Here is a 115,343-nt window from a genome sequence, read left to right as displayed (position 1 = left end):
CTGAAACACCTGCGATGATGGGTGCCGGAGACAAGGCGAAACGAGGGTCTTTTGCCAGGGATGGCAAAAGTAGCGCCCAAGGATGGGTTCACAGCGCCCTCGTGAAGGCTTGTCCGCGGCTTCCCCCGCCATCACTAGGTTGCGATAGGAGTTCTCAATGCTTGAAGTGACGCATCCCCGTGAACACCATCGCCACCCCAGCCTCGTTGGCCGCATCGATCACTTCCTGATCGCGCATCGAGCCGCCGGGCTGAATCACCGCAGTGATGCCGGCAGCGGCGGCCGCGTCGATGCCGTCGCGAAAGGGAAAGAAGGCATCGGATGCCATCACTGAACCGGGCACTTCGAGCCCTTCGTCCGCCGCCTTGATTCCCGCAATGCGTGCCGAATAAACGCGGCTCATCTGGCCCGCGCCGACGCCGATGGTCTGGCCCTGCTTTACATAGACGATGGCGTTGGACTTGACGTACTTGGCGACCTTCCAGGCAAAGGCCAAGTCGCGTAGTTCCTGTTCGGAAGGCGCGCGTTCGGTCACTACTTTCAGCTCATCCCGCCCGACCATGCCCAGGTCGCGATCCTGAACCAGCAATCCGCCGTTGACGCGCTTGAAGTCATGGGCGTGTTGCCGCTCGCCTGGCCAATTGTCACCCGTGTCGAGCAGGCGCACGTTGGCCTTTTCGGCAACGATAGCGGCAGCGTCGTCGCTGATGCCCGGTGCGATAATGACCTCGACGAATTGCCGGTCGATGATTGCCCGCGCTGTCGCTGCATCCAAGGGTACGTTGAAGGCAATGATGCCGCCAAAGGCGCTGGTCGGGTCCGTTGCAAAGGCCTTCTCGTAGGCGTCCAAGGCGCTTTCGCCAAGTGCCACGCCGCAAGGATTGGCATGCTTGACGATCACGCAGGCGGTTTCCGTGAAGGCCTTCACGCACTCGAAAGCGGCATCGGTATCCGCCACGTTGTTGAAGGAAAGGGCCTTACCTTGGCGCTGTAAAGCGGTGGCGGCGCTTGCCTCACTGGCATCCGATTCGACATAAAACGCCGCTTGCTGGTGCGGGTTCTCGCCATAGCGCATCGACTGCTTCTGGTGTAGCTGTAGATTGTAAGTCCGTGGAAAACGGCTTTCGTTACCCTGGGTCATGCTGCCGAGATAGTTGGCGATGGCGCCATCGTAGCCGGCGGTGTGTTCGAAGGCTTTGACCGCCAGATCGAAGCGGGTGGCGTCGCTGACTGAGCCCTCGTGAGACTTCAACTCATCCAGCACCCGGGAATAGTCGTCGCTGTTCACCACCACCGTCGTGTAGGCATGATTCTTGGCGCAGGCACGCAGCATGGCGGGGCCACCGATATCGATATTCTCGATGGCATCGACCAGAGTGCAGTCGGGCTTGGCGACGGTGGCGGCAAAGGGGTAAAGATTCACTGCAACGAGATCGATAGGTGCAATGTCATGCTTTGCCATCACCTCGTCGTCCTCACCACGACGACCGAGAATGCCACCGTGAATGGTGGGATGTAGCGTCTTGACTCGCCCCTCCATGATTTCAGGAAAGCCGGTATGCTCGGATACCTCGGTCACCGGAATGCCGTGCTCGCTGAGTAGCCGATAAGTACCGCCGGTGGATAATATCTCGATACCACGCTCGCTGAGCTGCCGTGCGAAATCGACGATGCCTGTCTTGTCGGAGACGCTGATCAGCGCGCGTTTCACCGGCAGGGGAGAAATGCTTGAAGAAGTATCAAAGGAGGATGCGGCCATGATAATCCAGTGTCGCAGTGGGGGAAAGCAGGAGCCAGTCGGTAGCTCCCTTTCGGAAAGTACGTCAGATCAGATCGTACTGCTTGAGTTTTTTGCGCAGCGTGCCGCGATTGAGCCCCAGCATGTCCGCGGCTCGGGTTTGGTTACCGTCGGCATACGCCATCACGGCACTGAGTAGCGGCACTTCGACTTCGGTCATGACCATGGCATAAAGATCGCTGACGTTGCCGCCATCAAGATGATTGAAGTAGGACTGCATGGCCTCATCCACGGCTTCCCGCAGCGTTTGCTTGCGGCATGGCGAGACCTCGGCGTATTCATCGCTCATATGAGTGGTTGAAAAGGCTGAACTGGTCATGCTGCGCTGATCCTCGCCGTGGGTGTTGAATGCAACTGTCGGCATAGCGACTCGACGAAATGCTGTTGTTCGCTCCTGGACTCCAGGGTATTGAAGCCTGTCCTGAGCGTTTTGGCATTTTCGCAAGTACTCAGATACCAGCCGATATGCTTGCGCGCGATGCGCACTCCCATGTAATCACCATAGAACGCATACAGGTTGTCGAGATGTTGATTCATTACACGTCCTCGTTCTGACCAATCTGGTACAGGAAGATGTTCGCCAGTACGAAGATAATGATCGATTTGACGAAATATCCAGGGGTTGCCTTGGGCACCACGACCGACCATTGCCGCGTCCGCACCAGTATAGTTCAGTACCTGGGCGGCTTTCTCGGGCGACGTAATATCGCCATTAACGAATACCGGAATACCGACCGTGGCTTTGACGGCGGCGATGGTGTCATATTCTGCATCACCGGAGTAGCGTTGTTCCCGGGTGCGGCCATGTACCGCAAGCGCCTGGATGCCGCTCTCTTCTGCCAAGCGGGCTATCCGTAGCGCATTGATACTGTCACTGCACCAGCCGGTACGTATTTTCAACGTTACCGGAACGCTAACGGCACTCACCACTGCATGAAGTATCTCCGCAACCAGAGGCTCATCTCGCAGAAGAGCAGAGCCCGCTGCCTTGTTGCATACCTTCTTTGCCGGGCAACCCATGTTGATATCGATGATCTGGGCGCCGCGCTCGGCATTGAGCCGTGCCGCTTCGGCCAGCATGCGAGGATCGCCGCCGGCAATCTGCACCGCCCGTGGCCCGGGCTCGCCGGCATGATCGAGCCGTGAACGGGACTTGCGCGTGTGCCACAGGCTCGAGTCCGCGGTGACCATTTCAGACACCACCAGGCCAGCCCCCAGGGAGCGACACAGCTGGCGAAAAGGGCGATCGGTAACGCCGGCCATAGGTGCCAGTATCACTCGGTTGGATAGGCGATAAGGGCCGATAGTAGGCGGTTCGACGCGGGCGGTAGCGGGCATCGTGACTCGAATTCTCGGGCAAGGAAGGGAAGCCATGATACCCATCGCAAGGCCAAGATTGAAGGCTATTATACTTAGGGTCTGTTGATGTTTCGTTCACGGCCGCGCTGGCCTAGCCCTTCGGGTTGCGCATCAAAAAGCGCCATCCTGCGTTGCGAAACTTGAAAAGGGAATAACCCTTCCCTGCGTTCCGCGCCTTAACTGGCACCTTTTGATGCAGCAACGCGGTTCGCGATGAAACGTCAACAGCCCCTAGGCCATCAGGCGTGACGGCAACCGCTCAAGCGTACCCAGCCTTCGCGTTCGACAGGTAACTCCATCTGCAGGCCCTGATCGCGATAGGCATCCAGCACCTCGTCGGCCTGTTTGGCCAGAATGCCTGACAGTACGAGATGGCCGCCCGGTGCCACTCTAGCGGCGATGATCGGCGCGAGTTCGATCAGAGGGCCGGCAAGAATGTTGGCTAGAACGATATTCTCCACCTCTTCGGGCAGTTGATCGGGGAGGTAAAGTTCGAACTGCGAATCGACGATGTCGTTGCGCCGGGCATTGTCGCGACTGGCGATAAGTGCCTGGGGGTCGATATCGGTGCCCAGGGCACCCGTAACACCCAGCTTGAGCGCCGCGATGGCCAATATGCCGGAACCGCAACCAAAATCGAGAATGTTCTTGCCATCAAATTCGATTTTTTCGGCAAGCTCGTCGAGCCATTCCAGGCACAGCGCTGTCGTCGGATGAGTGCCGGTACCGAAGGCCAGGCCTGGATCGAGCAGCAGGTTCACCGCACTCGGGTCCGGTGCTTCATGCCAGCTAGGGACGATCCACAGCCGTTTGCCCATCTGCAAGGGGACGAAGCTGTCCATCCATTCGCGCTGCCAGTCCCTATCGTCGAGCAGCTCGTACTCGATTTCGGGACAGGGATCATCGGCGACGGCTAGCGTCCAGGCTTGATGGACACGTTCGAGCATGGCCTCGATATGATCGAGATCGTCATACAGCCCCGTCAGCACGGTCTCTTGCCATAGCGGCGTTGTGCCGAGATCCGGCTCGAAGACCGGATCATCGTGAGCATCCTGCAGGGTAATCGCCGAGGCGCCCTCGGCGATCAGCAATTCCTCCAGGATGTCGGCTTGCTCGGGCGCGACCCGGGCCTTGAGTTGCAACCAGGGCATGATCAGCTATCCAGCTTCTTCTCGAGGTAGTGGATATTCACGCCCCCCTCTTGAAAATGCGTATCGCGCACAAGATCTTTCTGTAGATCGATATTGGAGCGAATACCATCCACGAGAAGCTCATCCAGCGCATTACGCATCCGTGTGAGGGCTATGCTGCGATCCTCGCCCCAGGTGATCAGCTTGCCGATCAGGGAGTCATAGTAAGGCGGTACGGTATAGCCGGTGTATAGATGGGAATCCATACGCACGCCAAGCCCCCCCGGGGCGTGATAGAGCGTGACCTTGCCCGGAGAGGGTATGAAGGTGCGCGCATCTTCGGCATTGATACGACACTCGAAGGCATGGCCATGAAGCACGACGTCCTCTTGCTTGACCGACAGCGGCAAGCCGGAAGCGATACGCAACTGTTCTTTTACGATATCGACGCCAGTTACCATTTCCGTGACAGGATGTTCGACCTGGACACGTGTGTTCATTTCGATGAAAAAGTATTCCCCATCCTCGTAGAGGAACTCGAAAGTGCCGGCACCGCGATAACCGATCTCGATACAGGCATCGGTACAGGACTTGAGCACTCGGGCGCGGGCATCCGGGTCGATATGAGGCGCTGGTGCTTCTTCGAGCACCTTCTGATGGCGCCGCTGCAAGGAGCAGTCGCGGTCATACAGATGGATGGCGTTGCCTTGACCATCGGCAAGCACCTGTATTTCGACATGGCGAGGGCGCTCGAGAAATTTCTCCATGTATAGCGTACCGTCACCGAAGGCTGCATTGGCCTCGTTACGGGTCACACTGATTGAAGAGAGCAGACTCTCTTCGCTGTGCACCACACGCATGCCGCGGCCACCACCGCCCGCCGCAGCCTTGATGATCACCGGATAACCGATGCGCTGAGCCGTGGCGAGTATTGCTTCATCGTCATCATCGGGCAGCGGACCGTCGGAGCCGGGGACTGTCGGTACACCTGTCGCCTTCATGGCGGCGATGGCGCTGACCTTGTCGCCCATCAGGCGAATCGTTTCGGCACGAGGGCCGATGAATACGAACCCAGAGCGCTCGACCTGCTCGGCGAAATTGGCATTCTCGGAAAGAAAACCGTAGCCAGGGTGAATCGCGCTGGCATCGGTCACCTCGGCGGCACTGATGAGCGCCGGAATGTTGAGATAGGATTGGGCGGATGAGGCGGGACCAATGCATACCGCTTCATCCGCAAGGCGCACGTGCATCAGTTCGCGATCGGCCTTGGAATGCACGGCGACGGTGCGAATACCCAGCTCCTTGCAAGCCCGCAGGATACGCAGGGCGATCTCGCCTCGATTGGCGATGAGTACCTTGTCCAGCATGGGGGTGTCCATTGGTCAGGAAATGATCAGCATGGGTTGGTCGAATTCTACCGGTTCGCCGTCCTCTACCAGGATGGCTTCGACAACGCCATCCTGATCCGCATCGATCTGATTCATCATCTTCATCGCTTCGACAATACAGATAGGGTCGCCTTTCTTGATGCGCTGACCTACTTCGGCGAAGGGTTTGGCGCCGGGTGCGGAAGCGCGGTAGAACGTGCCCACCATCGGAGAGGTTACAGTGTGGCCCGTTAGATTTACTGATGCCGCCGAAGACTCGGTGGTCTCGATAGAGGTCGTTGCAGCGGGTGCCGGCTGCAGGGCGGGCGAGGGGGCCCAGGTTGGCGCGGGAACCGGTTGGCTATGAGCGTGGCCATGTCGACTGATGCGTACCGATTCTTCACCTTCTTGTATTTCAATTTCGCTGATATCGGATTCTTCGAGCAGTTCGATCAGTCGCTTGACCTTGCGGATATCCATGATGATGTCTCTTGAGAATGAAAAGAAGTGGGGTGGTTCAGGATGGGGAAGAGCCCAAATGCAGCAGAGCGGCACTCAATGCCAGTTCGTAACTGGCGGCCCCGAAGCCGCAGATGACGCCTTCGGCCACATCGGAAAAATAAGAGTGAGTACGAAACGGTTCCCGTGCATGCACGTTGGATAAATGCAGCTCGATGAAGGGCAATGCCACGGCGACCAATGCATCGCGCAGCGCCACGCTGGTATGAGTAAAAGCGGCTGGGTTGATCAGGATGAAGTCGGTGGCATCATTGCGCGCGGCATGAATGCGCTCGATCAACTCGTGTTCGGCATTGGATTGCAGCCAGTCGAGCTGGTGGCCCTGATCAAGGGCGCAATTGGTCAGGCGCAAGCGAATGTCGTCCAGAGTAACGCTGCCGTAGACGTGAGGCTCGCGTATGCCCAGCAGGTTCAGGTTAGGGCCGTTGAGTACCAGAATTCGGGCCATGAGAGTCCTTGAATGACGCTGTTAACCTGTTCTATATCCGTTGAGATGGCGGCAGGATTCTGCAAATTGGCGCACTTGGGCGCCAAATAAGCCAATGATGGCGGAGTGTGACGAAAAAGGTTGCGCTTGTCCAGTCGTGATGCTCTGGGCAAATGAGGTCTCACCGAACAGTGTTTGTCGACCTGTGGTCAGCAATTACCGTTGCAGATCGTCAATGCCCCTGAATGCCCATGATAGGATACTCTTGGCAAGGAATTACTCATCAATCGTCACACAGAGGACGTCGCGAACATGGCAATCTTTCGCAAGCGTAAATACCGTACCGATGTGCTCGAACGCCCAGAGTATGGATGGATATGGAAGCCATTGTTGATACTCCTGGTGCTCTACCTCGTAATCTGTATAGGGCTTGGCATCTGGTGGAGTCAGCGACCGAATGATTTCGATGTCACGCAAGCGGTGTTCGAACAGCGCGAACAGTCGGAGCCCCCCGAGGGGCGTGGAACGGTAATGACGGCGACGCTGAACACAACGATCGAGACATTGCTCGAAAAGCCCGGCGGCTATATACGCAACGACAAGCTGCCCCCCGGGGTATGGCTGGACAACATGCCAAGCTGGGAGTACGGAGTTCTTTCTCAGGCGCGCTTGCTCACAGGGGCCTTGCCAACCTTCGGTGCCGGTGATACATCGTTGTTGAACGCCGCCGCGGACGCACTCGACAGCGATAGTCGCGACTGGCTCTTTCCAGGTGCAGAGAAACATTACCGGCGTGCACTCACTACGCTTCATGGCTACCTGTTGAGCTTCAACAACCCGGGAATGTCCGGTTTTTCCGATAACGGCGATGCCTTGGCGCAGTGGCTGCGCGAGACCGGTCAACGGCTCGATGAGCTGACCCGTCGCTTGTCGGCCAGTGTCGATGATCCCGAAGCTCTGCGTGAACTGGGAGTCGATGAAAGCGAATTGCCCGACGCCACTCCATGGCTTCAAATCGACAACACGTTCTTTGTTGCCCGAGGGGAGACCTGGGCCCTGCTGCACTACTTGCAGGCAGTAGCACAGGATTACGCTGACGTGATTGCCAAGGCCGGCGATGAAGAAACCCTTGGTCGTTTGATTGCAGAACTCAAGTTAGCTCAACGCCGCGTGTGGAGCCCTGTAATACTCAACGGAACCGGTTTCGGGATGTTCGCCAACCACTCGCTGTTATTGGCGAACTATATTCAAAACGCTGCAAAGCTTACGGATACGCTGGCTCAAAGTGTCGAAGGGATAGAGGTCGAGCCGCCCACCAGGATTGAGCCCCGAAGCGAGGAGACAGAGCCGGCTCAAGCTAATGACAGCGCGAGCGAGGCAGCCGATATCACCCGGGCGACTCCGGCCTCCCTCCAGGAGGGTGAACTTGAGAGTCGGCTTAGTGAGCCGGCGGTGCAAGCCGCCATCGAACTAAGGAAAGCTGCTACACGTTAAAAGACAGTATTACGGTAAAACGAACAAGGCCGTCCATCCGGACGGCCTTGTGCTTGTAGCGGCAACAGTCAATAGATCAGGGGTCGAACCTTACTCTTTGCCAAAAGCAGCGACGGATTTCTCGATGGCGGCGTGTGCTGCTTCGACGCCATCCCAGGAATCGATCTTGACCCACTTGCCTTTGTCGAGATCCTTGTAGTTCTCGAAGAAGTGCGCGATTTGAAGACGCAGAAGCTCGGGCAGGTCGGTGACGTCCTTCACATCGTCATAGACCGGCGCCAGCTTGCTGTGAGGCACACAGATCAACTTGGCATCTTCACCGGCCTCATCGCTCATGTTGAGAATGCCCACCGGGCGGGAACGGATCACGCAACCCGCCTGGATTGGGTAAGGGGTGACCACCAAGGCGTCCAGGGGATCGCCATCATCGGCCAGCGTATTGGTGATGAAGCCATAGTTGGCCGGGTAGAACATGGGGGTGGTCATGAAGCGATCGACCAGCAGAGCGTCCATGTCCTTGTCGATCTCGTACTTGATAGGCGCGTGATTGGCCGGAATTTCGATCACGACATAGATGTCATGTGGAAGCTCCTTGCCTGCGGGAATCTTGCTGTAGCTCATGTCGAGTCCTTGCGGTTGGCTGTGTGGGGGAAGCGCTGAATAAATGCCTGCGCACATCAATCACTATGTTGCGCGGTGCTCAGAATCCTCACATATACCCATATGCTTCGATTCCTGCGCTCCGTGCGCCTTGTGCTTGAAGCTGCTCGTCGATTTATTCAGCGCTTCCCAAGCAAAATTCGCTGAATTATACGAACTGACCGGAGGGATTGCCAATCCGAACGGTTCAAGGCTCGCTCGGTCTTATGCGCCATTGGTCTATCCATCCTGAAGCAGTGTGAGCATGTATCATGGCGCCGCAACGCCATTCGAGGAGAAGCACCTTGGCCAAGCACGCCTTGTCCCTGAGCTACGGCCAGGCTTTTGTCGCGCCAGAGAGCCGCCATCATCGTAGTTCGATGTCGGTGAGTCTGCCCGAGGACGACGCCTTGGGTAGCAAGGGCGCCTGCGCTGTAATCGGTGACTCCACCTGGCGCAATGTGATTGCCAAGCAGGCCGGCGATCTCAGTGTGCGCGGCTTTCTGGCGGATTACTACTCGACGCCGGCGCACTGGGGCATCAAGACCTCGGTCACCCGCGTGCTGGATGCCTTGAACAGCTGGAGTCATGGTCAGAGCCGCCATCTTGTCGAAGGTAGCTATGTCAGTTCACTGTCGATCCTGATATTGCACGAAAGTGAAGGCCATCTTTTTCACATGGGCGATACCCTGGTGTTTCGTCTGCGTGGGGCCGAGTTCGAGCAACTCAGCTGCGACCACATCACCGAGCTTGGCGGTTATCGCTACCCGACTCGCGCCCTGGGCCTGAATGTCAATCTGGATATCGATTACCGCAACCTATCGCTAAAGCAGGGCGATATTTTTCTATTCACGACCCGGGCGGTAAGCGGCACCTTGCTGCCCTCGGATTACATGCAGTTGATCCGCATCGATGTCAGCAATCTCGATGCGGCTTGTGAACGCCTCGCTGCGGCGGCCCAGGCCCGGGCTGCCGAGCGAGGTTACGGGGCGGAGCAGTTCTGCTTTCAACTGGTGCGCATCGATCGTCTACCCGAGGAGAGACTCGATCCCTTGCAACGCTACGGGGGGCTGCCGGTACCGCCGGAATACGCCATAGGTGATTGTCTCGATGGTCTCGTGGTGGAGGCAGTGCTGGCTCGTACGGCCCAGAGCCGGGTCTATCGCGTGCGCGATACCCGCAATCAACGCGAGATGGTACTCAAGGCGCCGAGCCCGGAACTTTCCAGTCGCAACGCCTATCTCGAGCACTTCCTGTTACAGCAATGGGTGGTGGAGCGGGTTCATTCGCCTTTCGTGGTCAAGACCGTGGAGCGTTCGCGCCCCCGTCGCTACCTTTACTACCTGATGGCCTTCATAAAGGGCAACACGCTGACCTACTGGATGCAGCACCATCCCCGAGCCAGCCTCGGGCAGCGGCTGGATATCGCCAGGCAACTCGTGAAAGGAGTACAGGCGCTACATCGGCGTGAAGTGCTGCATCAGAGAATTCATCCGGACAATATTCTCATCGACACGCACGGGCAGGTGGTACTGGCGGATTTCAGTGCCTGTCATCGGCGCGAGGGTGATGGACATCGAAGTGCGCGAGAACTGGCACGTCAGGTCGGGCTCAGCGAGCACAGCGCCCCGGAATATGCCCTGGATATCGATGTCGGCCGCCGCAGTGATCAATATGCGCTGGCCTCGACGATCTATTGGCTACTGACCGGAGAGTTGCCCTATGCGCTCGAACCGCGCCAGCTTCGCAGTTATACCGAGCTGGAGCAGATGGTCTATAGCAGTGCCCGGTTGCGTAATCCCGAGGTGTCGTTGGAGCTCGATGGCGCACTGCAACGTGCCCTCGACCCGCAGCGCGCGCTGCGTTTTCGGCGCCTTTCCGAATTCGTCTACTCGCTGCGCGATCCGCGCAAGATGAGGGCCGACTTACCGACGCTGCGTTCGCCAACCAGGCTCTGGCAATGGGTCGCCGGTGGGCTATTGTTGCTGTTGGTGTTGTCCTGGCTTTGGAAGTAAGGCAGAAACGGTGACGCCCCGAAAGCGGGGCGTCGCGAACCTGATCAGCAGATAGCGTTGCTTAAAGCGTGAACTCGGGCAACTTGCGTTCCACCTTCACTAGCTTGAGCTTGGCGAAGCGGGGCAGGCCGTCGTCGAAGGGCGGAAAATCTTCACCTTGTATCAGCGGCAACAGATAGCGCCGGCAGGTGTCGGTGATGCCGAAACCGTCCTCACGGATGAAGTCCCGAGGCATGAATTTTTCCTGATTGGCCACCTCGGCCAGGGGTGCCGGCTCGATTTGCCATTCATAGGGGTCTTCACTGACACGCTTGATCGCGGGCATCATGGCATTTTGACCGGCAATCGCCAGTTCCACCGCCTTCTGACCTACTGCGTAGGCTTGCTCTACATCGGTCTTGGAGGCCAGGTGGCGAGCGGCACGTTGCAGATAGTCCGCCACCGCCCAGTGATACTTGTACCCCAGATCCTGCTTGACCATGCCTGCCAGCGTCGGTGCCACGCCGCCCAGCTGGCGATGACCAAAGGCATCCGTATTGCCCGCATCCGCCAGGAAGGTGCCATCTTCATAGCGGGCACCTTCGGATACCACGATCACGCAATAGCCATAGCGCGTGACGGATTCCTCGACCCGGGCCATGACCGCTTCGCGATCGAAGGCGATTTCGGGGAAGATAATCAAGTGAGGCGGCTCGCCTTCACCGTTGCCGGCCAGGGCGCCCGCAGCGGCGATCCAGCCTGCATGGCGGCCCATCACCTCGAGTATGAACACCTTGGTCGAGGTGGCACACATCGAGGCGATGTCCAGTGCCGCCTCGCGAGTCGAGGTGGCTATATACTTGGCGACGCTGCCGAACCCCGGGGAGTTGTCGGTGATCGGTAGGTCGTTGTCTACGGTCTTGGGCACATGAATGGCGGTCAGCGGATAGCCGAGCTTTTCTGAAAGCTGAGAGACCTTGAGGCAGGTGTCGGCGCTATCGCCGCCGCCGTTATAGAAGAAGTAACCGATGTCGTGGGCCTTGAAGACCTCGATCAGCCGTTCGTACTGGGTGCGATGAGTTTCGATGTCCTTGAGCTTGTAGCGGCAGGAGCCAAACGCCCCGCCTGGGGTGTGACGCAGTGCCGTGATGGCTTCGTCCGTTTCTTGAGAGACATCGATCAAATCCTCGGTGAGGGCGCCGATGATGCCATTGTGCCCGGCATAGAGCTTGCCGATTTGATTCGAGTTGCGGCAAGCCTCGGCCACGCCACAGGCGCTGGCATTGATCACTGCGGTGACACCGCCGGACTGGGCGTAGAATGCATTTTTCTGAGCCATTGGGCTTCCTCTGCTCCTGAGAAATCGACGGCCATCATAGTCGAAAGCGCTCCTGGCTGCACGGTGCCGGCGGGATGAACCTGTTGATGTCTAGCGAGTGATAGGGGGCCATGCTAGGCTCACGCGCTGGTACAACTTTTGTCTGTTTTATCGGCTCGACATTCTCATCGGGCCTCTTGAACGCCTGGGGACAAGATGCACATCCACATTCTGGGTATCTGCGGCACTTTCATGGGTAGCCTGGCGCTATTGGCTCGGGAGCTGGGTCATCATGTCAGCGGCTCGGATGCCAATGTCTACCCACCCATGAGTACACAACTCGAAGAGGCGGGAATTCGACTCTGCGACGGTTACGCCGCCGCGAATCTCACTCCGAGCCCCGATCTCGTCGTGGTCGGCAATGCGGTTTCCCGGGGCAATGCGGAAGTCGAAGCACTGCTCGATGCCAAGCTGCCTTATACCTCCGGGCCGCAATGGCTGGCCGAACATGTGCTGCCTGGGCGTCGTGTCATCGCTGTGGCGGGCACCCATGGTAAGACCACCACCGCCAGTCTGCTGGCCTGGCTACTCGAAAGTGCCGGCCAAAACCCCGGTTTTCTGATCGGCGGCGTGCCGCGTAATTTCGGGGTGTCGGCCCGTCTGGGCGACACAGAAGGGCCTTTCGTGGTGGAAGCCGACGAATACGATACCGCCTTTTTCGACAAGCGCTCGAAGTTCGTGCACTACCGCCCGGACGTTGCGCTACTCAATAATCTCGAATTCGACCACGCGGACATCTTTCCCGATCTGGCGGCAATTGAGCGCCAGTTCCATCATTTGGTACGCACGGTGCCTTCGCAAGGACGACTGCTGGTGGCGGATGGTGAACCAGCGCTGAGCCGGGTGCTCGAGATGGGTTGTTGGAGCCCGGTCGAGTATTTTGGTCGCCAGGAGGAAAGCGCCTGGTGCCTGGCGCTGGAGCGGGACGATGCCAGCCGGTTTCGGGTCATTCATGCCGGTGAGGATGCCGTCGTCGATTGGGCGATGACCGGCGAGCATAATGCGCGCAATGCGTTAGGGGCGCTAGCGGCCGCAGCGGCCTGTGGTATCGATCTGGCTCGGGGCTGTGCGGCGCTGGCGCGCTTTGAAACCCCACGCCGCCGACAGGAAGTGCGCGGCGAGATCGGTGGTATTCAGGTCATTGACGACTTCGCCCATCATCCAACCGCGATTGCCGGCACTCTCGAAGGGTTACGCGCCGCAACTGCCTCGGGGCGTTTGCTGGCAGTGATCGAGCCGCGCTCCAATACCATGCGCCTGGGCACCTTGAAGGGTCGCCTGGCGGAAAGTGTTGCCGCCGCGGACGGGGTCTGGTGGTATCAGCCGCCGGGACTCGATTGGTCTCTGGATGAGGTGCTGGCGGCCAGTCCGGTGCCCGCCACGCGGATGGAGGATATCGATACCCTCGTGGCGACGCTGGTCGAGCAGGCGCGTCGCAATGACCGCATCGTCATCATGTCCAACGGAGGGTTCGGCGGTATTCACGAGAAACTGCTGGCCGCCCTTGAGGCCGTCCATGGGTGACGAGCATGAATGAGGCGGCCGCTCCAGCCTTCAATGCACCAGTCACGGTCGCGTTGACCGGCGCCTCGGGGGCGCAGTACGGCCTGCGGCTGATCGATTGTCTGGTCGCGGCGGGGCACGAGGTCTGGGTGATGATCTCCAAGGCGGCGCATATGGTCATCGCCACCGAGACCCCGGAAAAACTACCGGCGCAGCCGGATAAACTTGCCGAGGCCTTGGGTCGGCGCAGCGGGGCGGCTCCACGCCAGATTCGATGCTTCGCCCGGGAAGACTGGATGGCGCCGGTGGCCTCCGGTTCCGGCGCCAGCGCCGCCATGGTCGTTTGCCCGTGCTCCACCGGCACGCTTTCGGCGGTGGCAACCGGCGCCAGCAACAATCTGATCGAGCGCGCCGCCGATGTCGCCTTGAAGGAGCGTCGGCAGCTGATTCTGGTGCCCCGGGAGGCACCGCTGTCCGCGATCCATCTCGAACACATGCTGACCCTGGCGCGTCTGGGCGTCACCATCTTGCCGGCGGCTCCCGGTTTCTACCACCAGCCTGACAGCGTCGACGATCTGATCGATTTCATCGTCGCTCGCATTCTCAACCAGCTGGGGATCGAGCATCGCCTGATGCCACGCTGGGGGGAGTAGCTGGATGAAAGTCCTCGGATGATCAACCTATCGCTGTTGTCGGTCTTCATTCCTACGTTCTTCATGGTGTCTCTGACGCCGGGCATGTGCATGACGCTGTCCATGGTGTTGGGCATGACGGTAGGAGTGAAGCGCACGCTGTGGATGATGCTCGGCGAGCTGGCCGGGGTCGGGTTGGTAGCGCTTGCCGCCGGTGCCGGCGTGGCTACCTTGATGCTTCGTCAGCCGGCCCTGTTTGCGCTCTTCAAAGGGCTAGGCGGAGCGTACCTGGTCTATCTCGGTGTCATGATGTGGCGTTCTCGCGGGCGCATGGCGATTCCGCTGGAACCCGGGCAGCAAACCGATGTGTCGCGTCTGCATTTGCTGATACAGGGGTTTGTCACCGCCATTGCCAACCCGAAGGGCTGGGCGTTCTTCATCGCGCTACTGCCCCCGTTTCTTGACCCCTCCATGGCGCTGGCACCTCAGTTGGCAGCACTGATTGCAATGATTCTGTCCATTGAACTGCTCTGCTTGCTGCTCTATGCCGGGGGCGGGCGCAGCGCGAGTCGGCTGCTGGCGAAGGGTGGCAACGTGCGTTTGCTCAACCGTATCGCCGGCACGCTGATGATTGGGGTGGGTATCTGGCTCGCCGTTGGCTAAACCGGGGGCAGCCAGAAAATACGCGCTACCAGCAGTGCCACTGTGATGAGGCTGAGCGTTATCCAGGGTGGTTTGCTTAATGGACGTGTGGCGAAGCCATGATAGCTGATGCGCACCAGGGCGCAGGTTACCAATCCGAGCAGGGCGCCGCCTATCAGGTCGCTGAACCAATGCACCCCGATGATCAGGCGTGACAGCGCCATGGGTACGCAGATGATGATGGCGCCCCAATAGGCCAGTGCACGATGCCGTGAGGGCAAGGTTTCGGCCACGAAGGCTGCCGCCAGTCCATAGAGCACCACCGCGGTGGAGGTATGGGCACTGGGATAGGAAAAGGAGCCGGCGAGATAGTCGGGGATATCCGGACGCACGCGCCCGGCCAGGTGCTTGAATAGCGTGTTGGCCAGAGCGATGCCGCCGAGCCCGCCTATCAAATGAAGCAAGGCTGCGTACTGGTGCCGGAAAAGTAGCCAGGCCACCCAAGGCATTATCAGGACAATGACACCCAGGGTGTCGCCAGCTTCGGCCATCCAGACGGCGACTTGGATCATTACCGGGCCGACCAGCCCGTTAATGAGATTTTGCAGACTCAGATCCATGGGTAATGGACCTTGCTGTTCGAGTACCCAGAGTGTCCAGCCACTCAAGACCGGTAGGCTGATGAACAGCAACACCAACGATGCCAGGGGAAATTCCCCGCTGGGGCGCGGTGAACGCAAGGTGTTCCAAAGCCAGCGTTGCCAGCGACTAGCGCGAGCAGAGTAGGCCAGTTGGCGATAGACCCAGCCCTCGCGCGCCAATTGATGGCGCAACAACGAGAATATCAGCGCCAGGGCAAGCACCGAAGAGGCCAGCAAGATCAACCAGCCTTTACTGCCCGGTGGCATGTCCAGCAGTTGCTGCCAGGTCTTTCCAAGCAGGTAGCCCGGCAGTAAGTAAGCGGGCGCCCAGAGTAGTGCCGAGCCGAAGTTGGACCACAAGAAGAGGCTTGTGCGCATATGCATCATACCGGCAATCATCGGGACGATGGGGCGCACCGGACCGACGAAACGCCCGATAAGAACCGAAAGCACGCCATAGCGCTGAAAGAACAGTGTCCCTCGCGTCAACCATTCCGGGTGTTGACGAAAGGGCCACAGTGAGGGAATGCGTTGACGCTGGGCCTGGCCGAGCCAAAAGCTCAGGCCGTCGCCAATCACCGCTCCTAGAAAAGCACACAGCAAGACCAGGGCGATCGAAAGGTCGTGGTGCCCGGCCAACGAGGCGGCGGCGGTGATCAATATCACGCCGGGAACCACCAGGCCGACTAACGCCAGGGATTCGAACAGCGAAATGAGCGCGATGAACAGCAATAACCACTCGGGAGACGGTGCCAGACTCTGAAGCCACTCGGTCGTACTCAAGGCCTTGGCTCCATCAACTTGAGGCCACTGGCCAGCAGGCGTTGCTCAAAGTGCGTACCGTCTTCGCCAGGCTGCAAGTGACACGCCCGAATACGTGACTGGATGGCACCGGTTTCGGCGAACACTTCACGGCCCAGAGCATGTAAAAGGCGTTCACGTACGATCAAGGCGCCGGCTTCTCCTGTATCAGGAAGCAGTAGCCAGAATAGCTGGGTCTGATGACGACCGAGCCGATCGTGATAGCGGCTGCCGCTGTGTACCGTATGACATATCCGCTCCAGCAGACTGTGCAGTAGCGTGCTCCCGAACTGCTCGTCGGCCATTTCCAGTTGCGGCAAATGTATGATCAGAACAGTCAGCGGACGCTGCATCGTTCTGGCGCGCTCGACTTCCGCATGGAGGTGTTCGGTCAGTGCGGTTTGTGACAGTGCGTCGCATTGCTTGTCCAGCGTATCTGCAGCGCTCAGTAGCATTTCGCGCTGCCGGCGTAGCCAATAAGGAAGTGCCGCTACGCTCACCAGTGCCAGATAATGCAATGCGTTGTCGAGAAGCAGTGATTCCTGATTGATCAATATCAGCCAAATCGGTGCCATCATCAGATTGAGCAGTAGCGCCGATCCGAGGGATAGCAGCAGAAGCGTCAGGACTGGCGGCAGCCCAAGCCATAGTCTCGAAGAGTCCCCTAGGCCGGGTAGCTCGATGGCAACCAGCAGATAGCAGCTGATCAAGGTTAGATAGGCGCAGAGTCGGTAATCGTTCCTGTTGATAGAGCGAAGAAAGAGTGCCCCTCCCAATAGTAGCGTAAGCAGTGCCGGCAGCAGGATACGCCCATAGGCGCCCATCAAGTAATTCCATATGGCATAGCTCGTGACAAGCAGCGTACCACTGGCATAGACAAGTAGGGTAAGGCGCGATGACCAGGAATTCATGTTACTTCGGGCAGGCATTAGGCGTTCTCTTCTAAAATCACTATCGAGCGCTGCTGCTGATCGAATGCCTTGAGTTGAGGTTCGAGCAGTAGTGAAGGCACCAGAGTGGCACAGCGCACCTTGAAAGAAGTCGATAGCGAGTTGAGCAGCGCGCTACGTCGCTTGCGACCCGTCTCTATGTCATGGCTGACCATTAATGTCGCCAGGGTTCGGTTGTTGAGCTGAAAACAGGTTTCGTAACTGCGAGTGGCGGCGTTGAGTATGTTCAGCATGACCTGAAGATCGCGGCCCGAGCAGCGCAAGAGGAGTAACTCGCCATAGCTGCCTTCGCGGCTGCACCGGGTCGTTTCAAGCGGTACTTCCTTGGCCAATTGTCGTCCTGAATGCAATGGGCGTTTGGAAGATAGACGCGCGCGTCTCATTAAGCCCCGCTGTAGCGGTAGCTCGGTCAGGCTGTGTGTAAACCCCATCATCATCAATATCATCAATAGGATGAGTGCTAGCAGACCTTGTTCGGTATCGATTCCCGGCGCCACCTGCCACCAGCAGGAGACCGCTAGCGCTCCCTGCAACAACCATAGCCAGGGGGGTTGAGGCAGGATGAGTACCACTGCCCAGAGCCAGAGCCATGGCAAATGTCGCTCCGGCGCCGCCCATAAAAGCAGTGTCAAGGCGATACCAAGCAGCACAGGCGCAAATGTGCCGGGAAACACGACCAGGCGGCGCGCCAGCGCAACGATACAGAGTCCAAGCCCGATGACGCTCAATAATACCTGAGATACGCTATCCTGAGGTGTGGTAGCCAGCAGTAGTAACGCGGCGGCAGCAAACAGTAGGGTAAGGCGATAAAGCCCGTCTTTGAAATTGCTCTTCATGGTGCCTTATCATGCATCTCATTTCGTGATGTTGAATACTGTACGATACATGCGCCACTAGAACGATACGTCTCTTGCTTTTCATTTTAACAATAGCGTTGTAGTGGCTTTTGTCATGCCAAGCACTCTGGAGAATTTATCGGCATGTCACGACACAACCTGATGGACAATACGACTGACAGTGCCGATATCGACACCTATATGAACACCGTGGGGGTTCAGGCCCGCCAGGGTAGCACGCTGCTGCGTCGTATAGGGTCGGGGGCCAAGAATGCCGCGTTGGTGGCCATTGCTGCACAACTCGATGCAGCGCGGATCGATTTGATCGAGGCCAATGTTCGAGATCTGGAACGCGCCCGCGCTAACGGCCTTGATGACGCTATGCTCGATCGACTCGCGTTGAACGAAGCGCGTATCGAGGCCATGATCGAAGGTGTGAACCAGGTTGCCGCCCTGCCGGATCCTGTAGGCGAAATCGATGGCTTGCGTACACTGCCCAGCGGTATTCAGCTCGGGCAGATGCGCGTACCCATCGGTGTGATCGGTATCATCTACGAATCGCGCCCCAATGTAACGGTTGAGGCAGCCAGCCTGTGTCTGAAAGCCGGCAATGCCTGTATCCTGCGCGGTGGCTCCGAGGCCCAGGACAGCAACGCGGCCATTGCCACCTGCATCGCGAAAGGGTTGGCGCAGGCCGACATCCCTGAGGCTGCGGTGCAGGTGGTGGCGACGACGGATCGTGCAGCGGTCGGGCATCTTATCACCATGCCTGAATATGTCGATGTCATCATTCCCCGTGGCGGAAAATCCCTGATCGAGCGGGTGTCTCGAGAAGCGCGAGTGCCGGTCATAAAGCATCTGGACGGCGTTTGTCATGTCTATGTCGATGCCAGCGCCGATCTCGACAAGGCGTTGGCCATTGCGCTCAATGCCAAGACCCAGCGCTACGGCACCTGCAATACCCTCGAGACGCTACTGCTGGATGCGCCCATCGCTGCCGAGCTGCTGCCGCGTCTAGCCGAAGCCTATGCGCCTCATGGCGTCGAATTGCGCGGCTGCGAACGAACCCGGGAGGTATTACCGGACATTGCGCTGGCCAGCGACAAAGACTGGCAGGCGGAATATCTGGCGCCAATTCTTGCCATTCGCGTGGTGGAGGGTATCGATGCCGCCATGGCGCATATCGAGCGCTACGGTTCCCAGCATACCGATGCCATCGTCACCGAATCCTACACCCTGGCGCGACGCTTCCTGGCGGAGGTGGATTCCAGTTCGGTGATGGTCAACGCCTCGACGCGTTTTGCCGACGGCTTCGAGTATGGTCTCGGGGCCGAGATCGGCATATCCACCAACAAGCTTCATGCCCGGGGGCCGGTAGGACTTGAAGGCCTGACCACCCGCAAGTACGTCGTGCTTGGGGATGGCCATGTGCGCAGCTGAGTCTGGCCCGGCTGCCCCCATGAGAAGAATCGCGATGCTCGGAGGAACCTTCGATCCCGTGCATCACGGCCATCTGCGCAGCGCCGTCGAACTGTGCGAAATGCTATCTCTCGATCAAGTGCACATGATTCCGTCCCAACTGCCTCCCCATCGGGAGGCGCCGGGCGTCGCTGCAACCGACCGTCTTGCAATGCTCGCGGCAGGCATAGACGATACCCCAGGGCTGAGGGCAGACGACCGGGAGCTGCATCGCTCCGGGCCCTCTTATTCCGTCGATACATTGGCTTCATTGCGGGAGGAGTTCGGCGAACGGACACGGCTGGTGATGGCGCTTGGGGTCGACGCCTTTCTCAAGCTTGCCGAATGGCATGAGCCCGAGCGGCTCTTCGAATTGTCTCATCTGGTAGTCATTGCCCGCCCGGGGCATGCAGCCTTGCCGGGGGATGCATTGAAGGCATTGATCAAGGGGCGCGAGGTGGAAAGTAGCGAGAGTTTGTTTGCGACACCGGCGGGGCGGCTTTTGCATTTGCGCCTGCCCAGCAGCATGGATATTTCCGCTACCGAACTGCGTCGTCGGCTGCAGGCGGGTCTGAGTGTGCGGTATCTCTTGCCAAGTGCCGTGGAAACCTATATTCAATCCAGCGGTCTTTACCGCTAAGCGATGTCATGAAGGTAGAATGTGACCTTGTACGGTGGTCTTACTACTCGAGGAGCTATGCAAAACGACGCATTGAAGATATTGGCGGTGGGGGCCCTGGAAGAACTCAAGGGGCAAGAGATTGCTGAACTCGACGTTGCAGCGTTAACCAGCGTCACCGACACCATGGTGATCGCCAATGGCACATCGACACGCCATGTGAGCGCTTTGGCGGAGAACGTCGTCGAAAAGGCCAAGGAGGCGGGGGTCAGGCCTCTGGGCGTCGAAGGCGGGACAGGCGCTGATTGGGTTCTGGTGGATCTAGGCGATGTGGTCGTGCATGTCATGCTGCCCGATGCTCGGCGTTTATACGATCTCGAGCGGCTGTGGTCCGACTTGCCCGGCAACGGTGAAGAGGAGGTGCGCGGGGGTCAGGCATGAAGGTACGCCTGCTTGCCGTAGGCCAGCGTATGCCGAGCTGGGTAGAACAGGGGGTGGGCGAGTATCGCAAACGCCTGCCTCGGGACTTTGCCTTGGAAATAGTCGAAATCCCCCCGGGAACCCGAGGCAAGAATGCGGATGTGGCCCGCGCCGTGGCGCAGGAAGGGCAGCGCATGCGAGAGCGCCTGCGACAGAGCGATCATCGAGTTGCCCTTGAGGTGACAGGGCAGCCTTGGTCTACCAAGCAGCTAGCGCAACAGGCAGATGCCTGGCGCAATCGCGGGGGCGATGTGGCGCTTCTGATAGGCGGACCGGATGGGCTCGAGCCCCAGTTATCAGCCCAGGCGGAGCAGCGTTGGTCCTTGTCTCCTCTTACGCTTCCTCATCCCTTGGTACGTCTTTTGTTATGCGAACAACTCTATCGGGCCTGGACACTGCTAGTCGGTCATCCTTATCATCGCTAGTTCAAAATAATGATCGACCTCAGCTACTTCGAGACGAAGCCTCTACATGTCTAAACGCCGCGAAACCCTGAAGGATCCCGAGCAGGAAGTTCGCGTCTTTCGTAATCGTTCCCTGCTGGCCGTCGTGCTGGTTCTGCTGATGTCCCTGGGGCTGGTGGCACGCCTGTTCTATCTGCAGGTGGTTCAGCATGAGGTTTTCATCACCCGCTCCGACCAGAATCGTGTGCGGGTCGAGCCCTTGCCTCCAAATCGGGGGTTGATCATGGATCGGGATGGTCAGTTGCTGGCGGAGAACCGTCCTACCTACAACTTGACTATCGTGCCGGAGCGGGTCGACGATCTGGACGCGACCTTGAGCTTGCTGGTGAATATTCTCGACCTGCCGGACACGGATGTCGCCACCCTCAAGAAGCGCTCTCGTCAGCGCCAGCGGCCCTATCAATCCGCGCTTTTACTCAGTGAATTGAACGAAGAGCAGATCGCTCAGCTGGCGGTCAATCGCTATCGCCTGTCAGGCATCGAGGTTGAGGCACAATTACTACGGTACTACCCCGATGCCGACATCATGTCCCATGTGCTGGGCTACGTCGGGCGCATCAATGCCGAAGAGGTCAAGACCCTCGACAAGGGCAATTATGCGGGCACCCACTTCATCGGCAAGACCGGCGTCGAGCGCGAGTACGAAGATGTGCTGCACGGCCAGGCGGGGCTACGCAAGGTCGAGACCAACGCTCGGGGGCGAGTCCTGAGGGAGCTGGGCCGCACCGATCCGGTGCCGGGCCAGAACATCAAACTGACCATCGATAAGGAGCTGCAGCAACTGGGATATGAGCTGCTCGATGGCCGGCGTGGGTCCATCGTGGCCATCGAGCCTGCCAGCGGCGAGTTGTTGGCCATGGTCTCCTCTCCGGGGTTCGATGCCAATCTGTTCGTTACCGGTATCAGTCACAAAGATTACCGGGGGCTTAGAAACAACCCTGACCTGCCTCTCTACAATCGTGCGATTCGAGGGCAATATCCGCCGGCATCGACGATCAAACCTTTCGAGGCCCTGGCAGGGCTTGAAAATGGCGTCATTACGCCGAACACGACGATTTACGACCCGGGTTTCTACAAATTGCCCGAGCATTCGCGGCGCTACCATAACTGGCTACGCTGGGGACATGGCAGGGTTAATATGCGCCGCGCCATCGTGGTCTCCAATGATACCTACTTCTACAACCTGTCTCATGAGCTGGGGATCGAGCGTTTGGCGGAGTTCATGCACCGCTTTGGTTTCGGTGAGGAAACCAGTCACGATGTTTATGGTGCCGCCAGCGGCGTCATGCCTTCCGGCGAGTGGAAGCGGGCGCGTTATGGCCAGGTCTGGTTTCCCGGGGAGACGCTATCCGTGGGTATCGGTCAAGGCTATTGGCTGTCGACGCCACTGCAACTGGCCACCGCCACGGCGGTGCTTGCCAACCGTGGCAATTGGATCGCACCGCACCTGGCCAGGCGTGTCGGCGATGAGCCGCTGACGTTGCCGGAGACGAAGCAGAATATCGAGTTGGCCAACGATGAGTGGTGGGATCTGGTCAACAAGGCCATGGAGGACGTGATGACCGGCAGCGAAGGCACCGGGCGTCGATCCGGCCAGGATCTGGCCTATCGCATGGCTGGCAAATCCGGCACGGCCCAGGTGTTCACCCTGGCCAACGATGAGCGCTACAACGCGGCGGAGTTGGAGGAGCGGCTCCACGATCACGCCCTTTTCGTCGCCTTTGCCCCGATCGAGAAGCCGGAAATTGCGGTGGCCGTGATCATTGAAAACGCCGGTGGCGGGAGCAGTCACGCGGGACCCTTGGCGCGCAAGATGCTGGATGCGTGGATATTGCGGGAAGACAAGCCCGAGATACCCGACGACACTTCCGACGCCAGCGAGGAAGTCTGACGCCATGGCCTTGCAGGAGTCTTTGTTACCCAATCGAGGCAGCACCATCAAGCGGAGGCGGAGTCTTTGGTTCCGTATCCACCTCGACCCCTGGTTACTGGGATTGTTGTTCCTGCTGCTGCTGTCAGGGCTTTTGATCCTTTATAGTGCCAGCGGGCAGCGCCTGCCGGTAGTGACGGCCCAGGTCACTCGATTGGGGGTGGCGATAGTCACCATGCTGGTATTGGCCCAACTGAGTCCCGGTGCGCTGTACCGCTGGGCGCTGCCGCTCTATTTAGCGGGCTTTCTGATGCTGGTGGCCGTCGAGGTGATGGGCGATGTGGGTATGGGCGCCCAGCGCTGGCTGGTAATCCCGGGGGTCGTACGTTTTCAGCCCTCGGAGCTGATGAAGCTGGCCATGCCCATGATGGTGGCGGCTTACCTGCATCGACGCCCCTTGCCCCCGCGTATTCGAGACATTCTGGTTTGCGCCCTGATCATCGGCGCGCCGATCATGCTGATCGCCCGACAGCCGGATCTGGGAACCTCTCTGCTGGTCGCCTGCGCGGCGATCTTCGTGCTATTGCTGGCGGGGTTGTCCTGGCGTCTCATCGCCTTTCTAGGGGCAGCGGCCGGCGCGGCCTTGCCGCTGCTGTGGCTCAACATGCATGCCTATCAGCGTCAGCGTGTATTGACCTTTCTCAATCCGGAAAGCGACCCGTTGGGTGCCGGCTGGAATATCATTCAATCCACCACCGCTATCGGCAGTGGTGGAGTACAGGGTAAAGGCTGGACCCTGGGCACCCAGTCACAGCTGGAATTTCTGCCGGAGCGTCATACGGACTTCATCATTGCCGTGCTGGGGGAGGAGTTCGGGTTGTTCGGCATGGTGTTGATCCTGGCGCTCTATCTACTGATCGTGATCCGAGGGCTGGTGATCGCCAACAGCGCCCAGGATACTTTCGGGCGTTTGGTGGCAGGTAGTATTACACTCACCTTTTTTATTTACGTGTTCGTTAATATCGGTATGGTCAGTGGTATCTTGCCGGTAGTGGGTGTGCCGCTACCGCTGGTCAGTTACGGCGGGACCTCCAGCGTGACCTTGCTGGCTGGTTTCGGTATTCTCATGTCCATTCAAAGCCACCGGCGCCTGCTGGCACGCTAGCAAGATTTGCTACGTGATCAATAACTGCAAGGCGCATCAGGAGCAACAGGGAGTCGCAAGACAATGAAGGCTGTCCTTCGCCAGACCACGGGTGCGGTGTTCGCTACGGCAATGCTTCTAAGCCAAACGGCTCAGGCCAAAGAAGACTTCGATCCTGCTCAAAATTCCGAGACCCAAGCGCTGGTCAAGGAGCTTGAGGCTCGTGGCATCGATCGCGATTGGCTGGAGCTTGCACTGCAACAGGCCGAATTTCGACCTGCAGTGCTTGAGGCAATGACCGGTGCTGCGGAGCGCCGTCTGGTATGGCACGAGTATCGGGACATTTTCATCAAGCCCCAGCGCATCGAGGAAGGCGTTGCTTTCATCAAGGCACATCGGGAGGCCTTCGATCGCGCCCAGTCGAAATACGGCGTCGCACCGGAAGTGATCGCCGCCATCATTGGCGTCGAAACCTTCTATGGCCGACATACCGGCACCCATCGTGTCATCGACTCCCTTGCTACCCTGGCATTTCATCATCCCAAGCGGGGGGATTTCTTTCGCGGCGAGTTGGCAGCATTTCTCGAGCTGACTAGCGAGCAGAATGTCGATCCGCTGACTCTGCAGGGCTCCTATGCCGGTGCCATGGGCTTTCCCCAGTTCATTCCCACCAGCTATCAGGCCTATGCGGTGGACTTCGACGGCGATGACAAGCGCGATCTCTGGCACAATCCCGTGGATGCCATCGGCAGCGTTGGTAACTATTTTGCTCGCCATGGCTGGTCCGCGGATGGTGCTATCGTTACCGCGGCCAAGGGCCCGGCAACACCGCCCAAGGAAATCGACTTCAATCGTACCCAGAAGCCCTACGCCAGCATCGGCACTCTGCGAACGCAAGGCGTCGAGGCGGATGCCGGTTCGCTCGAAGACTCGTCTCAGGTCGTGCCGCTGGCGCTTGAGGTCGAGGATGGAACGATGCGCTATGAGCTTGGGCACAACAATTTCTATGTCATCACGCGCTATAACCACAGCCATCTTTACGCCATGGCAGTGACCACTCTGGCGCAGCGCATCCGCAACGCCCTGGAGAGCGAGGCATGAGTCGACCGCTGCTTTATATCGGCTTGGCCTGTACGTTGCTGGTCGGATGTGCGGGTGGAGGCGGCGGCTACAAGGGCGAGAATGCCGCCAGTGCTTCAAAGACCAGTGCTGCAAAAAAGAGTGCTGGTGGACGTTACGCCATGGATAGCGATGCCTACCCGGATCTGCCTCCGGACGTTTCCGATGTGCCGGATGCTGTTCCCCGGGTCGAGCCAAGATCCGCCAGCGGTAATCGCTCCACCTATCAGGTGTGGGGGAAGACCTACCATGTACTGGCTGACCCGGCGGGTTACAAGAAGCGCGGTACCGCCTCCTGGTACGGCCAGAAGTTTCAAGGCTATGCCACCGCCAGTGGCGAGATCTACGACATGTACAAGATGTCCGCGGCCCACCGTTCATTGCCGTTGCCTACCTATGCGCGGGTCACCAATACGAACAACGGTCGTTCCGTCATCGTCAAGGTCAACGATCGCGGCCCGTTTCACGGCGATCGCCTGATCGATCTTTCTTATGCGGCAGCGGCACGTCTCGATATCCTTGGCAATGGCACCGGTCATGTACAGGTCGAGGCCATCGATCCGGTGGCATGGCAAGCGAGTCAGCAACGCCAGCAGCGAACCGCCCAATCCAGCGCACCGCCGCGTGTCGCTCAAGCGGCCGCAACGAGTGCCGAGTCAGGCATGTCGCCTTCTGCCCAGGCAAGCAATGTTCAAACGAGCCAGGCCCGGCCAGCATCGCTCGCTACGCCTCCGGTGGCCGGTAGCGGTTCACGTATGTACTTGCAGGTGGCGGCGCTCGGCTCCGAAGCTGGCGCGCAAGCGCTCCAGAAACGATTGCAAAATACGCTCGATCGCCCGGTACGGGTCGATAGCGATACCCGCATGCATCGGGTCCAGGTCGGACCGGTGAATGACCAGCCTGCCTTGGAGGCTCTGCGCCAAGAGCTCAAGCAGGTAGGCTTTGCGCAAGCATTTACCATAAGAGCTCAAGAGTGAGCCTCATTTCTTTTCAGCACGAATCACGAGATACAACGACATGAGACTGTCTGCTTTACCCCGTACGCTAGGGCGCCTGTTACCTGCCACCTTGGCCATTTGCGCGCTATCGATAGCGCCGGTTCAGGCCCAGCAAGCACTGCCGGAGTCGATGGTGCCATCGCCGCCGGCGCTGGCGGCGAGTTCCTGGCTATTGATGGATGCCAACAGTGGCGAGGTGCTGGTCGAGCACGAGGCAGAGCAATCACTGCCTCCGGCGAGCCTCACCAAGATGATGACGGCCTATATCGTCGAGCGGGAAATAGATGAGAACCGTATTTCCCCCGAGGATCAGGTCAGTATCAGCGAAAAAGCCTGGCGCACCGGCGGCTCTCGAATGTTTATCAAAGAGGGCACTCAGGTCAGTGTCGATAACCTGCTCAAGGGCGTGGTCATTCAATCGGGCAATGACGCCAGCGTCGCCTTGGCGGAACATATTGCCGGCTCCGAGTCCGCCTTTGCGGATCTGATGAATCAGCAGGCCCAGCGCCTGGGAATGAGCAATTCCCACTTCATCAATGCCACCGGGCTGCCTCACGAGGATCATTACGCCTCCGCCAAGGATCTAGCCATACTGGCCAAGCACATCATCAAGGACTACCCGGATCACTACGACACCTACTCCGAAAAGTACTTCACCTATAATGATATCCGTCAGCCCAACCGCAATCGCCTATTGTGGCGCGATCCTTCCGTCGATGGTCTAAAGACCGGCCATACCGAAGCCGCCGGTTACTGCCTGGTGGCCTCGGCCAAGAAAGAGGATACACGGCTGATCGCGGTGGTCATGGGAACCAATTCGGACGAGGCCCGGGCTCAGGAAGCGCAAAAGCTCTTGAGCTATGGTTTTCGCTTCTTCGAAACCGCCAAGCTGTATGACAGCGGTGCCGTGCTCAACGAACCCCGGGTGTGGGGAGGAGAAAAGGATACCCTGCGTCTAGGGGTGAGTGAGGACGTCTATCTGACGGCTCCCCAGGGCAAGCGCGAGAGCATGACCGCCAAGCTCGATATTCAGGAGACTATCAAGGCGCCGATCGAAGCCGGGCAGCACCTGGGCACCCTCAAGGTGATGCTGGGTGAGAAGGTGGTCAAGGAGCAGCCGCTCATTGCTCTGGAAAACATCCAGGAAGGCGGCATCTTCAAGCGTCTATGGGACAATATCGTGATGTTTGTCACCGGCCTGTTCGACTGATCCACCCTTGGCCATGGTGTTCGCCATGGCCAGCACTTGCCTTGTTCCCCATGCCTGCCCCTTGGTCATGATGCAAAGGTTGAGTAGAATACTCGGAAATAGAGTTGCCGAGTAATCATCATGAGTGACAAGTCTTTGCGGGATTTACGCACCGAAGACTCTCAGCCGGCTCCCAAGATCGTGTTTCCCTGTGATTACCCACTCAAGATCGTGGGTAATGCTGCGCCGGATTTTCAGGCAGCCATCGTCGAGGTGCTCAAGGCGCATGTGCCGGGTTTCGAGAGCAATGCCGTTACGGCAGTCGATAGTCGCAAGGGGCGGTTTCAGTCGCTGCGGGTGACAATTACCGCTACCGGTAACGATCAGCTAAAGACTCTGTTTGCCGCGCTCAAGGCGACGGGTCGTGTCCACATGGTGCTATGAATGGCCGCACTGGACGTTTATCGTCTGGGCTGCTTGCCCTATGCCCCGGTGTGGCGTGCCATGCGTGCGTTCACCGATCGTCGGGATTCGACGTCTCGGGATGAAATCTGGCTCGTCGAACACGAGCCGGTATTCACCCAGGGACAGGCTGGCCGCCCCGAGCATGTGCTCGTTCCCGGCGACATCCCCGTGGTGCATACCGATCGAGGGGGGCAAGTGACCTATCACGGCCCGGGCCAAATGGTCATGTATCCGCTGCTGGATGTGCGCCGGCGTAAGCTGGGGGTACGTGAGCTGGTTACGGCCCTGGAAGGCAGTGTGATCGACGTGCTGGCCGAACAAGGTGTCGAGGCGCATCCCCGCGCCGAGGCGCCTGGGGTTTATGTTGGTGATGCCAAGATTGCATCCTTGGGCCTGCGCATCCGCCGGGGTTGCAGTTTTCATGGGGTTGCATTCAATATCTACATGGATCTTGCGCCCTTCGCTCGTATCAACCCATGCGGCTATGCCGGTTTGAGCATGACTCAGCTATGCGATCTGAGCGAGCACCGCCCGGATATCGATGAACAAGCGACCCGCCTGTTGCAGTGCCTGGTCGCGCGGCTGGGTGATGACAGCATCAATGAGTGCCGAGGCATGCCCCAGGGGGTCATGTCCGAGTTAACCGCCGATTCTTCCCGAACAGCAGGATAGGACCGATGACCGATACCACCGTCGCTAGTCAGGAACGGGCCACTACGGCCCCCAAGAAACCCCGTGCCGAGCGGGGCGTCAAATTGCGTGGTGCCGACAAGGTGGCGCGCATTCCGGTGAAGGTGATTCCCACCGAGACGCTGCCCAAGAAGCCCGATTGGCTGCGGGTACGCATGCCGGTATCTCAGGAAGTGACGCGCATAAAGCAGACGCTGCGCAAGCATGGTCTGCATACCGTCTGTGAGGAAGCCACTTGCCCCAACATTGGTGAGTGCTTCAATGGCGGCACTGCCACCTTCATGATCATGGGCGACATCTGCACCCGACGCTGCCCCTTCTGCGATGTGGCTCATGGTCGTCCCAACGCGCTCAACGAGAACGAGCCGCGGGAATTGGCCGAAGCCATCGCCGAGATGCGCTTGAAATATGTCGTGGTCACCTCGGTGGATCGTGACGATCTGCGCGATGGCGGGGCTCAGCATTTCGTCGACTGCATTCGGGAAATTCGTAACGACAGCCCGTCGATCGAGATCGAAGTGCTGGTGCCGGATTTTCGCGGTAGGATGCAAAAGGCATTGGATATTCTCGAGCAGACGCCGCCGGACGTCTTCAACCACAATCTGGAAACCGTGCCGTCGATCTATCGCCGGGTGCGCCCTGGAGCGGACTACCAGTGGTCTCTGGATCTACTCAAGGGCTACAAGGCACGCCGCCCTGACGTGTTGACCAAGTCCGGGCTGATGCTTGGTGTCGGCGAGACCGATGAGGAGGTCATTGAGGTGATGCGCGATCTGCGTGCTCACGATGTGGACATGCTGACCCTGGGGCAGTACATGCAGCCTTCCCGTAACCACTTGCCCGTGGATCGCTGGGTGCATCCGGATACCTTTGACTGGTTTGCCGAGCAAGGCAAGGCAATGGGCTTTACTCATGTTGCTTCCGGGCCGCTGGTGCGTTCGTCCTATCATGCGGACAAGCAAGCGCACGGTGTCGAAGTCAAGTAGTCGCAGTGTGTATCAGCTCTCAACCCCATGCGCCCAGGCCATGGGGTTTTTTTATTGAAGCAAGCTACGCTTTCTTGTAGTTGAAGCCTTGCGTGATAGGCCATTCTGGAACCTAATAGGATCAGATCATCAATGTTGTTTTACCCCTAAGGAGAAGACGTTATGGAAGATAAAGGCGCTTTGAATCAGTTGACCAAGGCGGCAGGGGAACTGTGCGACTCCTCTCGCGAGCATGGTGTCGATACTCGCAGTGCGCTTGCCGGCGGTCTCGTAGGCCTGCTGGTCAGTAGTCGAGGAGGGCGCAGTCTCATAGGCAAGACCTTGAAGTATGGCATTGTCGCAGGGCTAGGCGCCCTGGCCTGGCAATCGCGTCAGCGCGATCAGGAGAGTACTTACCGCACCACAGGGAGCCTCAATTCATATGCGACCAGCGATAGCACTCGGACTGCAACCGAGGAGCCCATAAAAGGAACGCCTGGCTCGGATGTATGATGGCTTTCTCTCGAAGCGGTGTATGGGCACCAATTTAGCCGTTCAATCCGTCCGTTCAATGCGCCCGATCTTGGTCGGGCGCATTTTTTATCATCGGATGTGAGCTGTTAGTGAATGGGTAATCCTATAAAAATCTGAAAAATGAGTGCTGGTCCTCTCTTTTTAATGGTTTAACTCATAGTAACTGACGTCAGACTTCAATACGGTTAGAATGGCGAGAACGTTATCTTGCAGCGCAGCAATTTCACCTACGGAGCCAAGACATGTTCCTTCTCACTGCTTCCTTCGTGGAAATGACGCGTCCTGTGTGGGACCCGTTGGGGTTGGGTAAAGCCGCGATCGATTATTGGCGTGACGCCGGTGAGCGCAGCGTGCTCTACCTAGACGTCATGCGCCAGCGCGGCAATCAGTATCTTGCCCACATGAAAGAGACCAAGCCTAACGTGCTGGGTTTCGATTCCGAAGTATTGATGGATGGGCGCGATCTGCCTTATCCCGTCAATTACGAACTGATGCGCATCTTGCCCCCCGAAGGCGTCGAGATCGACGAAAGCATGCGCCCCTTCGTGGTGGTCGACCCCCGGGCAGGTCACGGCCCCGGTATCGGAGGCTTCAAGCCGGACAGTGAACTGGGTGTGGCGCTCCGCGCTGGGCACCCGTGTTATTTCATCGGCTTTCTTCCGTTTCCCCAACCGGGCCAGACCGTCGGGGATGTCGTCGAAGCGGAAGTGCAGTTCCTGCGCCATGTCATCGAGCGTCATCCTGATGTCGCCGAACGGCCCATGGTAGTAGGCAACTGTCAGGCCGGTTGGCAGATCATGATGGCGGCTGCCCTGGAACCGGAGTGCTTCGGCCCCATTCTCATTGCCGGCGCTCCTCTCTCCTATTGGGCAGGCGAGCGGGGCAAGGCCCCGATGCGTTATTCCGCGGGCATGATGGGAGGTAGCTGGCTGACGGCTTTGGTCGGCGATCTGGGTGATGGCCATTTTGACGGTGCCTGGCTGGTACAGAACTTCGAGAAGCTCAATCCCGCCAATACGCTCTGGAGCAAGCAGTACAATCTCTACGCCAATGTCGATAAAGAGGCGCAGCGCTATCTGGATTTCGAGCGCTGGTGGGGTGGCCACGTAGTGCTCAACAGCGAAGAGATACAGTATATCGTCGATAACCTGTTCATCGGCAACCGCCTGAGCACGTCTCAGCTGCTCACCCGGGATGGGCGACGCATCGACTTGCGCAATGTGCGTTCGCCCATCGTGGTGTTCTGCTCTCAAGGTGACGACATCACGCCACCGCCCCAAGCGATTGGCTGGATCGATGATCTCTACGATAGCGTGGAAGATATTCAGGCCCATGACCAGACTATTGTTTACTGCATCCATGACACGACCGGGCATCTGGGGATCTTTGTATCCGGCAGCGTTTCGCGCAAGGAGCATACCGAATTCACCGCAAACATGGATTACATCGATATCTTGCCGCCAGGCTTGTATGAAGCCAAGGTCAACAAGCGCGATGCCACCCTGGCTAATCCGGATTTGATCGACGGTGATTATCTACTCGAATTTGCCACTCGGGATTTCGATGACATCAACAGTATCGTCAAGACCAATCTCGAGGACGAACGACGCTTTGCCACCGTCTCCCGAATTTCGAACATCAACCTGGGGCTCTATCGTCGTTACTTGCAGCCCTTGGTCAAGGCGGTGATGACACCTCAGGCGGCCAGTCTATTACGCCGCTCGCACCCTCTGAAAGTCGGCTATCGGCTGCTTTCCGATCGCAACCCTGCCGCTGCTCCGCTACCGGTACTGGCGGACAAGATCAAGGCCAATCGTCATCAGGTCGGGGCGGACAACCCATTCAAGATATTCGAAGGGATGCTGTCGGATCAGATCGTTCATGGCCTGAACGCGTTTCGCGATTTGCGTGACCAGGCCACGGAACGAATGTTCATGAAGGTTTACGGCCAGCCCTGGTTGCAGATACTGATGGGGCTCCGGGCAGACGATCAGCGCCCGCTGCCTTTGCCCGGCGCCTCTCCGGAACATCGTCGTTTCATGGAGCAGCGCAAGCAGATGCTGCGGGATTCCGTGGCTGACGGAGATATCGTCCAGGCCTCGGTACGCGCGCTCATTTTTGCGCTAGGGGGCTCTCCCACCACGGATGAACGCAACTTCCAACGCCTGAAGGCGACCCGTGATGAAATGGGGTCCGATATCGATCTGAACCGTTTCAAGACATTGGTACGCGATGAGTTTGAAATTCTCAACATGGACGGTCATGCGGCCATGGAGGCGATACCGGCCATGCTGAAGGGTGAAGACCGCGCCACCATCGAGACCTACGAGACCCATATCGAGCAGGTAGTGAAAGCAAGCGAACCCCTGGACGACAAGACCCGTTCGCGCCTGGCCGTGGTCAAGCAGCTCTTCGCCCGAGCCAAACCTGCCAAAGAGCCGACGCCAGCTAAGGAAACGACGCCAGTCAAGGCGACTGATTCGGGTAGTGAAAAGGCCTCGGCTCAGGCGCAGGATTCTGCTCAGGTTCGTTCGAATTCGGACAAGACTAAGACTGCTTCGAACATGGCTGCTTCGGACAAAGCCGCTTCATCCAGGGCAAAACCGCGCAAGGCAAAGGCCACTCGAAAGAGTGGCACGCGTAAGAAGGCATCTCCAAAGACGAGTAAATCAACCCCACCCAAGGGTTCCAAATCGAGCTGAGACCGCCTGAATCTGCGTGAGCCCGGCTATACCCAACACCCTGGTCGCGAGAGCGGCCGGGGTGTATTGGTATAGAGCTGCCTGCTCTTCATATTCGTCACCCCCCGACTCGATTTCCCAGCCATTCAGCTGGCCCAGGTTGATAAACGAACGTTAATATTATCTTTTCGGCCTGCTCCATTTTCGGAGCATGCTTGCATAGAGTCCCGTGTGGCGGCTAGCCTCGGGATGCTATTGGCCATTGCCGTGGCTCTGTGGTGCCTGCGCACAACTGGCGCAGCAGGAATGGCTGGGGTAGGGTAGGCGCATTTTACGCCGGAATCATACACTGGCACGACGTACACGCTGCCAAGGTCGACGGAACCTTCCATGGACCTGGGCTCGAGAAAACTGGAGCACTATGGGCAAGTCATTGGTCATCGTCGAGTCGCCAGCCAAGGCCAAGACGATCAACAAGTACCTCGGCAACGACTTCGTCGTGAAGTCGAGTGTGGGCCATATTCGCGATCTGCCTACCAGCGGCTCGGGCAAGCAGGCCACCGACCCCAAGGAGCGTGCTCGCCAGGCAGCGGCTACCCGCAAGATGTCGCCCCAGAAAAAGGCAGCCTACCAAAAGGAGAAGGCCTGGACGCAGCTGGTACGGCGCATGGGCATCGACCCGGAACACGGCTGGGAGGCCAACTACGAGATATTGCCGGGCAAGGAGAAGGTAGTGGCGGAGCTTGCCAAGCTCGCCGAGAAGGCCGATGCCATCTATCTAGCCACGGACCGGGACCGGGAAGGAGAAGCCATTGCCTGGCATCTGAAGGAAATCATCGGCGGTGATGAAGCCCGCTACAAGCGCGTGGTGTTCAACGAGATCACCAAGAACGCCATCAAGGAAGCCTTCAAAGAGCCTGGCAACCTCAATGTGCCTCGGGTGGAGGCGCAACAGACACGGCGCTTCCTCGATCGGGTGGTGGGCTTCATGCTCTCGCCGCTGTTGTGGGCCAAGGTCGCGCGTGGCTTGTCCGCAGGACGTGTGCAATCCGTGGCGGTGCGCTTGATCGTCGAGCGGGAGCGGGAAATCCGCGCCTTCGTGCCGGAAGAGTTCTGGGATGTTCATGCGGACCTGGCAAGTGCCGACGGGGAATCAATTCGCTTCGAACTGGTGCGTCAGGACGGCAAGCCATTTCGGCCGACCTCCGAGAAGGAAACCCTCGAGCGTATAGCCGGTCTCGAAAAAGCCAGTCTCACGATTACCGGCCGGGAAGAGAAGCCGACCCGCTCCAAGCCCAACGCGCCGTTCATCACCTCGACACTGCAGCAGGCCGCCAGTGGCCGTCTGGGTTTCTCGGTGAAAAAGACCATGACCCTGGCTCAGCGTCTCTATGAGGCCGGCTACATCACCTACATGCGGACCGACTCCACCAACCTGTCTCAGGATGCGGTGAACGGTGTGCGTGACTACATTCAGGATGAATTCGGCAGGCGCTACCTGCCGGAATCACCCAACCGCTACTCCAGCAAGGAAGGGGCCCAGGAAGCTCACGAGGCGATCCGTCCTTCCGAGGTGACCCGTACCGCAAGCGATCTTGCCGGCATGGAGCGGGATGCGGAGCGCCTCTATGAACTGATCTGGCGCCAGTTCGTGGCCTGTCAAATGCCGCCGGCGGAGTATCTCTCCACCACCCTGACCGTCGAGAGCGAAGGCTATGAGCTGCGCGCCAAGGGGCGGGTGCTCAAGTTCGACGGCTATACCCGGGTAATGAAGCCTGCCGGCAAGAAGGACGAGGACCAGACGCTGCCGGACATTGCCGAAGGCACGGCGCTGACTCTGGAAAAGCTCGACCCTCAGCAGCACTTTACCAAGCCCACAGCCCGCTATACCGAGGCCAGCCTGGTCAAGGAGCTGGAAAAACGCGGTATAGGCCGACCCTCGACCTATGCCTCGATCATTTCGACCATTCAGGATCGGGGCTATGTGCGGCTCGACAGTCGGCGCTTCTATGCCGAAAAGCTCGGCGACATCGTCACCGACCGGCTCACGGAATCTTTCGATGATCTGATGGATTACGGCTTCACTGCACGCATGGAGGACAGCCTCGATGAAGTGGCCGAGGGCGAACGCAACTGGCGGGCGCTACTCGATGACTTCTATGCGGAGTTCCGCGCCAAGCTCGAGCGGGCCGAAAGTGAAGACGGTATGCGGCCCAACCAGCCGGTGCCCACGGACATCGACTGCCCGACCTGCGGACGCAAGATGCAGATTCGCACCGCCTCCACCGGGGTGTTTCTGGGTTGCTCCGGCTACAACCTGCCGCCCAAGGAGCGCTGCAAGACCACCATCGACTTGATTCCAGGCGATGAGGCGGTCGCCGAGGATGCGGGGGAGGATGCGGAAACCCAGGCGCTGCGCGCCAAGCGACGTTGCCCCAAGTGCGGTACCGCCATGGACAGCTACCTGATCGACGAGACCCGCAAACTGCACATCTGTGGCAACAGCCCGGACTGCGAGGGCTACGAGATCGAGCAGGGGCGTTTTCGCATCAAGGGCTACGAAGGCCCGACCATTGAATGCGACAAGTGCGGCAGCGAAATGCAGCTGAAGACTGGGCGTTTCGGCAAGTACTTCGGCTGCACCAATGAAAATTGCAAGAACACCCGCAAACTGCTCAGAAGCGGCGAGGCGGCGCCGCCCAAGATGGACCCGATTCCGATGCCGGAACTTGCTTGTCAGAAGGTCAACGATCACTACGTCTTGCGTGACGGCGCCAGCGGTCTGTTCCTGGCGGCCAGCCAGTTTCCCAAGAATCGCGAGACGCGTCCGCCTCTGGTCAAGGAGCTCAAGGCCCACGCTGACGAGCTGCCGGAGAAGTATCATTTCCTGCTTGATGCACCCAGTGAGGACCCGGACGGTCGTCCGGCACAGATTCGCTTCTCGCGCAAGGTCAAGAGCCAGTACGTCATGACCGATGAAGAGGGCAAGGCCACCGGTTGGAAAGCCACCTTCGACAACGGCAAATGGCAGATCGAGGACAAGCGCAAGTGACGCCGCGCGGGCGCACCAATCAGCTGCTTTATCAAGCTGAATTGCTGCTCGTGGTACCGACAGTAGATGACGAGCATGTCGCTGCCCGGCGTATGGCCTGCGAGGAAGGAGCGCTTGCACTGCTCGAACTGGCCCTTAATGCCGCTCTGCGCGAGGTCACCGAGCATGCCCGCTTGGCGCGGCATGATTGGCGTGAGTTGTTGCTTGAGCACGAGAAAGATCAGAGCGATAAAATCGCCGAGGTCGAGCGTCTTCGAGCGCTGGCAAGGATGCCTGACAGCTGGTTGAACCTCCTTATCCTGCGTCTGGACGCCTTGCAAAGCGTTGAAGGCGCTGCGCGACGTGAAACGAGTCAGTCGCTGATCGCGGCTGCGGATCGCAGAGTGCTGGCGGACGAACTGCCTTGGTGTATCGAGGAGTTCAAGACGTTGCTGCTCGACCTACGCGAAACCAGCGTCGAATGGTGACCTAGTAGCCTTCAAAGTGATACCATGCCTTCAGTTTGAAACGACCATGGCACTTCGTCTTGGTCGTTTTTTGTTGCCTTGTTCCCAAGCGGAGGTGAGCGTGTCCGAGACAGCCGTACTGGAAATCGTCGAACTCGATGATGGTGAAATCGTATTGCGCAGCGCCGAACACGAAGGCGAACCCTTGGTGCGCATTCGCTTCTCCGAAGAAGCCGCCGATCTGCTGCGCCGGAGCCGCTTCGAAGTCGCTCAGGATATGATCGATCGTGCCATTACCCGCACGCAACTATGGGAAGGCGAAGAGGACGAGATGGCCGCGATCGGGACGGTGCATTGACCCTGTCTTGATGTCTCAGCGCAGCAGCCGCGCGCGAAAGCGCTTGCCCTTGATGCGGCCTTCCTGAATCTGTTTCAGCGCTTGCTTGGCCACCTTGTTGTGGACTGCCACATAGGTGGCGGTATCGAATACATCGATCTTGCCGATCTGTTCCTGGGTCAGTGCGCCGCCGCGTGTCAGAGCGCCGACCACATCCCCCGGTCGTAGCTTCTGCTTGCGCCCGCCATCGATATCCAGGGTAACCATCGGCGCGTACTGCTTGAGATCATTCGCGCGCAATGTGCTTTCAAGGGCTTCTGGTGGGCCGTCCACGAGAGCGCTGCCCTGATAGGTCTCGATGCGCTCGCGGCGATGGGTTTCCTGGGGGGTGAAAAGCGACAGCGCTAAACCGCTTTCCCCGGCACGGCCGGTGCGGCCGATGCGATGCAGATGAATCTCCGCATCCGGGGTCGGGTCCACGCTGATCACTGCGTCAAGCCCTGCCACGTCCAGTCCGCGAGAGGCGACGTCCGTGGCCACCAGCAGATTGACGCTGCGATTGGAAAAGCGCACTAACACCTGATCCCGCTGGCGCTGCTCTAGATCGCCATGCAGCGCCAGGGCGCTGAACCCTTGCGTATTCAGATGTGCCGCCAGCGCATCACAGTCGCGCTTTGTATTGCAGAACAGCAGTGCGGATTCAGGCCTATAGTGCAGTAGTAGCGCGATGGCCGCGTCGAACTTGTCTGGCCTCTCCACGGTGAAAGCCAGCTGCTGAATCGACTCATGAGCGACAGGGCTATCGACGGTGATACGTTGAGGCTGGTGCTGAATCGCCGCGCTCAGTGTCTCGATATCCTCGGGAAAGGTCGCCGAGAACAATAATGTCTGACGACGTTCCGGCAGTCCTGCGACGATACGTTCCAGCGTCTCGCGAAAGCCCATGTCGAGCATGCGATCGGCTTCATCAAGAACCAGTTGGTTGACGCTGTCGAGAGTAAGCGAGCCTTTGCGCAGATGATCGTCGATGCGCCCGGGTGTGCCCACCAGGATATGGGCGCCATGGGCCAGGGAAGCAAGCTGTGGGCCGATGGGTGTGCCGCCACAGAGAGTGAGAATCTTGACGTTGGGCAGGGCGCGGGCAAGAGCCCGCAGTGCTTTTGCGACCTGATCCGCAAGCTCCCGAGTAGGGCACAGTACCAAGGCTTGCACATCGCTGCGATCCACTTCCAGGTTTTGCAACAGACCCAGGCCGAAGGCGGCGGTCTTGCCGCTGCCGGTGCGCGCCTGAGCGATCAGGTCGTCGCCCGCCAGCAGCGGTGGCAGGCTGGCCGCCTGAATGGGTGTCATATACTCGTAGCCGAGAATGTCCAGCGCCTTAAGAAGTTCAGACTGCAGGGCAAGGTTGGAGAAGGGCTGATCAGTCATCGGGTATACTCGGAGGTCATCAAGGCGGGTGCACAACGGGCCGCCATGATAGCAGCAATGGCCGAGTACCGGTGCGAGACCGACGAAAGAGGATGTCATGAGCGGAGAAAAAGTCGCGATTCTGGTGGATGTGCAAAATGTCTACTACACGACGAGACAGGCCTTTGGTCGGCACTTCGACTATAACGCCTTCTGGGCCCGGGCTACGGCGGAGCGCGAGGTGGTCGCGGCCATCGCTTATGCTGTGAATCGCGGCGACGAGAAGCAGCGTCAATTCCAGAATATCCTGCGGGGCATCGGCTTCGAGGTGAAGTTGAAGCCCTATATTCAACGTCGGGACGGCTCCGCCAAGGGCGATTGGGACGTGGGGATCGCCCTTGATGCCATCGAACTCGCCGAACGGGTCGACAGGCTCATTCTCGTCTCCGGCGACGGGGATTTCGATCTGCTGCTTCAGCGCATACGGCAACGCTTCGATACCGCCTCTGAAGTGTATGGCGTGGCTAAGCTGACCGCGGAATCCCTGGTGCGCTCAGCCTCCCGCTTTATCGCCATCGAAGATGCCTTGCTATTGCCGCGTCCATGACGTGCGTATCCACTACTGAAGCGCGACCTAGGCTATGCCTGAAAAGTGCCTGCGCTCGCCCATACAGCGTTAAAAACCGACTCAAAGTACTCATTTACACTGCGTAAACTCCGTCTTTTCGTCGATTTTTGCCTTGTCTGGCCATCGCTCGTCGACTTTTCAGGCATAGCCTAGACTAACGTTGCATTCCCGCCTGCTGACAATCCCGCCTTTATTCCTCTATCTTACGTTAACGTCAACTGTATATTGTCATGCCGCCATTACCCCCCGGCGACAACACTGACTACAGTATGGTTAGGAATTGCTGAATGAGTTGACGAATACGCAGGCCCACAAGGCCACGTACTTCCTCGACCCCCACCCCGGGAAGAGAACAAGGAAGCGCAACCATGAGTACAACGAACAAGGCGACCATCGTTCACACCCCGAGCTTCATGGACGGTGACGAATTTCGCGTTCCCGTCTTCAAACTGCTCAAGCAGGACGGCACCGCCTACAAGAATGCCAAGCTCCCGGATCTCGATCGCGACAAGGCGCTGCGAATCTATCGCGCCATGCTATTCACTCGGGTGCTCGACGAGCGCATGCTGGCCGCCCAGCGCCAGGGGAGGCTAAGTTTCTACATGCAGTGTACCGGCGAGGAAGCCTCGATCGTCGGCAGCACGGCGGCGCTTGCAGACGAAGATATGATCATGGCCCAGTACCGGGAGCAGGGGGCACTTGCCTATCGCGGTTTCGAGGTCGATGAGTTCATGAACCAGCTGTTCGGCAACGACCGCGACTATGGCAAGGGGCGTCAGATGCCGGTGCACTACGGCTCCGAAAAGCTGCACTACATGACCATCTCATCGCCGCTGGCGACCCAGATTCCCCAGGCTACCGGCTATGCCTACGGCCAAAAAATGGCCGGGCAGGGGCATTGCACGGTCACTATCTTCGGTGAAGGCGCGGCCTCGGAAGGCGATTTTCACGCGGCGCTCAACATGGCCTCGGTGCATCAGGTGCCGGTGATCTTCCTGTGTCGCAACAACGGTTATGCTATTTCCACCCCCGCACACGAGCAGTTCTCCGCAGACGGCATCGCCCCGCGAGCCTTTGGCTATCACATGAAGGTGATTCGGGTCGATGGCAACGACATCCTGGCGGTCTATCAGGCCACCGCCAAGGCCCGGGAGTGGGCAGTGGAGAACAACAAGCCGGTGCTGATCGAGGCGATGACCTATCGCCTGGCGGCCCACTCCTCCTCGGATGACCCGTCCGGTTATCGTAGCAAGAAAGAGGAAGAGAACTGGCGGGACAAGGACCCGGTACGCCGCATGCGACTGTGGCTCGAAAGCAAGGGCTGGTGGAGCGAGGAAGAAGAGAAACAGGAGCAGGAAACCTGCCGTCGGGAGGTTCTGGAGGCCTTGAAGCGCGCCGAGAAGCGGCCGCCACCGGATTTGGATACTCTGATCACTGACGTTTACGAGACCACGACCCCGCAGCTCATCGAACAGCTCGAACAGCTCAAGTCGCATATTCGCAAGTATCCCGAGGCCTACCCAAAGGGTGTTAAATCGCTGAATGCAGCCAAGGAGGGTGGTGAGAATGCCTGAAATGAACATGCTCAAGGCCATCAATAACGCTCTCGATACCGCTATGGCCGCGGACGACAAGGTGATCTGCTTCGGCGAGGACGTGGGCGTATTCGGCGGCGTGTTTCGTGCTACCAGCAACTTGCAGGAAAAGTACGGCCGCGCGCGCTGTTTCAATACCCCCCTGGTGGAACAAGGCATCATCGGCTTCGCCAACGGTTTGGCAGCCCAGGGGTCCAAACCGGTAGCGGAGATCCAGTTCGCCGATTACATCTTTCCGGCCTTCGATCAGATCATCAACGAGTCCGCCAAATTCCGCTACCGCTCCGGCAATCTGTTCAACGTCGGTGGGCTGACCATCCGCACCCCCTATGGCGGCGGTATTTCCGGTGGGCTTTATCATTCCCAGTCCCCGGAGGCTTATTTCGCCCATACCCCAGGCTTGAAGGTCGTTGTGCCGCGCAACCCCCATCAAGCCAAGGGGCTTCTGCTGGCCTCGATTCGCGACCCCGATCCGGTGCTGTTCTTCGAGCCCAAGCGGCTCTATCGCGCCTCGGTAGGCGAGGTGCCGGAGGAGGACTACCAGCTACCCTTGGGCAAGGCGGAGATACTCAAGGAAGGCGACGGCATTACCCTGCTGGCCTGGGGCGCCCAGATGGAGATGGTCGACAAGGCCGCGGAGCTTGCCGAGAAAGAAGGCATATCCTGCGAGATCATCGACCTGCGCACCATCGTACCCTGGGACGTGGAGACGGTCGTCGAGTCGGTATTCAAGACCGGGCGACTACTGGTGACTCATGAGGCGCCCTTGACCGGCGGTTTTGCCGGGGAAATCGCCGCCACCATCCAGCAGCGCTGCTTTCTTTATCTGGAATCCCCCATCGCCCGGGTGACCGGTCTGGATACGCCTTTTCCATTGACCCTGGAGAAGGAGTACATGCCGGATCATCTGAAGATTTTCGAGGCGATCAAGCAGAGCATCGATTACTAGCCGATTCCAGGTTGAGGAGAACAGCATGAGTGATTTTATTCTGCCGGATATCGGTGAAGGCATTGTCGAATGCGAACTGGTCAAGTGGCTGATCAGCGAGGGCGACGAGATCGAGGAAGATCAGCCGATAGTCGAGGTCATGACCGACAAGGCATTGGTGGAAATCACCGCACCGGAAGCCGGTCGTGTGACCCGGTTGTATTACAAGGAGCAGGAAAGCGCCAAGGTACATGCGCCGTTATTTGCCTACACACCGTTGAGCCAGGCGAATGGCACTCCCGAACAGGCGAGCGAGTCGGTCGAGGGCAATGCAAACGATCAACAAGAGAACGATCGTCAGGAAAACGAGGCAGCTCCAGCGCCTGCCAAGGCGTCGCCACTTGCTGTGGCCAAATCGGACTCAACCTCGGGTGTGGGCCCTTACGGGCGTATCCCGGCCAGCCCGGCAGTGCGACGGCTGGTGCGGGAGTTAGGCGTACAGCTCGCACACGTACCCGGCTCCGGCAAGGACGGTCGGGTGCTCAAGGAAGACATTCTCGCCTTCGAGAAAGATGGCGAAACGCAGCAGGGTGGCAAGGACTCCGAGGCCGCAGATTCTGCCGCAAAAGCCGAGACTTCCAAGAAGCGCCAAGAGACTAGCGGTGAGGTTCGCGTCGAGCCGATCAAGGGCATGCAGGCGGTGATGGCTAGGCGTATGGTCGAGTCCGCGACGACCATTCCGCATTTCAGCTATGGCGACGAGATCGACGTCACGGAATTGCTGATGCTGCGTGGGCATTTGAAAATCGAGGCCGAGAAGCAGGGCACCCGCCTGACCCTGATGGCGCTGATCATGAAGGCCATGGCGCTGGCGGTGCAGAAGTATCCCATTCTCAATAGCCGAATAAGCGAGGATGGTAAGGAGATCATTTACCAGCCTCACTGCAACATCGGCATGGCGGTGGATAGCAAAGCAGGGCTGATCGTGCCCAACATCAAACAGGTCGAGCGGTTGAGCATTCTTGAGATTGCCGCAGAAGTGGAGCGTCTGACTCAAGCAGCCCGGGACGGGCGCGTCAGCCAGGCGGATCTCAAGAACGGCACCATCAGCATCTCCAATATTGGCGCCCTGGGCGGCACCTATGCCGCGCCGATCATCAACGTGCCGGAAGTCGCCATCGTCGCCCTGGGGCGCACCCAGCAGTTGCCGCGTTTCGATGAAACTGGCAATGTCGTCTCGCGTTCGATCATGACGATTACCTGGTCAGGGGATCACCGCATCATTGACGGGGGCACCATCGCGCGCTTCTGTAATCTGTGGAAGGCGTATCTGCAGGGGCCACAGAGCATGTTGTTGAAGATGCATTAGGCATTCGCCATGACCCAGGACGCGCTGCAGCAGTTCTACATTCCCGAAGAGCAGTCCATCTACCTGCTCAGCCACGACGATGCCAAGAAACTTCGGGACTGGGTAGCGCTGTGCCAGGCCCAGCTCGAGCAGCTTGGGTACCAGCGTATCGAACTGATCGGCAAGGGCGCCTACGGCTTCGTGTTCGCTGGGTTGGCTAGTCAGGAGAACGCCCCGGATGCGGAGTACGTGTTCAAGTTCACTCGGATCACCCTGCCAGAGTCGTTGCAGGATCGCCTCGAGGAGGAGGCGTTCATGCTTGATCAGGTGGATCACCCACAGGTACCAAAACTGATTGCCTTTCAGCGTATCCGCAAGCAGTCGATCCTGGTGATGGAGCGTGCTCCGGGCATCAATCTCGAAGAGTATTCGTTGCGTCATGGCCGGCTTGCGCCGCGTCTGGTGGTCAAGCTGGCGGCCCAGCTCGCCGACATGCTGCGTGCCCTTCGGCGTGAGTCCGGCCCCGTCGGCAAGCCCATCGTGCATGGCGATATCAAGCCCTCCAATCTGGTGTTCGATCCGGATAATGAGCGGGTGGCCCTGATCGACTGGGGTTCCTCGGTATTCGCCCAGCTCGACGCCAATCAGCAGTTCGTCGCCACCAGCGTCATGGAGTTGATGTCCGATAACCTGCAGCAGACCAATGCGCGCCTGGGGGATGTCTACTTCATCGGCGAGGAGCAGTTGAATGGGGCGCTGTCGTCGCCGCGTTTCGATGAGCAGGGAGTCGCCGGTACGCTCTACGCCCTGGCCTCGGCACAATCCTGCCGGTTCGGGCATCGCGCCATCGCCGCCACGTCACTGGGATTGCCCATGGAGTTCGCCCGCATGCTCGATGGCATGCTCGATCCCGATCCGCAAACCCGGGCCCGGGCAGGCGACTATTTTCTTGAGCACATGTCGCGCATGGCCCGTACGGTGATGGTGGATCTACCGGAAAAGGCCGAAACCGCCGCGGTGCCGGTCTGGGTGCGACCCAGCCAGAAGGAAATCGATACCGTGGTCTATAGCTCGCGCAAGTCGTTTCTGCGCGAAGAGGACGGTCGAGACGCCCTGAACGATGTCAACGACGTGCAGCTCGATCGCTATTACAAGAATTTCATGCAGGGCATGGGGGAGACGGAAAAGGCTTTCCTCGCCGCTGTAAGCCGGCTGGGAAAATATCCGGTAGTAGGCGGGCTTGCAGTACGCTGGGAAATCGACGCTGTCTACATCGACAGCGTACTCAACCTGCACGATCTCGAACGCAAGACTGCTTTCGTGGCAGCGGTCAACAATATGGTCAACCTGGCCCGGGCGATCTATCGTCGCGGCGTGTTCAAGAGCTGCCTGTTCAATGCCCGGGATACGCTGCACATCGACCGGCAGGGTACTGATGAGCCTTTCGTACCCGAATTAGGCATGACGTTGCCCTATGAGGTGAGTGCCGCGCCGGAGCTGGAGGATCAGACTCGGGTGCACTCCTATTTCGAGGACGGCCCGGATCCGGAGGAGTTCTTGCAGCTGCCTGAGGAAATCATTCGCCATCTCGAGAATCTCAATGCCATTCATCATACCGGGCTGATCATCTTCGAGGCGCTGCCCACGCACCTCAAGATTCACAGCTACTATCGCCTGCTGGACCCGGAGCGGGAGCGCGAGTTCCAAGACTGTCTGAATGCCATACTGAAAGCGGTGCCGTTGATTCGCGGCCTGGGGATTTCCGGCTACATGAAGATGCCCTTCAAGGATACCAAGACGTTTACCCATATCGAACGCCTACCCGAGCGTTACTACCCAAAGGATCCTCGTGCCGCACTGGGTACGGTTGCGGTCTGCCGCTGATTGATTTAACCCTTGATAAATACAATTGCGACATCATCGCATAGGGTGGCCGTTTAACGTGCTTTACGTCTATAAAGTGGCCTGAACTTTCCGAGAAGCTCTCTAGAAGCCTTCTGGGAAAGTCGTTTTAAAGAACAGACTGAATGGAGAGGTTTGCCATGCAGAATGCTCAAGATCTTTTTCCGACCCGGCTGGAACGAAAACAGGGTATGTTCGAGCGCATCGATCCGGTGGTGCACAGCGAGGGTGATCAGCGCAGCAACGGTCCCCTGAGCGAAAAGGAAGTTGATGAATTCGACAGGAAAGGGTTTCTTTCTTTCGAAAATTTCTTCGACAAGGCGGAAATGGACGCCTTTATCCAGGAACTGCGTGATTACGAAGAAGACGAGGATCTGAAGCTTTCCGAGGGTACTATTTTAGAGCCCGGCAACCAGGAAATACGCTCGATCTTCGGTATTCATGAGGTATCCGAGCGCTTTAGCCGTTTGACCCGGGACCCGCGCCTGCTGGCGATGGTCCAGCAGTTGCTGGGTAGCGATGTCTACATCCACCAGTCCCGCATCAACTACAAGCCCGGTTTCAAGGGCAAGGGTTTCGATTGGCATTCCGACTTCGAGACCTGGCATAGCGAAGACGGTATGCCGCGCATGCGCGCCTTGAGCTGCTCGCTCATTCTTACCGAGAATGGCGAGTTCAACGGCCCGTTGATGCTGATTCCCGGCTCCCACCAGCATTTCGTGCCCTGTGTCGGCCGTACGCCCACGGACAACTACAAGGAGTCGTTGAAGAGTCAAGACGTCGGCGTGCCGGACGCCGCCAGCCTCAAGAAACTGATGCTCGAAGGCGAGATCGAGGCGCCCAAGGGTCAGGCTGGCTCCTTGATCATGTTCGAGTGCAATACCATGCACGGCTCCAACATCAACATGTCCTGCTGGCCGAGAAGCAATCTGTTCTTCGTCTACAACAGCGTCGAGAACACCCTGCACGACCCCTACTGCGGCAACAAGCCAAGGCCCGAATTCTTGGCCAACCGTAAGGACTGGGCGCCGCTGAAACCAGTGAACGAGTAAGACATAGTGGTTTCGACGCGCTCCTGAATATAAAAGGCACCAGACGGTGCCTTTTGCGTGTCTACAGGGTGAAGCCCAAGCACTGAAGCGATACAATCACGCCCTTTTCACGCTCGAGCGCTGCCTCAAACCCTGACTCGAGCCCTTTCGATTGGACCTTTCGTGATCGCAACCGCCAATATCACCATGCAGTTCGGGGCCAAGCCCCTGTTCGAGGATGTCTCGGTCAAATTCAACAACGGTAATCGCTACGGCCTGATCGGGGCCAACGGCAGCGGCAAGTCCACCTTCATGAAAATCCTCGGCGGCGATCTCGATCCCTCCGCCGGGCAGGTGATGCTCGAGCCGGGTACGCGGCTCGGTAAGCTGCGTCAGGATCAATTTGCCTTCGAGCAGTATCGCGTCATCGATACCGTGATCATGGGCAATACCGAGCTATGGCGGGTAGCGGCGGAGCGAGAGCGTATCTATTCCCAGGTCGAGATGAGCGAAGAGGACGGCATGCGGGTCGCGGATCTGGAAGTCCAGTTTGCGGAGCTCGACGGCTATACCGCCGAGGCGCGAGCCGGTGAACTGTTGCTGGGGCTGGGCATTCCCGAAGCGCAGCACATTGGCCCCATGAGCGAGGTCTCGCCGGGCTGGAAACTGCGGGTGTTGCTGGCCCAGGCGCTGTTTTCCGATCCGGATGTGCTGTTGCTGGATGAACCCACTAACCATCTGGACATCAACACCATACGCTGGTTAGAAGAAGTACTTACCGCCCGCAACAGCACCATGGTGATCATTTCTCACGATCGTCATTTCCTCAACAGCGTCTGCACCCATATGGCGGACCTGGATTACGGCGAGCTGCGCCTGTTCCCCGGCAATTACGATGAGTACATGACCGCGGCGACCCAGGCCCGGGAGCGTCTGCATGCGGACAACGCCAAGAAGAAGGCCGAAATCGCCGAGCTCCAGGCTTTCGTCAGCCGTTTCTCCGCCAATGCCTCCAAGGCCAAGCAGGCCACCTCCCGCCAGCGCAAGATGGACAAGATCAAGCTCGATGAGGTCAAGCCGTCGAGCCGGGTCAGTCCGTTCATTCGCTTCGAACAGAAGCGTAAGATTCATCGCGGCGCGGTCAACATTGAGGCACTGAGCAAGGGTTTTGACGACGCGTTGCTGTTCGAGCGTCTGGGGCTGCAGATCGAGGCCGGCGAACGCGTGGCTATCATTGGTCCCAACGGTGTCGGCAAGACCACGCTGCTGCGCTGCCTGGTGGAAGAGCTAGCACCGGATGCCGGCGTTGTGAAATGGACCGACAGCGCCGAGCTTGGCTATTTCGCTCAGGATCATGCCGCCGACTTCGCTAACGATGCTTCTCTCTACGAATGGATGGCCCAATGGACCGATGGCGGCGAGCAGACGATTCGCGGCGCCCTGGGGCGCATGCTGTTCTCAAACGATGATATCGGCAAGTCCGTAAAGGTGATCTCCGGTGGCGAGCAGGGGCGTATGCTGTTCGGCAAGCTGGCGCTGCAAAAACCTAACGTGCTGCTCATGGATGAGCCCACCAACCACTTGGATATGGAGTCCATCGAAGCCCTCAACCTGGCTCTCGAGCACTATCCCGGGACGCTCATCTTTGTTAGCCACGATCGCGAGTTCGTGTCGTCCCTGGCGACCCGCATCCTGGATATGAGCGGCGAGAAAGTGATCGACTTCAGCGGCAGTTATGATGAGTATTTGCGCAGCCAAGGCGTGTTCGGTTGAGAGATAAATGCCTGCGCGAGCCCAGCTTTCTATTCAATAATTTTCGATTACAGGTCTATTCTATTCTGATAGGAAAGCACTGATTTAATAGGAGCCCATCATGACTGAGCCAAGCGCACGCTTCGATACCGCTCTTCGGCAACTGGATGCCTTGCATGCCGAGGATCCTCGCCGGGAGCTGGCCGATGGTCAGGAGGTGCCCCAGGAGTTGCTCTACGCCGAGCGCATGAGCGCCTGGCTTGCCCAGGTGGACCCCGATGCCTCGGAAGCGCTGCGGCTGGCGGTGCGTGCCCAGCATCTGCAGCGTTGGCGCGTTCCAAGAAGCGATTATCCTCAGGATCGCCCGGGCTATTTGACCTGGCGCCGGGACCTGGGGCGTATCCAGGCCGAACAGGCCGCTAGGGTTCTGGGTGAGGTAGGTTATGAAGCCGAGTTTTGCGAGCGGGTCGCCCAGATGATCCGCAAGGAGAAGCTGCGTCACGATGCCGACACACAAGCCATGGAAGACACCGCTTGTCTGGTGTTTCTCGAGCACTACTTTGCGGACTTTTCCAGTGAGCATGATGAAGAGAAGTTGATTCGTATTCTGCGCAAGACCTGGCACAAGATGTCACCGCGCGGCCACGAACTTGTCGCCACCATTCCCATGACACCCGATGCGCAGCGTCTGGTACAGAAAGCGCTTGCGTGATGAGCTCATGCTGTCTACTGCTTAGGTTCAGTTTCTTGCTTGGCCAGGATGGCAGTCATGATCAATTAGAGTTACCAGACTACTGTTTATGGCTAAAGCCTGTTTTTAACTGATCAAGATCAATTTTTTGCCTCCCACTTGCTACCACACTGAAGATGTGCCTGATTCCAAGACTATCGACGCTGTGGCTTGGCTTATCTAACGCCTTTGCAAGGGGGAGGGGAATATGCAGCATGCAAAAGATACGAGTACTGCCAGTCTCATGCCCGAAGAGCTGTTCATCTTGGCTAATGCTCATGAAGGGCAAGAAGCCAGGCGTTATCGCCTGATGGCGCTGCGGTTTCAGCCGTTCAATACCGCCATCAGCAGTTTGATGGATACGCTGGTGTTCGAAAGCCAGCGTCGACTGGGCGAGCTGAAGAATGTCAACAAGCGTCTTTTCTTTGAACACTTGCCGGCTATCAAGACAGCCTGCAAGTTACCTACCCGGGCTCCCTTCTTTGTACTCGATGAGCAGACGGCCAACCAGGTGTTCAAGCGTATGCTCGGCGACGAACAGCATTCACGACGTCTTTATGAACAGTTGCTTGAGGCAAACGTTATTCCGGAGCTCACCACCTTGTTCAATACTTTCATCGACCAGAAGATTGCACAGCACCACGTACTTGAAGAAGCCTGGCAACGGCTTTGAACTGGAAGAGGTAATATTGGTGCCGAATGTTTCATAAAAAAGTAGACGAAAGGATGGCATGGCACCTCTAGTACGCTACCCTACTTGTCCTATGAGATATTTCATCATTTCGCCATATCGAATTTTGTGCGCGTCGCGCTTGATCAAACAAGGGTAGGTAAACATGGCTAGCCAATACACCGAACAGAAGATTCAGGCAGTTTATGCCGCCTATCTCGGGCAGCCTGCCGGTCCCGCAGCTCAAAAAGCGGGAGCGTATCTTCTTGAGGAGGATGTCTTCGATTTCGATGAGTTGTCGTCCGGGTTGTCTTACTACGAGGAGTTACGCTCGGGTGACGACAGGCCAAGCGATGAGGCATTCGTTACCACCCTTTATGACGAGCTGTTCGAACGTAAGCCCGATGAAGGGGGGTTGGCGTACTGGACCGAACAGCTGGGAAGCGGCGCGTTACAGCGCGATGAGCTGGTACCTACCATGCTGCGGGCGGCCGGGCCGACCGATCAGGAAGCAAGTTTTGCCAAGTTCTCCATCGCGGATTATTACGCGGATAACGTATCCCTGGGCGAGTTCGACAAGGATCAGCCGCTCACCCTGGACAACTTGCGTTCGAATGAGCAGCTTTACGCGGACCTGGAAACTCTCGATGAGCAGCGCGATACGCTGGATCTGGCGGTAGCGGGGGAGTCGGTGGAAGGGCGCCCGCTGTATCGCGCCGAAGTGGGGCAGGGTGACAAGACGCTCATGATCGTTTCCCAGCAGCATGGTGACGAACCCCTGGGAACCGAGGCGCTGGTCACGCTGCTCGATACCCTCAGTGCAGACACTGATTACGCCAGAAACCTGCGGGATGAAGTGACCGTGGTAGCGATGCCGCGAGTCAATCCGGACGGTTTTGCCCGTTGGGAACAACAGGCCGCCGGCGATCAGGACGTACTCGATCCGCGCCGCAACTCCGAGAATGTGGATCTCAACCGCAGCTACGATGCGACCGATCGTCCTGATCCAGAGACCATCCCCGAGGCGCTTGCAGTGCTCGAGGTAGTGGAGGAGTACAACCCGGATCTGTTCCTGGATTATCATCATCAGAACGATTACCTCGGTGAAGATGGCGAACTCGAGACCATGTCGGTGCAGTGGGCGACCAATCCCGGCGTGGACGCCCAGGTATCGGAAACCGGCCAGCGCGCGGCGGTGGCGATCGCCAACCAGCTCGAGGATTTCGATCACGCTGAGCTTTCTCTCTTCCCCGGCAGCGGCATCCCGTCCATCGCGCGTAACGGTCTGGCGCTGGAGGGTACGCCGACATTGCTGATCGAGCAGCGCGGCCTGCAGGAAATGGATCAGATCGCCCAGAATGGACTCGACACGGACTACAGCGCCCTGGCCAGTGCCCTCACCGCCGAAGGCTTGCTGAGTATGCTGGGCGTCATCGAGTCCTTGGCGGACGACTCTTTCGAGGATCTCGATCCGGCGCAGGCGTTGGCGATTCCCGAGCGCGGCGAGCGTATTCCTTTCGAGGAGATATATGCCACCGGTCAGCGAGATAGCCTGCTGTGGGCAAATGAAGGGCCGCTGGGCTCCGAACAACCCATGGATGCGGACACCGTACTGGCTCAGCTCGATTCGACGATCGTGAAGCAGAACGCCGGCAATGAAAACCTGTCTCTGGTGGGTATCCAAGATAGCCCTGAAACCCCGGATTACGCGATCGCTTGAACGAGGCGTCCCGGGTTTCCATGATTGAATATGGGGCCCGTGGCGTTGCTGCACCTAGTTTTGCCTAGGGAGGCGATAGCAAGCAAGCGCCGGCAATTCTGCACTATGCTGGATTCGATCATTCAATGCTTCAGGAGATTTCTTCATGGCGTCTACTCAACATGTTGCTTTCTTGATCATGGTGCCTGCATCCGGCAATACCTCATCGAGCAGTCAAAGCAGTGAGGGCTACCATTTGAGTCTCGTTACCTTGAGCGATATCGATACGGCCAAGCGCTTGACGCGAGACCTCGTCTCTCAAGGCGTCGACAGGATCGAGCTCAGTTCGAACTTTGACGAACAGGGGCTCAAGGCAGTACGCGAGGTGGCAGGCGATGATGTAGAAGTAGGGCTCGTGCGCTTCGATTAAGGGCTGTGGTTCAATTTATTCAGGCGTATAGGGAGCGCCTTTAGACTAAAGTCTAAAGGCGCTCCTTTTATTATTGTTCGAAGCTATGTCGGACATACTGAAATCCTGGTCCTACAAACGCGGGCACTATTCCATGAGTCACGCCGTTGGCAAGGGTCGCTCCAGGCGCCCGGACATTGCTGAATATCTGGCTGAAGCCATCTTCAGCGGTCGCTATGGGCCGGGAGACTACGTGCCTCGCGAGATCGACTTGTGCGATCAGTTCGGCGTCAGCCGCAGTACGGTGCGTAGTGCCCTGCAGCTGCTTGTGGCGGCAGGCTTGCTGAAACGTATCTCCGGTCAGGGCACTCGGGTACGTGAGCTTGCGGAATGGCATTTGCTCGACCCCCGGGTCAGTGCCTGGATGGCGCGCTTCGCTCAACCCAATCCCAGTATTCAACGCGAGATCTTCGCTTTTCGCGTCGCCGTGGAGCCTTTCGTTGCGCGCCTGGCCGCAGAACATGCCACCGCCGCCGATCTACTGGCGATCGAAACCGCCTACAGCGGCATGATCCATGCTCTTGAGCAGGATGACCTATGCTGGGAAGGGCGCACCCACAATGAATACGATGTCGACTTTCATGAAGCGATTTTCACGGCTTCTCACAATCTTGTGTGGGCGCAAATCAGCCACGTGCTGAAGCCTGCCATCGCGCTTTTAGTGGAAAAATCCAATCACAGTGCCGATGAACTCCAAGACAGTATGGAGCGTCATCGACGCGTCATGGAAGCCATACGCCTGCGCCAGCCACAACAGGCTGCCCAGGCGGCACTGGCGGTGCTGGATCGCACCGGCCGGGATCTGGGGCTTGAAGGGCTGCTTCCAGTGTTGCCTACCCTGGAACCCCAAACCGCAATGCATGAAGTTCAAACAACAGATGGTTAAGGAGATGTACATGATGTCACGCATGCCACTCAAGACGCTTACCATTGCCGTGCTCGGAGCACTGGCGTTCAGTGCCCAGGCCGCCGAGTACGAATGGACCTTCCAGACCTCGGAAACCTCCGGTGAGCCGCAGTTCGAGATCAAGAAGGCCTGGGCCGATGAGGTCGAGGAAAAATCCGACGGCCGTATCCAGATCGAGATCCTGCCGGTCAATGCGGTGGTTCAGGCCAATCAGACCCTACAGGCCGTCAAGTCCGGTATTTTACAGGGGCACCTGACCGATCCCAGCTACTTCACCGGACAGAACCCGGCCTTCGGTATGCTGGGGAATCTGGTCGGCGCTTGGGGCGATCCCAACGAATTCCTCGACTACATGCGCAATGGGGGTGGCGAAGAGCTCTACAACGAACTCGTCGAGCCTTATGGCCTGCATCTGATCGGCGCCGCCGCCACGGGCCTTGAAGCCTTGCCTTCAAAGCGGCCGATTCGCACCGTCGACGACCTCAAGGGACTGAAACTGCGCGCGCCGGAAGGCATGGTCTACAACATCTTCGAAAAGGCTGGCGCCACGCCGGTGAATCTGCCGGGCTCCGAGGTCTATACCGCCTTGGAAAAGGGCGTGATCGATGCGGCGGACTACACCGTCTTCGCCACCAATTACCAGCAAGGCCTGTACGAATTCGCGCCGTATCCCAGCTATCCGGGCTTCCACTCGCTGCCCATGGTGGCGGTGTCTCTCAACAAGGGAGAGTGGGATAGCCTGCCGGACGATCTGAAGAGCATGCTCGAGAGCAGCGTGGTCGACATGGGCGACGAAATGGTGGCCAAGCTCAAGGAACTCGATCAGGAAGCGGTAGAAGAGGTACGCCAGAATCCGGATATCGAGATCATCGATCTGCCCGATGAAGAGCGCGCCAAGTTCCGCAACATCGCCGAAAAAGAGTGGGCCATCTGGGCCGAGAAGAACGACATGACCCAGAAGGTCTACGACTCGGTGACCGCTTATCTCAAGGAAAACAACTTGATGTAAGTGGGGCTCGACGACGCCGGGATGCTCCGGCGTCAGCACCTGTTTGTTGTTCGATTGTTTTATGCCGAAGGAATCTGCCCGGATTCCTTCTGTTTTTGTTTAGAGGATAGGCCATGTCACCACACCCACCTCCCGATGACGGTTCCCCGAAGCCTGGAAAAGACGAACTCGCCGGCCCGATCGCCGGAGAAACCACGACCCAACCCGACCCGGTCAGGAGCAGATTCGACAAGGGGATAGTGTGGTGCGGGCGCGGTGCTGCCTGGCTGATATTCATCGCCATGGCGATCAGCGTTTTTGAGGTCATCATGCGTTACGGTTTCGACTCGCCCACCTCCTGGGTACATGAATCCGTGGTCATGCTGGTGGCGGTGAGCTTTTCGCTTGGCGGTCCGGTCGCCTTGGCCAGCAATCGTCATATTCGTGTGCGGGTGCTCTACGATACCGTTGGACCGCGGTTCAAACTATGGCTGGATCGCTTCAACGATCTGGTGACCCTGGGCTTCTGCCTGGGCATGAGCTATGCCGCCTACGTCATGTTCTGGGACGCCTCCCACAACCCGTTGGGCGAGTGGTCGCTGGAGCGCTCCGGCACCTCCTGGAATCCGCCTTTTCCGGCGCTGGTCAAGGGCATGATCATGCTGGCGCTGATCATCATGTGCGTACAGTCATTGATTCATCTCGTTCAGTCGTTACGCGCACGGGCCGATGATCGCGCCGAGGGTACTGGGGGAGTACGCTGATGGAAATCGCAGACGGAACGCTGCTGCTCGTTGGGGCAATCTTTGCCCTGTTGGTGACCGGCCTGCCTCTGGCCTTCGTCACGGGGCTGGTCGCCCTGGCCTTTACCTTCGGTTGGTTCGGCACCAATGCACTGCCGCTGGTGACCAGCCGGGTGTATGGCTTCGTCACCGAATACTCCCTGGTGGCGGTGCCGATGTTCGTGTTGATGGCCTCGTTACTCGATCGATCCGGGATCGCCAAGGATCTGTTCAATGCCATGCGGGTGTTTGCCGGCCGCTTGCCTGGTGGGGTCGCCATTCAGACCGTGGTGGTGGCGTTCTTCCTGGCGGCGCTGTCCGGGATCATCGGCGGGGAAATCGTGCTGCTGGGGATTCTCGCCTTGCCTCAGATGCTGCGCCTGGGCTACGACAAGCATCTGTCGATCGGTGTGGTGTGTGCCGGGGGCTCCCTGGGCACCATGATGCCGCCCTCCATCGTGTTGATCATCTACGGTCTGATTGCCAGCGAATCTATCGCCGATCTGTTCACCGCGGCAATCACCCCGGCCATGATTCTGATGGGCAGCTATATTGCCTACATCCTGGTGCGCTGCTTGAAGAATCCCAAGCTGGGGCCGCCCATGACCGAGGCGGATCGTCAGGAAGGATTTGCCACCAAGGGCCAGGCGCTCAAGGCGATTATCGTGCCGGGTCTGATTGCCTTTCTGGTGCTAGGATCGATCTATGGTGGGGTAGCTTCGGTGACCGAGGCGGCGGCCATGGGGGTGTTCGGCGTGCTGTTGGCCGTAGTCGGACGCGGCGAGTTCTCCTTCAAGACGCTACACGAGAGCTTGAGTCAGACCCTGACTACCTGCGGCATGATCATCTGGATCGGTATCGGTGCGGCAGCCCTGGTGGGGGTCTACAATCTGATGGGTGGCAACCGTTTCATCTCTCAGTTGATCCTGGGACTGGAGGTCGAACCGATCGTGATCATTTTGGTAATGATGGGGATCCTGCTGATGCTGGGCATGTTCCTGGACTGGATCGGGGTGGCGATGCTGACACTGCCGATCTTCGTGCCCATCGTCGAGCAGCTAGGCTACAGCCCCATCTGGTTCGGCATCCTGTTTGCGGTCAACATGCAGGTGTCGTTCCTGTCGCCGCCGTTTGGTCCCGCCGCCTTTTATCTCAAGGGCGTGGCGCCACCGAGCATTAGCCTCAAGGACATCTTCGTATCCTTGTTACCATTCATCGCGATTCAGCTATGCGTGTTGATGGCGCTGCTGGTGTGGCCGAATCTGGCGATGTGGTTGGTCTGAGAATAGGAGTCGAGCATGAACGAAACACGCCGGGCCGCCTTGGATGCGGCCCTCGAGCATTTGCCTTTGGTCGCCATTCTGCGCGGTGTGCGGCCCCAGGAAATCGATGAGATCTTCGATGCGCTGGTCGAGGTTGGCTTCAAGATGATTGAAGTTCCACTCAATTCACCTTCCGCGTTCGAGAGTATCGAGCGCATCGCCAAGCGTTGCCCGGAGGATGTGGTGATCGGAGCCGGCACGGTGCTCGATCCGGCGGCCTGTGCGCGACTTGCCGAGCTCGACGCGCCGATCGTCATTACGCCCAATACCGATGAGACAGTGATCCGCGAGGCGGTGGCTCAAGGGCTGGCGCCAATGATCGGTTGCATGACCCCAAGCGAAGCGTTAGCGGCAGTGGCTGCGGGTGCTACCACCCTCAAGCTGTTCCCTGCGGCTCGTCTAGGCATCGGTTATTTCAAGGATCTCAAGGCGGTTCTCCCGCCCGAAATGCCGGTATTCGCCGTGGGCGGTATCGACAAGAGCAACATGAGCGAATGGATGAGCGCCGGCATCGATGGTTTCGGCTTCGGTGGCAGTGTCTATCGCCCCGGCTGGTCGGCGACCCAGGTAGAGCAGCAGGGCCGTGAATTGATCGCCGAGTGGCGTCGAGTGCGGGAAACGCTGATCCAGGCGGAGTATTTCGAGCGCGAGGCAGATGCATGAGCCAAGACTCAGGACATTTGATCGCTGTTGACTGGGGAACCAGCAATTTCCGCGCCTTCCTGGTCGATGCCGGTAGCGGTGAGTGTCTGGAGAGCCGGCGTTCCGAGGCAGGGTTACGCTCCTTGAGCAGCGCGGAGTTTCCGCATTATTGCGCCGCCCAGATTGACGATTGGCGCAATGAGGGGCGCGTGCCGGTTTATCTTGCCGGCATGGTCGGCTCGGCCCGGGGGTGGAGCGAGGCGCCACAGCTCGATCTTCCGGTAAGCGCAAGCGATCTGGCGAATCACGTCGTGGCAGCACCCGGTCTTGAGAATGCCTGGATAGTCCCCGGCGTCAAAACAGTTACTGCCGATCGGGTGGATGTCATGCGGGGCGAGGAAATCCAGGCCTTCGGTGCTCTCGCCATGAGCGGCGAGGGCACGGCGCTATGCTGTCTACCGGGCACCCATAGCAAATGGGTGCAATTAGAAGAAGGGCGGATGGTCGATTTCATGACGCTGATGACCGGCGAGCTTTATCATGCGGTGCGCTTTCATACCCTGCCCGGTGAACCGGGTCGAGGCAGCGACACCTTCGACGAAGAAGGCTTTGAACAGGGCATGCAGGCGGCACGGCACTCCTCTGGCCCGCTGCATGCGCTGTTCGAGGCGCGCAGTCGGCATTTATACGCTGGGCTTGCCGCGGCGCAGGTAGGCAGTTTTATCTCCGGAGTACTGATCGGTAGTGAAGTCCGCACTCAGCGCGGGATTTTTTCAGATGCAACCCAAGTGCAGCTGGTCGGCTCCAGTACGCTCAATGCGCTTTATCGGCGTGCCCTGGAAAAAGAGGGGTTTGCAGTTCAGGAAATCGACAGCGACAACGCTATCCTGGCAGGAATATGTGCACTCGCGCGAAGGCATGAAGTGCGTTCAGCGACTCGTTAATTGGACGAGGAAGCGCTCGACAATGGCTTTCGGAGAATAGCGAACATCCAGGCAGATGGCCTCGTCATCGTCCGGTGGTTCCAGGGTTTGGAGCTGACTGTCGAGCATGCGCTCGCCGGCGAAGAAGTGCGCACCGCGAGTATTCAATCGCTCTAGCAGCACTTCGCGGCTACCCCGTAGATAGAGGATCTTCAATGCCGGGGCGCCTTGGCGTAGCACATCGCGATAGCGCTTCTTCAAGGCCGAGCAGGCGATGACCACATCGCGCTCTTGCAGGCAATGATGACGGAAAAACTCGCTTAATGTGGTGAGCCACTCCTTGCGATCCTCGTCGCCAAGCGGTTCCCCTCGTGTCATCTTGGCCACATTCAGAGGGCTATGGTGGTCATCCGCGTCAATGAAGTCGGCATCCATGGCAGTGGCGAGTTCACGGCCGATATGTGATTTTCCCGATCCCGAAACTCCCATCACCAAGATGCAGCGCGCTGAATCATTCATTGAATTTGCGTTTGAAGGCCGATGTGGTGTGTGAAAGGTTGTTCGTTATTGAAAGATTTCCCCTCGGTGATCATACCGAGGGGAAAGGTCAAGAGCCGTTACTTCTTCACCATCCGATAGATGACCAGCAGTACGATTGCACCCAGCACCGCCACGACGAAGCTGCCCAGATTGAAACCGGTAACCGAGCCAAGGCCCAGAGCCGAGCCTATCCAGCCGCCGACCACGGCGCCCAGGATACCGATGATGATGGTGACGATGAAGCCACCTGGATCTTTACCGGGCATGATGAGTTTGGCAATGACGCCGGCAATGAGACCGAATACGATCCATGCAAGAATACCCATGGTGTTTCCTTACGCTTGGGAATGAGCCTTCTATAATGAAGGCAACGACCAGATACGACAAGACTTTGTACCTTGCACTACAAGTAGATCAAGCCGGTACAATAAGATCACATGCTCACGCTGGATGCCTGCTAATGCATTGTCCTTTTTGTGGATCCCAAGATACCCGGGTAACTGACTCGCGTTTGGTCGCCGAAGGTGATCAGGTGCGTCGCCGCCGCCAGTGTGCAAGCTGTGGTGAGCGCTTTACCACCTACGAGACTGCCGAGTTGATCATGCCCCGGGTCATCAAGGCCGACGACTCTCGGGAAGATTTCAATGAAGTCAAATTGCGGGCAGGCATGCTGCGTGCCCTGGAAAAACGCCCGGTAAGCGCCGAGTCCATTGAAGCAGCGGTGGAGCGTATTCGTCAGCGTCTGCGGGCCAGAGGCGAGCGTGAGATCGATGCGAGAGAGATCGGCGGTGAAGTGATGCGTGCCCTCAAGCGGCTCGATCAAGTGGCCTATATTCGCTTTGCGTCCGTCTACCGACGCTTTCAGGATCTCGATGAATTTCGCGCCGAGATCGACCGTCTGGCTCAGGAACCAGAGTTTCCTGCCCAGGATGAGCAGTAAGCCATGAGAACTGCAAGCCCCGAAAGTTGGATGGCTCGTGCCCTGGTGCTGGCCCGGCGCGGTCTCTATAGCACCGACCCCAACCCCCGAGTCGGCTGCGTGCTGGTCAAGAACGATCAAGTGGTCGGTGAAGGCTGGCACCAGTACGCGGGGGAGCCCCATGCGGAGATCAACGCGCTTCGACATGCCGGTGAGGCGGCTCGTGACGCGACTGCCTTCGTCACTCTCGAGCCCTGTTCCCATCAAGGCCGTACCGGCCCCTGTAGCCAGGCGTTGATCGAAGCCGGTGTCGCCCGGGTCGTCGTTGCCATGCAGGATCCTAACCCGTTGGTCGCCGGACGCGGTATCGCTATGCTCGAAGCAGCCGGTATCGAAGTTGACGTTGGTCTGCTCGAAGCTCAGGCCCGAGCATTGAACCCGGGGTTCATTTCGCGCATGGAGCGCAAGCGTCCATTTGTGCGCTTGAAGATGGCCATGAGTATTGACGGGCGTACCGCCATGGCAAGCGGGGAGTCCCAATGGATTACCGGCCCGGCGGCGCGTACCGAGGTGCAGCGATTGCGTGCCCGTTCGAGTGCGATAATGACAGGCGTCGAATCGATCATCTTCGATAACTCCCGGCTCACGGTGCGCCCCGAACAGCTGAATCTCGATCGAGACGAAACGATCAACCTTCACCAGCCACTGCGGGTGGTGGTCGACTCGCATGTGCGTCTACCCCTGGCGGCGGCGTGCCTGCGGGAACCCGGGCGCACGTTGATTGCCACTTGCAGCAACGACAATGCGCGCCGTGAAGCGCGGGAGCGAGCTGGCGCGGAAGTTGTCGTGCTGGCCTGCGAAGGAAAGGGGCGGGTCGATCTGAAGGCACTGCTGGAATATCTAGCCCGTAACGAAAGTTGCAACGAAGTGCTGCTGGAAACCGGTGCAACGCTTGCGGGCGCCATGCTCGATGCGGAGCTGATCGACGAAATGCACCTGTTCGTGGCACCCATTCTTCTGGGTGGAGAGGCGCGGCCGCTATTCGCACTCCCGGGCATGGAGCGCATGGCGCAACAGCGAACGTTGCAGATCGACGACATTCGCGCCATCGGTCAGGATTGGCGTATTATTGCCCGCCCGGAACATCGAGATTGACAGTATTCAAGGCGACATGCTCCGGATCGTTGAGACTCGGAGGGCTAGCGCCGATGCCTGGGTGCAGGTACCCTGAGCCCGTTCCGATCGGCTGAAATCGCTCGATCAGGCCGGATATTGTCGTTATTCACCGACGAGCTTTCAGCAATACTTCGTGGAGAATTCATGTTGCCTTCCTCTTCCCAATCTTCCGACGAGAACGCTTCCAAGGACTCGCCTGCCTCGACGCTTGCCAGCATCGAAGAGCTGATCGAGGAGATTCGCCAGGGCCGGATGGTCATCCTCATGGATGACGAGGATCGCGAGAACGAAGGCGATATCATCATGGCCGCGGAAAAGGTCGAGGCAGTGCATATCAATTTCATGGCCCGCCATGCCCGGGGGCTGATCTGTCTGCCGATGACAAGAGAGCGCTGCGAGCGGCTCAACCTGCCATTGATGGTGCGTGACAATAATTCCGGTTTCGGTACCAAGTTCACGCTCTCCATCGAGGCTGCCCAAGGCGTGACCACCGGCATCTCCGCCGCGGATCGGGCGCGTACTGTGCAGGCTGCGGTTGCTCGGGAGGCGAAGCCTGCGGATATCGTTCAGCCAGGGCATATCTTTCCGTTGATGGCGGAGCCCGGCGGCGTACTGCGCCGGGCCGGTCATACCGAGGCGGCCTGCGATCTGGCTGCCATGGCGGGCCTTGATCCCAGCGGCGTGATCTGCGAGGTCATGAATGAAGACGGCAGCATGGCCCGGCGCGGCGAGCTCGAGCGATTTGCCGCAGAGCACGGTGTGAAGATGGGCACCATTGCCGATCTGATTCATTATCGTATTCACAACGAGCAGACCATCGAACTTACCGAGCAGGTCCCGGTGCAGACCGCTGCTGGCGATCTGACGCTCAATGTCTTTCGTGACCGCATCCAGGGGGCTCATCATTTGGCACTGGTCAAGGGGGAGCCCAAGGCCGACGTGCCAACCACGGTGCGGGTTCATCTGGCGGACACCTTGCGTGACGTGCTGATGCTCCAGCGTCCGGAAGGCCGAGGCTGGACCGCCCATGCTGCATTGGAGAAGATCGCCGAGGCGGATGCCGGTGTGCTGGTGCTGCTCGATGACGGCCGTGGACCCATGGATTTCAAGACCCAGCTAGACGTGTTCCTGGGCCGTACACGCATGCCTCGCTCCACGGATTCCGATGGTTCGGGTAATTATTTGATGATCGGTACCGGATCCCAGATATTGCGCCGGCTCGGGGTGGGCAAGATGCGCCTGCTCAGTTCGCCCTGGAAATTCTCGGCACTCTCGGGCTTCGACCTGGAAGTGGTGGAACTCCTGAGCGGGGATGAGCCGGTAGTCGAATAAAAACACCTGCTAGAGAAATCGGTTGGAAAGACCGGTTGGATGTTAGAATACCCCTTTTTTTGCCAGGATTGACTATGCAACCGATCGCCCAAGTCGAAGGCTCCTTTACCGATGTCGATGGTCGTTACGTGATCGTCGTTGGTCGTTTCAATCACCATGTGGTCGATAGCCTGGTGGAAGGTGCCGTGGATAGCTTGACGCGCCACGGGGTCGATGAGGACAACATCGACATTGTGCATGTACCCGGTGCCTGGGAACTGCCACTGGCAGTCAAACGCACCCTGCGTCTGATCAAGCCCGAAGCGGTCATCGCCCTGGGGGCCGTGATTCGTGGCGGTACGCCGCATTTCGAGTATGTGGCCGGTGGCTGCAACGCCGCCTTGGGCAACCTGCAGCTGGAGTTCGAGACACCGATTGCTAATGGCGTACTGACCGTCAATTCCATCGAGCAGGCCATCGAGCGCTCCGGAACCAAGGCCGGCAACAAGGGCACCGAAGCTGCTATGGCTGCCATGGAGATGGTGTCCCTGATGAGGCGTCTTGGAGGGAAGGAATGAGTGCCGCCAGGCGCAAGAGCGCGGTGAGTGCCGGCCAGGCCCGCCATGCAGCTCGAGAGCTGACGGTTCAGGGGCTTTATCAATGGCAGCTCAACGGCAAGTCCGCTACTAGCCTGGAAGCGGAGTTTCGCAGTCAAGTGGCCGATGATGATCTCCAGGATCACGAGAACTGGGTCAAGGTAATGGAGATCGCCGACCTGGCGCTGTTCCATGAACTGCTGCATAACGTGATACGTGACCGTGCCGATCTGGATGCTTCCATCGAGCCTCTGCTCGATCGGCGCATCAAGGATCTGGATCCCATCGAACTCGCCATCTTGCGTTTGGGAGCCTACGAGCTGTCGAAACGCCCCGAGGTTCCCTATCGCGTGGTGATCAACGAAGGCGTCGAGCTGGCCAAGTCCTTTGGTGCCACCGACGGCCACAAGTATGTCAATGGCATTCTCGACAAACTTGCCGCACGACTCAGAAATGCCGAGGTCAATGCCCGGCGCCGCTGACAACCCGAATCGCGATCCAGGCGAGTTCGAGCTCATCGCTCGTTACCTCGTGAGTCGCGATGAGGGCAAGGCGACCGGCTTGGTGCTGGGTCCGGGAGACGACTGCGCGCTGCTGTCGCCAAGCCCCGGCCACCAGCTGGCAGTGAGTGTCGACACCTCGGTAGTGGACGTGCATTTTCCCGCTGCGGCGCCTGCCTTTGCGGTAGGGCATCGTGCGCTGGCCGTCGCGTTGAGCGATCTGGCCGCCATGGGTGCGCGAGCACGCTGGTGCATCATGGCGCTGACGATTCCGCGAATGGATGAAGCCTGGGTCGCCGCCTTCAGCGACGGCTTTCATGCGCTGTGTCGGGAAAGCGGCGTCAGCCTGATTGGTGGCGATGTGACCCGTGGGCAGTTGAGCGTAAGCGTAACCGTTCACGGCGAAGTGCCGCCGAATCGAGCATTGCGCCGCAGCGGCGGCAAGGCCGGTGATGTGCTGGCGGTTACCGGAGCGCTGGGCGGCGGGCTGGGCGGTTTGAAAGCCTGGCAAGCCGGTGAACGCGATCTCGAACATGAACTGCTCAAGGCATACCTGCTGCCACGGCCCCGTCTTGCCGCGGGCTTGGTGTTGCGCGATCTGGCGCATTGCGCCATCGATATATCCGATGGTTTGCTGGCGGACCTGGGGCACATTTGTCGTGCCAGCGGAGTCGGTGCGGAGCTTGATCCCGCACGGCTGCCCTTGGCTGCCGGGCTCGAGACGGCCCTGGGGCATGCGGCGGCACAGCGTGCGGCATTGACCGGGGGGGACGATTACGAGTTGCTGTTCAGCATGCCGTCCAGCGTCGTCGATACGGCTCGCCAGCGTTTGGCTGCCGGCGGCGATACCCTGACCGTGATCGGGCGCTTGAAAGAAGCGCCTGGTATTGCCGGGGTCGATGCCGAGCTCGTCGACGGCTGGCAACATTTCCGGGGAGGAGCGTCATGAATCGTGCGCCTTCCAGCATCTGGCGACGCCCCACACACTTCTTTGCCTTCGGCTTGGGTAGCGGAGCAGTTCCTTTTGCCCCAGGCACTTTCGGTACCCTGGCGGCGATTCCTTTCTATTGGTTGATGTCCGACCTGACCCTGTCCTGGTATCTGGGTCTGGTGCTGGTTGCCAGCTTCCTGGGTATCTGGCTATGCGACAAGACCTCACGCGATCTTGGCGTCCATGATCATTCCGGTATCGTATGGGATGAATTCGTCGGCTACTGGATTACCATGGCGGCAGTGCCGTTCTCCTGGGAGTCCGCCTTGTGGGGCTTTGTCGTGTTCCGGGTGTTTGACATCATCAAGCCCTGGCCGATTCGCTGGGTGGATCGGCGGGTCGCCGGTGGCTTCGGTATCATGCTGGATGACATTCTGGCGGGGGTGCTGGCCTGGAGCGTGATGCACCTGTGGTTCTGGTTGCACTGAGCTAATTCAGGAGAACGTCATGCGCAAGATTTGGCTGGCAGTCGCCATCTTCATAGTGCTGGGAGCAGGCTACCTGGGTGCCCAGGCCTACTCCAGCCATGTCTTCGAGCGGGAGCTTGCCAAGGCGCTCGAGAATCTGCGCTCTAACCAGCAGTGGCAGATCGAGCGGGAGGCAATCGAGCGCGGCTGGTTTCATTCCAGCGGTCGTTTGAAGATCACGCCGGTTGACGAACAGGCGTGGTGGATAAGCACGCCCTACGTTGCGCGCCATGGGTTGTTGAGCACTCGTCTCAAGGGCATATTGCAGGGGCAACAACCATCGGTCGAAACTGACGTTGATAACCCTCTGAAAGACGATCCGAGGCAAGAGGCGAGCGCATTGTTCGGCGATATGCTGGACTCGCCGGCGCCTCGCTGGACGACCACGTTTCATACCCTCGACCGGCGTGCCGACGGGCGTGTCGATATTTCCCCTTTCGAACTGCTACAAGATGGAAAGCGGCTTTCATCCGAGGGCGCAAGCGTTACTTTCGAGGGCCATGCAGACGATATTCGCCTTGAGGGCACCATTGCACCGCTAGAACTGCAGAGTGAAGAAGAGGCGCTTGTTACCAGTGCGCTCACCTTCAACAGTCGCTACCAGGTGGCCGGCAACGGCGACACTCTGTTCCAGCGCAGTGCATTTCATCTTGAGCGGCTGGAGTATCGTGGGCGTCAGCAGGCACCGATCACGCTGTTGGGTTTGAGTTATGAGGGCGAGAGCCAGCTTGACGACCAACTGCGTGTCGACGCCAGTCTTGCCCTGGATGAAGCTCAGCTTGCCGGTGAAGCGGTGCTGTCCGGCCGGTTGAAGGCGACGCTCGAACGCTTGAATGGCGCTGCCATCCGACGTCTGAAGGCTCAGTTCGCCGATCTGGTCGAGAAGCAGGGCGGTGACTTCTGGTCTCTCGATGATGCGCAGCGCAAGGTGCTTGTACAGCGTCTTGAGCCAGCCCTGCTGGCTACGCTGGTGGATTCGCCTCGCTTCACGCTCGAAGGTATTACCTTGCAGAGCCCTCTATTCGGGGTGGATGTCCGTGGCAGTGGCGAGTTGGTCTTCGAGGGTGACGATAGCCAAACGCTGAATATCGACGATTTGCTTAACGGTAATGCTCAGGCATGGCGCGAGCGTCTGAACGGTGCTTTCAGCTGGCAAGGGGTGCCGCCACTCATGGCCTTGCAGCTAGGGTTGTCCCCGGATACGCGTCAGATCGATGTGCAGGTCGAGCAAGGAAAAGTGCTGATCGAGGGGCAGCCACTTCCCCCACTATTCTGATGCTCAGCGCCTCTATAGTGCCATCCTATCGCCGAGATGATATTTAGCCGGCTCTTGAACTTGGCTTCCGTCGCCCGCATCCACAAGGCATACCGGCCATTATGGCCCACGGATGCAAGGTGGATGATGAGCGAACACAGTCAAGACGATCAGGATCTGGTTACCGAAGAGTCCAATGAAGAGCAGCAGCAGAAGCAGAAGCACTCTGGGGCGATGGTGCCCACTCAGGAGTATCTGCCCGAGCGTATTTACCTGCTGCCTATCCACAATCGGCCGTTCTTTCCTGCCCAGGTACAGCCACTCGTGATTCATCGCGAGCGCTGGGAGGAGACCATACAGCGTATCGCCGATACGCCACACCACGCCGTTGGACTGGCCTTTGTCGGCGATATCGAGGTGGATAAGCTCGATTATGCGCACTTTCCGAGCGTCGGTACGGCGGTCAAGGTGCACCAGGCCCAGGGCGAGGATCAACAGATCCAGTTCATCGCCCAGGGTATGCGTCGTTTTCGCATCCAACGCTGGCTCTCAAAAAAGCCGCCGTATCTAGTCGAAGTCAGCTATCCGAAGGAGCCTGTCGACAGGGAAGCCGACGAAACCCGCGCTTATGCCATGGCGATGATCAATGGCATCAAGGAACTGCTGCCGATCAATCCGCTGTACGGTGAAGAGCTCAAGCACTATCTCAACCGTTTCAGCCCTCATGAACCGGGGCCGCTGACGGATTTTGCCGCCGCTATCACCTCCGCCAAAGGGCCGGAGCTGCAGGGCATTCTCGAGACATTGCCGGTAATGTCGCGCATGCAGAAGGTGTTGCCGCTGCTACGCAAGGAGATCGAAGTCGCCCAGCTGCAAACCGAGATCAGCGAGCAGGTCAATGCTCAGATGCAGGATCGCCAGCGGGAGTTCTTCCTGCGTGAGCAGCTCAAGGTGATCCAGAAGGAGCTGGGAATCTCGAAAGACGATCGTGCCAACGATGTCGATACCTTCCGCGCGCGTCTGGACAACCTGACGGTTCCCGAGCGGGTCATGAGCCGCATCGATGATGAGCTCGACAAGCTCTCGGTACTCGAGACCGGCTCGCCGGAGTACGGTACTACCCGTAACTATCTGGACTGGTTGACCGCGCTGCCCTGGGGGGTGACATCGGATGATCAACTCGACTTGAATCACGCACGTACGGTACTCGATCGCGATCACGACGGCTTGAAGGAGGTCAAGGAGCGCATCATCGAGTTTCTGGCGGAAGGCACCTTCAAGGGGGATGTGGGCGGCTCCATCATCCTACTGGTGGGCCCGCCCGGGGTGGGCAAGACTTCGGTAGGGCGTTCCATCGCCGAAGCATTGGGGCGCGAGTTCTATCGCTTCTCCGTAGGGGGTATGCGCGACGAAGCGGAGATCAAGGGGCACCGGCGCACCTATATCGGCGCCATGCCCGGCAAGTTGGTGCAAGCGCTGAAGGAGGTCGAGGTCGAGAACCCGGTGATCATGCTCGATGAGATCGACAAGATGGGTCAGTCGTTCCAGGGCGATCCGGCCTCGGCGCTGCTCGAGGTGCTCGACCCGGAGCAGAACGTCGATTTCCTGGACCATTATCTCGACGTGCGCCTGGATCTATCCAAGGTGTTGTTCGTATGTACCGCCAACCAGCTCGATACCATTCCGCCGGCGCTGATCGACCGTATGGAGCAGATCCGTCTTTCCGGCTATATCGCCGAAGAGAAGATGGCCATCGCCAAACACCATCTATGGCCGAAGCTGCTCAAGCGGGACAAGATCCCCAAGAAACGCATCAATCTCACCGACACCGCCTTGCGTCAGGTCATCGAAGGCTATGCGAGAGAGGCGGGTGTTCGTCAGCTGGAGAAGCAGCTGCATCGCATCGTGCGCAAGGCGGCGGTCAAGCTGCTGGAAAGCGATCAGCAAACCGCGAAGATCTCGGTCAACAATCTCGAGGAGTATCTCGGTGCGCCGCTATTCCGTCGTGAGAACGTGCTGCAGGGAGTCGGCGTGGTGACAGGTTTGGCCTGGACCTCCATGGGTGGCGCGACACTGCCTATCGAGGCATCCAAGGTGCATGCCCTGACCCGAGGCTTCAAACTCACCGGTAAGCTTGGCGACGTGATGCAGGAATCTGCCAACATTGCCTATAGCTACGTGCTGGGCCATCTGGCTGAGTACGGGGCGGATGCGGACTTTTTCAATGAGGCATTCGTTCATCTGCACGTGCCGGAAGGGGCGACGCCCAAGGATGGGCCCTCCGCCGGGGTGACCATGGCCACGGCGCTGATTTCGCTAGCGCGGCATCAGGACATTGACCGCTCGATGGCGATGACCGGTGAGCTGACCCTGACAGGGCAGGTGTTGCCGGTGGGTGGGATTCGCGAGAAAGTGATCGCTGCGCGAAGAAGCGATATTTTCGAGCTGATCCTGCCGCACGCTAACCGCCGCGACTATGACGAGCTGCCGGATCATCTCAAAGAGGGAATGACGGTGCATTTCGCCAAGCAGTACAAGGACGTGGCCAAAATAGTCTTCGGTTAGCAGTGTCGCGGGAGATATTTCAAATAGTAGCCGACCGGTGCTGCTTGCTCACATGGCAAGGGCGGCCGGCGGCTCCAGCCTACTCCAATTGTGAAGATCAAACCCAGCGTTTCAAAAGGCGGGTAAAACCCTTCCAGACTCACGAAGCTGTGTATGATTTAGTTATTTATGCCAAGATAAAGATGCGCTAGACCATCGTTTACAAGACTTTCTTCCACCAAGGTATACAATATGGCAATATCTGTACCGCTTGAGTGCAGCAAAATGCTATCGGTGTGGTCTTGCGCACACTGGCGAGTACCTTATTGCGGCATCAGACAGCTCATTACGGCTTTTTTGATCGATAAGGTTATTTTCTCGCAAGTGGTATAGCACTTGATGGCTGATCTACTACCGTTCTTGAGTGTTGTCTCATCGCGGGTACTGGTGCAATCGGTTCAAAAGACTCATGGAAAAAGAGTTGATTATGAAATTGGTCTTCGCACAGGGATGATATTATTAAAGTTTTGACATTCATCATGGCAAATAACAATGAACTTCAAATCCTATGCGGAGCTCAGCAGTGACATTTTCAGCAATATCGAAAAAGTACAATCGCAAGGCTATGAATTAATCGTCGGAATTCCACGAAGTGGCATGATTCCTGCCTACATGCTGAGCCTTTTACTTAATATCGATTGTACGACACTGCACGATTTCATCAAGAATCATAGCCTTACTAAAGGAAGCACCAGAAATACTCGAAGAAAGATCAACAGTGCCTGGGATGCCAGGAAAGTATTGATTGTCGATGACAGTGTCAATACGGGGAAATCCATGCTCAAGGTGCTCGATCAGATACCTGCAGATTGTCCCTGTGAAATAACCACGCTAGCGGTATATGGTAATGCCATTGGCATTCCTAAAGTCGATGTATGCTTGACATATTTGTCGTCGCCGCGTGTTTTTCAGTGGAATATGTGGCACTGCGTTGCCTTGGAGCGCACCTGCGTTGCCCTCGACGGCGTGATTTTAAACAGCCATGAAATCGAGTGTGTCGAAGAAGCAAATAATGCGACTTTCATGGAAATAACCAAGCCCATTATTCTTCCTACCTACAAGATTCACTCGCTGATCACTCTGCAGCCTGAACGCTCTCGAAATATGGTCGAGCACTGGCTCTCATATCATAAAGTGGACTATGACAATCTGATCATGGCAAATGTTGACGCCAACGATGCCATTCAGTCTTCTCAGGCTTACTGCGGTTTGAAAGCAGATTTCTACAAACAGAATACGAATCTCAATTTTTTTGTAGAAAGTGATGTCAAGCATGCAGAATACATTGCCAAGGCAAGCGGAAAACCTGTTTTTTGCACGCAAACGAATGCGATAGTCAACCCTTCCATCGAGTCGGTTTTGAAATACGGCAAGGCTAATCTTTTGAAGATAAATGCTGCAAGAACGAAAAAGTTGCTAAGGAAATGGCTTCCTCATGCATGAAGGTAAATGATGAGTTTTCATGCACAATGAATGGTTCTCCGCTGGCCAATATCGAGACTGTTCATGACGCCCTGGCTTAAAGCGGGCCAGCTTGTGCAAAGAGAGCCATCTTGCTGCGCCTGAAGTCGGAAACGTATCTCGAAACCCCGTATCGAGCCGGCGCTCTCATTACCCAGCGGCAGCCTCCTACAAGCTGAGGCCCGCATCAAGCGAGCCTCAATAATTCTGACGCTTTACCGTCAAGGTTCCAACCTATCACTGCAACTCGAATTCAGCCGATCAGGCGGCTTCCCGCAGTGGTTCAGTGATATAGTCTTCCAGTGCTTCCAGTTCGCACTCCAGGATGTACCATACTTCCAGTAGTTCAAGGCTTTCTTCGGAGCAACACATGCGCTGTTTCCTCCAATGTTGATGATATGCACGCCACTCATTCAACCCATTTAAGGTATGGTAGAACTAGACTAAAGTCAAAGCGATGACCTTTGGCCTTTCGATGATATGGATCAATCTACCGTATATGACGGTAGATAGGGACGCTTGCAGGGTAGGTAAGGAGAATGTATGAAGGAAATCTATAACGTAGGGTTGGTGGGCTATGGGATGGCCAGCAAGACCTTTCATGTGCCATTGATTGCAGCGACCCCGGGGCTCGAGGTCGTGGCAATATCGAGCAGCGATGCGGGAAAGGTACATACCGATCTGCCGGACATGGATGTAGTGGCCTCTGCCCAGGCGTTGTTTGCGCGTCCCGATATTGATCTGGTGATCATTCCCACTCCTAACGATACCCATTTTGCGTTGGCCAAGGCGGCGCTTGCCGCAGGCAAGCACGTCATAGTCGACAAGCCTTTCACGGTAACCCTGGGGGAGGCTCGGCTGCTCAAGGGCCATGCCGAGGAAGCCGGCAAGCTATTGTCGGTATTTCATAACCGCCGTTGGGACAGTGATTTTCTCACGGTGCGGGCGCTGCTCGAGGCGCATACCCTGGGGCGTCTGGTGCACTTCGAATCCCACTTTGATCGGTTTCGCCCTGAAGTGAATGATCGCTGGCGCGAGCGACCCAAGCCCGGGGGTGGTCTCTGGTTCGATCTGGGTCCGCACCTGCTTGATCAGGCGCGGGAAGTGTTTGGCATGCCGCGAGCCATATTTCTCAACCTGGCCAAGCGTCGCGACGGCGCGCAGGTCGATGACGACTTTCATGCATTGCTGGACTACGACGGACTGCGGGTGGTGCTGTCTGCAAGCACGCTAGTGGCCGCTGATTCACCGCGTTTCATCCTGCACGGGACTCAAGGCAGCTACATCAAGCATGGGATGGACCCTCAAGAAGCATGGCTCAAGCAGGGCCAGGCGCCGGCACCGGAATGGGGTGTGGATAGCCGTGACGGCCATTTGATGCTTCGTGAAAGCAACGGTGAAGATGCAACTCTCGCTGCCCATGACTGCGGCACACTGCCCGGCGATTATCTTGCTTATTACATGGGTATACGCAATGCCCTGGCAGGCGAAGGGGAGAATCCGGTTTCCGTGGACGATGCGCTGGCAGTGATGCAGTTGCTCGAGACTGGGCTGGACAGTGCGCGTCAGGAACGGTGGGTGAAACTCAAGGAGGTCACTGGCTTACGGCGCAAGTACTAACTTCTCCCTGCACCACACGATAAATTGATACATGCAAAATGGTACAACCTCGACAATGTCGAGGTTGTAATTCATACGGCTACCAGTCGATTGCTCTGGTTGTATAAGATTGAATCAATTGCCGGAGCCACCCGAAACATCATCAAGGTCATTGCCAGAATCCACACCGTTGTTCGGAGCCAACCCATCCTGGTTCTTCAACTGTCCGGTGCTACCCTGATTGGCAGAGGGATCGACATTTGTTCCAGAGTCTACACCGCTATTGGGGGCTAGATCGCTATCATTGACCGGCATGTCGGTTTTGCGATCCGAAGTGGTGTCGACATCCTGAGCCGAATCAATGCCGCTGTTGGAATAATCCTTCCTTTCTATTTCTTGAGAATCTTGCGCGACGGCCGCAGTTGATAATGCCAACAGCGAAGCAAGCATGGCAGCCGATAGAGTCAGTCCTTTCATTTCACGCTCCTTTTTATCTATTTATCTATACAGGGTTGTATAATTGTACAAATGTTAGACGAGACGTTTCCATTTTGCAAATTGCCTTATCCAATAAGCATTCTCCACTGAAATGCTGTTGCACTACCAGCATTGAGTGCCATCTTGGGTCTCTTTTATGCGTTCCCTGGCAATGAACAGAGCGGCAATAGCCCGTGCCTCATGAAAGTCTTCCCGAGTTAGCAGGGCAGTTAGATCATCGATTGCATGGGTTTCGACCACCAGAGGTTCCGGCTCGTCTCCAGGCAAGCGCTTTTCATACAAATCGCTTGCCAGTAATACATGCATGCGATGGTTCATGTAATTGGGTGCCAGAGAAAACTCGATCAAAGGCTCGATGGTATGGGCGCCCATACCGCATTCTTCCATCAGCTCCCGATTGGCGGCGGTGACGATATCTTCGCCGGGATCGACCAGGCCCTTGGGCAAGGTGAGCGCATAGTCATCGAAACCGGCAGCGTATTCGTGAATCAGCAATACATGTTCCGGATCCGGCATGGCCACGATCATGACAGCACCGCGGCTGGCGCTCTTTAATCGTTCGAAACGTCTTTCGGCGCCGTTTGAAAAACGCAAGTCGACTTGCTCGATGGTGAAGAGCCGGCTGTGAGCGACTTCTTCACGATTGAGAACCGTGGGCTTGGGTGGGAGTATTGGCGGCATGGCGAGCGTATCCAGTACAATGAGGGCAAAACCAATTCCCTTTTACCATCGCCTGGTAGTGTCTGGCCAACGATTGGTTGCCTGCCGGCGCTGGGTTGACTATGGAGTGACATGGAGCACGTACGCATCGACAAGTGGCTATGGGCCGCACGTTTTTTCAAGACCCGTGCCCTGGCCAAGAAAGCGATCGAGGGCGGCAAGGTCGAATACAACGGTGGCCGGGTCAAGACGAGCAAGAGTGTCGAGGTCGGTGCTTTGATCAAGGTTCCCCAAGGCTGGGACACCTGGGAAGTCGAAGTGTTGTCGGTAAGCGATCAACGCCGCGGCGCACCGGAAGCCCGGGAGCTCTATCAGGAAACGCCGCGCAGTCTTGAGCATCGCCAGCGTGAAGCTGAAAATCGTCGGCTGGCCAATCGTAGCGTCATGGCTCCTCGTGGTCGCCCTGACAAGAAGCAGCGCCGCAGCATACAGCGCTTCCAGCGTCAGCGCCCGGACGAGTAAAGGCGACTATTTGCTATCTTTACATCCACCGAGCCCTTGAGAGCCTTTGATGAACGATCAGATTCAGCGCTTTATCTTCGATGAGACCAATGTGCGTGGTGAGATCGTCACGCTTGAAAATGCCTATGCCGAAGTGCTCGAAAAGCAGGCATATCCGATAGCGGTTCAGCGCCAGCTTGGCGAACTGCTGGCAGCAGCGGCCTTGCTGACCGAAACCATCAAGCTCGACGGTACCCTGAGCCTTGAAGTGCGTGGTAATGGCACACTTAGCCTGTTGATGGCGGAGTCCAATCCGGAGGGCGAGCTGCGCGCCATTGCGCGTCTGGAAGAGGAGGCGGCACTGCCAGACGACAATGCCTCCTTCAAGGAGCTGGTAGGCGGTGGCCGTTTGGTGATCACCCTCGATCCCAGGGAAGGCAACCGCTATCAGGGTATCGTCGAACTCGAGGCGAGCAGTCTGGCGGGGTGTCTCGAGAACTACTTCGAGCGTTCCGAGCAGCTGGCTACGCGGCTCTGGTTGAACGCCGACGGACATCGTGCAGCGGGGCTACTGCTACAGCAGTTGCCAGACAATGACGATATTCAGGACGAAGACGCCTGGGACCGGATGGTGACGCTGGCAGAGACGGTATCCAGTGACGAGCTGCTGAACCTTGAACAGCGAGACCTTCTTTATCGGCTCTATCATGAGGAAACCACCCGGGTATTCGACCCAAAAGGGCTGCACTTTGGCTGTAGCTGTTCCCGGGAGCGCATCGCCAATGCGCTGCTTGGCTTGGGCGCGTCCGAGCTGCGCAGCATTCTTGCGGAGCAGCAGGCCATCGACACCCAGTGTCATTTCTGCCATACCCATTATCACTTCAGCGCCGCCGAAATTGAGGCATTGATCGACTCGCCGGACGCAGAGGCTCCGACATTGCATTGACCCCCTATTAGATGCACTGAGTATTCTCATCGTTAAGGGGGGAGATAAAGCATCGTTTGCCGAGGGCGGCCTTTTTGCAATAATGTCGCCTTTTGGTGCGATACGCTCAAAAGTGCATGCACGCAGGGACGGTGATCCGTCCGTTGATGGCGCGGTTGATGTTGTAATGACCCATCTGCGCCTTTGGCTAACGAGAGGAGCGGCCTGAAGGCCAAAGACCCACGATGACCACTACTCAAGCAGATCGTCAGATAACGGCCGAGAGTCGCGCCACAGGGAATCACCTCAATTTGAGCGCCGCGGAGCTCATTGAATATGCCGTAATGCGCCAGGAAGGGCATTTGTCGGATAATGGTGCCCTGGTGGTGAGAACCGGTGCCCGCACAGGCCGCTCACCGGCGGATCGCTTCATCGTCGATGAGCCTTCCACGACCGAACTGATCGACTGGGGAAGCGTCAATCGTCCTTTCGATGCCGAGCAGTTCGACGCCTTATGGGAGCGCGTCGAGGACTATCTCGCTGAAAATGAAAGTTTCGAATCCGAACTGCACGTCGGTGCCGACCCCGAGCATTACCTGCCTCTTCGTGTCACTACCGAAACCGCCTGGCACAATCTGTTTGGCCGCATCATGTTCGTGCGTCCCGAAAGCTTCAATCCCAAGGGCAAGAGTGAATGGAGCATCCTCAACGCGCCTCACTTCGTTTGTGACCCTGAGCGGGATGGCACCAATTCGGAAGGGACGGTCATCCTCAATTTTGCCCGGCGCCGCGTATTGATCGCGGGCATGCGCTATGCCGGCGAAATGAAGAAAGCCATGTTCTCGGTACAGAATTTCCTGTTGCCGGAAAAGGACGTGCTGCCGATGCATTGCAGTGCCAATGTGGGCGATGACGGCGAAACCACCTTGTTCTTCGGCCTGTCCGGTACCGGCAAGACCACACTGTCCGCGGATCCGGCGCGCTATCTCATTGGTGACGACGAGCATGGCTGGGGTGAAGGAACGGTGTTCAACATCGAAGGCGGCTGCTATGCCAAGTGCATCGACCTTTCCCGGAAAAATGAGCCGGTCATCTGGGATGCGATCAAGTTTGGCACGGTGCTTGAAAACGTGGTGCTCGACGAACAGCGTCATGCGGACTATGGCGACGATAGCCTGACCCAGAACAGTCGCGCCGCCTATCCTCGCGAGCATATCGAAAAGCGCATCGATGACAACCTCGCCGGCGAGCCCAATGCCATCGTTTTCCTGACCTGTGACATGAGCGGCGTGTTGCCCCCGGTGTCACTGCTGTCCAAGGAAGCCGCCGCCTATCACTTTCTCTCCGGTTACACTGCCAAGGTCGGTTCCACCGAGATGGGCTCCTCCGCAGGGCTCGAGGCTACCTTCTCGACCTGCTTCGGCGCGCCGTTCTTCCCGCGTCCAGCCCGGGAATACGCGGATCTTTTGATCAAGCGTATCGAGAACTTCGGCTCCCGGGTCTATCTGGTCAATACCGGTTGGACCGGCGGCAGTTACGGCCAGGGCGGCAGTCGTTTCAGCATTCCCACGACTCGCGCCATCATCACGGCCATACAGTCCGGGGAGCTCAAGGATGCACAGACCCGGCATATCGAGGGGCTCAATCTGGACGTGCCGGCAGCAGTATCGGGCGTGGATTCGACGCTGCTCGACCCTCGGGATACCTGGCAGGACAATGATGCCTATCAGCAGCAGATGAAGCAGCTGGTCGGCAAGTTCGTCGATAACTTCAAGAAGTTCGAAGGCATCGACGAGGCCATCGTCAAGGCAGGGCCCGCGCTCGACTGATCGAACCTTTTACTCGAGATCGTATCCAAAGGGGAGCCATGATGGCTCCCCTTTGTTTGTGCAGTATTCATGCATCGGCATTTTTCGTGTCGAGCACTCATAAAAAAACATATCGCCGACGCAGGTGATTGAAAGATCAAGGAGTAACGACATGCAGCGACGACATTTTCTTGGCTTGTTGGGTGCCGGCGGGCTGGCAGGGTTGTTGCCAAGCATTGCACGGGCACGCCCTAAGCTGGAACTCAAGCCGGCGGCGGACATTGAGCCACTGAATCTCAGTGAAGAGCAGTGGCGTGAGCGGCTCACGAAAGAGCAGTTCAAAATTTTACGTGAGGCGGGCACCGAGCGGGCGGGTAGCAGCCCACTCAATGATGAAAAGCGCCCAGGCAAGTTCCATTGTGCGGGTTGCGATCTGCCGTTGTTTTCAAGCGAGGCAAAATACGAGTCCGGCACGGGCTGGCCAAGCTTTTACACTCATATCGAAGGTAATCTGGCGACGGAGCTGGATTTTGTCATGTTGTTTCCACGTACCGAGTATCACTGCGCTCGCTGCGGCGGCCATCAAGGCCACGTGTTTGAGGATGGCCCCAAACCCACCGGGCTTCGCTGGTGCAACAACGGCGTGGCGCTGAAGTTCGTTCCCGCTTGATCTTCTGTCCTGTTTTTGACGCCCTCTGACGGCATCAAAAACGACAACGGCCCGATCTAGTCGGGCCGTTGTTGATTGCTTCATTTGAACTCTGGGGTCAGAACTCTTCCCACTCCTCGGCTTGCGCGGTGCTGGGTTTCGTTAATGTTTTCCTGTCGGAGTGAGTCTTTACCACGGGGGCAGGCGGCTTCACCGAGGGTGTCTTCAATGAAGAGGCTGAATCGACGCTCAGATCGTCGCCCAGGCGGAACGAGGCGATCAAGCTATTGAGCCGTTCGGCCTGTTCGCGCATCTCACTGGCGGCGGCATTGCTCTGCTCGACCATGGCGGCATTCTGCTGGGTCATGGCATCGAGTTCGCCGACGGCAGTATTGACCTGGCCGATACCCAGGCTCTGCTCCTTGGTTCCCGCGCTGATCTCACCGATGACATCGGTTACTCGGCGGATGCTTTCCACGATTTCCTGCATGGTCTTTCCGGTACTCTTGACCAGCGCGGCGCCGGACTCGGTGCGAGTCACTGAGGTGTCGATCAATTCCCGAATATTTTTTGAAGCATCGCCGGAGCGGCTGGCGAGGGTACGCACTTCCTGTGCCACAACGGCAAAACCGCGACCATGTTCACCGGCCCGGGCTGCCTCGACGGAGGCATTGAGCGCCAGAATGTTGGTTTGGAACGCGATGCCGTCGATCAGGGTGATGATGTCGTTGATCTGGGCCGCGGAAGCGCTGATTTCATCCATGGTCTTTTCGACCCGTTCCATGGCTTCCCGGCCCTGACGCGCCACATCCGCCGTCGACTGGACGAGTTGGTTGGCCTGCTGGGCCGATTCCGCGGTGTTGTTCACTGTGGAGGTGATTTCTTCCATGGAGGCAGAGGTTTCCTGAAGATTGGATGCCGCCTGCTCGCTACGCGAAGAGAGATCCTGACTGCTCTTGGCAATCTCGTCCGCGGCATGATGCACGCCGTGGGTGCTGGCACGCACGGATTGCAGAGTCTGGTCGATACGCTTGACGAAGACATCGAATTGGCCTGCCAGCTCCCCGATCTCATCCTTGCGCTTGGAGTCGATGCGCGCGGTCAGGTCGCCATCGCCTTCGGCAATCTCCTTGATACGGTGAGTGATCTGCCGAATGGCGCGGGACATCATCAGCGGACCGCCAAGTGCGATGGCCACGGCAATGACGAAAACCAGCAGGGTAAAGACAATAACGGAATACTGCTGGGTCTTGATCTTTGCAAGCGTGGCGGCTTCAAGTTCATCGACTTTTGCCGCCGCCGCCTCACCGCCGGCGTCGTAGACGTCTCGCAGGGCATCGAACGCCTTGATCGCTGGGCCTTCGAGTTGCGTTTCCGCTTCATCTAATCGACCGCTATCGTGCAAAGAGAATACCAGCTCGGCCTGCTGGGTCCATTCCTTGTAAAGGGGTTCGAAAGCGCTCAGCTTTGCCACGATGTCAGGATACCCTGCCAGCAAACGAGCAAAATCCAGCATGCGCTCATAGGCCTGCTCGGCGTTATCCCGATAATCGCCGAGTTGTGTCTGGGCTTTCTCCGTGCCCGATTCTTCGCTCAAGTATTCCAGAGTAGCGACATGGGCCTGATACAGATCGCGGTCCGCATTGAGAATAGCCGAGGTCGCATTGTTGAAAGTGCCGCTGAATTCCGTCATGCGCTCCTTGACGGTACCGACCAGGAAGAGAATGACCGTAATGGCTGCCATTAGAGAGAGGGCCACGCCAATGAAGGCGGCGGCATATTTTACGCTTATCTTGTTCAGGTGTTTTGTCATTTTCATTGTTGTTCAGTGCCGGCAGGTTGGGAGAGGTGTATGAGTTTATTATTCACATAGTTTTCATATCGGCAGGCTCAGTCGTGACTGAAGTGCTGTGCCTTGCAAGAAAACGATTTTTAAACTCTCGGTTTCAGTTAGATGAACAAGCGGGTTGCTCTGCGCCATCGGCGCGCTTTGTGGTACCTTGTCGCCATTTAAAAGCGCCGCCGCCGTATAGGGCGTGCGCGCAAGATTCGTAATGACGTCAGGAACCTCATGGACGCCCAGACCCAGATCATTCAGCGCCTTGCTGAAGAGCTTACAGTTCGCCCGCAACAGGTAGCCGCCGCCGTGGAGCTGCTCGATGGCGGTGCCACCGTGCCTTTCATCTCTCGCTATCGTAAGGAGGTCACCGGCGGCCTCGATGATGGCCAGCTGCGCACTCTGGAAGAGCGGTTGCGCTATCTGCGTGAACTGGAAGAGCGTCGCGAGACGGTGCTTGCCAGCATCGACGAGCAGGGCAAGCTAACCGATGAGTTGTCTAAACAGATTCGCGAGGCGGATACCAAACAGCGTCTGGAAGATCTCTATCTGCCCTACAAGAAGAAGCGTCGTACCAAGGCGCAGATTGCCCGGGAAGCCGGACTCGAGCCCCTGGCGGATGCGCTATTGGCTGACCCTGGCCTCGACCCTCAATCCACCGCACTGAGTTACGTGGACGCCGACAAGGGCGTGGAGGATGCCAAGGCGGCACTGGATGGCGCCAAGCAGATTCTCATGGAGCGCTTTGCCGAGGATGCGGAGTTGGTGGGTCGCTTGCGGGATCGGCTGTGGGACGAGAGCGAGCTCAGCGCTCGGGTGATCGAGGGCAAGCAGCAGGAAGGGGCCAAGTTTTCGGATTACTTCGAGCACGACGAACGCCTGGCCAAGGTGCCGTCCCATCGTGCCCTGGCGATGTTTCGCGGGCGCAACGAAGGCGTGCTTGGGCTTGCGCTCAAGCTCCCCGGCGAAGACGAAGCGGCGATTCATCCCGCCGAGGTTACCATCGCCAAGCATTTCGACATCGATCTCGCTAACGATGGCCAAAGCCGCCCGGGCAATCGCTGGCTGCGGGAAGTGGTGCGCTGGACCTGGCGGGTCAAGCTCTACACCCACCTGGAAACCGAGCTGATGGGGCGACTGCGAGAGCGGGCCGAGCATGACGCCATAAACGTGTTTGCCGCCAACCTCAAGGATCTTCTGCTGGCCGCTCCGGCCGGCCCCAAGTCGACCCTGGCGCTGGATCCGGGGCTACGCACCGGCTGCAAGGTCGCGGTAGTGGACTCGACGGGCCAGTTCCTCGATCACGCCGTCATTTATCCGCATGCGCCGCAGAAGCGCTGGGATGAAGCCCTGGCAACCCTGGCCAGGCTGGTCGAGAAACACGATGTCACGCTTATCGCCATTGGCAACGGTACCGCCAGCCGGGAAACCGACAAGCTGGCCGGAGAGCTGGTCAAGCATTTCGCCGCGGCAAGCAGCTCGCGCAGGCTGGCCAAGGTCATGGTCAGCGAAGCGGGGGCCTCGGTTTACTCCGCTTCCGAGATCGCCGCCCGGGAATTCCCGGAGCTCGATGTCACCATTCGCGGGGCGGTTTCCATCGCCCGCCGTCTGCAGGATCCGCTGGCGGAACTGGTCAAGATCGAGCCCAAGTCCATCGGGGTCGGCCAATATCAGCACGACGTTTCTCAAGTGCAGCTCTCCCGCAGCCTGGAAACCGTGATCGAGGATTGCGTCAATGCCGTCGGCGTCGATCTCAATACCGCCTCGAGTGCGCTGTTGGCCCGGGTTTCAGGGCTCAACCCGGGGCTTGCGGACAACATCGTGGTGCGGCGCAACGCGCAAGGGGCATTTCACAATCGCCGGGAACTGCTCGAGGTGGCGCGTCTGGGGCCGCGTACGTTTGAACAGTGCGCGGGTTTCCTGCGCATCATGCAGGGTGACAACCCCCTGGATGCCAGTGCCGTGCATCCGGAAGCCTATCCGCTGGTGTCGCGTATCGCCGAGCGTGGCGGACGTGAACTGGCGAGTCTGATCGGAGATGGCGCCTATCTCAAGGCGTTGAAACCTTCCGACTTCACCGATGATAAATTCGGTGTGCCCACGGTGACGGATATCCTCAAGGAGCTCGACAAGCCGGGGCGTGATCCACGGCCCGAGTTCCGTGCCGCGGAATTTCGCGAAGGTGTGGAAAAAATCAAGGATCTCGAACCCGGCATGATCCTCGAAGGCACGGTAACCAACGTCACTCACTTTGGCGCCTTCGTCGATGTCGGCGTGCACCAGGATGGACTGGTGCACATCTCGGCGCTTTCCGACACCTTCGTCGAAGATCCGCGCCAGGTGGTCAAGGCGGGTGATATCGTCAAGGTCAAGGTCATGACAGTGGACATCGAGCGCAAGCGAATCGGGCTTTCCATGCGCATGCAGGACCAGCCCGGCGACGCCGGCGAGGCCAAACCTTCCAGAAGCTCGCGGCGTGACAAGGATTCAGGCAAGTCGCGAGGGCAGCCGGCTCACGGAAACAAAGAGCGCGGCGGCGTGTCACAAGCGGGTCAGATGGGCGCCCTGGGTGAGGCGTTGCTCAAGGCGAGAAGCAGGAAATGATGGTCGTTAGGAAAGCGCTGAATAAATCGGCGAACCGGATGAATCGCAAGGCGCACGGAACGCAAAAGGCGAGACATAACTTGGGGTTAGGCGAGTCTTTGAGTACCGCGCAACGCAACGATACGCCGGTGCAGACATGTATTCAGTTTTTCCTTAGGGTTGAAACGGTTTCATCTGCCATCATAATCGAAAGATCATGAAACGCCGGATACTGGGCCGGCCTATCGCCTTCAAAAAGGGGTATTCATCTTGTCCGAGCAACTAGACAATGCTATCGCAGGGCTAAGGGAAGTGGCCCGCCAGGGGCGCATGGGACGTTTGCGCCGTGGCGTCGAAAAGGAAGGGTTGCGTACCGACATGCAGGGCAATATCGTCCAGACTCCGCACCCCGCCGAGTTTGGCTCGAAGCTGACACACCCTTATATCACCACGGATTATTCCGAATCGCTTCTCGAGTACATTACACCGGTACACAGCCGGCCTAGCGATACGCTGTCGTTTCTCGCGGATTTGCATCGCTTCAGCTATCGCCATCTGGAAGACGAACTGATCTGGCCTGCCAGTATGCCTTGTCGTTTGAACGGCAATGACAGCGTGCCCATCGCTGATTACGGCAGTTCCAATTCCGGCAAGATGAAGCACATCTATCGGCGCGGCCTGGATGCTCGCTATGGACGCATCATGCAGTCCATTGCCGGCATCCATTACAATGTCTCGTTACCGGAACAGCTCTGGCCGGTACTCCAGGAAGTGGAAGGCGCTCAGGCCAAACCACTGCAAGCCTATCAGACGGGCCGCTATTTTGATTTGATTCGTAATTTTCGCCGCAATAGCTGGCTGCTGTTGTATCTGTTTGGTGCTTCGCCGGCACTGGATAGAAGCTTTTTCACCGGAGAAGTGCCCGACAAACTGAAAACCCATGGGCGCAATACGCTCTACGCGCCCTATGCCACCAGTCTGCGCATGTCCGATCTGGGCTACCAGAACAAGGTTCAGGCACAGCTCAAGATCTGCTTCAATTCGCTCTCCAACTATGTGGGAACGCTGCGCAGCGCGATCACCACGCCCTGGCCTGCCTATGAGCGAATCGGCGTGGATGACAACGGCAACTGGCGTCAACTCAATTCCAACATCCTGCAGATCGAGAACGAATATTACAGCGATATTCGTCCCAAGCGGATCACGGGGCAGGGTGAGACGCCGGCCCAGGCGCTCGAGGCGCGCGGTGTGGAATATGTCGAAGTGCGCTGTCTGGATCTCAATCCGTTTCTTGCCCTCGGTATCGATGAGACGCAGATGCGCTTCCTGGATACCTTCCTAATGTGGTGTCTACTTTCCGAGGCGCCCTGGATTTCCGATGAAGAGTGCGATCATCTCGATGACAATCGGGGGCTGGTGACAGCTAAAGGACGCGATCCATCCCTGTGCCTGTCGATCGACAAGCAGGAGCGCGGGCTCGCTGATCGTGCCGAGGAAATTTTCGCCGGCCTTTACAAGGTAGCGGAGTTGCTCGACATCAACGAGAAGGAGCAGCCTCATCGCGATGCGATCAAGGCGTTGGCGCCTCGTTTGAGTAGGCCCGAGACGACCCCCTCCGGCCGCCTGCTTGCTGTGCTCGAAGAGAGCGGCAACGAGTTCGTCGACTATGTCGCCGAGCTTGCGCGTTCCCAGGCGGAGGAGCTGCGCAACGAGCCCATGGATCGTGCTCACGAGGCCTTGTTTACTCAGCTCACCGAGACGTCCTGTCAGCAGCAGCGCGACATCGAGGCAGCGGACACCGATCCCTTCGATGACTTCATTGCCGGCTATTTCGCCCAAGCACGGGAATCCATGGCGGCCTCAAGCCGCGATGACGCCCAGATCGGAAGTCGATAGCCCATGCGTCTTGATTACAACCTTCGCCAATGGAGCCTTGCGGGCCTGGCCTTCTGTGCGCTGATGATGGGTGTCGCCCTTGCCCTGCAATATGTGGTGGGGCTAACGCCTTGCCCGCTGTGCATTCTGCAACGCATTGCCGTACTTTCCGCAGCCCTTGTGTTTCTGGTGGCGGCTATTCATAACCCCCGAGGCAAGGGGGGAGTCGTCTATGGCGTACTGGGCCTGGTCGCCGCGGGAGCGGGCGCGGTAGTCGCCGGGCGTCATGTCTGGTTGCAGTCGTTACCCCCGAGCGAGGTGCCGAGCTGCGGCCCAGGGCTCGATTACATGATGGAAATATTGCCGTTATGGGATGTGCTTTCCCGTATTCTCTCCGGGTCCGGCGAGTGCGCCGAAATCGATGGCCTATGGTGGGGACTGACCTTGCCTCAATGGACATTGATCGGGTTCCTTTGCCTGGCACTCATTCCCTTGGCAATGAGTGTGCAAAGTCTTCTGAGCTCAGGCGGTGCTAAAAAGATTTCCTGAGGGGGTATGACGTGCTGATCGGTAAATTAACGAACAGTGCTTCATAGTTATTACTTACTTCAGATCCAACAAGCAGTTGACATCTTTTTCCATGGATAGGATTGACACCCGCAACGCTTGGGGTGACGCTGGGAGTCCGCAGGCGACAGGCTCATCAAGGGAGGGACTGCCCATGCTGGAAAACTGCAGAACCGCGCAGGAGCGTTGGGGAGGCGTACACCAGATGATCGATAGCTGGTTCGAGGCGCGTCGAGAAATGCTGGTCGCGTTCATGGATCTGAAAGAGGCTTGTGACATCGATCCCGAGTCGGTGACCAAGGCGCGTATCGATCATTTCAGCGAATTGCTGATGGATTATATCAGCGCCGGGCACTTTGAAATTTACCCACAGCTGCGTCAGGAAGCTGAGGACTTCAGCGATCAACAGGCGTTATCCGTGGCGGACAAACTGCTCGAGCGTCTCGAGATGTCCACGCAGCTGGTATTGGACTTCGATCAGGATTACTCGACGCCCACCCGTTGTCAGCACTATCTCTTTCGCTTGCCAGCCTGGCTCGAACGCCTGGGCCGTGGCCTGACGGAGCGTTTTACTTTGGAAGATCAGCTGATCGGACGGCTGCATGCCTCGCATTCGCCTCCGCCTACTCCCCAGGCAGTGCCCGACGCCACGCTGTAAGTCATCCACGGTGCGACGCGGTAAACGTCCTTCGTCCAAACCATACATGCCTCGCCACTGCCAGCGAGGCATTTTTCCGTGCATGGAGTCTTGCGAACTCGCGCTGACAGGCAATCGGTTCGAACTCAGCGGTTACGCACTGTCTTAATATGTTGCGCCACTTTTTCGCTGGTCCGTGCGCCCAGTAACAACATGCAGGGCGTCAACAGTAGCGTCAGTCCCGTCGCAAATCCCAGCCCACCCGCGATGGCGCTGGAAAGCTGTGTCCACCACTGGGTCGAAGGCGCCCCCCAGCCCAGGCTTGGTGCCAGCAGATCCACGTTGACGCCCAATACCATGGGCATCAGCCCCAGAATGGTGGTGATCGCCGTGAGCAGTACCGGACGCAGGCGTTGGCTACCGGCTTCCAGAGCCGCTTCATGCGCGGATAGACCTTCATCGCGGAACTGATTGTAGGTGTCGATCAACACGATATTGTTGTTCACCACGATGCCAGCCAGGGCAATGATGCCCATGCCAACCATGACGATGCCAAAGGGTTGCGCATTGAGCAGCAGGCCAAGCAGTACACCGCCGGTCGAGAAGACGATGGCCGACAGCACCAGGAAGGCCTGATAAAGACTGTTGAACTGGGTCACCATGATGATCAGCATCAGGAAGATGGCGATACCGAAAGCGAAACCTAGGAACTGGCTGGTTTCCGCCTGATCTTCCTGTTCGCCGGCAAAACCGATGCTTACGCCCGCGGGCAAGTTCTCCAGGGTATCGCTCAAGGCTTTCAATCGCTCATCGACTTGACGCCCAGCCTCGACATCCGCTTCCAGCGTGATTGTGCGTTGCCCATCGACCCGGTGCAGGGTGCCTACCTTGGGTGCAGGCTCCAGGCGCACAAAATGGCTGATCGGGACTTGGCCCCTGGCCGTGTTGATAGTCAGGCGTTCGAGTTGATCGAGGCTGCGCTTGGCACCGGGCAGGCGAACGCGAATGTCCACCTCGTCGTTGGCATCCTGGGGGCGATAGGTTGCAAGCTGCAGCCCGTTGGTTACCAGCTGCACGGCACTGCCGATAGTCGAGACATCCGCATCGAAACGCGCTGCCGCTTCGCGATCGACCTGCAGGCGCCATTCAACGCCGGGCAGGCTGCGGTTGTCCTCCACGGCGCGAAAGCCGCCCAGGCGTTGCATGGCACTGCGAAGCTTCTCCACGGCGCGTTCGGCCAGGGCGGGGTCGGTCGCGCCGATTTCGATCTGGATCGGCTTGCCGCTGGTAGGTCCTTGTTCCTGCTCCCGAGTTTCCAGACGAATGCCCGGAATGTCTCGCGTGCGTTCCAGCATATCGGCGAGAATCTCGGTAGCGGGCCGCCGCTCATGCCAGTCGATGAGCTGGAAGGAGAGTTGGCCGATGACGTCTTCGCCTATTTCCCGGTCAGGGTTGGCGTAGGAGCGCGCATAAAGCGACTCTACCTCGCTCATGCCCTGTAACCGTGCTTCCACGCGTCGTACCACCGCATCCTTCTCTTCGACGGAAAGATCGCCTCGGGCATGTATCAGCAATTGAGCGCTATCGGGTTCCACCGAGGGAAAGAACTCTACTCCATGGTTGAAGCGTGCATAGCCTGCGTAGAGCAGGGCAATCACGACCAGAGCGCCGATCAAGGTCCAAGCCGGATGCTGTAGCAGGCGCAGCAAGATCCGGCGATACAAACGTCCGCCTCTACTTACGTGCTTTTTATCAAGATGCTGACTGGAACTGAACAGATTGCCCAGAGTGGGCATGAATACCAACGCCATGGCCAGGGAGGCCAGCAAGCACAGGATCACCGTTGCCGGCAGATATTTCATGAATTCGCCAACCACCCCGGGCCAGAACAGCAGCGGCAGGAAGACCACCAGGGTCGTGGAGGTGGAGGTGATGACCGGCCAGGCCATGCGGCTGGCGGCACCGGCCCAGGCATCATGAGGTGAGCGCCCTTCGGCGAAGTAACGATCCGCTTGTTCGCCCACGACGATGGCGCCATCCACCAGCATGCCGGCGACTAGAATGAGGGCGAACAGCACGACGATATTGAGGGTGTAGCCCACTGTCCAGATCAGCAGGATGCCGGTAAGAAAGGCACCGGGAATGGTCATGCCGATCAATAGCGCAGCGCGGGGGCCCATGGTGGCTAAGATCACGATCAGCACCAGGACGACGGCGGCGAGTACGTTGTTCAGAAGCTCGCTGAGCATGTCCTCGACGTCTGTCGATTGATCCATGATCACTTCCACCTCCAACGTTTCGGGCAACAAAGGCTCGGCTTGATCGAGGAGCGCCTTGACCTCGTCGATGGTGGCGATGATATTGGCGCCGGTGCGCTTGGAAATTTCCAGCACCACAGCGGGCTGACCGTCGATGCGCGCATAGCCGTCCGGATCCTTGAAGGTGCGCTGAATGAGGGCGACCTCACCGAAGGTGATCACGCGATCGCCCTCGACCTTGACCGGAGTGTTCATGACATCCTGGATATTCTCGATGACGCCGGGCACCTTGATCGACAGGCGTCCCGCGCCATTATCCAGACTCCCTGCGGCAACCAGTCGATTGTTGCGCGACACCAGGTTGAACAGGGTGTCGAAATTGACGCCATAGCTATCGAGTACCAGGGGGTCCACCACGATCTCCATGAGATCCTCGCGCTCTCCGGCGATTTCCGCCTCGAGCACGCTGGGGATGCCTTCGATTCTTTCCTGAAGCTCCCGAGCCACCCGCATCAGCTCGCCGGGAGAAAGCGGCCCGGAAAGGCCCACGGACATGACCGGGAAGAGACTGACGTTGACTTCCAGAACCCGCGGTTCCTCGGCTTCATCCGGCAGTGAGCTGCGCGCGATATCGACGCGCTCCCGCACGTCCGCCAATGCCTGGCGGGAATCGAAGCCGGCATCGAACTCCAGGGTGATCGAGGAAATGCTTTCACTGGACTGAGAGGTCATCTTCTTGACCCCTTCGATGGTGCGCAGCTCCTGCTCCATGGGGCGTACCAGCAAGCGTTCGCCATCTTCCGGGCTGACGCCTTCAAGCACCAATGAGACGTAGATCATCGGGATGGCAACGTCAGGATTGGATTCCTTGGGGATGGCTTGATAGGCCATGAGCCCCGCTAATACCAGGAACAGCAATAGCAGCAAAGTGGTGCGGCTACGATTCAGCGCAGCATGAATCAGCGTGCGCATCAGGAGGCCTGCTTGGGATCGGTGGGCACGGGCTCGACCTTTTCACCGATGTCGACATAGCCGCCTCCCAAGGTAATCAGCCGCACCGTCTCGGGTAGCCCCGTGACCCAGGTTTGAACCGCATCGGCGGTAAGCAGCGATACCGAGGCAAAACGAATCCTGTCGTCATCGTCCAGGTATTTGACCCCTAGGTGCCCCTCGTCGTCGAGAACCAGCAGCGCCGGCGACAGGGCGTGGGCCTTGCGAGCGGGCAATGCAATATCGAGGGTGGCGCTAGCGCCGGCGATACGCAAGCGTTCGGGATTGGCCAGGTTTGCTTCCAGGGCATAGCTGCGCGTTGCGCTGTCTGCGCTGCTGGCGATATAGCTGAGTTCGCCCTGGAGTTGATCGCCGCTCAGTAGCGTTGCGGTGACCGGTAAACCGGGATGCAGCGCCGGGGCGCGTCGCTGAGGGGCCTGACCGGTGGCGAGCAGTCGTTCGATCTCGACCAGTTTGCCGATATCCTCGCCGGCCTGGACGAAATCGCCCACCTCGATGTCGAGACGGTTGAGCACACCCGGGAAAGGCGCCTTGAAGCTGGCGTCGATCCGAAGCTGGCGCAGCCTGGCGAGTTCCGCCCGGGCCTGGGCCACGTCGCTTTCCAGGCTCAGCACATCGTTGCTGGAAATCAGGTTCTTGCCTTGGAGGCGCCGCCCGCCCTTGAGTTCCGAAAGCGCCAGTTCGAGAGCAGCTTCGGCCTGTGTCTGGAGTTCGGGCAGGTCCTCTTCATCGAGCTGCAGCAAAATATCGCCTGCCTCGACCCGATCGCCCTGGGCGTGGGGCAGGGCAGACACGCTACCGGCACGGCGGGGGCGCAGAACGACGTCGCGCCTGGGTTCGAGCTGACCTTGCAGGGTTAGCGTCGGTACGTGCTGCTGTGCATGGGAGGTTTTTACCTCCACCCGCGTCAGGCTCGGTTCCTGGGGTGTATCGCTTGCGGGCGGTTCGGCACGAAAGTGCTGCACATCGCCAAAGATCAGCCAGACCAGAAGGGCAATACCCAGCAGCAAGGCAAGAGGTGCAGATAAAGAAGCAAATCTAAGACGCATCAAACCATCCAATAACAGGCAGACAGGAACAGACGAACGAGAGAAATGAGTCGCTTTTGAGCGGGGAAATCGAAACAGGTTCCACGGCGTATCGTTTGCCTTGTCAAATAGAGGGGGCGGAGCGAACTGCTCCGTCAGCGTAGACTGATAATGCGCCAGCCACGCTGCAGGGCAACATCGCGCAGCTTCTCGTCTGGATCGACGGCCACCGGATTGTCGATTTTTTCCAATAACGGTATGTCGTTATGGGAGTCGCTGTAGAACCAGGCGTCGTCCAGGGTAGCGCTGTGTCCGACCAGCCACTCTTCGAGACGCAGAACCTTGCCTGCCTGAAAGCTGGGCGTACCGCTGACACGCCCGGTATAGCGATCGTCGATGATCTCGGGCTCGACGGCGATCAGATCATCCACGCCAAGCCGATGGGCAATCGGCGCGGTAATGAAGCGATTGGTGGCGGTGATGATCAGCAGGGTATCGCCCTGGGCGCGATGCTCGGCCAGCAGTTCCTCTCCCTTCACGAGAATATGTGGCTCGATCTTGCTGATCATGAACTGCTGGTGCCAGGCGGCCAGTTGCTCCGGCGAGTTCTCCATCAGCGGCTTGAGTGCCAGCGCCAGGTAGTCGTGGATGTCCAGAGTGCCGTCCTGGTACTGCTGATGGAAGCGCTCGTTCATCTCCCGGTAATGTACCGGGTCGACAGCGCCCTGCTCGACCAGGAATTCCCCCCAGGCATGATCGCTATCCGTTGCCAGCAGTGTATTGTCCAGATCGAAGATGGCAAGACTCAAGACGTACTCCTTGATGACCTGTAGGTACTACAAAATGTAAGCAATTATTGCAGAACCGGCAGGGCATTCACACCAAGGAATTAATGCCCTTATTGACGCTTTTTCAGACTTTAAAAAAGCGCAGACATTTATTCAGTGTTTTCTTTGTGGAAGAATGGTTCCAACTATAGATTCAAGAAGGTGAAGCCCGTGATCGACGCCGACGGCTTTCGCCCCAACGTTGGCATCATCATCGTCAACCGTGAGGGTCAGCTGCTTTGGGCGCGTCGGGTAGGACAGAACGCATGGCAATTTCCTCAGGGAGGCATAAAGTCCGACGAGACTCCACAGCAGGCGCTCTATCGTGAGCTCGAAGAAGAGATCGGCCTGACTCCGGCCGATGTCGATGTTCTGGCCTGCACCCGAGGATGGCTACGTTACCGTCTGCCCCGGCGCATGGTACGCACACAATCGCGGCCGATATGCATCGGCCAGAAGCAAAAGTGGTTTTTGCTTCAGATACGCTGTCTCGACAGCAGAATATGTATGGATATGACGCCCAAGCCAGAGTTCGATGGCTGGCGCTGGGTGAGTTACTGGTACCCCTTGGGTCAGGTGGTGCCCTTCAAGCGTGAAGTGTATCGGCGCGCCTTGCGCGAACTGGCGCCCCGGGTGCAACACCTGGCACGAGAAGGCGATGCGTTGCTGCTGCCTCCTCATGACCAGCGCTGAGATTCCTTTCTCATTATAAGAAGAATGCCCATGCTCGATGTTCTACGTCGTATCGTTCAGGAGGTCAATGAAGCGCGTAGCCTGGAGGCTGCGCTGGCCACCGTCGTGCGGCGTGTGCGTAAGGCCATGCATACCGATGTCTGCTCCATCTATCTGTTCGACCCGATGCGCGAGCGCCTGGTGCTCAAGGACACCATCGGTTTGCGCACCCAGTCGATTGGTCTGGTGGCACTGTGCCTGGGGGAAGGGCTGGTAGGGCTTGTCGCCGAGCGGGAGGAGACTCTCAATCTCGAGGATGCGCCGGCCCATTCCCATTTCCGTTATTTCAAGGAGACTGGCGAAGAACGCTTCTCCAGTTTCCTTGGCGTGCCCATCATTCACCAGCGACGCATGCTTGGCGTCCTGGTGGTCCAGCAGCAGGAAAAGCGCCGCTACGATGAAGGTGACGAGGCCTTTCTGATTACCATGGCGGCGCAGCTTGCCGGTGTACTGGCCCATGCCATCGCCACCGGGGCACTCAATCAACCCACCCGCGCCGATGGCATGGCGATGTTCAAAGGGATTGCTGCCTCGCCTGGCATCGTCATTGGCGAAGCGCTGGTCATCGCGCCTTTGGCGGACCTGGACAGCGTGCCGGATCTAATCCCTACCAACACTGAGAGCGAAATCCGGCGATTGCGGGAGGCCATCGATCGGGTGCGTGGTGAGATGCGCCGCACAGGAGAGCGTCTGGCCAACCGTATCTCCGTCCAGGAACTGGCGTTGTTCGATGCCTATGAGCAGATGCTCGCCGATGCGGCGCTAGGCCAGGAGGTGGAAAAGCGCATTCTCGAAGGCCAGTGGGCGCCTGGGGCGCTGGCGGACGTGGTACGGCGCCATGTGCACTATCTGGAGCGCGTGGATGACGACTATCTGCGCGAGCGCTCAGCGGATATCCGCGATCTGGGCCGGCGGATATTGACGCATCTACAAGAAGAAAGCCCGCGTACCATCAACACCATTCCACCGCATTGCATCCTTGTCGCCGATGAGATCAGCGTGACCATGCTGGGTGAAGTACCTCGAGAAAAGCTCGCGGGCCTGGTGTCGATCAGCGGTTCTAGCACCTCCCATGTGGCGATTCTGGCGCGGGCCATGGGCATCCCGACCGTTCTGGGCATGGTCGATCTGCCCCTGCAGCGCTTGAATGGTGCGCCGATGATTCTTGACGGTCACCGTGGACGTCTGTTCGTTCGACCGGATACCGAGCTGATCAGCCACTATCAAGAGCAGATCGCCGAGGAGCGGGCCCTGGCGGAAACGCTTGAACACGAGCAGCACCTGCCCAGCGAAACGCCGGATGGTCACGCCATGGCATTGATGGTCAATACCGGTCTGACCCTCGATGCGGTGGCACAGCTCAAGCCGCGCATCGCTGGCGTGGGGCTGTACCGCACTGAAATGCCGTTCATGATTACCGAGCGTTTTCCCAGCGAACAGGAGCAGGAGCGGCTGTACCGTGAGCAGCTGAAAGGCTTTGCTCCCTTGCCGGTGACCATGCGGACCCTGGATATCGGGGGCGACAAGGATCTACCCTATTTTCCCATTCAGGAAGCCAATCCTTTTCTCGGCTGGCGCGGTGTCCGCGTGACCCTGGATCACCCCGAAGTGCTGATCGTGCAGTTGCGCGCCATGCTGCGGGCCTCCGTGGGCTACGACAATCTGCATATCCTGCTGCCCATGATCACCAATGTCGATGAGGTCGACGCGGCCTTGCGGCTGCTCGAGCGTGCTCAGGTCGAGCTGGGAGAGGAGGGGCTGGCCATCGCGACGCCCCGGGTCGGGGTGATGCTGGAGGTGCCGGCCACGCTTTACCAGCTCGATGCCTTGGCGGCGCGGGTCGATTTCTTTTCGGTGGGCAGCAACGACTTGACCCAGTATCTGTTGGCGGTGGACCGTAACAATCCGCGAGTCGCAGAGCTTTACGACGCCTGTCATCCAGCGGTGCTTGCCGCTCTGGTACGCCTGGCCAAGGAAGCCGAGCAGCTTGAAATGCCGACCTCGGTATGCGGGGAGTTGGCCAGCGACCCTGGGGGTGCGCTGTTGCTGATGGGCATGGGATTCAAGGTGCTCTCCATGAATGCGCCTAGTCTGCCCAAGGTACGTGCCGCGATTCGCCGTGTGAGCTTGGCCCAGGCACGAACCCTGGTCGAGGAAGTTCTGAGTTTGCCTACACTGATGGCAGTTCGCGGCCATCTCATGATGCGTTTTGAAGAGTGGGGGTTGGCGCATTTGCTGCCGCCCAAGGATTATCAGAAGTGAATCACTAATAAATGCCTGCTCGGACGAATCGCTGCGTTACGCGGTACTCGAAGGCTCGCCTAACCCCCATGTTATGTCTCGCCTTCTGTGTTCCGGGCGCCTTGCGCTTCATTCCGCTCGGCTATTTATTCAGCGATTTTTAAGTAATTTCGTAGGGGCTATTCTAATGCCTGCTACTTAGTGGGCAGGGTCGGCATCTCCTGTCGATATTGCCGCTCATCGAAAAGTTGACCGCAAGGCCCAAACGAACGCTCACCGATGGTCAGGTTGCCATCCGCCTGCCAGTTTACCCAGGTGCTGGCTCGGGTGCCGTATTCCTCACCGACGATGAAAGGCGCCGAAAGAAAGCGCTCCAGGGCCAGGTCCACGCCGGTAGCTGGAAGGCGAGCATCCTCGGCAGGGCGCTCGTCGGACAGCAGCGACCAGGCCTTGGCGGCGAAGGCCGTCTCATCCAGGTTTTCAGATGCCATCTCGGCAAACTCTGCGCGCGTACTTAGCAGTTTTGGCCAAGGGGTGTCGAGGCTGGCATTGGACAGGCCGTGCACCCCCGGTAAGATTTTCTCGAGGCCGGTGCCCGAAGGCCCGTGATGCAGATGCCACAGCCCTTCGCCATCGCTTGCCAGTAGATTGAACCCCGCATAGCGGTGCGCCTGATTCCGAGTCAGCTCTACAAGCCAGTTCTCAAGCGAGTCGCATTCCAGTGCCTGATGTACCAGCTCGCCTCTGCTGGCCGCGTTTATCGGTGCTTCGAACCGAGGCGCACGGACATTGGTCACGGCAGCCAGACGACCGCGATTATGGGCCGCCAGCCAGGTGCCTCCGGCGCGCAGATCACGACCGCCCAGAATCTCGGGTGCCTCTTCCCATCGCTGCAGTGCGGCGGTAGGGCGGGCATGAAACTCGTCACGATTGGCGGCCATCCGCAATGGCACTCGAGTGCCGGGCTGCCAGTCAAATACGATCAAGCACATCGGGGTCTCCGCTCATTTGAGAAGTGCCATGGTGACCAATTACCGAAACGAGTAGACTCGCTCCTTTGTTGGGGACAGATGACACGATGCCAAAGGCTTCAGCAGAAAGGAACAGTCGGAACTTTTTGCGTCAGCGCCTGGTGCGCGCTGCGTTACCTCTGCTGGTGGCCGAAATTTGTTTTTCCCTCATGTGCATGGGGGTCGGTCTGTGGCTATGGCGTGATATCGACCAGCGTCTTGATCAAGCGCATCAGCGTAGCCTGCTTCAAACTCAGCAGCAGCAGGCAAGATTGATCGAGCAGCGACTGATCGATCAGCAGCGTCACCTGCGTCAGCTTGGGCGTTCGGTACGTCGTGCCTTGAATACGGTCGTGGCACCAGGCAACGTTATCACGCCAGTTCAAGTCGATGTGCCTTATCATTTGGCGCCAGGCGATACGATGGTGCTTTTCGGCGAAGCCCTGAAGCCTGAAGAAAAGAACCTGGCGACACTGCTTCCCAAGCTCTATCTGCTCGAACCCTTGCTGGATGATCTATACCAGAGCGATACGTTGATCAAGCGCCTGGCCGTGCGCCTGCCCCAGGGGCTTGTTGCCATGGTCCCGGCAAGTGCGGCGCCGGCAGACATCGGTGAACTAAGCTTATCCCTTCCGCAGCTCACTCCATCCGGTGACAACAACAATTCTGCGCTTCACTGGCATGTCATGAATCAAGCGTCGTCGGATGACATACTGCTTGACGCTCATTACGATCTCACCGACGTCCAGGGCGAAACACTGGCGTGCCTGTGGCTGGAGCTTGACTCTCGCCATTTTGCCCGGCTCATACAAGAGTATGTTGGGTACGGTGTCCAGACGTGGCTAATCGATGATCAGGGTCAGGGGCTACTGGGATCGGTGCCAGTCGACCTTCCGGACGGCGCAGGGCGCCGCGGCGTTATCACGTTGACCGACGAGCGGTTGCCCGAAAACAAGCGAGCGCCGGCACAGCTGGTCTGGACGGTCTTGTCTACCAACGGTTGGCGTCTGGTCAGCTTGCAGCACTCCAGCCCTGCTGTCGGTGCAAAGGGGTATGGGTTTTTATGGCTCGGCATAGCCTGGTTCCTGGGAAGCCTGCTTCTTTTAGGTGCGCTGTACGTCGTGTTGAACCGAATGACCCGCAACTGGGAACAAGCGCTGCAAACACCAGTCGAAAGCGTCGTAGGGCTCAGGCAGTGGGTTGAAAGCTGGAAGGCTGCTCAGTGGCAGGCTCAGCCTGCCGCACCCCGCCCAACCATCATGCCCCGTACAACCACGTTAGAAGCGACCGATGGGCTTCAGGCCGAGCTTGTTCGAGAGCTTGGCCGACTCGAATCGTCCCTGGAAGCCCTCAAGCGTCAGCCCCAGTTGCTCGATATGCTCGAGGCGCTGGAGTTGCCCGCGGCGCTGACAGTTGACGATATGCTGATAGCCGCCAACCCCGCTTTCGAAAAACTCATAGGTCATTCTCAGCGTGAGTTACAGGGACTTCACGAATCGCTGTTTGCTATCGAGAGTAAAGAGGGCGGTGATCGTGTCAGAGTCAAGGGAGGCGATGACAACTGGCGAATCATGCATCGCTATAAAAGCGATGATGAGTATGGCAATACATTGATGTTGCTGGTCGACGAGACCGAGTCCCGACATCAGGTGCGGCAGCTCTCTCTGGCCTGCGAGCTTGCGCGCCAGGAATCACGGCTCAAGTCGCATTACCTGACGCTGCTGCAGCGTGAGTTGAAGTTGCTGTCGGAAGAGCTTGGCAAGCGCACCGAGCCTGATATTGGGTTGCACGAGCAGGGCTCGAAAATGGTCGAGCTGCTCGATAAGTTGAATGAGAACGGCGACGTGGATATGCCAGATCGGGTCCAGCGAGATTCCCTGGGCCTGGCGCTACAAGAAACGCGTTCCGTGCGTATTCTGATTGTCGACGATGGCCCGGTGAACAGCATGCTGGCGCGAGATGTGCTTTCGCGTCATGGGCTTGCAGTGGATATGGCCGGTGGAGGCAAGGAGGCGCTTGCGCTTGCGCAACGGCATTTTTACGATCTTGTATTCATGGATATTTTCATGCCGGTACCAGATGGTATTGAAACGAGCATTCGCTGGCGCGAAGAGGAAAGTTTGAGCCAGGATGCGCGGCGTAGCGTGCTGATAGCATTGACCGCCAATGCCAGCGAGCGTGATCGAGAGCGCTTTTTTGCCGCCGGCATGGATGATTATGTCGCTAAACCCTATCGGCCCCAGACGCTAATCGATATGATTCGGCGCTGGTTGCCAGATGTCGATATTGCCTGATTCCCAGCTTGAGATTGCCATGCTTGAATACCCACAGATAGACCCCGTTGCCATCGCCATAGGCCCACTGAAGATTCATTGGTATGGGCTGATGTATGTCGTCGGTTTCATCGGCGCCTGGTGGCTGGGGCGCTTACGCGCTGATCGTGTCGGCCTCAATCACGACGATATTGGCGACATGCTGTTTTATGGCGCCCTTGGCGTCGTGTTGGGCGGCCGTATCGGTTATGCGCTGTTCTATGGCTTCGATCGGCTGCTGGAAAATCCGCTTTGGCTGTTTCAGCTCTGGGATGGCGGCATGAGCTTCCATGGCGGTTTGATCGGCGTGCTCATCGCCGCCTGGCTGTTTGCCCGCAAGCACCGGCTGGCCTTTTTCCAATTGACCGATTTCATTGCCCCCCTGGTACCCATCGGGTTGGGAGCAGGGCGAATCGGTAATTTCCTCAATGCGGAGCTGCCCGGTCGCGTGAGTAGCCTGCCCTGGGCCATTCCGTTTCCCGGTATGGGTCCCGAACCCCGGCACCCTTCATCGCTCTACGAATTCTTGCTGGAAGGCGTGGTGTTGTTCGCCATCTTGTGGTGGGTATCGCGCCTTCCGCGTCATAGAGGTATGATTTCCGGTCTGTTTCTCGTGCTCTATGGGGTATTTCGTTTTGCGGTGGAATTCGTGCGACTACCGGACCCGCAGCTGGGCTTCATCGCCTTCGGTTGGTTGACCATGGGCATGTTGCTGACACTGCCGATGATTGCTGCCGGCCTGGGGCTGATCGCCTGGTCTCGTCGACAGCCGATAGATGGTATCGTCGCGGCAGAGGCCACCCAATCCAAGCAAACCAAACGATCATGACTGATGCTCTCGAACACACCGCCCTCGAACAGCCGTATCTCGACCTGATACGACACGTGCTCGACGGCGGTGTCGAAAAATCCGACCGTACCGGGGTCGGCACCAGAAGTATCTTCGGCCATCAGATGCGCTTCGATCTGAGCCGAGGGTTCCCGCTCGTCACCACGAAAAAGCTGCATCTGCGTTCGATCATTCATGAGCTGCTGTGGTTCCTGCAGGGCGACACCAACATTGCCTACCTCAAGCAGCATGGAGTGCGCATCTGGGATGAATGGGCGAATGAAGCGGGGGACCTAGGCCCGGTCTACGGCTACCAATGGCGTAGCTGGCCGCATCCCGATGGGGGACATGTCGACCAGATTGCCAATGTCGTCGAGCAGATCAAGCGCAATCCGGATTCGCGCCGCCTTATCGTCTCCGCCTGGAACCCAGCGTTGATCGATGACATGGCGCTGCCACCTTGTCACGCCCTTTTTCAATTCTATGTTGCCGACGGCCGGCTCTCTTGCCAGCTCTACCAGCGCAGCGCGGACATTTTTCTTGGCGTGCCCTTCAACATTGCAAGCTATGCGCTGTTGACTCGGATGATCGCGCAAGCCTGCGATCTGGCCCCTGGGGAGTTCATTCATACCCTGGGCGATGCGCACCTTTATGAAAACCATCTCGAACAGGCCGAACTGCAGTTGTCCCGCGCCCCTCATGCAGCGCCTCAACTGACGCTCAATCCCAAGGTCAAGGATCTATTCGCCTTTCGCTTCGAGGATATTGCGATCCAGAATTATGCGCCTCACCCCCATATCAAGGCCGAGGTCGCGGTATGAACCCCTCCCAGGAAGCGCCCCGGATCGCAGTCGTGATGGTCGCTGCCCTTACCCGCAACGGGGTGATCGGTATCGATAATCAGCTGCCCTGGCACTTGCCGGAAGACCTCAAGTTCTTCAAGCGCACCACCATGGGCAAGCCATTGATCATGGGGCGCAAGACCTTCGACTCCATCGGCAGGCCGCTTCCGGGCCGTCTCAACATCGTGGTGACGCGTGACACGACCTTTGCTCCAGAAGGCGTGCAGGTATGTCATGATCTGGCGCAAGCGCTGTCAGTCGCGGAGCAGCAGGCGCGAAATGACGACGCCAAGGAGATTGCCGTTATCGGTGGTGGTGAGATATTCACCCAGGCAATGCCCTACACGTCACGGCTTTACCTTACCGAGATCGATACCATCGTCACTGGTGATACCTACTTCCCCCCGCTGAACAAGGATCAGTGGCGAGAAGTCGAACGTACCCCGGCGACCACAAACGATGGAAACGATACCCGGCATTCAGCGTCATGTCCGAACTATGCGTTTGTCGTCTACGAACGCTGCTGACCACACGGATTTGACATTATCGTCGTTCAACGCTGGTATTGGTCAAAATAAATCGAGATCGGGCCAGTTCAAGGAGGCCGCCTTTGTTGACGGATCGCACAGCCACACTATTGGACACCCTGGAACATCAGGCACAGTGGGGTCTGGATGAAATAACGCGGTTGCGTCGCCGCCTCACGGTGCTCGAAGCAGAGAACATTCAGCTACGCGATACCCTTGAGCAACGGGAGACGGCACTTGCCCAGGCCGCAGTGCCGCGCAGCGCATCGGAGCGTAATTACCCGTTGCCGCCTCGCCGGCCTGTCGCGGAAGAGCAATTGCAGGAGGAGCCTGCTCAAGCACCGCCCCTCGAGTCTGTCCCGGACATGCAGCCGCAAGCGCAGCCTGAGGACGTCGAGACGATCGATACTCGGGAGCGGCCATCCTCATCGGCGGGGGACGAGCTGCCATCGCCTCAGGCGCTGCTCGATGAATGGTATCGGCGCTACACGAACACCTTCTTCAAGGGCCATACACGCCCCCTCAAGGTCGGTATACATGAGGAGTTGATGGAGCATGAAACCCGGCCCGACAAGCTGGTGCGTCGAGCGTTGGCCTGCTATGTGCATTTGCCGCGTTATCTCAAGGCGGTACGCGCCGGCGCGGAACGCATTGACCTGAAAGGCATGCCCGCTGGTCTGGTCACCGACGGAGAAGCGCGCCACGCACGTAAGCAGCTCGAATCGCTGCAGGCTCAGCAGCGTGAGCGGGATACCACAGGAAAGCGCGATCCTGACGCGCGCAAGAATGCGCGTCTTGATAACAAACTAAGTGAATTGCTGGCCAAGCATAGCCGTAACTGAACATTTTCGTGCGTCAGCTTCGTAGGATGGATCATCGATCCGGCCCTGATAGTCAGCGCCGGATTTTTGTGTCTGGCGGCTTGCATAACAGCGAGTTACACGTCTCTTTTTGATTCAAGTCATCTTTTTATGCTCTTTCTGTGCAATGCAGACTTGAAACATCCTGCGAGAGTGTCATCATGAACACTGTTCGCATTGATACCCGGCTGGCAATGAGCAAAAGGGCATCGTGCGATGAAGGCCCGAATTCCGGTAGCTGCAGGCATTTGGGTAGTATGGGGAGGCGTAATACAGAAGTAGGTCTTGGGATATTTCAATAACGGGATTAAAAACAGTGTTTTTTCTTGTTGCGTTCCTGAAAGACCCAGTATAAGGTTTCTCCTGCGAGCATTGGATAATAACAAGGCTTGACCATGGCAACCTTTATGAACATAGCGGTAACGCCAGGCAAGCCGACTGCATAAGCAAACAACGATCGAACAGTAAGTTAAGGAACTAATGCGATGAAAAAGACGCTTCTAGTAACTGCCATTGCCGGTGCTATCGGTGCCTCCGCAGCTTCTCAGGCCGCTACTGTCTACAATCAGGACGGCACCCAGCTCGATCTGTACGGTAACCTGCAGATTGCTTACAGGAGTATCGACGGTGGCGACGAAGGTAGCACCGACGATATCTTCGATAACGGTTCCACCTTCGGTGTTACCGGTCAGCACGTCATCAACCCGGGCCTGACCGGCTACTTCAAGGCGGAGTGGGAATTCAACGCCGACGAAGCCAAAGGCGACGGTAACCAAGACGGTATTTCCCGCAGTGACCAGGCCTACATGGGCTTGAAGGGTAACTTCGGTGATGCGCGTCTGGGTTCCTGGGACCGCCTGATGGATGACTGGATCCAGGATCCGGTGTCCAACAACGAATATTTCGATCTCTCTGATGGTTCCATCATCGGCGATGACGGTGCCAATACCCAGAACGACGATAACGACAACGAAGGCGACCGCCTGCAGTACATGTCACCTTCCTTCGGTGGTCTGCAGTTCGCCGTGGGTACTCAGTACAAGGGCGACGGGGAGAGTGAGAACTTTTCTGATTCCGGCAATGCCTCTTTCTACGGCGGTCTGAAGTACACCGTTGGCGGTTTCTCCGTAGCGGGTGTCTACGACAACCTCGACAACGTCGAGGGTGATGTCGCTGGTACTAGCTTCTTGGAGCCTGGTCCGGACGTTGATGGTGATGGTGTCCCTGACGGCCTTGTTGAAGGGGATGAATTCGATGCCGGTGAGCAGTACGGTGTGACCTTCCAGTACACTATCGATGCCCTGCGCCTGGCACTCAAGTATGAGCGTTACGAGTCCGGCGATGAAGACTTCCTGCCTTCCGAGAACCGTTATGGTGTGGGTGCACGCTACGGCTACGGCATGGGCGACATCTACGGCGCCTACCAGTACGTTGATGTAGGCGGTTCCGACTTCGGCGATACCCTGGAAACAGCTTTCGAAGACCAGGATCTGCCTTCTGATACCAGCACGGACTCACGTAACGAGATCGTTCTGGGCGCTACCTACAACATCTCCTCTGCCATGTACACCTTCGTTGAAGGCGCTTGGTACGATCGCGAAGATGACGATGGTAACGGCGTTGCAGTAGGTGCGGTCTACGCATTCTAAGCCAAGCAATATCCGATCACAGCTCATGTGATAACGAAGCCGGCCTCAGGGCCGGCTTTTTCGTGGCTGCCTGTGCAATCACCCGTTGTTCAATCATGAGAGACAACGCTTTCCTTCACCCGTTTCCCTGTAACAGACGCTTGAGCGCTACGGCGTTATTGTGCTGCTCGTCCTTGGCCGCGAACACCAGGGTAATGCGCCCGTTCTTGTGGTGCTCCCGCAGTTGTTTCATCGCATCTGGGCTGTTCTTCAGCTCTTTTTTGTAGCGCTGTTGGAATTCCTCCCATTTGTCTGCATCGTGGTCGAACCATTGGCGCAGCTCCTTGCTTGGCGCCAGTTCTTTCAACCACTCATCGATATCGGCTTCTTCTTTCTTTACCCCCCGTGGCCACATTCCATCGACCAGAATGCGCTTGCCGTCATTATTGGCAGGGGCGTCATAGGCGCGTTTAAGGCGAATATCTCCTTGGCTCATTGTGTACTCCTATTCGAATGCACCCCCTCAGGATAGATACCATTGCGAGGATTGACCAATAACGAACCAGGTTAGGGCAGGTTTGCAGAGACAATGGGTCTAGCAGACGTGCACTTTAAGTTTGCTTGCAGGTGTGTAGCAGGCGCCCACACAGCGACGCCAGCCGTTTCCCAATACTCATGTCCGCGAAAAGGAGCGTAACCGCACGAGAAGGCCACTTCGAGGCCATTGGTAGTGAGGCCAGATGCAGGTCAAGGGCGTATATTTTTGTTACAAAAAAACGTAAAGCATGGGGCAATGACGTTAAAAAAATAGAGGCAACCGGATCGAGATGCCGATTGAGAGGGGATATCGTACAAGTTGACAAGCACAGGTACTAGAAAAATGCTATCGTATCTTCCGGAGGCTTGGGATGGGGTCTGTCAAAAAAATAATTCATATCATAAGCTTATATTTCTATCAGAAAAGTAACCGTTTTTTGGAAGCCTCCCATGTCAGCTCCAATTGTAGATCCATAGCCTAGGAAGTACGCGTTATCTAGTACTTTGTTACATTCAGTTACTGAGTAAAATAATATTTCCATTCGTTCGTTTTTGTTTCATCATAGCGATGTGTTTCGCAGATGACATGAGTGAACGATATGGCTAAGCGCAGTTTCAAGATTACCCCTACCACTACGGGCAATGGTCAAAAACTTAGAAAACCCGATCATTGGGTATTGCAGGAAACTACCGGTGGTAAGGTACGCGAGATTCACCGTTTTCAAAGTTATTTCGATGCACTTAAAGCCAATCAAGAAATGTGTGGCCAGGTGATGGGCTAATTGAAATAGCTGTTTTATTTAGAGTACAGACGTTTTAACTGTCGATTAAATATATTTACTGTTTTTTGTTGTTTAGTTTGTTTAACCGTGTTCGATCGTTTTGGCACGTTAGCCGATAGCTAACGTGCTTTTTTTTGCGTTGGATAAATGGCTGGAATGGGCCTTCTAGACGCGTGTATCCGCTATCTTGCAGGCAGAGCCATGTCTGGAGGAGCCTCCCTGGGGAGGCTTGGGGGTGGGGCTAAGGTGATGGCTTCTTTATTTTTCGAGCTTGGATTCCAGTTCTTCCTTACGCTGTTGAATCTGTAGAAGTTCGAATTTCAAATCGAGCAAGCTGTATTGTACTCGGGAGTTTGCAATTTTCATCTTGAGAGTTGCCTCCCTGAGTTTCCTGTTAGCTTCACGCAGGCGATAAATGGGATCGTTCCTGGTCTCTTTTAAAGAGAGCATGAAATCGTTAAAGGATGCATTTGAAGAAGATGAAGTAGGTTCCATGCGAGTCTCGTTGTGTTTTAATATGTAACTTTATTTTAATGGCGACTCGAATTTTTTTCGTCATGGAAATACTCCACGGCGCTAACCAAAATAACTGGCTTATTTCTTTCCCCTTGAATTAGTTTAATAAGATTAAAATATTAAATATCTAGTTTTTGTATAATTAACTCTATAAGACAGTCTAAAGTAATACGGCTTTAGAGGTGAGATTTTCCGGTGACAACTAAAACGCCGGTGGGGCCATAGGCTCCACCGGCGTTTTGTCTTAATGAGGGCTGGCTAAATCAGGATGAGATTCGATCATAGCCATTATCCATGAAAGGATAGTCCGTATAGCCCTCTTCCTTGCCGCCGTAGAAGGTATCCGGATTGGGCTCGTTGAGCGAAGCGCCCTGGCGGAAGCGCTCGACGAGATCCGGGTTGGCAATGTAGGAACGGCCGATGGCCACGGCGTCGGCGATACCGTCACCGATGATGCGCTCGGCGCGCTGTGCATCGTAGTGGCCGCAGAAGATCAGGCCGCCCTTGAAGCGCTCACGCAGGGCGCGACGAAAGTCATCCGTCAGCTTGATGTCGCCCCCGGCCCAGTCCGGCTCGTTGATATGCAGATAGGCGATACCGCGCTTGGAGAGCTGTTCCGCCATATAGAAGGCCATGTCTTCCGGCTCCTCGTCGGTCAGGCCGAAAATCTCGATGAACGGCGACATGCGAATGCCGGTACGTTCCGGGCCGAACACTTCCGCCACCGCATCGAGCGCCTCCAGCGGAAAGCGAGCGCGATTTTCCAGGGATCCACCGTACTGATCGGTGCGCTGGTTGCTGCCGGTCGCCAGAAACTGGTTGAGCAAGTAGGCGTTGGCGGCGTGCACTTCGATCATGTCGAAGCCGGCACGCTTGGCACGAATTGCCGCTTGGCGGTAGTCGTCGACGACGCTTGCGATTTCGTCGGTTTCCAGCGCCCGGGGCGTGCTTGTTTCATGGCGGCCTGAGCTGCCGTCCTCGAATTCGACGAAGCACTGGGCTCCTTCGCCTTTTAACGCGCTAGGTGCTACCGGTGCCTGGCCGTCGGGTTGCACCATCTCGTGGGATACCCGGCCCACATGCCAAAGCTGTAGCGCCATGCGACCCCCTTTGGCGTGAACGGCATCCACCACGCGCTTCCAGCCGGCTTCCTGTTCATCGGTCCAGATGCCGGGGGTGTAGACGTAGCCCCGGGCGGTGGGGGAGATGTTGGTAGCCTCGCTGATGACCAGGCCGGCACCGGCGCGCTGTCCGTAATAGGCTTGCTGGAGTTCGCCGGGAACGCTATCCGGGGTGCGGGCCCGAGTCAGCGGGGCCATCAGTACGCGGTTAGGGAGGGTGAGATTGCCGAAACGAACCGGCGTCAATAAGGTTTCATGTGCCATGAAGGCCGTCCTTGATGAATAGGGTGCTGAACCTGCCCGTAGCCCGGGCGGGTCCTCGATGAGCAGTGAAAAGTCTGGGCGTTTCGTTTAGAACCTTGACCGGGCTTTTCCGTAGACAAGTCTTCGCGAGGGCGCTGTAAACCCATCCGTGGGCGCTACTTTTGCTTTCTGACCGCCATGGATGGCGGAAATGCCGGAATCGCATGGAGCTTTTTCCGGCCATGGCAAAAGACCCTCGCTGCGACTTGACTCCGGTGCCCGTTCTCGCTGGGGATTGGTAATGAACTCTTACAGCTTGACCAGCATCTTGCCCTGATTGCCGCCTTCAAAGAGCTTAAGGAAGGCATCCGGCGTCTGTTCCAGGCCTTCTTCGACGGTTTCCTGATAGTCGATCTCGCCGCTGGCCACCCGGGAGGCGAATTCCTTCAGGAAGTCGCCGTGGTGTTCCCAGTGATCGAAGACGATGAAGCCCTGCATACGTGCGCGGCGAATCAGGATCATCGCTAGGTTTCCAGGGCCGGCGCTGGGAGTCTGATCGTTGTAGCGCGAGATCATGCCGCACACGGCAATACGCGCGCCGACGCGCAGATTGTTGAGCGCCGCTTCCAGACAGTCGCCGCCGACGTTCTCGAAGTAGACGTCGAAGCCTTCCGGGCAGGCGGCCTTGAGATCTTCACTGAGCTGCTTGGCGCCCTTGCCCTTGTAGCTCACTGCCTTGATGCCCTGGGATTCGAGCCAGTCGAGTTTCTTTTGATCGCCGGCGATACCTACCACGGTGCCGCCCTTGGCCTTGGCCAGCTGTACGGCGAGAGAGCCCACGGCACCGCTGGCAGCGCTGACCAGTACGTTGTCGCCATCCTTCATCTCGGCGATGATGTTGAGCCCCACCCAAGCGGTGGTACCCGGCATGCCGAGCACACCGAGATAGGCTTGTTCCGGTACATCGAACTCAGGCAATGCTTCGACCTGATCACCGGGCAGTTGCGCAACATCGCGCCAGCCACCCATGTGACGCACCTTGTCGCCTTCCTTGAAACGGGAGTTCCGCGACTCGATGACCTCGCCCACGGCGGCGCCTTCCAAGGGCTTGCCCAGCTCGAAAGGGTCGATGTACGTGGTCACGCCATCCATGCGGCCACGCATATAGGGGTCAACGGAAAGCCAGCTGTTGCGAATACGTACTTCGCCATCCTGTAGCTCGGGGAGTTCGCGTTCCTCGAGTTTGAACAGGTCGCGTTTCGGCATACCTTGTGGATGATCGTGAATAGTAAAATAACGGCTTTGCATAGCTCACTCCTGTGTGCCAGAAATTCATCGCCTTAAAACAATGGCAACAGAGTAGCCAGTTCGGTAATATCACGCCAATGCAAGTTGCTTAAAAGCGATATGCATTATGCTGATAACAGTGCCATTGAAATACAGTCAACTGTCACCATGGCGATAATTGTATGCACCTTGCCGATTTGGCCCATCATGACCTAAACGCCTTGGTTACCCTGCATGCGCTATTGGACTCCCGAAGCGTTACTCGGGCCGCAGAGCGACTCAATCTCAGTCAGCCCGCGGTGTCGCGCACCTTGTCTCGACTGCGTCACTCCTTGGACGACCCTTTATTCGTGCGAACCCACCGCGGGTTACGCCCCACGGCGCGGGCTGAAGCGTTGGGCCCGCCACTGGCGCGGTTATTGGAAGAATTGGGTGCACTGCTGGCACCACCTGAATTCGATCCGGCAAGCACTACGCGGCGATTTCAACTGGCGACTTCCGACTACGGCATGCATGCCTTTCTCGTGCCGCAGTGGCAAACCCTCAAGCACCAGGCGCCAAATCTGCGCCTGGACATTCAAGGCTACAGCGGCAGCATCGAGCAGAAGCTCGACGAAGGCGGTCCCGAGTTGGCGCTTTGCGTACCCGGCGATCGGGTGCCGGCCAGTGTGCACGGTCGCGAGATCGGTAGCGATCACTTCGTTTGCGTGATGCGCGAAAACCATCCGCTGGCAAATAAGTCCGAAGAAGAGTTTACGCTGGACGCCTTCCTGGAGGCGGATCATCAGTTGATCAGCATGGGCGGTGACGATAGGGGGGCGGTGGATCTGGCCTTAGCCAAGCATGGATTGAAGCGTCGTGTGAGTCTGCGCCAGCCGCATTTTCTGGCGAGCTTCTCGGCGACACAGCACAGTGACCTGTTGTTGTCTGTGCCCGGTTGTCTGGCCGCCAGCATACTCGATCATTGGCCGCTGGCATTACGGCGGCTGCCGCTTGAAGTGGCGCCTTTTTCCTATTGGCTGATATGGCACGAGCGTTTCCATGAGGACGCGGGCCATGGCTGGCTGCGTCAAACCCTGTTTGAAGGTTTAAAAGCGCAGTACCAAACCTTGAGCCATCGTTTACAGGCAGTGTAGACGTGCTCAGCGATTGACTAGATACCATCTCTCCTCGTGATGTTTTTAGTAACTGTCGGCTCGAAATTCAACGCCAACCAGGAATCATTTATATTCGTATTTTCGTTTTAATGCTCTGCGTACCTTTTCAGGTTTGAAAGGCACAGAACGCAGCCTTGTTCCCGTAGCGTCGAATACCGCATTGGAAATGCAGGCCGAAACAATAGCCGCCGCGGGTTCGCCAACGCCCCAGGGAACCTCCTCTGGGCGGCCGATCAACTCGATGACCACCTCGGGAACGTCCTTAAATCGCAGGATCGGGTAGGTGGCCCAGTCAAGACTCGTGACCATCTCGCGATCGAAGGTCACCTCTTCCATGAGCGTGCGGCTGGTGGTCTGAATGATGTTGCCTTCGATCTGGGCGCGCACGGAGGCCGGATTGATGATCTGCCCACAGTCATGGGTCACGAAGAAGCGTTTGACGTGGATCTTGCCGGAATAGCGATCCACCTCGACCTCGGCCACCGCGCCGACGTAGGTGCGCTTCAGCTCATACTTCACATAGGCGACGCCGCGCCCGACAAGCATTCTGTCGCCGGAATCCTGCTTGGGCGAGGGACGGTTTTCCCATTTCGCCAGTATCTCCAGGCGATCCAGCACTTCGTGTCCACGGCTGTCTGATGCCTCGAGCCGCTGACGGCGGTACTCGATGGGATCGACTCCAAGCTCGGCGGCGATCTCATCCAGGAACGCCTCGTTGGCAAAGGTATTCTGCATGCGTCCCGGCGAACGAATCCAGGACGGGCGCAGCGGCGTGGTCTCGAGCCGGTGGCAGAGGGTTCGAACATTGGGAAATTGATAGGGGATGGCGGAATCGTTGGTGATGCCGCCAGGGTTCAATTCTGCCGTGGTCGGTAAACCCGACAGGCTCGCTGGCAACAGTCCGACGCGCCCGCCGGCGCCTTGAGGGATGAAGAACGTGGACTTCCACGCGCTTACCTGGTTCTGGTCGTCGATACCGGCCTGCAGATCGATCAGTGTCGGCGGGCCCTTGGGGTCCCAGCCGTGTTCATCGTGGCGCATCCACTGAACCCGCACCGGCCGCCTGACCTCGCGGGATAAAAGCGAGGCATCCGCCGCGGCATCTTCGTGGCCATTGCGCCCGTAGCAGCCGGCACCCTCGAGATAGATGCAGCGTACATCCTCCTCGGCAAGCGAGAACATCTCGGCCAGTTCGCGTCGCAGCCGGTGAGTTGCCTGGGAGGACGACCAGTTGACCAGCTTGCCACCGCTGAAATCGGCAATGGAACAGGAAGGACCGATGGAGCCGTGGGTATGCAGCGCGAAGTCGTAGGTCGCCTTGAGGGTACGGTCGGGGTTTTCGAGAGCGCTATCGACATTGCCGATATCGCTGGTCACATCGTCCTTGACGATGTTGGTATTGCGCACGTGTTCCCACAACCTGCTCTGTTCCGGCAGCGACTCGGTGGTGGACCAGGTCGCCTTTATCTCGCGGCCGGCGCGCACGGCAGACCATTCGCTTTCGGTAACGATGCCGAGGAAATTGCCCTTGCGGATGATCTTGACCACGTCCGTCAGATGCGCAATCGAGTCTTCGTCGACTTCCTCCAGCGTTGCCTCGATGGCCGGTGGGCGAACGACCACACCATACGCCATGTTGGGCACGCGCAGATCCTGCATGTAGACGAAATCACCGGTGATCTTGCCAGGTAGGCCGCGACGGGTGATGGACTGGCCGACGATGGTGTAATCCGCAGGATCTTTCAGCCTGACGTCCTTGTTTACATCAAGCGAGAGGCGCTTCTCGCTGACCAGTTCGCCATATCCCAGGCTTTCGCCTTGAGCCTTGATGACGCCGCCGCTGATTGTCAGCTTCTCCTTCGCGGCATTCATACGCTCCGCCGCCGCAGAAAGCAGCGCCTCCCTGGCCGTCGCTGCGGCAAGGCGCAGGTTCAGCCCCGCCTCCTGAATGGAAAGAGAGCCGTAGGTCGGCCCCTGATCGGGGGTGAGTGACGTGTCACCCTCGGTGACGGTGACATTTTCCAGGGGCACATAAAGCTCTTCCGCGGCAATCTGGGCCAGCCCCGTGCGCACACCGGTGCCGAAATCGATCTTGCCGCTAAAGACGGTGACCATGCCGTCCTTGTCGATGGCAAGATACGAATCGACGACACCGTCCTCGACGGATTTCAGGGTGCGCGTCTTTATATCGCGCCCGGCTTCCTGGGCGGATACCACCTTGCCCAGTATCGAAAAGGTAACGATCAGCCCTCCGGTGCCCTTCAAGAACGCGCGCCGCGAGAGCTTGGGTGAATTTTCCATGAAAGCGTTCCCCTTTAGGCCCTGGCGGCAAGTTTGACGGCGCGGATGATCGCTGCGTGAGTACCGCATCGGCAAAGATTCGCCTGCATTCCGGCAAGTATTTCGTCATCCGTGGGGTCGGGATTTTCATTCAGCAGATGCTGCGCGCGCATTACCATGCCGGCGATGCAATAACCGCACTGGGCCGCCTGTTCATCGATGAAGGCCTGCTGCACCCTGTTGGGCTTGCCGTCTTCCAGTAATCCTTCGGTGGTAATGACCGAGCGGCCCTCGAGCGCGGTAATCGGTGTAATGCAGGAAAACACCGCACGACCGTCCACAAGCACCGTGCAGGCGCCGCACTGACCCAGACCGCAGCCGAATTTGGCACCACGTAAACCGATCTTGTCGCGCAACGCATACAGCAGCGGCATTGAGGGGTCACCGTCGATATCGTGGACGGTTCCGTTGACCTCGATCTTGACGCTCATCCTTTTATTCCTTTCCCTTCGCGCTGGAACGCGCCGTTGAAATCACATCCTCCAGCTCGCTCCACTCCGCTTCGTTGGAATAGCGGCGGCGTATATATTGGGCGAGTTCCGCTACCTCGTCGTTCGACAGAATATCGGCGAAGCCAGGCATATAGGCGCCGCCCATGTCGCGATAGGCATCTATGCCATTGACGATAGTGCGTACTGCGTTCGCCGGGCTGGATTGCCGGACCGCTCCGCTGAACGACAGCGGCAGTGCTTTCGAGGGACCGACCTCTGCAGTACTTTCATGGCACTTGGCGCAGGACCCCACCCAGAGATCATGAGCTGAAGCGGAAACGTCGATATCCTGATTGTCGATAGGCGTTAACCGTTGCCCCTTGCCGTCGTTCAAGCTGGCAATATAGACGGCAATGGCCTCCACGTCAGAGGGTGGCGCCTGGCTCAGATTGACTGCCGTCTCAGCCATCGGGCCTGCCGCGGCACCGTGATCCTGGTTGAAGCCGGTGGCGAGATAGTTGTCCAGCTGGTCTGCTTGCCAATTACGAGCAGCGTCACCGCTGAGCGGCGGGGCATACCAGTTGTCAATCATTGCGCCCTGGTATTTTTCCGACGACTTCTCGGCACCCATGATGTTGCGAGGCGTATGGCAGGCTCCGCAGTGCGTCAGTCCTTCAACCAGATAGCGCCCGCGGTTCCACTGCTCGCTTTGGTCGGACACCGGTTCCAACTGATCAGTGTCAAGAAAGAGAAAATTCCACCCTGCAATCAAGGGCCGGATATTGAATGGAAAGGTGAGGTCGTTCGAGGAGACATCGTTGCGTACCGCGGGAACGGAGCGCAGAAACGTATAAAGTGCGTGGATATCATCGTCACTGGCTTTAGTGAAATGATTGTAAGGAAACGCCGGGTAGAGATGTCCGCCTTCACGATCGATGCCTTTACGCATGGCGCGTGCAAAGGCTTCTTCAGACCAGGTTCCAATACCGGTATCACGATCCGAGGTGATATTGGTGGAATAGATCGTGCCAAAGGGAGTCGGCATGGCTAGACCACCGGCATAGGGCTTGCCGTCTTTGGCGGTATGGCAGCTTGCGCAGTTGCCAAGCTGCGCTAAGGCGTAACCTTTCGATGCCAGGGTACGCTCCACGTCGGGCTGAGCGTCCTCGGCCACTGCAGGTATTTCTGAGCGCCAGGTGAGCGCGAAGGCCACGATACCAACGATAGCTAGTACAATAAGAATAGCTATCCCAATTCGCCAAGGTTTCATGTCGAATTTTTCCAGATCCATGGTATTTATTTATCCATTAGAAATCAGCTTAGTATCCTGCTGACTGCCATACAACAAAGATGGCAAAGAAATTACAGTGATAACTAACGCTTTTCATTGGCCTATGCTTATGGATTATCGAAGCCGAAGGGGTTCAATGGGCTTTCTTCCTGCTTGAAATTGGCTAGCTCGGGCCAGAAGGGGGATCAAAGAAAATCGGATGCCTAGGGTTTCCTGCAATATTACGTTCGTCTGAATGTCGCCGAGACATTGCGAGGCGATTTTATTTAACCTGTTGCTCATAGCGTACATTCAGTCGATCGGTCAAGCGCCTGCTGGCATACCTGCTTTCATCCGGGGTTTGTGCTTCGGTAGCGGCGTGACGGTGTCCAGTTGGTGTCCGCCGCTGACGCTACGCTATCAGCTTAAAGATAAAGTTCAGAATTGGCGTAGGTTTGCTGGCGCCCCCATCAGGATTCGAACCTGAGACCTTCCCCTTAGGAGGGGGACGCTCTATCCAGCTGAGCTATGGGGGCTTGCTTGGTAGCGAGCTGCATTATATGCGTCCTGTACCATGAGATAAACCCGAAGCCTGATAAGCGTCTGGGAAGACATGGATTCGGTTGGCGTCTGAAAGAGTGAGCGCTAGACTGGCCTACTTTCCTACAAGAGGCGCTCTGGTGACTTCAAGCGATCGCATCTTCGACGGCCTGGCGGACAAGTTTGCGGCCAGTTTATACGGTGCGACCCGAGGCGAGCTGCGTCTGGCGCTGTTGGATCATCTGTTGCCCCGCACCTTGCCCCTTGAAGGCCAGCCGGCACTGGATATCGGCGGCGGTCTGGGGCAGATGAGCGCCTGGCTGGCGCGCCGGGGCCATGCCGTGACCCTCGCCGAGCCCTCGGAAGAAATGCAGGGTCGAGCGCAGGCGTCCTTGACCGGCCTGGATATAGAGTTTCTGCAATTGTCGCTGCAAGCCTTGCCGGAACACGCCCCCGGGCCCTGGCCGCTGATCGTCTGTCATGCGGTACTGGAATGGCTGGCTAATCCGGAGGAGGCGATCGGTATCGTCGATGAGTTGCTGGCCCCGGGCGGGCATCTGTCGCTCATGGTGTTCAATCGGGATGCGCTGCGCTTTTCCAATATCGTCAAGGGCAATCTAGGTAAGGCGCTGGATGACCGGCTGGCCGGCACCGGCAAGCGTCAGCGTCTGACGCCTATTTCGCCCTTGACTCACGATCAGATTGCCGGCTGGTTGGCCGAGCGAGGTCTGGTCATTGAGCATGTGGCGGGTATTCGCGTGTTCCACGACTATCTGCGCGAGCGTGATCCGGACGAGGCGATGCTGGCCCGGCTTTTCGAGCTCGAGCGCCGCTACTGCGATGTCGATCCCCATTGGCGGCTGGGCCGCTATCTGCTGTATAGCATCCATAAACCTGACACTTCTGGACAAATCGTATGACTGCCGTGACGCCTGCCTGTCAATTGCTCGAACGCCAATCCGAGGGTTATGAAAACTGGCTATGGGTGGCGCCGCCGCCGGACCCCTGGCTGAGCGATCAGCCGGGGCCGCTATGGAGCACCGATCTAGGCATCGCCCAGGCCTGGCGCGAGCGGGGCGCAACGGTGTATGACGACTTGGCACCGGGCATCGAAGAGGTGCCTGGCGCCGTGCTGTTCTGGCCCAAGGCCCATGCCCTGGGGGAATGGTGGCTATTGGCGCTGTGCGCGCAGCTACCCGAAGGTACGCGATTACAGATAGTCGGTGAGAATCAGGGCGGCATTCGGAGAGTACTCAAGATTCTTGCCGCGCTGGGGCTTGGCTGCCGGCGTCTCGACAACGCCCGGCGCTGCATGCTGTTCGAGACGCGGGTCGGGCAAGTGAGTCTGGCCCCAGATGATGCCTGGACGACGTTCGAAGCCCTCGACCTGCGATTGGTCAGTCATCCCGGCATATTCGGCCACGGTAAGCTCGACAGCGGTACAGCGCTTCTACTCGACAACCTGCCCAAGTCGTTGAAGCTTGCAGGCGCAAGCGTACTCGATATCGGCTGCGGCGATGGGGTGATCAGCGCCTGGTTGGCACGGCAGGATGCCAAGGTAACAGCGGTGGACAGCAGTGCTTTCGCGGTAGAAGCTACCCGACGCACTCTGGCCGCCAATAGTTTGAACGGCAGCGTTCATCAAAGCGATGTTTATTCCGCATTACCAGAAGGCGAGCGCTTCGCTGTGATCGTCAGCAATCCGCCGTTTCATCAGGAGAGAGCCATCGACCGTGGCCCGGCGTCTCGCTTGATTCGCCAGGCCCCGGAGCACCTCGAGAAGGGCGGCTATTTGATAGTGGTGGCCAATGCGTTCTTGCCCTATCCGGATCTGTTTGATGCGGCCTTCGGCGGTTTCGAGATCCTCGCGGACGACCGTCGTTTTCGAGTGTACATGGCGCGCAAACGGTGACTTTCCGGCCTGGCTGGGGAGCGCCATTGCCAGAGAATTGGGCGAGCTACAGCCGGAGCTTGCCAATTAACCGGCCTTGGACCCCGCTATTTCTTTCTTTGCCAGCCGAGCCCGGCGCGCATACTGAAGCCTATCGAGACGAAGGCGCATACAGAAAATACGTTCCGGCAGTTCCTACAGGGCCTTCGTCAACCGTTTATTACTCAACTCACAAGGCCCCTCAAGGCAAGAGCTCCCATGTCGATATTGGTGTTGTCCCGCCCCAGACTCCTTGATGTCACGACATCCCTGATCGCGGATGAGTTGAAAACACTCAGGCGTCTCGGCGATCACGAAATCGATACGGCCGGCTGGAACGAGAAAACCCGCATACATGACTTGGCGGAAGCCTCTGCCATTCAAAGAAAGCCCCATTCGCTCGAAGTCGATTTCGGGGAGATGGTTGCGCTGGTAGCTCAAGTGAACACTTACTTTCAGCTGACGGGGGATGGCGTCGAAGATTCTCTGCTGCGCAGCAAGACCCTTGGCGAATGGGTGGATCTGATCGCCGTAGCGCGGGGAAGCGGAACCTGCAACATTGCCTTGAATACCTCCGGTAATACCAAGGCGCTAAAGGTGTATGTCCATCAGTGGCATGATCTGGTCGAGGAGACGGCTTACTTTGCTCAGTATCTTGAGGACGTACTGGACGATCGTGTGACCCGAATCGTGGCACTTGCGCCTCGTCATTCTATCTATGGCCTCATTTTCAGTGTGTTGTTGCCTGAATTTCGGAATGTGCCTGTCGTGAGTGGCGATTCGGCACTGGCAATGGTTCGGGCACGAAAACTCCAAGCCGGCGATGTCGTCGTGGGCGATCCGCTCATCTGGCGTCAATTGAGCCGCCAGAGGCTAGCGTTTCCGAATAAGGTGTTGGGATTGACGACGGCGGCATTGAATTCAATAGGGCTGGCCGAGGCAGACGTCGCGGGTCAGCTGCGCCAGCAAAACCTGAGCGCAATGGTAGAAATATATGGCTCCGATGAAACCGCCGGGATCGGCGCGCGCATCGATACCGATGAATGCTTCCGGCTGTTGCCGCGCTGGCGGCGTGAAGATTCATACGAGGCCATATTGAGAGACGATCAACAAGGTCGTCGTTACTCCTTGGCGGAAACGCTCGATTGGCTGGATCATCGTCGTTTCTCCCCCTTGATGGCGTAGTGACGCCGCCCTGGGGTCGCGAGCGCCATTTAAGGTGAGCGATAGTCGATCTGGGTAATGATATAGGTGGTTTCGCCCCCCGGTGCGGCGACGGTGGCGTCTTCATCGAGGGCCTTGCCGAGCAGGGCACGAGCCAGCGGTGCATCCACGCTGATCCAGCGCTTGGCGGTATCGGTCTCGTCGTGGCCGACGATGCGAATGGCCAGCTCTTCGCCGTCTTCGTCCTCCAGGGCCACGAAGGCGCCGAAATAGACGCGTTCGGTGTCTGCGGGTAGGCGATCGACTACCTGGAGTTCGTCCAGGCGCTTGCCCAGGTAGCGGATGCGGGCAATGATCCGATTGAGCTCTTTCTTGTTGTAGGTGTAATCGGCATTTTCACTGCGATCACCCAGCGCTGCAGCTTCACCGACCTTGGCCGAAATTTCCGGGCGGCGCACTCGGGCGAGATGATCGTGGATACCTTTGAGTCGAGCAAACCCTTCCGGGGTGATCAAATCGCTCTTCTTCTCCTGGCGTAGATCCTTGGCCGGATCCCGCCAGCGTGTCATGTTGCGGCCTTTCATGAGATGCCTCTGTCTTGCGATGACTGTTTGCCGATAGCTTTATCGATAGCGTGTCATTCAAACGTTCGTTACATTGCAGTCAGGAGACGTTATTGCTCCTGGAACAATCACAACAACCATAACGTATTTCAGGGGGTTCCCCATGCCGTTTCAACCTCGTCTACTCAAAGCCAGCCTGTTGGGACTGTTCCTGGCCTTCGGCGTACCCAGCTTGATGGCTCAGGAAAGTGAGTTGTTCTCCCTCAAGAACCGCTGGGAGAATATCACGACTCAAATGCCCGAAGATGCTCGTGCTAAAGCGCTCGAAGGACTTGCCGATGAAGCAGGTACGCTTGCTCGGCAATATTCCGACGACGCCCGGGTATTGATCTGGCAAGGTATCGTGCTGGCCTCCCAGGCCCGGGAATCAGGAGGCTTGTCTGCACTTGGGCTGGCCAAGGACGCTCGAGCTGCATTGGAGCGTGGTATCGAACTCGATCCGAAGGGTAACGGCGGCTCGGCCTACGTGACCTTGGGTGCGCTTTATGATCGCGTGCCAGGTTGGCCGGTAGGCTTTGGGAATAGCGAGACCGCCGAGGCGATGTTCCAGCAAGCGCTGGCAATTCGACCCGATGGTATCGATGTGAATTACTACTACGCTGCTTTCCTGGAAGAGGAGGGCCGCAAGGATCAGGCGCTTGAGCATGCTCGGCTTGCGGTGAATGGCGAGGCGCGAGGCGAGCGCGAGATATCCGATGAGGCGCTGCGCGATCGGGCCCGTAGGCTGGTGGCATCTCTTCAGTAACGTCGATCGCGGTTGGAATTGGCGGGCACGACCCCGATAATAGAGTATTGTTTGTGGAGGCTCGTTTCATATCACCCCCTCTTCATTTCATCCTCTCTTTATTTATCTCGTCAGGGAGAACGCATGGCCGAAGGGAACTCGCTGGATACGCCCCGCTTTGGTGCCGCCGATGTCGAGCTGACCAGCATCGACTGCCTGTACCAAGGATTTTTCAGCCTTGAGCGACGTCATCTGCGCCACCGCCTGTTCAATGGTGGTTGGAGCAACGAAGTCACTCGAGAGGTGCATGTTCGACATGATGCGGTAGGGGTGCTGCTTTATGACGTGGAGCGCGACTGTGTCGTGCTGGTGGAGCAGATGCGGGTCGGAGCCCTGAGCGATTCATTGAGCCCCTGGAAGCTCGAGCCGGTGGCTGGCTTGATCGAACCGGGAGAGACACCGGCGGATGTGGCCTGCCGCGAGGCCATGGAAGAAGCCGGATGCGAAATACAGGAGTTGTTCGAGCTGCACTCTTATTATCCCAGCCCCGGCGCCTGCAACGAACGAGTGACCCTGTTCTGTGGCTTGGTGGATTCCGGCAACCTTGGTGGCGTGCATGGTCTCGATGAGGAAAACGAGGATATCCTGGTGCATGTGCTATCGTTTGCCCGGGCCTGGGAGCTTCTTGAGGCGGGTCGTCTCGACAACGCCATGTGCCTGATTACCTTTTATTGGCTGGCGCGAGAACGCGCTTCATTACGAGCAAGGAGATGATTTAGTGGCCAGAACCGCCTATGTAACCGATCTCAAGACACTGCAGGGGGAGTGCACAGCCAACTATCTGCGCATGACTCGTCTGCTGGGGGATCTTGATGCCGGTGACGTGCGCGAGGTGCCGCTGGCGGGAGAATCCAGCCGTTTCGGTACGTTATGGCTGGAAGTACTCGAATGTGCTCCCTACACCACGATCGTGCGGGTGGCTCAGACCGGTGTCCTCGACGCCTTCATCGATACGCCGCGCATGCAGGTGCACCTTTACCATGATGTACGCATGGCAGAAGTCACCGATTTCCAACGTCAACGTCACTTCAACGGGCGTTATCGCTATCCCAACGCACGCATGCATCAGCCGGATGAAAAGCTTCAGCTCAATCGCTTTCTGGGCGAGTGGCTGGATCATGGTTTCAATCATGGCCATGCCGTACGGTTGCCCGAACTGCGCTGATGCGTCTGATCCAGATTACCGATTGCCATCTTCACGCTGATCCCGATGCTCGCTCTCGCACGGGATATCCGCTGGTGCAGCTGCAAAAAGTGGTGAAGCGCGCCCGGCAACTGCGTCCCGATATCGTCCTCGTCACCGGGGATATCAGCCAGGACCGAACCCAGGCTTCCTATCGTTGCGCCGCGACGCTCTTTTCCTCCTTCGGCTGCCCCTGGTTCTGGTTGTCGGGCAACCACGATGCGCATGATCTAATGAATGTCGTACACCCGCTACAGGATGAGATCGATCTTGGCAGCTGGCGCCTGCTGCTTCTCGATTCCCAGGTCGAAGGGCACCCTCATGGTGAACTGGGAAAGAAGCAGCTTGAAACCTTGGCAGAGCGCCTGGGAAAAGATGAACGACGCGTCTTGTTGGCGCTGCATCATCCTCCGATAACCATCGACTCCAATTGGATGGACGCCATCGGCTTGAAGGATCGAGATGCCTTCTGGCAAACCCTGGCACCTTACTCTCAGGTAAATGCCGTTCTGTGCGGACATATTCACCAGACGCTTGCGCAGCGGTTGGATAACGTTCTGGTGTATGGCTGTCCCGCTACCAGCGATCAATTTCTGCCCGGCTCGGCAGACTTTGCTGTCGACGATGACGCGTTACCTGGATTTCGCGTCATCGACCTGGAAGATTCACGCTTGTCGACCTGGATCGAGCGTGTAGACATCTAAGACCGCTCCCGCTTCTATCGCTCCTATATTTCATTCTGTACTTAAAGAATGTTTATTAATTCTTTTACGTTATCGATGTTGTCTCGCTAACGTACTCTCTTGAGCACACTGCCACGACGGTTCACCGATTCCGGTGTCTGTCATTAGGGCATGTAGAGAGAGGAAACACCCAATGTCTTCATTCAAGGCCCAGACCCACCTCAAGCAGCTCGAGGCGGAGTCGATCCACATCCTGCGCGAAGTCGCCGCCGAGTTCGCCAACCCGGTGATGCTCTACTCCATCGGCAAGGACTCCTCGGTGATGCTGCATCTGGCGCGCAAGG

105 protein-coding genes, 1 tRNA gene and 1 pseudogene are annotated in these 115,343 nt (G+C 58.0%); 76 read left to right on the top strand and 31 right to left on the bottom strand.

Going from position 1 to position 115,343, the window contains the following annotated elements; genetic code table 11:
- Positions 1 to 154 precede the first annotated feature (154 nt).
- The 7 genes from purH to aroQ form a co-directional block, all read right to left on the bottom strand.
- Complete coding sequence (gene purH, locus H7850_RS06170) at positions 155 to 1,759, bottom strand: bifunctional phosphoribosylaminoimidazolecarboxamide formyltransferase/IMP cyclohydrolase (protein WP_227368651.1); 1,605 nt, start codon at positions 1,757 to 1,759, stop codon at positions 155 to 157.
- A gap of 64 nt (positions 1,760 to 1,823) precedes the next feature.
- Entirely contained in the window at positions 1,824 to 2,087 is a 264-nt protein-coding gene (gene fis / locus H7850_RS06165) for a DNA-binding transcriptional regulator Fis (protein WP_227369161.1), read from the bottom strand.
- A gap of 26 nt (positions 2,088 to 2,113) precedes the next feature.
- Positions 2,114 to 3,136 carry a tRNA dihydrouridine synthase DusB gene (gene dusB, locus H7850_RS06160; RefSeq protein WP_227368650.1) on the bottom strand — a complete coding sequence of 341 codons (1,023 nt, stop codon included), beginning with the start codon at positions 3,134 to 3,136 and terminating at the stop codon, positions 2,114 to 2,116.
- 260 nt (positions 3,137 to 3,396) lie between these two features.
- On the bottom strand, positions 3,397 to 4,308 hold the full coding sequence (prmA, locus tag H7850_RS06155) for a 50S ribosomal protein L11 methyltransferase (RefSeq protein WP_227368649.1): 912 nt from the start codon (positions 4,306 to 4,308) through the stop codon (positions 3,397 to 3,399).
- A gap of 2 nt (positions 4,309 to 4,310) precedes the next feature.
- On the bottom strand, positions 4,311 to 5,654 hold the full coding sequence (accC, locus tag H7850_RS06150) for an acetyl-CoA carboxylase biotin carboxylase subunit (protein ID WP_227368648.1): 1,344 nt from the start codon (positions 5,652 to 5,654) through the stop codon (positions 4,311 to 4,313).
- A gap of 15 nt (positions 5,655 to 5,669) precedes the next feature.
- On the bottom strand, positions 5,670 to 6,134 hold the full coding sequence (gene accB, locus H7850_RS06145) for an acetyl-CoA carboxylase biotin carboxyl carrier protein (protein WP_227368647.1): 465 nt from the start codon (positions 6,132 to 6,134) through the stop codon (positions 5,670 to 5,672).
- A gap of 37 nt (positions 6,135 to 6,171) precedes the next feature.
- Positions 6,172 to 6,621: a type II 3-dehydroquinate dehydratase gene (aroQ, locus tag H7850_RS06140; protein WP_227368646.1), complete on the bottom strand. Its 450-nt coding sequence runs from the start codon at positions 6,619 to 6,621 to the stop codon at positions 6,172 to 6,174.
- A 291-nt stretch (positions 6,622 to 6,912) separates the two neighbouring features.
- Here aroQ and H7850_RS06135 point away from each other — a divergent pair, with 291 nt between their 5' ends.
- On the top strand, positions 6,913 to 8,094 hold the full coding sequence (locus tag H7850_RS06135) for a DUF2333 family protein (protein WP_227368645.1): 1,182 nt from the start codon (positions 6,913 to 6,915) through the stop codon (positions 8,092 to 8,094).
- A gap of 90 nt (positions 8,095 to 8,184) precedes the next feature.
- Here the strand turns inward: H7850_RS06135 and ppa are convergent, their stop codons facing one another.
- Complete coding sequence (gene ppa, locus H7850_RS06130) at positions 8,185 to 8,715, bottom strand: inorganic diphosphatase (RefSeq protein WP_227368644.1); 531 nt, start codon at positions 8,713 to 8,715, stop codon at positions 8,185 to 8,187.
- 290 nt (positions 8,716 to 9,005) lie between these two features.
- Here ppa and H7850_RS06125 point away from each other — a divergent pair, with 290 nt between their 5' ends.
- Positions 9,006 to 10,748 carry a protein kinase domain-containing protein gene (locus tag H7850_RS06125; RefSeq protein WP_413614143.1) on the top strand — a complete coding sequence of 581 codons (1,743 nt, stop codon included), beginning with the start codon at positions 9,006 to 9,008 and terminating at the stop codon, positions 10,746 to 10,748.
- 61 nt (positions 10,749 to 10,809) lie between these two features.
- Here the strand turns inward: H7850_RS06125 and H7850_RS06120 are convergent, their stop codons facing one another.
- Positions 10,810 to 12,066, bottom strand: coding sequence for a 6-phosphofructokinase (locus H7850_RS06120; protein ID WP_227368642.1), 1,257 nt, complete (start codon positions 12,064 to 12,066; stop codon positions 10,810 to 10,812).
- A gap of 195 nt (positions 12,067 to 12,261) precedes the next feature.
- On the opposite strand from H7850_RS06120, the gene mpl reads away from it, so the two are divergent.
- The 3 genes from mpl to H7850_RS06105 are packed head-to-tail and all read left to right on the top strand — an operon-like array spanning position 12,262 to position 14,903.
- Positions 12,262 to 13,629: a UDP-N-acetylmuramate:L-alanyl-gamma-D-glutamyl-meso-diaminopimelate ligase gene (gene mpl, locus H7850_RS06115; RefSeq protein ID WP_227368641.1), complete on the top strand. Its 1,368-nt coding sequence runs from the start codon at positions 12,262 to 12,264 to the stop codon at positions 13,627 to 13,629.
- A 5-nt stretch (positions 13,630 to 13,634) separates the two neighbouring features.
- On the top strand, positions 13,635 to 14,261 hold the full coding sequence (locus H7850_RS06110; protein WP_227368640.1) for a flavin prenyltransferase UbiX: 627 nt from the start codon (positions 13,635 to 13,637) through the stop codon (positions 14,259 to 14,261).
- A gap of 18 nt (positions 14,262 to 14,279) precedes the next feature.
- Complete coding sequence (locus H7850_RS06105) at positions 14,280 to 14,903, top strand: LysE family translocator (RefSeq protein WP_227368639.1); 624 nt, start codon at positions 14,280 to 14,282, stop codon at positions 14,901 to 14,903.
- On the opposite strand, the gene H7850_RS06100 is transcribed toward H7850_RS06105, so the two are convergent.
- The 3 genes from H7850_RS06100 to H7850_RS06090 are packed head-to-tail and all read right to left on the bottom strand — an operon-like array spanning position 14,900 to position 18,110.
- Positions 14,900 to 16,306, bottom strand: coding sequence for a bifunctional DedA family/phosphatase PAP2 family protein (locus H7850_RS06100; protein WP_227368638.1), 1,407 nt, complete (start codon positions 16,304 to 16,306; stop codon positions 14,900 to 14,902). The genes H7850_RS06105 and H7850_RS06100 overlap by 4 nt on opposite strands.
- Entirely contained in the window at positions 16,303 to 17,235 is a 933-nt protein-coding gene (locus H7850_RS06095) for a diguanylate cyclase domain-containing protein (protein WP_227368637.1), read from the bottom strand. The genes H7850_RS06100 and H7850_RS06095 overlap by 4 nt, the downstream gene beginning before the upstream one ends.
- A gap of 17 nt (positions 17,236 to 17,252) precedes the next feature.
- Positions 17,253 to 18,110, bottom strand: a complete 858-nt coding sequence (locus H7850_RS06090; RefSeq protein ID WP_227368636.1) for a hypothetical protein — start codon at positions 18,108 to 18,110, stop codon at positions 17,253 to 17,255.
- A 144-nt stretch (positions 18,111 to 18,254) separates the two neighbouring features.
- Here H7850_RS06090 and H7850_RS06085 point away from each other — a divergent pair, with 144 nt between their 5' ends.
- The 17 genes from H7850_RS06085 (at position 18,255) to H7850_RS06005 (ending at position 36,642) form a co-directional block, all read left to right on the top strand.
- Positions 18,255 to 19,550 (top strand): glutamate-5-semialdehyde dehydrogenase, encoded by a 1,296-nt coding sequence (locus H7850_RS06085; RefSeq protein WP_227368635.1) that lies wholly within the window; start codon positions 18,255 to 18,257, stop codon positions 19,548 to 19,550.
- A complete protein-coding gene (gene nadD, locus H7850_RS06080; protein ID WP_227368634.1) occupies positions 19,537 to 20,208 on the top strand; it encodes a nicotinate-nucleotide adenylyltransferase in 672 nt (223 codons plus the stop codon). Before H7850_RS06085 ends, nadD begins: the two co-directional genes overlap by 14 nt.
- Before the next feature lie 57 nt (positions 20,209 to 20,265).
- Positions 20,266 to 20,628 carry a ribosome silencing factor gene (gene rsfS / locus H7850_RS06075; protein ID WP_227368633.1) on the top strand — a complete coding sequence of 121 codons (363 nt, stop codon included), beginning with the start codon at positions 20,266 to 20,268 and terminating at the stop codon, positions 20,626 to 20,628.
- Positions 20,625 to 21,092 (top strand): 23S rRNA (pseudouridine(1915)-N(3))-methyltransferase RlmH, encoded by a 468-nt coding sequence (gene rlmH, locus H7850_RS06070; protein ID WP_227368632.1) that lies wholly within the window; start codon positions 20,625 to 20,627, stop codon positions 21,090 to 21,092. The genes rsfS and rlmH overlap by 4 nt, the downstream gene beginning before the upstream one ends.
- 46 nt (positions 21,093 to 21,138) lie before the next feature.
- Complete coding sequence (mrdA, locus tag H7850_RS06065; protein WP_227368631.1) at positions 21,139 to 23,022, top strand: penicillin-binding protein 2; 1,884 nt, start codon at positions 21,139 to 21,141, stop codon at positions 23,020 to 23,022.
- Between the two features lie 4 nt (positions 23,023 to 23,026).
- Positions 23,027 to 24,166, top strand: a complete 1,140-nt coding sequence (gene rodA / locus H7850_RS06060; protein ID WP_227368630.1) for a rod shape-determining protein RodA — start codon at positions 23,027 to 23,029, stop codon at positions 24,164 to 24,166.
- A gap of 63 nt (positions 24,167 to 24,229) precedes the next feature.
- Positions 24,230 to 25,246 carry a lytic murein transglycosylase B gene (gene mltB, locus H7850_RS06055; RefSeq protein WP_413614142.1) on the top strand — a complete coding sequence of 339 codons (1,017 nt, stop codon included), beginning with the start codon at positions 24,230 to 24,232 and terminating at the stop codon, positions 25,244 to 25,246.
- Entirely contained in the window at positions 25,243 to 26,241 is a 999-nt protein-coding gene (locus tag H7850_RS06050; RefSeq protein WP_227368629.1) for a septal ring lytic transglycosylase RlpA family protein, read from the top strand. Before mltB ends, H7850_RS06050 begins: the two co-directional genes overlap by 4 nt.
- A gap of 40 nt (positions 26,242 to 26,281) precedes the next feature.
- Positions 26,282 to 27,472, top strand: a complete 1,191-nt coding sequence (locus H7850_RS06045) for a D-alanyl-D-alanine carboxypeptidase family protein (RefSeq protein WP_227368628.1) — start codon at positions 26,282 to 26,284, stop codon at positions 27,470 to 27,472.
- Between the two features lie 120 nt (positions 27,473 to 27,592).
- Positions 27,593 to 27,895, top strand: coding sequence for a YbeD family protein (locus tag H7850_RS06040; protein ID WP_227368627.1), 303 nt, complete (start codon positions 27,593 to 27,595; stop codon positions 27,893 to 27,895).
- Entirely contained in the window at positions 27,896 to 28,588 is a 693-nt protein-coding gene (gene lipB / locus H7850_RS06035) for a lipoyl(octanoyl) transferase LipB (protein ID WP_227368626.1), read from the top strand.
- Between the two features lie 5 nt (positions 28,589 to 28,593).
- Complete coding sequence (gene lipA, locus H7850_RS06030; RefSeq protein ID WP_227368625.1) at positions 28,594 to 29,592, top strand: lipoyl synthase; 999 nt, start codon at positions 28,594 to 28,596, stop codon at positions 29,590 to 29,592.
- Between the two features lie 162 nt (positions 29,593 to 29,754).
- On the top strand, positions 29,755 to 30,084 hold the full coding sequence (locus H7850_RS06025) for a DUF533 domain-containing protein (RefSeq protein ID WP_227368624.1): 330 nt from the start codon (positions 29,755 to 29,757) through the stop codon (positions 30,082 to 30,084).
- 263 nt (positions 30,085 to 30,347) lie between these two features.
- Positions 30,348 to 32,807: a DUF3141 domain-containing protein gene (locus H7850_RS06020; RefSeq protein ID WP_227368623.1), complete on the top strand. Its 2,460-nt coding sequence runs from the start codon at positions 30,348 to 30,350 to the stop codon at positions 32,805 to 32,807.
- A 400-nt stretch (positions 32,808 to 33,207) separates the two neighbouring features.
- Positions 33,208 to 35,838, top strand: coding sequence for a type I DNA topoisomerase (gene topA / locus H7850_RS06015; protein ID WP_227368622.1), 2,631 nt, complete (start codon positions 33,208 to 33,210; stop codon positions 35,836 to 35,838).
- Entirely contained in the window at positions 35,835 to 36,305 is a 471-nt protein-coding gene (locus tag H7850_RS06010; protein WP_227368621.1) for a DUF6586 family protein, read from the top strand. Before topA ends, H7850_RS06010 begins: the two co-directional genes overlap by 4 nt.
- A 100-nt stretch (positions 36,306 to 36,405) precedes the next feature.
- Positions 36,406 to 36,642: a hypothetical protein gene (locus H7850_RS06005; RefSeq protein ID WP_227368620.1), complete on the top strand. Its 237-nt coding sequence runs from the start codon at positions 36,406 to 36,408 to the stop codon at positions 36,640 to 36,642.
- Positions 36,643 to 36,657: 15 nt separating this feature from the next.
- On the opposite strand, the gene dbpA is transcribed toward H7850_RS06005, so the two are convergent.
- A complete protein-coding gene (dbpA, locus tag H7850_RS06000) occupies positions 36,658 to 38,049 on the bottom strand; it encodes an ATP-dependent RNA helicase DbpA (protein WP_227368619.1) in 1,392 nt (463 codons plus the stop codon).
- Positions 38,050 to 38,146: 97 nt separating this feature from the next.
- On the opposite strand from dbpA, the gene H7850_RS05995 reads away from it, so the two are divergent.
- From H7850_RS05995 to H7850_RS05915, 17 genes are all read left to right on the top strand, one after another.
- Positions 38,147 to 38,635, top strand: coding sequence for an NYN domain-containing protein (locus H7850_RS05995; protein WP_227368618.1), 489 nt, complete (start codon positions 38,147 to 38,149; stop codon positions 38,633 to 38,635).
- A gap of 389 nt (positions 38,636 to 39,024) precedes the next feature.
- Positions 39,025 to 40,230 (top strand): thiamine pyrophosphate-dependent dehydrogenase E1 component subunit alpha, encoded by a 1,206-nt coding sequence (locus H7850_RS05990; RefSeq protein WP_227368617.1) that lies wholly within the window; start codon positions 39,025 to 39,027, stop codon positions 40,228 to 40,230.
- Entirely contained in the window at positions 40,223 to 41,200 is a 978-nt protein-coding gene (locus tag H7850_RS05985; RefSeq protein ID WP_227368616.1) for an alpha-ketoacid dehydrogenase subunit beta, read from the top strand. Before H7850_RS05990 ends, H7850_RS05985 begins: the two co-directional genes overlap by 8 nt.
- A gap of 25 nt (positions 41,201 to 41,225) precedes the next feature.
- Complete coding sequence (locus H7850_RS05980) at positions 41,226 to 42,548, top strand: 2-oxo acid dehydrogenase subunit E2 (protein ID WP_227368615.1); 1,323 nt, start codon at positions 41,226 to 41,228, stop codon at positions 42,546 to 42,548.
- 9 nt (positions 42,549 to 42,557) lie between these two features.
- Entirely contained in the window at positions 42,558 to 44,411 is a 1,854-nt protein-coding gene (locus tag H7850_RS05975; RefSeq protein ID WP_227368614.1) for a protein kinase domain-containing protein, read from the top strand.
- A gap of 158 nt (positions 44,412 to 44,569) precedes the next feature.
- Positions 44,570 to 45,481, top strand: a complete 912-nt coding sequence (gene thpD / locus H7850_RS05970; protein WP_227368613.1) for an ectoine hydroxylase — start codon at positions 44,570 to 44,572, stop codon at positions 45,479 to 45,481.
- Between the two features lie 162 nt (positions 45,482 to 45,643).
- Positions 45,644 to 47,233, top strand: a complete 1,590-nt coding sequence (locus tag H7850_RS05965) for an ABC-F family ATPase (protein ID WP_227368612.1) — start codon at positions 45,644 to 45,646, stop codon at positions 47,231 to 47,233.
- 100 nt (positions 47,234 to 47,333) lie between these two features.
- Positions 47,334 to 47,924 (top strand): DUF4202 domain-containing protein, encoded by a 591-nt coding sequence (locus H7850_RS05960; RefSeq protein ID WP_227368611.1) that lies wholly within the window; start codon positions 47,334 to 47,336, stop codon positions 47,922 to 47,924.
- A 226-nt stretch (positions 47,925 to 48,150) separates the two neighbouring features.
- Complete coding sequence (locus H7850_RS05955) at positions 48,151 to 48,615, top strand: hypothetical protein (protein WP_227368610.1); 465 nt, start codon at positions 48,151 to 48,153, stop codon at positions 48,613 to 48,615.
- Positions 48,616 to 48,778: 163 nt separating this feature from the next.
- Positions 48,779 to 50,332, top strand: coding sequence for a M14 family zinc carboxypeptidase (locus H7850_RS05950; protein ID WP_227368609.1), 1,554 nt, complete (start codon positions 48,779 to 48,781; stop codon positions 50,330 to 50,332).
- Between the two features lie 145 nt (positions 50,333 to 50,477).
- Positions 50,478 to 50,741 carry a DUF6506 family protein gene (locus H7850_RS05945; protein WP_227368608.1) on the top strand — a complete coding sequence of 88 codons (264 nt, stop codon included), beginning with the start codon at positions 50,478 to 50,480 and terminating at the stop codon, positions 50,739 to 50,741.
- 133 nt (positions 50,742 to 50,874) lie between these two features.
- A complete protein-coding gene (locus H7850_RS05940) occupies positions 50,875 to 51,666 on the top strand; it encodes a FadR/GntR family transcriptional regulator (protein WP_227368607.1) in 792 nt (263 codons plus the stop codon).
- A 10-nt stretch (positions 51,667 to 51,676) separates the two neighbouring features.
- Positions 51,677 to 52,696 carry a TRAP transporter substrate-binding protein gene (locus H7850_RS05935; RefSeq protein ID WP_227368606.1) on the top strand — a complete coding sequence of 340 codons (1,020 nt, stop codon included), beginning with the start codon at positions 51,677 to 51,679 and terminating at the stop codon, positions 52,694 to 52,696.
- A 113-nt stretch (positions 52,697 to 52,809) separates the two neighbouring features.
- On the top strand, positions 52,810 to 53,439 hold the full coding sequence (locus tag H7850_RS05930; protein ID WP_227368605.1) for a TRAP transporter small permease subunit: 630 nt from the start codon (positions 52,810 to 52,812) through the stop codon (positions 53,437 to 53,439).
- Entirely contained in the window at positions 53,439 to 54,740 is a 1,302-nt protein-coding gene (locus H7850_RS05925) for a TRAP transporter large permease (RefSeq protein WP_227368604.1), read from the top strand. The genes H7850_RS05930 and H7850_RS05925 overlap by 1 nt, the downstream gene beginning before the upstream one ends.
- Before the next feature lie 15 nt (positions 54,741 to 54,755).
- Positions 54,756 to 55,442: a 2-dehydro-3-deoxy-6-phosphogalactonate aldolase gene (locus H7850_RS05920; protein ID WP_227368603.1), complete on the top strand. Its 687-nt coding sequence runs from the start codon at positions 54,756 to 54,758 to the stop codon at positions 55,440 to 55,442.
- On the top strand, positions 55,439 to 56,365 hold the full coding sequence (locus H7850_RS05915) for a 2-dehydro-3-deoxygalactonokinase (protein WP_227368602.1): 927 nt from the start codon (positions 55,439 to 55,441) through the stop codon (positions 56,363 to 56,365). Before H7850_RS05920 ends, H7850_RS05915 begins: the two co-directional genes overlap by 4 nt.
- Here H7850_RS05915 and H7850_RS05910 read toward each other — a convergent pair.
- Together H7850_RS05910 and H7850_RS05905 are read right to left on the bottom strand one after the other, a co-directional pair.
- On the bottom strand, positions 56,351 to 56,863 hold the full coding sequence (locus H7850_RS05910) for a gluconokinase (RefSeq protein ID WP_227368601.1): 513 nt from the start codon (positions 56,861 to 56,863) through the stop codon (positions 56,351 to 56,353). The two genes, H7850_RS05915 and H7850_RS05910, sit on opposite strands and share 15 nt — an antisense overlap.
- A gap of 98 nt (positions 56,864 to 56,961) precedes the next feature.
- Complete coding sequence (locus H7850_RS05905; protein WP_227368600.1) at positions 56,962 to 57,210, bottom strand: GlsB/YeaQ/YmgE family stress response membrane protein; 249 nt, start codon at positions 57,208 to 57,210, stop codon at positions 56,962 to 56,964.
- Between the two features lie 134 nt (positions 57,211 to 57,344).
- On the opposite strand from H7850_RS05905, the gene nrdR reads away from it, so the two are divergent.
- The 11 genes from nrdR (at position 57,345) to H7850_RS05850 (ending at position 69,784) form a co-directional block, all read left to right on the top strand.
- Positions 57,345 to 57,824 (top strand): transcriptional regulator NrdR, encoded by a 480-nt coding sequence (gene nrdR, locus H7850_RS05900; protein WP_227368599.1) that lies wholly within the window; start codon positions 57,345 to 57,347, stop codon positions 57,822 to 57,824.
- 3 nt (positions 57,825 to 57,827) lie between these two features.
- A complete protein-coding gene (ribD, locus tag H7850_RS05895) occupies positions 57,828 to 58,958 on the top strand; it encodes a bifunctional diaminohydroxyphosphoribosylaminopyrimidine deaminase/5-amino-6-(5-phosphoribosylamino)uracil reductase RibD (protein WP_227368598.1) in 1,131 nt (376 codons plus the stop codon).
- Positions 58,959 to 59,123: 165 nt separating this feature from the next.
- Positions 59,124 to 60,311 carry a bifunctional 3,4-dihydroxy-2-butanone-4-phosphate synthase/GTP cyclohydrolase II gene (gene ribBA / locus H7850_RS05890; protein ID WP_227368597.1) on the top strand — a complete coding sequence of 396 codons (1,188 nt, stop codon included), beginning with the start codon at positions 59,124 to 59,126 and terminating at the stop codon, positions 60,309 to 60,311.
- A gap of 74 nt (positions 60,312 to 60,385) precedes the next feature.
- Positions 60,386 to 60,868 (top strand): 6,7-dimethyl-8-ribityllumazine synthase, encoded by a 483-nt coding sequence (ribE, locus tag H7850_RS05885; protein ID WP_227368596.1) that lies wholly within the window; start codon positions 60,386 to 60,388, stop codon positions 60,866 to 60,868.
- Positions 60,865 to 61,368: a transcription antitermination factor NusB gene (nusB, locus tag H7850_RS05880; RefSeq protein WP_227368595.1), complete on the top strand. Its 504-nt coding sequence runs from the start codon at positions 60,865 to 60,867 to the stop codon at positions 61,366 to 61,368. The genes ribE and nusB overlap by 4 nt, the downstream gene beginning before the upstream one ends.
- Complete coding sequence (thiL, locus tag H7850_RS05875) at positions 61,340 to 62,335, top strand: thiamine-phosphate kinase (protein ID WP_227368594.1); 996 nt, start codon at positions 61,340 to 61,342, stop codon at positions 62,333 to 62,335. The genes nusB and thiL overlap by 29 nt, the downstream gene beginning before the upstream one ends.
- Positions 62,332 to 62,805: a phosphatidylglycerophosphatase A gene (locus H7850_RS05870; RefSeq protein WP_227368593.1), complete on the top strand. Its 474-nt coding sequence runs from the start codon at positions 62,332 to 62,334 to the stop codon at positions 62,803 to 62,805. Before thiL ends, H7850_RS05870 begins: the two co-directional genes overlap by 4 nt.
- Positions 62,806 to 62,824: 19 nt before the next feature.
- A complete protein-coding gene (locus H7850_RS05865; protein WP_227368592.1) occupies positions 62,825 to 64,120 on the top strand; it encodes a DUF945 family protein in 1,296 nt (431 codons plus the stop codon).
- A gap of 126 nt (positions 64,121 to 64,246) precedes the next feature.
- On the top strand, positions 64,247 to 66,664 hold the full coding sequence (gene lon / locus H7850_RS05860) for an endopeptidase La (protein ID WP_227368591.1): 2,418 nt from the start codon (positions 64,247 to 64,249) through the stop codon (positions 66,662 to 66,664).
- Between the two features lie 531 nt (positions 66,665 to 67,195).
- Complete coding sequence (locus H7850_RS05855; protein ID WP_227368590.1) at positions 67,196 to 68,146, top strand: phosphoribosyltransferase; 951 nt, start codon at positions 67,196 to 67,198, stop codon at positions 68,144 to 68,146.
- 561 nt (positions 68,147 to 68,707) lie between these two features.
- Positions 68,708 to 69,784 (top strand): oxidoreductase, encoded by a 1,077-nt coding sequence (locus H7850_RS05850; RefSeq protein WP_227368589.1) that lies wholly within the window; start codon positions 68,708 to 68,710, stop codon positions 69,782 to 69,784.
- A 114-nt stretch (positions 69,785 to 69,898) separates the two neighbouring features.
- Here the strand turns inward: H7850_RS05850 and H7850_RS05845 are convergent, their stop codons facing one another.
- Both H7850_RS05845 and nudE read right to left on the bottom strand, forming a co-directional pair.
- Entirely contained in the window at positions 69,899 to 70,240 is a 342-nt protein-coding gene (locus H7850_RS05845) for a hypothetical protein (protein WP_227368588.1), read from the bottom strand.
- Positions 70,241 to 70,363: 123 nt separating this feature from the next.
- The gene (gene nudE, locus H7850_RS05840; protein ID WP_227368587.1) at positions 70,364 to 70,942 is read right to left on the bottom strand and encodes an ADP compounds hydrolase NudE; all 579 of its coding nucleotides are present in this window, start codon (positions 70,940 to 70,942) and stop codon (positions 70,364 to 70,366) included.
- A gap of 111 nt (positions 70,943 to 71,053) precedes the next feature.
- Between nudE and H7850_RS05835 the strand changes: the two genes are divergently transcribed.
- From H7850_RS05835 to msrB, 4 genes are all read left to right on the top strand, one after another.
- On the top strand, positions 71,054 to 71,443 hold the full coding sequence (locus H7850_RS05835) for an RNA-binding S4 domain-containing protein (RefSeq protein WP_227368586.1): 390 nt from the start codon (positions 71,054 to 71,056) through the stop codon (positions 71,441 to 71,443).
- A gap of 49 nt (positions 71,444 to 71,492) precedes the next feature.
- Positions 71,493 to 72,368, top strand: coding sequence for an Hsp33 family molecular chaperone HslO (gene hslO / locus H7850_RS05830; protein WP_227368585.1), 876 nt, complete (start codon positions 71,493 to 71,495; stop codon positions 72,366 to 72,368).
- Between the two features lie 224 nt (positions 72,369 to 72,592).
- Positions 72,593 to 74,176 carry a phosphoenolpyruvate carboxykinase gene (locus H7850_RS05825; protein ID WP_227368584.1) on the top strand — a complete coding sequence of 528 codons (1,584 nt, stop codon included), beginning with the start codon at positions 72,593 to 72,595 and terminating at the stop codon, positions 74,174 to 74,176.
- Positions 74,177 to 74,327: 151 nt separating this feature from the next.
- The gene (gene msrB / locus H7850_RS05820; RefSeq protein WP_227368583.1) at positions 74,328 to 74,825 is read left to right on the top strand and encodes a peptide-methionine (R)-S-oxide reductase MsrB; all 498 of its coding nucleotides are present in this window, start codon (positions 74,328 to 74,330) and stop codon (positions 74,823 to 74,825) included.
- A 97-nt stretch (positions 74,826 to 74,922) separates the two neighbouring features.
- Here msrB and H7850_RS05815 read toward each other — a convergent pair whose 3' ends face one another.
- On the bottom strand, positions 74,923 to 76,623 hold the full coding sequence (locus H7850_RS05815; protein WP_413614141.1) for a methyl-accepting chemotaxis protein: 1,701 nt from the start codon (positions 76,621 to 76,623) through the stop codon (positions 74,923 to 74,925).
- Positions 76,624 to 76,875: 252 nt separating this feature from the next.
- Here H7850_RS05815 and H7850_RS05810 point away from each other — a divergent pair, with 252 nt between their 5' ends.
- From H7850_RS05810 to rsd, 4 genes are all read left to right on the top strand, one after another.
- Positions 76,876 to 79,245, top strand: coding sequence for a Tex family protein (locus H7850_RS05810; protein WP_227368582.1), 2,370 nt, complete (start codon positions 76,876 to 76,878; stop codon positions 79,243 to 79,245).
- Positions 79,246 to 79,494: 249 nt separating this feature from the next.
- Positions 79,495 to 81,120, top strand: a complete 1,626-nt coding sequence (gene gshA, locus H7850_RS05805) for a glutamate--cysteine ligase (protein ID WP_227368581.1) — start codon at positions 79,495 to 79,497, stop codon at positions 81,118 to 81,120.
- 3 nt (positions 81,121 to 81,123) lie between these two features.
- Positions 81,124 to 81,648, top strand: coding sequence for a disulfide bond formation protein B (locus H7850_RS05800; RefSeq protein ID WP_227368580.1), 525 nt, complete (start codon positions 81,124 to 81,126; stop codon positions 81,646 to 81,648).
- 172 nt (positions 81,649 to 81,820) lie between these two features.
- Complete coding sequence (gene rsd, locus H7850_RS05795) at positions 81,821 to 82,324, top strand: sigma D regulator (RefSeq protein ID WP_227368579.1); 504 nt, start codon at positions 81,821 to 81,823, stop codon at positions 82,322 to 82,324.
- Positions 82,325 to 82,449: 125 nt separating this feature from the next.
- On the opposite strand, the gene H7850_RS05790 is transcribed toward rsd, so the two are convergent.
- From H7850_RS05790 to H7850_RS05780, 3 genes are all read right to left on the bottom strand, one after another.
- On the bottom strand, positions 82,450 to 85,533 hold the full coding sequence (locus H7850_RS05790; RefSeq protein ID WP_227368578.1) for an efflux RND transporter permease subunit: 3,084 nt from the start codon (positions 85,531 to 85,533) through the stop codon (positions 82,450 to 82,452).
- A complete protein-coding gene (locus H7850_RS05785) occupies positions 85,533 to 86,621 on the bottom strand; it encodes an efflux RND transporter periplasmic adaptor subunit (protein ID WP_227368577.1) in 1,089 nt (362 codons plus the stop codon). Before H7850_RS05785 ends, H7850_RS05790 begins: the two co-directional genes overlap by 1 nt.
- Positions 86,622 to 86,755: 134 nt before the next feature.
- A complete protein-coding gene (locus H7850_RS05780; RefSeq protein ID WP_227368576.1) occupies positions 86,756 to 87,409 on the bottom strand; it encodes an HAD family hydrolase in 654 nt (217 codons plus the stop codon).
- 189 nt (positions 87,410 to 87,598) lie between these two features.
- Between H7850_RS05780 and H7850_RS05775 the strand changes: the two genes are divergently transcribed.
- Entirely contained in the window at positions 87,599 to 88,120 is a 522-nt protein-coding gene (locus H7850_RS05775) for an RNA pyrophosphohydrolase (protein ID WP_227368575.1), read from the top strand.
- 30 nt (positions 88,121 to 88,150) lie between these two features.
- Entirely contained in the window at positions 88,151 to 90,421 is a 2,271-nt protein-coding gene (ptsP, locus tag H7850_RS05770) for a phosphoenolpyruvate--protein phosphotransferase (protein ID WP_227368574.1), read from the top strand.
- Positions 90,422 to 90,594: 173 nt separating this feature from the next.
- Here the strand turns inward: ptsP and H7850_RS05765 are convergent, their stop codons facing one another.
- Positions 90,595 to 91,392, bottom strand: coding sequence for an NRDE family protein (locus H7850_RS05765; RefSeq protein ID WP_227368573.1), 798 nt, complete (start codon positions 91,390 to 91,392; stop codon positions 90,595 to 90,597).
- Positions 91,393 to 91,517: 125 nt separating this feature from the next.
- Here H7850_RS05765 and H7850_RS05760 point away from each other — a divergent pair, with 125 nt between their 5' ends.
- The 6 genes from H7850_RS05760 (at position 91,518) to H7850_RS05735 (ending at position 98,429) form a co-directional block, all read left to right on the top strand.
- Positions 91,518 to 93,704: a response regulator gene (locus H7850_RS05760; protein WP_227368572.1), complete on the top strand. Its 2,187-nt coding sequence runs from the start codon at positions 91,518 to 91,520 to the stop codon at positions 93,702 to 93,704.
- 19 nt (positions 93,705 to 93,723) lie between these two features.
- On the top strand, positions 93,724 to 94,551 hold the full coding sequence (lgt, locus tag H7850_RS05755) for a prolipoprotein diacylglyceryl transferase (RefSeq protein WP_227368571.1): 828 nt from the start codon (positions 93,724 to 93,726) through the stop codon (positions 94,549 to 94,551).
- Positions 94,548 to 95,372 carry a thymidylate synthase gene (locus tag H7850_RS05750; protein ID WP_227368570.1) on the top strand — a complete coding sequence of 275 codons (825 nt, stop codon included), beginning with the start codon at positions 94,548 to 94,550 and terminating at the stop codon, positions 95,370 to 95,372. Before lgt ends, H7850_RS05750 begins: the two co-directional genes overlap by 4 nt.
- A complete protein-coding gene (locus H7850_RS05745; protein WP_227368569.1) occupies positions 95,369 to 95,920 on the top strand; it encodes a dihydrofolate reductase in 552 nt (183 codons plus the stop codon). Before H7850_RS05750 ends, H7850_RS05745 begins: the two co-directional genes overlap by 4 nt.
- Positions 95,921 to 96,006: 86 nt before the next feature.
- Positions 96,007 to 96,762 (top strand): ProQ/FINO family protein, encoded by a 756-nt coding sequence (locus H7850_RS05740; RefSeq protein ID WP_227368568.1) that lies wholly within the window; start codon positions 96,007 to 96,009, stop codon positions 96,760 to 96,762.
- A 503-nt stretch (positions 96,763 to 97,265) separates the two neighbouring features.
- Positions 97,266 to 98,429, top strand: coding sequence for a porin (locus tag H7850_RS05735; RefSeq protein ID WP_227368567.1), 1,164 nt, complete (start codon positions 97,266 to 97,268; stop codon positions 98,427 to 98,429).
- Positions 98,430 to 98,544: 115 nt separating this feature from the next.
- Here the strand turns inward: H7850_RS05735 and H7850_RS05730 are convergent, their stop codons facing one another.
- Positions 98,545 to 98,904, bottom strand: a complete 360-nt coding sequence (locus tag H7850_RS05730) for a DUF488 domain-containing protein (RefSeq protein WP_227368566.1) — start codon at positions 98,902 to 98,904, stop codon at positions 98,545 to 98,547.
- A gap of 640 nt (positions 98,905 to 99,544) precedes the next feature.
- Between H7850_RS05730 and H7850_RS05725 the strand changes: the two genes are divergently transcribed.
- Positions 99,545 to 99,727: a hypothetical protein gene (locus H7850_RS05725; RefSeq protein ID WP_227368565.1), complete on the top strand. Its 183-nt coding sequence runs from the start codon at positions 99,545 to 99,547 to the stop codon at positions 99,725 to 99,727.
- 258 nt (positions 99,728 to 99,985) lie between these two features.
- On the opposite strand, the gene H7850_RS05720 is transcribed toward H7850_RS05725, so the two are convergent.
- The 3 genes from H7850_RS05720 to H7850_RS05710 all read right to left on the bottom strand — a co-directional run bounded on the left by H7850_RS05720 (position 99,986) and on the right by H7850_RS05710 (position 102,915).
- Positions 99,986 to 100,222: a hypothetical protein gene (locus H7850_RS05720; RefSeq protein ID WP_227368564.1), complete on the bottom strand. Its 237-nt coding sequence runs from the start codon at positions 100,220 to 100,222 to the stop codon at positions 99,986 to 99,988.
- Between the two features lie 284 nt (positions 100,223 to 100,506).
- Positions 100,507 to 101,628, bottom strand: coding sequence for an alkene reductase (locus H7850_RS05715; RefSeq protein ID WP_227368563.1), 1,122 nt, complete (start codon positions 101,626 to 101,628; stop codon positions 100,507 to 100,509).
- 288 nt (positions 101,629 to 101,916) lie between these two features.
- Positions 101,917 to 102,915: an NADP-dependent oxidoreductase gene (locus H7850_RS05710; protein ID WP_227368562.1), complete on the bottom strand. Its 999-nt coding sequence runs from the start codon at positions 102,913 to 102,915 to the stop codon at positions 101,917 to 101,919.
- Positions 102,916 to 103,076: 161 nt separating this feature from the next.
- Between H7850_RS05710 and H7850_RS05705 the strand changes: the two genes are divergently transcribed.
- Entirely contained in the window at positions 103,077 to 104,030 is a 954-nt protein-coding gene (locus tag H7850_RS05705; RefSeq protein ID WP_227368561.1) for a LysR family transcriptional regulator, read from the top strand.
- Positions 104,031 to 104,114: 84 nt separating this feature from the next.
- Here the strand turns inward: H7850_RS05705 and H7850_RS05700 are convergent, their stop codons facing one another.
- The 4 genes from H7850_RS05700 to H7850_RS05685 form a co-directional block, all read right to left on the bottom strand.
- Entirely contained in the window at positions 104,115 to 106,352 is a 2,238-nt protein-coding gene (locus tag H7850_RS05700; RefSeq protein WP_227368560.1) for a xanthine dehydrogenase family protein molybdopterin-binding subunit, read from the bottom strand.
- 14 nt (positions 106,353 to 106,366) lie between these two features.
- On the bottom strand, positions 106,367 to 106,822 hold the full coding sequence (locus H7850_RS05695; protein WP_227368559.1) for a (2Fe-2S)-binding protein: 456 nt from the start codon (positions 106,820 to 106,822) through the stop codon (positions 106,367 to 106,369).
- A gap of 4 nt (positions 106,823 to 106,826) precedes the next feature.
- Positions 106,827 to 108,113 carry a c-type cytochrome gene (locus H7850_RS05690; protein WP_227368558.1) on the bottom strand — a complete coding sequence of 429 codons (1,287 nt, stop codon included), beginning with the start codon at positions 108,111 to 108,113 and terminating at the stop codon, positions 106,827 to 106,829.
- A 438-nt stretch (positions 108,114 to 108,551) separates the two neighbouring features.
- Positions 108,552 to 108,628: transfer RNA gene (locus H7850_RS05685), tRNA-Arg, on the bottom strand.
- Between the two features lie 141 nt (positions 108,629 to 108,769).
- On the opposite strand from H7850_RS05685, the gene H7850_RS05680 reads away from it, so the two are divergent.
- The 3 genes from H7850_RS05680 to H7850_RS05670 all read left to right on the top strand — a co-directional run bounded on the left by H7850_RS05680 (position 108,770) and on the right by H7850_RS05670 (position 111,747).
- Complete coding sequence (locus tag H7850_RS05680) at positions 108,770 to 109,552, top strand: methyltransferase domain-containing protein (RefSeq protein ID WP_264477281.1); 783 nt, start codon at positions 108,770 to 108,772, stop codon at positions 109,550 to 109,552.
- Entirely contained in the window at positions 109,549 to 110,544 is a 996-nt protein-coding gene (locus tag H7850_RS05675; protein WP_227368556.1) for a class I SAM-dependent methyltransferase, read from the top strand. Before H7850_RS05680 ends, H7850_RS05675 begins: the two co-directional genes overlap by 4 nt.
- Before the next feature lie 237 nt (positions 110,545 to 110,781).
- Positions 110,782 to 111,747, top strand: a complete 966-nt coding sequence (locus H7850_RS05670) for a hypothetical protein (RefSeq protein ID WP_227368555.1) — start codon at positions 110,782 to 110,784, stop codon at positions 111,745 to 111,747.
- A 29-nt stretch (positions 111,748 to 111,776) separates the two neighbouring features.
- On the opposite strand, the gene greB is transcribed toward H7850_RS05670, so the two are convergent.
- Positions 111,777 to 112,310 carry a transcription elongation factor GreB gene (gene greB / locus H7850_RS05665; protein ID WP_227368554.1) on the bottom strand — a complete coding sequence of 178 codons (534 nt, stop codon included), beginning with the start codon at positions 112,308 to 112,310 and terminating at the stop codon, positions 111,777 to 111,779.
- A 142-nt stretch (positions 112,311 to 112,452) separates the two neighbouring features.
- Here greB and H7850_RS05660 point away from each other — a divergent pair, with 142 nt between their 5' ends.
- From H7850_RS05660 to H7850_RS05640, 5 genes and pseudogenes are all read left to right on the top strand, one after another.
- Entirely contained in the window at positions 112,453 to 113,094 is a 642-nt protein-coding gene (locus tag H7850_RS05660) for a hypothetical protein (RefSeq protein ID WP_227368553.1), read from the top strand.
- 123 nt (positions 113,095 to 113,217) lie between these two features.
- Positions 113,218 to 113,847, top strand: a complete 630-nt coding sequence (locus H7850_RS05655; RefSeq protein ID WP_227368552.1) for an NUDIX domain-containing protein — start codon at positions 113,218 to 113,220, stop codon at positions 113,845 to 113,847.
- Between the two features lie 4 nt (positions 113,848 to 113,851).
- Positions 113,852 to 114,298, top strand: a complete 447-nt coding sequence (locus tag H7850_RS05650; RefSeq protein WP_227368551.1) for a DUF1249 domain-containing protein — start codon at positions 113,852 to 113,854, stop codon at positions 114,296 to 114,298.
- The gene (locus tag H7850_RS05645; RefSeq protein ID WP_227368550.1) at positions 114,298 to 115,020 is read left to right on the top strand and encodes a metallophosphoesterase family protein; all 723 of its coding nucleotides are present in this window, start codon (positions 114,298 to 114,300) and stop codon (positions 115,018 to 115,020) included. Before H7850_RS05650 ends, H7850_RS05645 begins: the two co-directional genes overlap by 1 nt.
- 172 nt (positions 115,021 to 115,192) lie before the next feature.
- Positions 115,193 to 115,343, top strand: a pseudogene (locus tag H7850_RS05640) (phosphoadenosine phosphosulfate reductase family protein); the annotation flags it as partial.

Origin of the sequence: Halomonas sp. M20 (assembly GCF_020622265.1) — a bacterium.
GTDB lineage: Bacteria > Pseudomonadota > Gammaproteobacteria > Pseudomonadales > Halomonadaceae > Modicisalibacter.
This window is presented reverse-complemented; position numbering and strand designations above follow the sequence as displayed.

Excerpts from the sequence above, each read along its gene's own strand:
- H7850_RS06120 (WP_227368642.1), bottom strand. The coding sequence starts at position 12,066 with ATGGCTCAGAAAAATGCATTCTACGCCCAGTCCGGCGGTGTCACCGCA.
- nrdR (WP_227368599.1), top strand. The coding sequence starts at position 57,345 with ATGCATTGTCCTTTTTGTGGATCCCAAGATACCCGGGTAACTGACTCG.
- H7850_RS05980 (WP_227368615.1), top strand. The coding sequence starts at position 41,226 with ATGAGTGATTTTATTCTGCCGGATATCGGTGAAGGCATTGTCGAATGC.
- H7850_RS05935 (WP_227368606.1), top strand. The coding sequence starts at position 51,677 with ATGATGTCACGCATGCCACTCAAGACGCTTACCATTGCCGTGCTCGGA.
- prmA (WP_227368649.1), bottom strand. The coding sequence starts at position 4,308 with ATGCCCTGGTTGCAACTCAAGGCCCGGGTCGCGCCCGAGCAAGCCGAC.
- H7850_RS06085 (WP_227368635.1), top strand. The coding sequence starts at position 18,255 with ATGTCACGACACAACCTGATGGACAATACGACTGACAGTGCCGATATC.
- H7850_RS05705 (WP_227368561.1), top strand. The coding sequence starts at position 103,077 with ATGCACCTTGCCGATTTGGCCCATCATGACCTAAACGCCTTGGTTACC.
- H7850_RS05790 (WP_227368578.1), bottom strand. The coding sequence starts at position 85,533 with ATGCGCACGCTGATTCATGCTGCGCTGAATCGTAGCCGCACCACTTTG.
- H7850_RS05815 (WP_413614141.1), bottom strand. The coding sequence starts at position 76,623 with ATGAAAATGACAAAACACCTGAACAAGATAAGCGTAAAATATGCCGCC.
- H7850_RS05715 (WP_227368563.1), bottom strand. The coding sequence starts at position 101,628 with ATGGCACATGAAACCTTATTGACGCCGGTTCGTTTCGGCAATCTCACC.
- H7850_RS06040 (WP_227368627.1), top strand. The coding sequence starts at position 27,593 with ATGAGTGACAAGTCTTTGCGGGATTTACGCACCGAAGACTCTCAGCCG.
- accC (WP_227368648.1), bottom strand. The coding sequence starts at position 5,654 with ATGCTGGACAAGGTACTCATCGCCAATCGAGGCGAGATCGCCCTGCGT.
- H7850_RS06090 (WP_227368636.1), bottom strand. The coding sequence starts at position 18,110 with ATGAAGAGCAATTTCAAAGACGGGCTTTATCGCCTTACCCTACTGTTT.
- nusB (WP_227368595.1), top strand. The coding sequence starts at position 60,865 with ATGAGTGCCGCCAGGCGCAAGAGCGCGGTGAGTGCCGGCCAGGCCCGC.
- ribD (WP_227368598.1), top strand. The coding sequence starts at position 57,828 with ATGAGAACTGCAAGCCCCGAAAGTTGGATGGCTCGTGCCCTGGTGCTG.
- rodA (WP_227368630.1), top strand. The coding sequence starts at position 23,027 with ATGGCCTTGCAGGAGTCTTTGTTACCCAATCGAGGCAGCACCATCAAG.
- H7850_RS05700 (WP_227368560.1), bottom strand. The coding sequence starts at position 106,352 with ATGGAAAATTCACCCAAGCTCTCGCGGCGCGCGTTCTTGAAGGGCACC.
- accB (WP_227368647.1), bottom strand. The coding sequence starts at position 6,134 with ATGGATATCCGCAAGGTCAAGCGACTGATCGAACTGCTCGAAGAATCC.
- H7850_RS05945 (WP_227368608.1), top strand. The coding sequence starts at position 50,478 with ATGGCGTCTACTCAACATGTTGCTTTCTTGATCATGGTGCCTGCATCC.
- H7850_RS05930 (WP_227368605.1), top strand. The coding sequence starts at position 52,810 with ATGTCACCACACCCACCTCCCGATGACGGTTCCCCGAAGCCTGGAAAA.
- lipB (WP_227368626.1), top strand. The coding sequence starts at position 27,896 with ATGGCCGCACTGGACGTTTATCGTCTGGGCTGCTTGCCCTATGCCCCG.
- H7850_RS05660 (WP_227368553.1), top strand. The coding sequence starts at position 112,453 with ATGCCGTTTCAACCTCGTCTACTCAAAGCCAGCCTGTTGGGACTGTTC.
- ribBA (WP_227368597.1), top strand. The coding sequence starts at position 59,124 with ATGTTGCCTTCCTCTTCCCAATCTTCCGACGAGAACGCTTCCAAGGAC.
- H7850_RS05975 (WP_227368614.1), top strand. The coding sequence starts at position 42,558 with ATGACCCAGGACGCGCTGCAGCAGTTCTACATTCCCGAAGAGCAGTCC.
- H7850_RS05925 (WP_227368604.1), top strand. The coding sequence starts at position 53,439 with ATGGAAATCGCAGACGGAACGCTGCTGCTCGTTGGGGCAATCTTTGCC.
- H7850_RS05645 (WP_227368550.1), top strand. The coding sequence starts at position 114,298 with ATGCGTCTGATCCAGATTACCGATTGCCATCTTCACGCTGATCCCGAT.
- H7850_RS06105 (WP_227368639.1), top strand. The coding sequence starts at position 14,280 with ATGATCAACCTATCGCTGTTGTCGGTCTTCATTCCTACGTTCTTCATG.
- H7850_RS05785 (WP_227368577.1), bottom strand. The coding sequence starts at position 86,621 with ATGCGTCTTAGATTTGCTTCTTTATCTGCACCTCTTGCCTTGCTGCTG.
- H7850_RS05995 (WP_227368618.1), top strand. The coding sequence starts at position 38,147 with ATGAGCGGAGAAAAAGTCGCGATTCTGGTGGATGTGCAAAATGTCTAC.
- H7850_RS05845 (WP_227368588.1), bottom strand. The coding sequence starts at position 70,240 with ATGAAAGGACTGACTCTATCGGCTGCCATGCTTGCTTCGCTGTTGGCA.
- H7850_RS05710 (WP_227368562.1), bottom strand. The coding sequence starts at position 102,915 with ATGCAAAGCCGTTATTTTACTATTCACGATCATCCACAAGGTATGCCG.
- ppa (WP_227368644.1), bottom strand. The coding sequence starts at position 8,715 with ATGAGCTACAGCAAGATTCCCGCAGGCAAGGAGCTTCCACATGACATC.
- H7850_RS05695 (WP_227368559.1), bottom strand. The coding sequence starts at position 106,822 with ATGAGCGTCAAGATCGAGGTCAACGGAACCGTCCACGATATCGACGGT.
- msrB (WP_227368583.1), top strand. The coding sequence starts at position 74,328 with ATGCAGCGACGACATTTTCTTGGCTTGTTGGGTGCCGGCGGGCTGGCA.
- H7850_RS05920 (WP_227368603.1), top strand. The coding sequence starts at position 54,756 with ATGAACGAAACACGCCGGGCCGCCTTGGATGCGGCCCTCGAGCATTTG.
- H7850_RS05725 (WP_227368565.1), top strand. The coding sequence starts at position 99,545 with ATGGCTAAGCGCAGTTTCAAGATTACCCCTACCACTACGGGCAATGGT.
- rsfS (WP_227368633.1), top strand. The coding sequence starts at position 20,266 with ATGCAAAACGACGCATTGAAGATATTGGCGGTGGGGGCCCTGGAAGAA.
- H7850_RS06125 (WP_413614143.1), top strand. The coding sequence starts at position 9,006 with ATGGCGCCGCAACGCCATTCGAGGAGAAGCACCTTGGCCAAGCACGCC.
- mrdA (WP_227368631.1), top strand. The coding sequence starts at position 21,139 with ATGTCTAAACGCCGCGAAACCCTGAAGGATCCCGAGCAGGAAGTTCGC.
- rlmH (WP_227368632.1), top strand. The coding sequence starts at position 20,625 with ATGAAGGTACGCCTGCTTGCCGTAGGCCAGCGTATGCCGAGCTGGGTA.
- thpD (WP_227368613.1), top strand. The coding sequence starts at position 44,570 with ATGCAGAATGCTCAAGATCTTTTTCCGACCCGGCTGGAACGAAAACAG.
- rsd (WP_227368579.1), top strand. The coding sequence starts at position 81,821 with ATGCTGGAAAACTGCAGAACCGCGCAGGAGCGTTGGGGAGGCGTACAC.
- H7850_RS06020 (WP_227368623.1), top strand. The coding sequence starts at position 30,348 with ATGTTCCTTCTCACTGCTTCCTTCGTGGAAATGACGCGTCCTGTGTGG.
- H7850_RS05730 (WP_227368566.1), bottom strand. The coding sequence starts at position 98,904 with ATGAGCCAAGGAGATATTCGCCTTAAACGCGCCTATGACGCCCCTGCC.
- H7850_RS05655 (WP_227368552.1), top strand. The coding sequence starts at position 113,218 with ATGGCCGAAGGGAACTCGCTGGATACGCCCCGCTTTGGTGCCGCCGAT.
- H7850_RS05940 (WP_227368607.1), top strand. The coding sequence starts at position 50,875 with ATGAGTCACGCCGTTGGCAAGGGTCGCTCCAGGCGCCCGGACATTGCT.
- H7850_RS05960 (WP_227368611.1), top strand. The coding sequence starts at position 47,334 with ATGACTGAGCCAAGCGCACGCTTCGATACCGCTCTTCGGCAACTGGAT.
- nadD (WP_227368634.1), top strand. The coding sequence starts at position 19,537 with ATGTGCGCAGCTGAGTCTGGCCCGGCTGCCCCCATGAGAAGAATCGCG.
- mpl (WP_227368641.1), top strand. The coding sequence starts at position 12,262 with ATGCACATCCACATTCTGGGTATCTGCGGCACTTTCATGGGTAGCCTG.
- H7850_RS06025 (WP_227368624.1), top strand. The coding sequence starts at position 29,755 with ATGGAAGATAAAGGCGCTTTGAATCAGTTGACCAAGGCGGCAGGGGAA.
- ptsP (WP_227368574.1), top strand. The coding sequence starts at position 88,151 with ATGCTCGATGTTCTACGTCGTATCGTTCAGGAGGTCAATGAAGCGCGT.
- H7850_RS05800 (WP_227368580.1), top strand. The coding sequence starts at position 81,124 with ATGCGTCTTGATTACAACCTTCGCCAATGGAGCCTTGCGGGCCTGGCC.
- H7850_RS05915 (WP_227368602.1), top strand. The coding sequence starts at position 55,439 with ATGAGCCAAGACTCAGGACATTTGATCGCTGTTGACTGGGGAACCAGC.
- H7850_RS05955 (WP_227368610.1), top strand. The coding sequence starts at position 48,151 with ATGCAGCATGCAAAAGATACGAGTACTGCCAGTCTCATGCCCGAAGAG.
- H7850_RS05810 (WP_227368582.1), top strand. The coding sequence starts at position 76,876 with ATGGACGCCCAGACCCAGATCATTCAGCGCCTTGCTGAAGAGCTTACA.
- H7850_RS05865 (WP_227368592.1), top strand. The coding sequence starts at position 62,825 with ATGCGCAAGATTTGGCTGGCAGTCGCCATCTTCATAGTGCTGGGAGCA.
- H7850_RS05990 (WP_227368617.1), top strand. The coding sequence starts at position 39,025 with ATGAGTACAACGAACAAGGCGACCATCGTTCACACCCCGAGCTTCATG.
- H7850_RS06135 (WP_227368645.1), top strand. The coding sequence starts at position 6,913 with ATGGCAATCTTTCGCAAGCGTAAATACCGTACCGATGTGCTCGAACGC.
- hslO (WP_227368585.1), top strand. The coding sequence starts at position 71,493 with ATGAACGATCAGATTCAGCGCTTTATCTTCGATGAGACCAATGTGCGT.
- H7850_RS05850 (WP_227368589.1), top strand. The coding sequence starts at position 68,708 with ATGAAGGAAATCTATAACGTAGGGTTGGTGGGCTATGGGATGGCCAGC.
- dusB (WP_227368650.1), bottom strand. The coding sequence starts at position 3,136 with ATGCCCGCTACCGCCCGCGTCGAACCGCCTACTATCGGCCCTTATCGC.
- mltB (WP_413614142.1), top strand. The coding sequence starts at position 24,230 with ATGAAGGCTGTCCTTCGCCAGACCACGGGTGCGGTGTTCGCTACGGCA.
- lon (WP_227368591.1), top strand. The coding sequence starts at position 64,247 with ATGAGCGAACACAGTCAAGACGATCAGGATCTGGTTACCGAAGAGTCC.
- H7850_RS05690 (WP_227368558.1), bottom strand. The coding sequence starts at position 108,113 with ATGGATCTGGAAAAATTCGACATGAAACCTTGGCGAATTGGGATAGCT.
- lgt (WP_227368571.1), top strand. The coding sequence starts at position 93,724 with ATGCTTGAATACCCACAGATAGACCCCGTTGCCATCGCCATAGGCCCA.
- dbpA (WP_227368619.1), bottom strand. The coding sequence starts at position 38,049 with ATGACTGATCAGCCCTTCTCCAACCTTGCCCTGCAGTCTGAACTTCTT.
- H7850_RS06095 (WP_227368637.1), bottom strand. The coding sequence starts at position 17,235 with ATGAATTCCTGGTCATCGCGCCTTACCCTACTTGTCTATGCCAGTGGT.
- H7850_RS05745 (WP_227368569.1), top strand. The coding sequence starts at position 95,369 with ATGAACCCCTCCCAGGAAGCGCCCCGGATCGCAGTCGTGATGGTCGCT.
- aroQ (WP_227368646.1), bottom strand. The coding sequence starts at position 6,621 with ATGGCCCGAATTCTGGTACTCAACGGCCCTAACCTGAACCTGCTGGGC.
- topA (WP_227368622.1), top strand. The coding sequence starts at position 33,208 with ATGGGCAAGTCATTGGTCATCGTCGAGTCGCCAGCCAAGGCCAAGACG.
- H7850_RS05825 (WP_227368584.1), top strand. The coding sequence starts at position 72,593 with ATGACCACTACTCAAGCAGATCGTCAGATAACGGCCGAGAGTCGCGCC.
- H7850_RS05765 (WP_227368573.1), bottom strand. The coding sequence starts at position 91,392 with ATGTGCTTGATCGTATTTGACTGGCAGCCCGGCACTCGAGTGCCATTG.
- H7850_RS05950 (WP_227368609.1), top strand. The coding sequence starts at position 48,779 with ATGGCTAGCCAATACACCGAACAGAAGATTCAGGCAGTTTATGCCGCC.
- thiL (WP_227368594.1), top strand. The coding sequence starts at position 61,340 with ATGCCGAGGTCAATGCCCGGCGCCGCTGACAACCCGAATCGCGATCCA.
- greB (WP_227368554.1), bottom strand. The coding sequence starts at position 112,310 with ATGAAAGGCCGCAACATGACACGCTGGCGGGATCCGGCCAAGGATCTA.
- fis (WP_227369161.1), bottom strand. The coding sequence starts at position 2,087 with ATGAGCGATGAATACGCCGAGGTCTCGCCATGCCGCAAGCAAACGCTG.
- H7850_RS06045 (WP_227368628.1), top strand. The coding sequence starts at position 26,282 with ATGAGACTGTCTGCTTTACCCCGTACGCTAGGGCGCCTGTTACCTGCC.
- H7850_RS05750 (WP_227368570.1), top strand. The coding sequence starts at position 94,548 with ATGACTGATGCTCTCGAACACACCGCCCTCGAACAGCCGTATCTCGAC.
- H7850_RS05870 (WP_227368593.1), top strand. The coding sequence starts at position 62,332 with ATGAATCGTGCGCCTTCCAGCATCTGGCGACGCCCCACACACTTCTTT.
- H7850_RS05735 (WP_227368567.1), top strand. The coding sequence starts at position 97,266 with ATGAAAAAGACGCTTCTAGTAACTGCCATTGCCGGTGCTATCGGTGCC.
- H7850_RS05675 (WP_227368556.1), top strand. The coding sequence starts at position 109,549 with ATGACTGCCGTGACGCCTGCCTGTCAATTGCTCGAACGCCAATCCGAG.
- purH (WP_227368651.1), bottom strand. The coding sequence starts at position 1,759 with ATGGCCGCATCCTCCTTTGATACTTCTTCAAGCATTTCTCCCCTGCCG.
- ribE (WP_227368596.1), top strand. The coding sequence starts at position 60,386 with ATGCAACCGATCGCCCAAGTCGAAGGCTCCTTTACCGATGTCGATGGT.
- H7850_RS05855 (WP_227368590.1), top strand. The coding sequence starts at position 67,196 with ATGAACTTCAAATCCTATGCGGAGCTCAGCAGTGACATTTTCAGCAAT.
- H7850_RS05720 (WP_227368564.1), bottom strand. The coding sequence starts at position 100,222 with ATGGAACCTACTTCATCTTCTTCAAATGCATCCTTTAACGATTTCATG.
- H7850_RS05905 (WP_227368600.1), bottom strand. The coding sequence starts at position 57,210 with ATGGGTATTCTTGCATGGATCGTATTCGGTCTCATTGCCGGCGTCATT.
- H7850_RS05910 (WP_227368601.1), bottom strand. The coding sequence starts at position 56,863 with ATGAATGATTCAGCGCGCTGCATCTTGGTGATGGGAGTTTCGGGATCG.
- H7850_RS05985 (WP_227368616.1), top strand. The coding sequence starts at position 40,223 with ATGCCTGAAATGAACATGCTCAAGGCCATCAATAACGCTCTCGATACC.
- nudE (WP_227368587.1), bottom strand. The coding sequence starts at position 70,942 with ATGCCGCCAATACTCCCACCCAAGCCCACGGTTCTCAATCGTGAAGAA.
- H7850_RS06050 (WP_227368629.1), top strand. The coding sequence starts at position 25,243 with ATGAGTCGACCGCTGCTTTATATCGGCTTGGCCTGTACGTTGCTGGTC.
- H7850_RS05835 (WP_227368586.1), top strand. The coding sequence starts at position 71,054 with ATGGAGCACGTACGCATCGACAAGTGGCTATGGGCCGCACGTTTTTTC.
- lipA (WP_227368625.1), top strand. The coding sequence starts at position 28,594 with ATGACCGATACCACCGTCGCTAGTCAGGAACGGGCCACTACGGCCCCC.
- H7850_RS05670 (WP_227368555.1), top strand. The coding sequence starts at position 110,782 with ATGTCGATATTGGTGTTGTCCCGCCCCAGACTCCTTGATGTCACGACA.
- H7850_RS06110 (WP_227368640.1), top strand. The coding sequence starts at position 13,635 with ATGAATGAGGCGGCCGCTCCAGCCTTCAATGCACCAGTCACGGTCGCG.